Source organism: Polaribacter litoreus (assembly GCF_054584775.1).
This window is the reverse complement of the sequence record NZ_JBTLRD010000004.1, coordinates 115,344-230,686: the sequence shown is the minus strand read 5'-3', so window position 1 is coordinate 230,686 and position 115,343 is coordinate 115,344. Positions and strand designations below refer to the sequence as shown.

Sequence of the window (115,343 nt, the reverse complement as noted above, 5' to 3'; positions counted from 1 at the left end):
AATACTCTAACAGGAGAAGAATTAGCTTCTGCAGTACATTATTATTCGCGTTGGAAAGAAGGTAAGTTTTGTGATCCATCAAAAAATCAATTCAGGCAACACCCCTTAGACTACATAGAGGGTATAGAAAATACAATTACTCAAGCATTATCAAAAGTAAGTGAAGATGTAGTAAAAAACGTTGTTGGTATTGGTGTAGACACCACAGGTTCTACTCCTGTAGCTGTAGATAAATCTGGCACACCTTTGGCATTATTACCTGATTTTAGAGATAATCCTAATGCCATGTTTATTTTATGGAAAGATCATACAGCTATAAAAGAAGCAGATGAAATTAATGCTCTTTGTAAAAAATGGGAGCTTGATTATTCTCAATATGAAGGAGGAATTTATTCATCAGAGTGGTTTTGGTCAAAAATTTTGCATGTTTCTAGAGCAGATAAAAACATCCTAGAAAATGCGTACTCTTGGGTAGAACATTGCGATTGGATTCCTTTCTTACTTACAGGAGGAAATGACGTTACTAAAATAAAACGAAGTCGTTGTGCAGCAGGTCATAAAGCATTATGGCACGAGTCTTGGGGAGGTTTGCCTCCAAACGATTTTTTTATAGCGCTAGATTCTAAATTAGATGGTTTAAGAGATCGATTATTCAAAGAAACATATACATCAAATACTTCTGTAGGAACTTTATCAGAAGCATGGTCTACAAGATTAGGATTACCTACAAATGTAAAAGTAGCAGTTGGCGCTTTCGATTGCCATATGGGAGCTGTTGGCGTTAACATCAAACCTTATCATTTAACAAAAGTGATGGGAACTTCTACATGCGACATTTTGGTAAAACCTTTAGAAGAAAAAGAGCATTTAGTAGAAGGCATTTGTGGTCAAGTTGATGGTTCTGTAATACCTGGTATGCTTGGTTTAGAGGCAGGTCAGTCTGCCTTTGGAGACGTTTATGCTTGGTATCAACGTTTAATTGAATGGTCAATAAGAGAAATTATTGGAAGTTCAAAAATTTTAACTGAACTAGAAAAAGAAACTTTAATCGAAGAATCCGTTAAAAATATATTACCAAAACTGAATGAATCAGCTGCTAAAGAACCTATTGGTTCATCAGGAGAAATTGCTTTAGATTGGATGAATGGTAGAAGAACACCCGATGCAAATCAAAATTTAAAAGGCGTTATTTCTGGTATTAATTTAGGAAGTACATCACCAAAGATATTTAGAGCTTTAGTAGAGGCAACATGTTTTGGTGCTAAGAAAATTTCAGACAGATTTATAAGTGAAGGGATTCCTATTGAGGGTGTTATTGCAATTGGTGGTATTGCCAAGAAATCTACATTTATAATGCAAACTATGGCAGATGTTTTAAACGCCCCAATAAATGTAGCTAAATCTGAACAAGCCTGTGCATTAGGAGCTGCTATTTTTGGAGCTATTGCAGCTGGTTTACATCAAGATACTGAGTCTGCAATGGATGCAATGGCTAGCCCTTTTGAAAATATTTATAAACCTATTTCAGAAAATGTTGAAGCCTACAAAAAAATATATGAAGATTACAACAGACTTTGTGAAACAATGGAAAATCATATAATGCAAAACTAATGAGTACATACAAAACATTAAAGGAGGAGGCCTATGAGGCTAACATGCAATTACCAGAATTAGGCTTAGTTCTTTTTACTTTTGGTAATGCCAGCGCTGTAGACAGAGATAAAGCCGTGTTTGCAATAAAACCAAGTGGTGTGCCATACAAAGACTTAAAACCTGAAGACATGGTTATTTGTGATTATGAAGCAAAAATTATTGAAGGCAAAATGAGACCTTCTTCAGATACAAAAACACATGCTGTTTTATATAAAGAGTGGAATAAAATTGGAGGTGTAGTGCACACACACTCAACTTACGGAACAGCTTGGGCTCAGGCCATTAAAGACATCCCAATTTTTGGAACTACACATGCAGATCACCTAATCGCAGATATTCCTTGTGCTCCGCCTATGAAAGATAATTATATTCAAGGTGATTATGAACACATGACTGGTTATCAAATCATTGATTGCTTAAAAGACCGTGGTTTAGATTATTATGAAATAGGAATGATATTGGTAGGAAACCACGCTCCTTTTACTTGGGGAAAAACAGCAGCAAAAGCTGTATACAACAGCGCTGTTTGTGAAGAAGTTGCAAAAATGGCTCACCTAACATTATCAATAAATCCTAAAGCAGCAATTTTAAAAGATGCTCTTAAAAGAAAACACTTTGAACGTAAACATGGTAAAGATGCATATTACGGACAAGGTTGTTAATATCAATTTTTAAAATAATCAATAAATTATGGGAATAATCTCTTTTGCTGGTTTTACGTTATTAGTAGCTTTAATAGCTTGGTGGTCTACAAGAAAAACAGATGAAAACTCTTCAGATGGTTATTTTCTGGGAGGTAGAAGCCTTACAGGACCTGTAATAGCTGGATCTTTATTATTAACAAATCTTTCTACCGAGCAAATAGTTGGTATGAATGGAGTATCTTTTAGAGATGGGCTTCCTATTATGGCTTATGAAGTTGTTGCTGCTATTGCTATGGTTTTTACAGCTTTTATATTATTACCTAAATATCTTAAAAGTGGTATTGCTACAATTCCTCAGTTTTTAGAAAAACGTTATGATAAAAGTACAAAAACCATTGTTTCATTACTGTTCTTGTTAGGATACGCAATATCAATGCTACCAACAGTTTTATATTCAGGTGCATTAGCAATAAATACAATGTTTGACGTTCCTGAAACTTTAAGTGTAGGACCAGAAAGTGCACTTTGGATTACAGTATGGTCTATTGGAATAATAGGAAGTATATATGCAATTTTTGGCGGACTAAAAGCTGTAGCAGTATCAGATTCTATAAATGCTGTAGGGTTAATTATTGGAGGGTCTCTAATTCCTATTTTTGGTTTAATGTTTATTGGAGATGGAAATGTAATCACGGGTTTAAATACACTAACAACAGAACTTCCAGAGAAGTTTAATATTATTGGAGGTGCAGATTCTGATGTTCCTTTTTGGACACTATTTACAGGTATGATTATTGTAAATTTTTATTATTGGGGAACCAATCAAGCAATTATACAAAGAGCACTTGGAGCTAAAAATTTAAAAGAAGGACAAAAAGGACTTTTATTAGCAGCTTTTATTAAAATACTTGGGCCATTTATAGTGGTTTTACCTGGTATAATTGCTTTCTATATCTTTAATGGTGATTTAGCAAATGCTGATGAAGCTTATCCAATGTTGGTTAAAAAAGTGCTTCCAGCAGCATTTATAGGTTTTTTTGCAGCTGTTTTATTTGGAGCAATTTTAAGTTCTTTTAACAGTGCGTTAAACAGCTCTGTAACTTTATTTGGATTAGATTTTTACAAAGAGTATTTAAATAAAAATGCCACAGAAAAACAAGTAGTAAGAGCTGGAAAAATATTTGGTATCGTCTTAGCTTTATTCTCAATGGCTATAGCTCCTTTATTATATGGTGTTCAAGGAGGTATTTTTACGTATTTACAAGAGTTAAATGGCACACATAGTGTACCAATTTTAGCGATTATAATAATCGGTGTATTTTCAAAAAGAGTTTCTGGTAAAGCCGCAAATATTGCAATTTTATTTAGTGTTGTTACATATTTAGTAACATTATATTTGATACAACCTAATATTAGTTTCTTACACCTAATGGGGTTATTATTTGTAATAACAATAATCATAATGTTTGTATTGAGTAAGTTCTTCCCAAGAAAAACAGCATATGTCCAAGAATATACAAAACAAGTAGATATAACAAGCTGGGAATATTTAAAACCTGTTGGTTTTACTGTAGTAGCTGCAGTAATCGGACTTTATATCTACTTATCCTAAGTAAATTTAAAAATTTATTAAAAACAAAATAATAATGATTAATTTAAAACAAAACGACGTTTGGTTAGTAACCGGAAGTCAACATTTATATGGCCCTGAAACTCTAAAGCAGGTAGCACTACATTCTCAAGAAATAGCAAAAACCTATAACAATAATGCTTTAATACCTGTTAATATTGTATTTAAACCAACAGTAAAAACTGCAGAAGAAATTCATGCCCTTTGCAAAGAGGCTAATAATAATGAAAATTGTATTGGTTTAATTACTTGGATGCATACATTTTCTCCTTCTAAAATGTGGATCGCAGGTTTAAATGCTCTACAAAAACCATTTTTACACTTACATACACAATTTAATAGAGATATTCCTTGGAATTCTATTGATATGGATTTTATGAATCTAAATCAATCTGCACATGGTGGTCGTGAATTTGGGTTTATAGCATCAAGAATGCGTTTAAATCGAAAAGTTGTTGCAGGACACTGGCAAGATGAAAACGTTATTAAAAAAGTAGCTGATTGGACAAGAGTTGCTAGTGCTGTAGCAGATAGTAAAAAAATGAAAGTGGCTCGTTTTGGAGACAATATGCGTCAAGTTGCGGTAACTGATGGAAATAAAGTTTCTGCTCAAATAAAATTTGGGTATGAAGTAAATGGTTATGGAATAGGAGATTTAGTTGCTTTTATTGATGAAATATCAGATAATCAAATAGATAGACTTATTCAAGAGTATGAAGATACTTATGTAATGGCAGCCAAAATAAAATCTGAAGGTAGTATGCGTCAATCTTTAAGAGATGCTGCTAAAATTGAACTTGGGATGCGTGCTTTTCTAGAAGATGGTGGCTTTACAGCATTTACAGATACCTTTGAAGATTTGCATGGTATGAAACAATTACCTGGCATTGCCACTCAACGTTTAATGGCTTCTGGTTATGGATTTGGAGGCGAAGGTGATTGGAAAACTGCTGCTTTGGTGCGCACTATGAAAGTTATGGGACATGGACTTGAAGGTGGAAATAGTTTTATGGAGGATTATACCTATCATTTTAACCCAAAAAACACAACCTGTTTAGGTTCTCATATGCTAGAAATTTGTCCATCAATTGCAAAAGGAAATGTTTCTTGCGAAATACATCCTTTAGGAATTGGAGGAAAAGAAGACCCTGTGCGTTTGGTATTTAATGCAGGTGCAGGGAAAGCTTTAAATGCTTCTGTGGTTGATATGGGCAATCGTTTTAGAATGTTGGTTAATACAGTTGAAGCTGTTGAGATAAAAGAAGAAATGCCTAATTTACCAGTAGCAAGAGTTTTATGGGATGCAAAACCTGATTTACAAACAGCTGCAGCTGCTTGGATTTACGCTGGTGGTGCACATCATACATGTTACAGTCAAAATATATCTGCTGAATCTTTAGAGGATTTTGCAGAAATTATGGATATTGAGTTTTTATTGATTGATGAAAAAACAGACTTATACAGATTTAAGCAAGAATTACGTTGGAATGATGCAGCCTATGTTTTAAACAAAGGTTTTTAAATAAGTATAGTTTGTTAATTTGGTTTATAAAGAAAAAGAGATTCGCTAAAAACGATCTCTTTTTTGGTTTAGTACCTTAAATTACGGCTCAACTTACTTTTTAAATCATCTTTTAAAAAATCTACCAACCACTAAACTACCAACTGTAGTTTTTCAACTTTGCTTGTCTCTTTATCGCTTTAATCATAACATTGTTTAGAACATCTTTTTGAGTTCCTTCTTTTTGTTTTTTTGCGATAAAACTTCTCCTTTTTGCATCTAATTCTTTAATTTTTTCTTGAATTTCAGCTCTTTCTTTTGCTTTTTGTTTTACATAATTTTTAAGTTCTGCTTCAGATTTGTTTTGTAAAGATTTTGGTAATTTGTTCTTTTCTATGGTTTTATAATCTACTTTACCTTTTTTATCAGCATCAATTAAATCCCAATTGGCATTTTCATACAATCGAGAACTTTTACTTACGGCTCTTTTTACAGCAACAACTTCATCCATTTCAATAGCATTTATATCTTGTTCTTTTTGATTTGAATATTTTGCATATCCAGCAGTGCCAAAATAAACATAAGTAGCATTTAGTTTTTTGTTTAAAATGATAATATCATTATCATAAGGAGTAATAATATGCACTACTTTTTTATCTTGATTAATGGTTAAATAATCTCCACCACCTAAATCTGCACCATCTTTCCACATTCCAGAAATTCCATTAGAATAATTGCCACAAAAAATAGTATTAATCACCACATCCTTTTCTTTAGCATCTGTAATTGCATCTTTATAATTAATTTTTCCTTGCGTAAAAGGTTCGTTACCAGCAATAAATAATAATTTTAAATCGTTTTTGTTGTTGCCCCAATCTAGTTCTTTTAAAGAAGTTTGTATTACTTGTCCGCAAAACTCATTTCCACCATTTGTGGTCAGTGAAAATAGTTTTTCAGAAATTTCATCTAAATCGTTACTAAACTGTAAAACTTGTCTAATAAACCCTTCTCTAGGAGGTAAATTTGAGTTTCCATATTCATACAAAGCAATTTCTAAATCTGGTTTTTGCATTCCGTATTTGGCATAAGAAAGTTCGTTTACAATTTCCCAAAGTTGTGCTTTTGCTTGGTTTATTAATCCGTCCATACTATTACTAGTATCTAACAACAACGCCACTTTTATGGTTTGTTTTTTAAGGTTTTCTTTTTCTGATGGATGATTAGCATAACCCAAAGTGGTTGCTAAAACAAATAGAATTGAGGTTACTTTTAACGCAAGAGATTTCATAATTAATGTTTTTAAAATTGATATTTTGATTAAAAGTTTGGTGTTTAATGTTATCCAATATTAATGACAACTTTTTTCTAAATAAAACCAGAATGAGTAAAGTGGTTCTTTAAGTGAGTGAACAAGAATATAAAATGAGTAAACCTTTTTTTTGGACTGCTTTTATAGGCTATAACACACTTTAGTGATTTTTTTGGATGCTAATTTGTGTATATGTTTACAAAGAATTTAAATCGATTTACTATGAAATATCAAATTACTATACCAAAACCTTGTCATGAAGATTGGAGCAAAATGACACCAACAGAAAAAGGAAAGTTTTGTAAAAGTTGTAGTAAAGAAGTTATTGATTTCACAAATTTATCAAACTCAGAAATGGCCAATAAAGTTAGAAAACACAAAAATCTTTGTGGTCGTTTTAAAGACAATCAATTGAATACAGAGTTAGCAATTTTAAAGAAAAATAATGTATCGAAAGTAGCTGCTGGTTTGGCTTTAATTTCTGCAATTTCGGCTTCAGAACCTGTTTTTGGGCAATCCAAAAAAGAAAATGTAGAGGTATTAAGTATTAGATTGGGTAAAGTTTTTGTTGAGAATGATTCCATTCAAAAAGACATTATCATTACTGGTAAAGTGAAAGATGCTTTTGATGTTTTACCTGGAGCAAGTATTGTGTTAAAAGGAACCAATTTAGGTACAGAAACCGATTTTGATGGAAATTTTTCCATCAAAATACCAAATAAAAAGGCAAAGTCAACTATATTAGTTATCTCTTATTTGGGGTATAAAACACAAGAAATTGATATTTTATCAATCAAAAAACCACTTATAATTGAAATGGAAGAAGCTAATGAAATTTTAGGAGAAGTTGTAACTGTTGGAATGGTTACTATAAAAAGACCAAATATTTTTAAAAGAATTGGAAACCTTTTTAGAAAAAAGGAAAACAGAAGATATTAAATGTTAAAAAAAACGTACATATTATTTACTTTTTTATTGTTCAGTTTTGCAACAATTTACAGTCAAGAAAATATTATTACTCAAAAAGGAGTCTTGTTTTCTGTAAGAATTACAATTGTTGATGATAGTACTAATGAGAAAGTAAAAAATGCTGAAGTTTCTGTAAATGGTATTACCTACAGTTACCCAGATATAAGTGGCAGGTATATTGTAAAAGCCAAAGTTGGTGATGAACTTAGAGTATCACACCCAGATTTTGAAACGATTTATTACCGATTAAAATCGAGTGAAGATATTAAGATTTTAGTTGAAAATTCTGGAAATAGTAGAAATGGAAATTCAAAATATTTAAGTAAAACTAGAAGTCAAGATTTGTATTTGCAGCATTTAGATTCTGTGAAGTTTTACAAAGAAAAAGACATCGAAAAAAGTTTGTCTTTTATAGAAAAAGCCTTAGAAAATAAGCAAAATAAACAAAGAAATGCAGCTACATACAAACTGCTTGCAGATGTGTATCTGTACTGGAAACAGTACGATTTGGCTGTGTATAACTACAAATTATCGCATCAAATTAAAGAAGATTTAGCCACTAAATTGGCTTTGGCTAATGCGCAGTTTTTACAAAAAAAGTATGCAGATAGTCAACAATCATATCAAGAATTATTAAAAGAAAGACTGAGTAAGTACGAAGAAATTCAGGTTTTTGAAGGTTTAGGTGATGTAAATTTTGCTCAAAAAAAATGGGATATAGCTAACGATAATTATCAAAAAGCCTTACAAATTTCCAAAGAGAATTCGGTATCACCTAAAATTACAGATATAAGTTCTAAAATAGCAGATGTTTTGGCAGCACAAGGAAAAATTAATGAAGCTGAAAATCAATTTAAAAATTCTTTAAATTTTGCTAAAAAAGAAAACCCAGAAAGAGCTTTAGAAGAAGAAGAGAAAGTGGCCGATTTTTACAATTCTAATCAACGTTTTGATGAAGAAATTGCCATCCGAAAAAAGAGTTTACAGAAGGCAGAAAGTAATTCTGCTAGAATATTATTGAATGAAAAAGATTCAATTACCCCGCAAAAAATTAGTTATAAAATTGGGAATGCTTACATTTTAAAAGAAGATTACCAAAGTGCAATTCCGTTTTTAGAAAAGAGTATAAATGATGCAAAAGAAAAGAAAGATATTGTAGTTGCTAAAGATGCCACAAGAAAAATTTCTGAGGTTTTTGCTAGTTTAGGTGATAACGAAAAAGCGCTTAAAAATTATAAAGAATATGTGGCTTTGGTAGATTCTTTGTATGTTAGAAAAGAACAAGAAATTCAAAGAGCCAAAAGGTTTTCTAAAAACATTGCAGACAATCAAAATCGAATTGCAAGCTTAGAAAAAGACAAAGAATTGGCACAAAGTAAAATCAGTTTAGCTTATATAGATCAAAAATTATCAGAAGAAAGTAATCGAAGACAACGTTTAATTATTTACTCTTTAATTGGTGGTTTTCTGTTGATGAGTTTACTAGCTTATTTTATGTTTAGAACAAACAAACAACAAAAATTAGCCAACAATTTATTGGCCTTAAAATCGATGCGATCGCAAATGAATCCGCATTTTATTTTTAACGCACTAAACTCTGTAAACAGTTTTATTGCTGTAAATGACGAACGAAACGCAAACCGTTATTTAAGTGAGTTTTCTGTTTTAATGCGTTCGGTTTTAGAAAATTCTGATGAAGATTTTATTTCTTTAAATAAAGAAATTGAGTTGCTAGAATTGTATGTAAAATTAGAACACAATCGTTTTAAAGACAAGTTTGATTATAAAATTTCTGTTGATGAAACTATTGATTTAGAACAATTTTCAATTCCGCCAATGTTATTACAGCCTTATATAGAAAACGCAATTTGGCACGGATTACGTTATAAAAAAGAGAAAGGGAATTTAGAAATTTCTATTCAAAAAAAAGATGATGACACTGTTGTAATTTCTATTGTTGATGATGGAATTGGACGAAAAAAATCGCAAGAAATTAAGACGAAAAATCAACTGAAACAAAAGTCTAAAGGAATGAGTACCATAAAAAATAGAATTGCCATTTTAAATAATATGTACAAAGAACGCATTGCTGTAAATGTTACTGATGCTTTAGCAAATGGAGAAGGAACAAAAGTTGAGTTGTTTTTAAAAAAGAAATAGTTATTTCACAGAGTTTCGCAGAGAAAACGCTGAGTTCCACAAAGCATTTTTTCAAATTACGAAAAGAAAATGTACTGGTAACAACCTTTAAAAACATTGAGGAAAATATAAATTGAAAATTCTGAGAAAGCTCTTTGGAAAAAACTCTGTGAATCTCAGTGTAATAAAAAAAACGATGAAATTAAAAGCCATAATAGTAGAAGACGAACAAATTAGTAGAGAAATTTTGCGCAACTATTTAGGTAAATATTGCCCAAATGTTACTTTATTGGGCGAAGCCGAAAATATTGATGAAGCGTATCAATTAATACAAAAACACGAATTAGATTTGGTGTTTTTAGATGTAGAAATGCCTTTTGGCAACGCGTTTGATTTGTTAGAAAAAGTAGAAAACAGAACTTTTGAAACGGTTTTTGTAACGGCTTACGATCATTATGCAATAGAGGCGTTAAACAACCATGCAAGTTATTATTTGTTAAAACCAATTTCTATTGATGAGTTGATTAAAGCTGTAAATATTGTATCAGAAATTAAAGAAAAAGAAAATGAATTACAGCATCAAATATTGGCGCCAAAAACAAAATCTGCAGAAGGTAAAATAACTATTCCGCACCAAGATGGTTTTGAAGTTTTAAATATTGATGACATTGTTTTTTGCAAAGCCGATGATAATTATACAGAAATTCATTTGGCAAATTCTAAAAAATTAGTGAGCAAAACGTTAAAATATTTTGAAGAAGCTTTAACAGAATACACGTTTGCTAGAATTCATAAATCGTATTTGGTAAATGTAAACGCAATTACCAAATACAAAAAAGGAAAAGGAGGAAGTGTAATTGTTTCTAATGGAAAAGAAATTTTGGTTTCTGCTTCGCAAAAAAGTAATTTATTATCTTATTTTAAATAAAAAAAGCCCTTCTTATTCTTCCCAAAGAGAAGAGAAAGTAGATTGAAAATTATTGGAATTAATTTGATTTTTTATCAAATTTCTATTCAGGTGTTTTTTAAATTTTTACATTTACTGCTAAACTAAAAGACAAAAGAATATGCCTATCATAAAATCAGTAAGAGGAAATCATCCACAGATACCAGAAGATTGTTATATCGCAGAAAACGCTACTATTTTAGGTGAAGTTTCTTTAGGTTCAGATTGTTCTATATGGTTTAATGCAGTAATTAGAGGCGATGTACATTTTATTAAAATCGGTAATAAAGTTAACATTCAAGATGGAGCTGTAATCCACGCAACTTATCAAAAATCGCCAACAACAATAGGGAATAATGTATCTATTGGGCACAATGCAATTGTGCATGGGTGTACAATTCACGATAATGTTTTAGTAGGTATGGGGGCTATTATTATGGACGATTGTATTGTAGAATCGAATTCTATAATTGCAGCAGGTGCTGTAGTTACCAAAAACACAAAAGTAGAAAGTGGAAGTATTTATGCAGGTGTACCCGCTAAAAAAGTAAAAGACATTTCAGAAGAATTAATTTCTGGAGAAATAGATAGAATTGCCAACAATTATTTAAAATATTCGAGTTGGTTTAAGTAATTCTACCCTTTCTGGATTCGTTAAAATTGTGTACTGAATTATTTATGTACTCTGATTTATACTATTTATTTGTAAAAAATATATAATAATTTTTAATTGACTGGAGTGAAACTAATTAGCTTTAAGATGGTCACTGCGTTTACATCCTAATATTTTTTTCAATCCATAATAAATTAAATTACTTTCAAATAGCTTATTGTTACCTCCAATATTTCTTAAAAAAAATGCAGTAAATAATTCCTTTATCTAAATTAAAAACTATTACGATTAATTGTAACGATTATTTAATTCCAAAAGAGGCTATATAAAACAACTAAAATCAGCATTACAGCAAAGGAACCAATATTGAACAACGGACTTGTTTTAAATAATTCTTTAGAAATATCTATTCCTTTTTTATCATCAGCCCCTTTATGTTGAATATAACTATACCCTGCAATCATAATTATTGTTAATACAACAGTATATCCCATTTGATCCATAAACGGAACATCTACAAAAAATGAACTTGAAGACCATCCTTTTGGTGCCACTTTAAAATACATCGCAATTGGTATTGAAACCAATGCACCAAAGATTGCACCTTTGTTGGTTGTTTTTTTCCAAAATAACCCTAATATAAATACCGCCAAAATACCTGGACTTACCACTCCTGTATATTCTTGAATAAATTGAAAAGCTTGATCGAGATTCCCTAATAATGGAGCCATAATACAAGCAATTATCAAAGCAACTCCCGCTGAAATTCTACCCATATTTACAGTAGCCTTATCAGATGCATTTTTATTGATGTATTGTTTATAAATATCCATCGTAAAAATGGTAGAGGTTGAGTTTAACATCGAAGCTAGAGAAGATACAATCGCTGCTGCTAAAGCTGCAAACGCCACACCTTTTAATCCTGTTGGTAGAAATTGTAATAACCAAGGATAGGCTTTATCTGCCTGTTCTGCACTAGGTAAGTTTTCTAAACCAGCCATCCCCAATCTTGCCATAATTTCAGGATCATTTACCATTACATAGGCAGCAATTCCCGGAATTACGACAATTAACGGAATTACTAACTTTAAGAAAGCAGCAAATAGAATCCCTTTTTGTGCTTCTTTTAACGATTTTGCAGCTAAAGTTCTTTGGATGATATATTGGTTAAATCCCCAGTAATACAAATTGGCCACCCACATTCCTCCAACAAGTACTGCAATACCAGGTAAGTTTTTATATTCAGGATTCGATTCATCTAAAATCATAGCAAAACGTTCTGGAACGGCTTCATAAATGGTTACTAATCCTGCAAACACTCCTTCTCCATCAGAAACTGTATTTAAGGCTAAATAGGTTGTTACCAAACCACCAATAACAAGAAACACTACTTGAATTACATCTGTCCAAGCAACAGCTGAGAGACCTCCATACAGAGAGTAAGCCGCTGCAAAAAGCGCTAAGCCAACAACACCATATAGCATTGGCACCCCCATAATAGTTTCTAAAGCAAGGGAACCTAAATATAAAACAGTGGTTAGGTTTACAAATACATACAAAGCTATCCAGAAAACCGCTAGAATTGTTTTTAAGTTTGTAGAGTATCTTTTTTCTACAAACTCTGGGATTGTGTATAATCCTTTTTCAATAAAAATGGGTAAGAAATATTTTCCTACAATGATTAAAGTGATGGCAGCCATCCACTCATAAGAAGCAATCGCCAAACCTGATGCAAAACCTGAACCAGACATTCCTATAAATTGCTCAGCTGAGATATTGGCAGCAATTAAGGATGCCCCAATAGCCCACCAAGGTAAAGATTTACTGGCTAAAAAGTAATCTTCTGCATTTTTTTGATATCCTTTTATATCTCTTGAAACCCATAAACCTACTCCTAAAATTAAGATGGCGTATAGTATAAAAATAATGTAATCTAAAATTTCGAAACTTGATGTCATGGTGTTTTTGACTAAGATTTATGAGTTTTATCTTTTACTTTTATTCTTAAAATGGTGGTACTAATTATAATATTGTAATATCTTATACAAACTACACTTTCGTAGATTTTTTATTAAGAATATGTAATAATTATTCTCGGCTTGAATTTTTTTTTGAAATATTATTGGTACAATATTGTTAAATTCTAAAAACCAGTTCCTGGGTTTACAGGAACACTTGATGCTTGTGCCTTTTGAGGATTTAATATCATATAAGTACCTAAAGCTGTTAATGCTACATATTTACCATAATTTCCTATTTTTTTAATAGCGTCTTTACGAGAAATACCTTTAGTTTCTTTTACAGTGTTTTCTATATTTTTTTTCATAATGTATATTTTAAATTCTCGTTAATTATTCTAAAATGAATTTCTTATTGAATTTACTAGTTTCAGTTTCTAATTTTACAAAATACACCCCTTTTGATAAATTTGGTAAATTAACCTCTTCAATTCCCGAGGATTTAAAAGAAGTACTTAAAACTTCTTTACCAAGAAAATTGAATAATTTAAGATTTGTTTTACCTTTAGTTAAACCTACAATTCTTAATGTTGAGTTATTTATTTTATAGAGCGAAACATTACTTAAAGTTTCTCTATTTATACTTAATGACGCTTTAGAAGTTGTATGAACATAAAAACGGCCAGAACTATTAGATGCATTATTTAATGTAACTGCATAAGCTTTACCAGCTTCTTCTAAACTAATAAATTTATTTTCTAGCCTATCTTCTAAGTAAACTTTAATTCCAGTAGGTAAATTTTGTGCATTTACAGTAAATTTAATTTCTTTACCTACGTCCGCTCTTAAAACTAAAGGAACGACCATAGTTTCTAAATCTTTATTTGGTAATGTTTGACGCATAAAATTTACTCCTTCATTAGATTCTAACAATTGTGTAAAAATATCTAAAGAACCCTTAACGCTGTTAGAAGAACCTGTAAAAGAACCTACATCAAATCTTGGGTCTAGGCCTTTTGTTTTATTCTCTAAATAGTTAATTTTAGTTGATTTTAAATTATTTTCACTTTCAACAAAAACGGTTACTGATGGATTATTTGCCTTTAAAAAAGGAACTCCTGTTTGTGGACTTAACATAGCTTCTGTAACATTAATACTAGTGCTTAATGCATCTGAATTCACAAAAAAAGCTTGCCCTGGATGGATATAACCTGTTGTTTGCTCAGTATATTCTGTTCCATTCCAAATATATACAGCTTCATTTGCGTCTGTAAGTGCTGCCTCATTTGCTGTTAAAAAGTCAGCAATATTTATGTAAGAAGGAAAAGGATTTCCTACTAAATTCCACTTATTAAAAATACCTGTTGCAACGCCAATTTCTGTTTGCGTAATTGTTGTATTTACAGTTTCAGTAGCCAAATTACCTATAAAAGCAAATGGACCAACAGAATTCCTTAACATAGAATATCCTGTACCACTACCAAATGTAGTTTCTGCTCCACCTCCTTGAAAATAAACCCAATCGCCGTCTAAATCTGTAGAATTTACATATGTAGAAATCGCTCTATTAGATGTATTCGTAATTCCTGAAGCTATATCATTATCTAAAACCCAAGCATCATTATACGTTTCTCCAACAACAGGAGATGAAACCAAATGCCAATTTGTATCTGGTATTTGCAAGTTGTAAGTAATTTGACCAGTAACTGCTTTTTTAGTAATTAATGAACTACCTGAATTTGCAACAAATATTCCTAAATTGCTAAAATCTCCCTCAATTGTTAAATCTTTATTTAAAACTGTAAATGACCCTATATCTGTAGACAAATCATTAACAACAACACTAGTTGAAATAGTTGGTTGGTTGGTTGTACCTGTTATTCTTACGTTAGAACTACTTGTTGGCAGAGTTGTAGGAGTCCAATTTGAAGCTGTAGCCCAATCTGTAGAACCTGGAGTGCCATTCCATACATGAGAAACTAATCTAAATTGTTGATTTGCTCCACTAGAATCTACATCAAAAGTTTGTATTTGTGCACCAGAAGCACCATCTTGAATATCAAAAGCTCTAACAGGATTATTTACAGAGCCAAAGTTACAGGTTGTAAATGCTATTTGCAAAACATATGTTCCTGGGTTATTGCCTTCGGAAACTAGAAACTCTACATTAGCGTCTGAAACTGCATACCTTGCTTGTACATCTCCAAATTGTCCACACCAGCCATCCTTTATACCTATAAAAGAACCTGAGGCAACATTAGAGATTTTGTATATATTACCTCCTTGATGTGTGAAATTCCATAATTGATTATTATCCGAAAAATCAGGAGTTGTCATAGAAACGTCAAAATCTCCTGTTGTAGCAGAAACCATAGCTTCTTGATGAACATCTGAGTAAATCTGATAGGTTCCATCTGCAATAATTTGAGCACTTAAACCATTAGTAGCTATAAGAAATAAACTAACTATTATGCTGCGTGTAAAAAATTGTTTTGTTTTCATAGTTTGAAATTTATTTGATTAACATTTTTTTTGAGACCGTAGCTTCATTATTTTTTAATTGAACATAGTAAATACCCTGGTTAAGCGATGTGATTTTTATAAATTGATCATTGCTTTGAATATTTACAAAATTATTTTTTGAAACCTGCCTTCCAGAAATATCAAAAATTTGCACCTCAAAATTGGTAAGATTACCTGGTGTTATGATTTTAATTCCGTGATCTTTTTGATAATAAATACCAATTTTTTGTAATAAATTATTCTTGACACTCAAGGTATAATTACAACCGTTAAAAACATTAAAAATATTTTTACCAGAACTTGCAATTGTTTCTGTTCTATTTGTATTTACCACTGTAGCACAACTTTCATCTGGAGTTTCCCAATCGCTACCATTTATATATTTATATTCAAAGCTAATTGGATAATCTGTTGGGGTTGGTAATCTTAACGTTGCACTATGTATATTGTTATCAATATTTGGCATTATAAAATTATCACCATTCCATCCGTTAAACCAACCTGCTATCCGAACACCATCTGAACTTAAAATTTCTGATGTCATATCAACATTAAGCGTTAAAGAAAAACCTGTTCCGTCTGCATTACATCCATTAAAAGGGACAACCTCTAATACAACATCAACACCAGAATCATTAATGTACAAAAATCTATTTCCGTTAGAAGGAGCACAAGGATATCCTGCATTTTCTTCAGTACCCCAAGAATTTCCGTTTAAAAATTTATATTCGTGCCATCCAGCATCTAACTGAATTTTTGTAGAGTAAATATCAGAAGAACCTTCTTGAGTTAAGGGTGTACTAGTAGTATTCCAGTTATTAATAGAGCCTACAACATGAATTCCTTCAGGGTTTATTGTTACTCCAGACATATCAACTTTTAGTGTAACATTTACTTGGCAAAAAAGCCCAGTGCTAGATATAAAAAATATTAAAAGAGCTTTTAAAATGTAATTATTTTCCATGTTTTTATGTTTAATTGATTAATAAATTAATGATTGTATTGCGTGTTGAGGAATCGTCAAATGAACTTCGCTATTATTTACGATGATTTTATAATGAATTGCTTCATCAGTTTTATTCAATACCACTGTAGTAATTTTGCCGTCTAAATTTTGAAAACTTGTAGCTTCTAAAGTACTTCTCATAGTGGTAGTACTTACTCTTTTTGCATTTGGTTTGATAAATTTAGAAAAATGGCCAATATAAAAATATGATGGTGTGTAAATGAGTTCTTTGGTTCTTAGATCTGCATGTATTGGTGCAAAACATAAATTATTAACATGGTTAGGTCCACCTGTTTCATCTAATAAAATATTCCAGTCTGTCCAGCCAACAGTACCACTATTAAAATCATTAATCATTGAGTTTCCATAACGCTCTGCATTAGACCATCTGTAATAATGATTTTCATCAAAAGCCTCTTGACAACCTTCTGTAAAAAGTAAATTTTTATCTGGATATGACTCTTTTATACTTTTTAAATTATCATATTTAGGTTTACCTCCTGTCCAAGTTTCATACCAATGATAACCAATTCCCCATGCATATTTAGAAGCTTCTGGATCATCAAAAATGGTATTAGCCCTATGAGAAATTAAATCTCTGTTATGATCCCAAACCACAATATTCTTATCTTTAAAACCTGCCTTTTCAAAGGTTGGTCCTAAATAATTTTTTAAAAAATCTTTTTCTTCATCAGCTGTGTAAATACATGATTCCCAGCGTTGTTTAGCCATAGGTTCGTTTTGAATTGTAACCCCCCAAACTGGAATTCCTTCTTTTTCATAAGCCTGTATAAACTTCACAAAATAATTAGCCCAAGGTTGATAATACTCTGGCAAGAGTTTACCACCTTGCAGCATGCTTTTATTAGATTTCATAAAAGCTGGCGGACTCCAAGGGCTTGCGTAAAAAACCAAATCATCACCAATAATTTTTTGTGCTTTTTTAATCATCGGAATTCGATATCTTAAATCTCTAACAATAGAAAAACTTTTTAATTCAGCATCGTTATCTTTAACATACGTATGGCTTTCTGAGCTAAAATCGCAACTATGGATACTTGTTCTGATGATATTGTAATTAATACCAGTTTCGCCATAATAAGCGTTTAATAATTCTTCTTGTTTGTTTTTAGGAAGTTTTGCAAAAACCTCTGCAGAAGCATCTGTTATAGCACCTCCAATTCCTAAAAAAGATTGGAATTTTTTTTCAGGATTTACCAATATTGCAATTTCAGTTTCTAAAGGTTGCTTAGCCTCTTTAAAAACTTTTTTTTCTGTTAAGGAAATTTTTAAATCCGTGTTTTCTGCTGTGGTATAAACTGCAAGATTTTTTGGTTTAAATTCTTCTTTTTCAGGTATTAGTATTTCTTTTTTTGTGCCAAAACAAGACATAAGAAATACGATACACACAATAAAAATTGTTGTTTTTTTCATAAAAAAAGGTTTTTATTTTACCAGACTAATGTTGCTACAGCGCCTGCTGGCAAGACCATAGAAATTGGTTCTTGAGTTACATTTATATTAAAAGATTTTTGAATATCTGTATTATTTAAAACGATGACAACAATTTTATCATCTGGAGTTTTAAAAGCTACATTTGGTAAATCTAAAGAAGAATTACTCCCTATTCTTACTGAACCTTGAGGTACAAATTTAGCGGCATGTGCAATAATATAGTAGGATGAATTATTGGTTACATTGCTACCATCAATAGTAATAGCTCCTAAACATTTAGTACAACCACCATCTGTGTAAGGTCTGTTATCAGGATCTGCTGCTAAATTCCATTGTAAAACAACTTTACTCCAATTTCTAGATGCTCCAATAATTAATTCTCTAAAATGCCAACGAATATCTGAAGGAAAATCGCCAGGAGCTTCTATCCATTGTTCTGTAAAATAGACTCCTTTATCTGGATGCGCATTATGCACAACACTCATATTTTCTATATTTCCTGCATATAAATGAAAAGCAGAACCAGCAACATATTGTTTAGCTTGAGGATCATTCATTATTGAAATAGGATAATTAGGGTTATCTAAATTATGGTCGAAAAGAATAATTTTTGTAGTAATATTTTCGGTTGAAAATAATGGACCTAAATGATTTGTAATAAAATCTTTTTGCTCATTAGCCTCCATTAACATACTTGGATTATTGTATGGGTTTTCTGGTTCATTCTGAATGGTAATAGCATCAATAACAATACCTTCGTCTTGCATTTCTTTAATATATTTTGCAAAATAATTAGCATAAGTTGCATAATATTGAGGTTGTAATTTTCCTCCAATTGAGTTGCCATTTGTTTTCATCCAAATAGGTGCAGACCAAGGTGTTCCTAAAATTTTTATATTAGGGTTGATGGCCAAAATCTCTTTTAAAACAGGAATTAAATTTGCTTTATCTGGAGCAATTGAAAAGTTGGTTAAATTCACATCAGTTTGTCCTGCAGGAAGATCACTATAAGAAAAAACGTTGGCATCTAAATCTGAAGCACCAATACTTATTCTTAAATAACTAACTCCAATACCATTTTCTAAAGAAAATAAGTCTTGTAATAAAGCACTTTTTGCTGAAGAAGACATTGAATTTATCAATGATGCGCTTCCTCCTGTTAAAGAATATCCAAAACCATCCATAGTTTGGTAAGTATCATTTTCTGATACATTAATTGTGAAATTAGTATTATCCGTCATTGGAAAAATACCATTGTCTTGTAACGCCACCAAACTTGTTTTATCTGGAGTTGTTAAATAGAAATCTACAGCAACACTTTCTACCTCTGGTGGAGGAAATGTGGGCAATGCCTTTTCTTCACAAGATTGAAATAATAGAATTATCATTGGAAAAATAAGGCTAAAAATCATTTTATTTTTGATATTTAAAATCTTCATTTTTAAAAAATATTTTATTGTTTTACAAATTGGTATGTACCTTCTGTATAATTATTATTTAACACAATTGTAACCTCATAAGACGCATCTTCTGAAATGTTTACAATATTAGAACCACCTCCATTTATTAAATTTCCATCTAAATTACTTGGTGTATCTGATCCAAAATCTAAATCCCAAGGGCTAATAAATTTCATATCATAATTAGATATTAAGTTCGTGGTAATTTTATATGTGTTTGGATGCTCGTAAGTCATAGGAAATTCATCTCTATCGTCCCAAATATTCCAATGGAATAGTTTTAAATTATAATACGTCCAAGTAAGTTTTGCTGCATTAAAATCGAAATTCAATTTTAAAGCTCGGTCTGAAGTTACTGTGAATGAATTTGTGTTATTTCCTAAAAGAAGTACATCATCAGAAACTTTATCTCCATCTGGTGTATTTGTATTTGCTAAACTAGAAGCTACAGAATAACTTTCTCCTGAACCATCTGCTGAAGAATTTAAGGTATAATTTGCAGAAGATTGCATTGGTATATATTCATCTAACTCAAAAATATCGCCATTTTTGGTGAATTCTTTTATTATATTCCCATTTTCAAAAAGAAAGAGCGTATTTGGTGCTTGAATAGGGTTAATAATTGTATTGTCTTTTTCTAATGTATAGAAATATCCTTCTGCGTTTAAATTAAGCGTAACAATAAACAACCCAACTTCATTGGAGGGAATATCTTCAAAAGTTACTCCTTGATTAGTAGCGTCATTCTCAAAAATTAAAGTATTTTGAGTACCAACTACTCTTTTCATTAAGTAGCCCCAATCTCCATTTGGTCTAAAAACAAAACCTCCTGTACCTACTAAATCTATCGAGTTTTGCCAAACTCCATTTCCTTGATAATTTAAAGACTCATCTCCATTCCAACCTCCGTTTATAGGACTCCCAACCATACTAAAAAAATCTATTTTAAAGAGTTCATAAGTGTTAGCGTCTAAATCTACCTTTATTCTGTATTGCCCATCTTCATCAGCAATAATTGCAGCTCCTGATTTTTCTAAAATCCCATTTTCTCCTCCATATTGCAAACTAGGCAAAGCGTTTTCACTGTAAAACTGATAAGTTTGTCCAGCTTTTAAACTGGTAAATACTTCGTAAATATTTGATAAATTACCATCAGAATCATTCAATCTTTTTAATTGAATGGCATCTGCAAGAATACCATTATCTTCTGTTGCTTCACCAGAAATAAATAAGCGATTTGGAATTATTTCATCTTCAAATCTTTTTACTGTTATTGTGTTAGATGTAATTGATGATTTGCTTAAACTTTCAGCTTTTACTGCCCAAGTTATCGTTGCATTTTCATTTGATGGATAACCTGCAAAAGATAATATTTCATCTATTTTTTGATATGAAATAGTTGCTGCTAATTCTTTGCCTCCATTTCCAGAAGCAAATTCATATAAAGGATTCGTTAAATCTGAATCTGTGGTTTCGTGGATGGAAACTTTATACGTAACTCCAAAACCTTCAGAAGATGTAGCTGCTTGCCAACTAAACGTAATGGTTTCATTTGGTGTAATTTGGTCTAAAATAAAACGCTCTTCATTTTTAGGAAGTTCTATTACTGGATTGCTTAATTCCCACAATCCTTCTGGTGCTAAATTTGACTCTTCTTCACAAGATATTGTGAAAAAAGAGGCAATAATCAATACTAATGTGAATTTATAAAACTGTTTCATATTTCTTAATTTTATAATGGATTTTGAACTAATGCTGGGTTTCTATCCAATTCTTGTTGTGGAATTGGCAATAATTTTTTAGCTTCCGTAATTGGGTAGTTTACTGCATTGCCTGTTCTTAAATCAATCTCTACTAAACTATTCATTGTTGAAATCAATTGATTATTTCTAACCAAATCGTCCCATCTATGCCCTTCTAAAAACAACTCTAACCTTCTTTCTTTTAAAATAGTGTTTCTTAAAATTTCTTGTGATGATTGTTGTGCTTGTGTTAAGTTGGGCAAAGAAACTCTATTTCTTATTTTATTAACTTCTGCTACTGCATTTGCAGTTTGTCCTAATTCATTAAGTGCCTCTGCTTTTAATAAAACAATATCTCCATATCTTAATAAGTATTGCCTATCTGCACTTGCAAATCCGTTTGCATTTTTCCACTTATATCCAAAAGGAATTGAAGTGCCAGAACTATTTCCCCAATATTCATCAACCCAATTAACACTTTCAAATAAAATTGATGCATTTTTTCGAATAACATCACCTTCATCATCAAAAGCATTTACAACATCTACAGAAGGTGTTACAAATTTTCTCCAAGCATCACCAGAAATTGATGGAGGTAATAATAATTGTGGTCCAAAATTACCTTCATTTCCACCTAAATATTGTACTTCTATAATAGATTCTGCATTATTATAATTGTTACCATCAAATAATTGACTGTATTCTATTAAAGTGTAGTTTGCTTGACTTTGTTCTACTAAATTGATATAATTTAAAACTTTTGTATAATCTGTATTGGTTCTTTGCATTTCTGCTTTTGCAGCTAAAGCATTTGCTGCACCAGATGTTGCTCTTGCTTTATTTATGCTTGCGTCATTACCATAAGTATCAGGCAAAAAACTAGCAGCCAATTCTAAATCTTGAATAATTTGGTTGTAAACTTCATCTATTGATGCTCTTGGAATATTTACATCTTCTGCATTTACAGATACAATTGTATTGGTAATTAAAGGAACACCACCCCATAATTTTACCAAGGTAAAATAATGGTATGCTCTTAAAAATAGTGCCTCACCTTTTATTTGATTTCTTCTTTCATCTGTTAAAGTTGGATCTGTAATTGCATCAACTCTTTCTAAAACTAAATTTGCTTTAGAAATGGCATTGTATATGTTAGACCAATGTGTAAAAAGTCTGGAATGTGTTGGTGTAATCTCTAATAAATCTATTTGAAATATTTCTGGATTATCTCCTCCTGCATAATTATTATCAGATCTTACATCTTGAAATAAAATATTGTCCCAAACATAGTATTCTGATGACTGAAAAGATTCGTAAGCACCCACTAAAGCAGCTTCTATTTGGTTTCTTGTTTCATAAGCATTTCCACTTGTTTCCTCAGAAATAGGTTTTAAATCTAAAAACTCTTCACAAGAAGAAAGAAATAAGATTTGAAATAATACGAGTATTGTAATTTTATATTTTTTCATATTTGTAAACTATTTAAAACTTTAAACTTGCTCCAAAAAGGATGTTTCTTGTTTGTGGGTAGGTCCCAAAATCGATTCCTCTAACTGTATTACTGCCACCAAAAGCATTTACTTCTGGGTCTAACCCAGAGTAATTGGTTATGGTAAATAAATTTTCGCCAGTTGCATAAAGTCTAATTTCTTTAATATTTAATTTATCTATAATTGATTTTGGTAAAGTGTATCCTAATGTAACTGCTTTGAATCTTAAGTAAGAAGCGTCTTCTATAAACCTTGTAGAGATTCTAGAGTTATCTGTATTACCAAAACTAGATCTTGGAATATTTGTAATATCTCCAGGTTGTCTCCATCTATCTAAAACAGCTGTAGATTGGTTTTTTGGATCTGTCATTCCTTCTAATTCAATTCTAGTGGCATTTAACATTTCATTGCCTTGTGAACCTTCTAGTAAAATAGATAAATTAAAATTTTTATAAGTAATTGAATTATTGATACCGTAAATGAAATCGGCATTGGCATCTCCAATTATAGTTCTGTCTTCTGCAGTTGGTGTAAATGTTGTGGTACCATCTTTAGCAACATAATAGGCATTTCCTGTTTGTGGATCTACACCACCAAAAATATAGCCATATAAAATACCCAAAGGTTCGCCTTCTCTTACCAAACTAGCTTCTCCTCTTCCACCAGCAATTCCTCCTTGAAATAATTCTTGTCCGACTAAATTAATAACTTCATTTCTATTGAAAGAAATATTAAAAGAAGAATTCCAGTTTAATTCTTCTGTGTTTATATTAGCTGTTTGCAGCGTAATTTCTAAACCTTTATTTTGAAGCTCTCCAATATTTTGAAAAGCACTTTCAAAACCAGATGACGTTGGTAAAGGTGCGTTTAAAAGCAAATCTTTCGTATTTTTTATATAAGCATCAACTGTTAAACCAATTTTATTATCTAATATCGATAAATCAATACCTATATTAGTTTGTGCAGATTCTTCCCATTTTAAAGATAAATTTTCTATAGATGCAGGAAAAGTACCTGGTTGTGCAACGCCTCCAAAAGGATAATTTGCGCCATTACCAACTCTGCCTAAATAAGCGTAATTTGCTATTTGATCGTTACCAACTAATCCCCAACCAGCTCTTAATTTGAGATCAGAAATAACATCTACATTTTTTAAGAAATTTTCATTTGAAATCCTCCATCCAGCTGAAAATGAAGGAAAATACCCCCATCTATTATTAGGCCCAAAAATACTTGAACCATCTATTCTAAAATTTGCTGTAATTAAATATTTATCATTAAAACTATAATTTACTCTGCTTATAAAAGAGGCATTTGCTTTTTCTGATTTTGTAGCTGTAGCCGCAAATATTTCTGAACCTCCGTTTGGAGTTGTAACACTTTCGCTCGCAAAGTTTCTTGTTTGTATTGCACTATTTTCGAATAAAAACTTTTGTGTTACAGATCCTATTAAAGCATCTACTTTATGTTTGTTAAATTCTTTACTATATTTTAAAGTATTTTCAAAGATGTAATATTTTGTACTATTTGTATTGCTGATGGATTGCCCTTTTATAGCTCTACCAAAACCTGTTCTTAAAGGATCTAAAAAGGAATCGAAAATACCATTACTATGGTCTATACCATAATTTAATCTATAAGTAAAATCTTTTAAAAAATTTGCCTCTAAGTATAAATTTCCTAAAAAACGTTGGCTATTAAATTCTCTTTGTAAACCATCTGTACTTGCCAAAGGGTTTTCCCAATTTTGAAAAGGATTGCTTGTAAAACTTCCATCTTCATTAAAAACACCAATAACACTTGGTGTAGTTAAAGCTCCTAATAAAACTCCACCAGCATTTACATTATTATTATCGTTTACATCTACATCTGAATAAGAAATGTATGAAATTCGCGAACCTACTTTTAACCAATCGTTTATTTGCTGATCTAAATTAATTTTAAAACTAGATCTATCTAATTCAGCACTTCTAACAGCACCAACTTGACTTGTAAAACCAGCTGAAACATAATAATTTGTTCCTTCACTTTTACCAGAAATTGATAATTGGTAATTACTAGATAAGCCGTTCTGAAAAATTTCATTTTGCCAATCTGTTTGAGCAGTTAATAAAGCCCAATTAGTGGTTAAACCTAATTCTGTCATTAAATCTCGATACTGCTCTCCATTTAGTACTGGTAATGTTTTCCAAACTTGAGAGAAACCTAAATAAGTATCAAAAGTGACTTGAGGTTTTGCTGTTTTTCCTTTTTTTGTTGTAATTAAAACAACCCCATTTGCACCTTGAGCACCGTAAATTGAAGTTGAAGAAGCGTCTTTTAAAATGGTAATTGCGTCTATATCTTGTGGATTAATGGATCTAGTATCTGTTGTGGGAACTCCATCTACAACGTATAAAGGCTCACTACCAGCATTAATCGAGTTTGTACCTCTAATTCTTACACTAAAGCCCTGAGACGGTTTACCTGAACTTGATAAAACTTTTACCCCTGCAGATTGACCTTGAATTAAAGAACCAAGCTGACTATTTCCTCTCGACTCTAACGATTCTGAATTTACAGTAGAAACACTACCTGTGATATCCTTTTTTACCTGAGAACCATAACCTACAACTATAATTTCTTGTAATTGCTGGGCATCTTCTTCTAAAATTACGTTGATTTCTTTTCTTTCATTAACCTTAATTTCTATGGTTTTCATCCCTAAATAGTTAAAAACTAAAACTGCATCGATAGGTATTGGATTTGTAAATTGATAAATTCCATCAAAATCTGTAGTAACTCCTTTAGACGTACCTTTAATAGATACAGAAACACCAAAGAGAATTTCATTTGAGGTGTCTGTTACTTTACCCTGTAATGTTACCTGACTATAGGTGGAAATGACAAAACCTATAAGAAGTAGTGGTAATAAAATTCTTTTTTCAGTCATAAAATTATTGTGATTAAGTTGATTTTTTTGATTAATTACTTATTCGAATTAGTCTATTTTATCTTTTTTGTATGGTATATTTACCTGATCAAAAATAAGCACAAGCTAATTTTTAAAAATATTTTAAACTTAAAAAAGTAGTTAATTCAAATAATTAATTACACTATTTTACTAATAATCAATATTTTAAAAAATGTATTAATTTAAAAAAAGTAGCTATTAAATTCTAAAAAAGTAGTTAAAAACACCAAAGTTTATGATATTTTTTTTACACTATCTTCAAAAGCTTCTCGACCTATAACCGAGTTATTTTTTAGTTTAACTCTGTAGTTATAAATAGTGCTTACAGAATACCTTAAAATTTTAGCAATTTGCTCGCTGTTGGTTATACCAAGTCTTATAAGGGCATAAATTCTTAGCTCAGTGCTTAGCAGCTCACCCCTTTTCACAACAATTCTTTTATCTTTTTTTAATAACTCGTTAAATTTATCGATAAAATTTGGGTAAATATGTAGAAAAGATTCATCAAAATTTTTATGAAACAACTTCATTTCGTCATCTATTACCTGTTTAGATTCTGTTAGTTTTTGTAATTCCGACATCCTATTTAAGGCAACATACTTTTTTACTAACTTTCTATAAATATCTAATTTGTTGATATAATCAGAATAAAGATTTAGAAACGTACCAATATACCTTTCTTTAATAGTATCTGACTTTAACAGCTCCGCATTAATATCATTCAAATTCTCATTAGATATTTTAAGCTGATTGTTTAGGTCTTTTAAAGTTGTATTTGCCTTTTTTAACTGAGTTCTAGCTTCTGATAGTTTTTTAATTTGGTTGTAGATGTATAAAATAGTAAAGATTAATATAACAACTAAAAAACTAATAAAAATAAGTGATCTTGTTAGCTTTTTATTTTGAAGTTTACCTTCTCTCTCGTAAGCTTCTGTAATTACAGGCAAAATATTAGATAAATTAATAAACCTTAATTTTGAATTAAAGAATTTTGCATCATCTAAAGAAAAGTTAATAAATTTATGTGCTTTAAAAATCTTTTTTTCTTCATAAAGTATCATTGCTAATTTAGCCAAAGAAGCATTGTCTTTTACTGATGCTTCTATATCTGAGATAGATGATAAAATAAGGTATTTCTTTTCATCATTTCTATTTTTAGCTAGTTCATATAATAAAGATCTTTCAAAAGTAATTAATGAATAAATGCGTGTACCACTTTTCTTACCTAATAGCCTTTTATCATTGATTTTTAAAGCTTTGCCTAGCAATCTTTTGTCTCTGTATTCCTTTTCTTTTAATCTAAGGAATTCATCAGATTTTTTTGGTAAAATTAAAGCAAGAGAATCTTGATAATTGATATGTTTCGAGTAATAATTGTGTTTGTTTTCTGGAATCGACGAATAATAACTTAATTCTGAATACGCTTCTTTTAAAACATAAAAATACCTAGGAAGCAAATCAGATGAAACCTCTTTTTTTTTTATATTTGTTAGAATATCTAAAGACTCTTTATACCTACCAGAATCCATTAATAATTTAGCAAGCAATATATTTGAGTCGATTATTAAAAAAGACTCCTTTAAGTTTTGTGCAGTTTTTAGATTTTCTATTGCATAAAACAAAGCTGCATCAAAGCTATAATATTCTAATTCATTAATTAATTTTTTGGTAAGTTTATACTTAACTTTTTTCTCAAGTAAAGTATCTTTTAAAATCTGTTTATAGTTTTCGATATTTTTTTCTCTTTTTCTATCGAAAAAAGAACGTTTTTCCATTTTTGACTCTAAAGCCACCAACAACGAGTCTAAAGAGTTTGTTCCATATGCTACTTTTGAAAAAAGAAATAAGACAATAAAAATTCTAAACATTATCTTTAAAAAAATTATGAGTAAAAGTAAGTTTAATTTAAAAAAAATAAAACATCCTAATCAATTGTAAAGTTAATTAATTTAATTACCTAAGTATGAAAACAAACGGATATGATTATGTTTCTTTGGATAGCTAAAATAAAATTATAATTTAAAATACTAAAAAAAGTAAGTTTACAGGTCATTGTTTGTTTGCTCTATAGATATTTCTACAAATATGATTCGCTTTAAACTATTAAGTACGTTATTAAAGCCGTCTTTTGGTATTGATAATTTGAAAAAGTTAAAGTCCTCTATTGTATTAAAATAATGCCCAAACTCATATTCTGTATTTTTTATTATAGCTTTTGCAGCAAGATTTATTACCATAAAGGTTTTCTTGCAACTTGCATCGAGAGGCAACCCATCATTCGTCAAGCCCCATTTGGTATTGCATCAAGAGGCAACTGTAAAACTGGATCAATATCAAAAGTTGTGTGTGGATTGTTTAAATAGTTAGATCTTTGTGATAAAAAAAGATATTGGATCATTACCTAGAACTACTCAAGCTTATTCTACCAGAATTTTTAATTCATCATTTTGATTTAGTTAACCACACAAAAAAAGCAGAGATTATACATCTTTACTTTGAAGAACGTAATGTAGAACCTAAAGAAAAATCTAATGGTGCGCTAATCGCTCACGGTTTTCATAAAGAAGTGACCATTCAAGACTTTCCTTTACGAGGAAACACTGTTTATTTACATGTAAAGCGGCGAAGATGGCTAAATAAAGACACAAAACAAGTTGTACAAAGAGACTGGAACTTAGTGGCACAGGGAACTCGAATGACCACCGAGTTCGCTGCTTTTTTAAAAGAAATTAGTAGATACTAAAACTTCAGATTGTCATACTATAGCTGGGTTTTATAATGTAGATGGTAAAAAACTTAGCAGACAATATCGTGATTATCTCAGTGAATTTAAACAATGGAAACAAAAGCCTCATGCTAAAGAGTGGCTTGTTTTCCCTGAGAATATTGGCCCTTATCTTTCTATTGACGAAACAGCACTTTCTAAAGGAGAACTCTACACGATAATCACCAATAAAAAAGCAAAGGGAAAGGCGGGTAGCATTGTCGCCATATTTGCAGGTACAAAAGTGGAGCCTATTATAGAACAGCTTCTTAAAATACCAGCTAAGAAAAGGGCTAAGGTTAAAGAAATTACCTTAGATATGGCTAACTCCATGAAAACAATAGCTAAAAAATGCTTCCCAAAAGCTATGCAGGTTACAGATCGATTTCATGTGCAAAGGCTTGCTTTAGAAGCTCTACAGGATATCAGAATAAAACATAGATGGGATGCCATAGACCTAGAAAATCAAGAAATAAAAAAGGCTAGATTAAAAGGCCAAGCATACAAGCCAAAGCTCTTCAGTAATGGAGATACCAGAAAACAGCTATTAGCTAGAAGTAGATATTTACTTTACAAAGCGCCTTCTAATTGGACTAAAAATCAATATGAAAGAAGCCAAATACTATTCAAAGAATATCCTGATATCAAAACAGCCTTTAACTTGGTACAAAATCTTAGAAGTATTTTTAATTCTACTAAATCCATAGAAATAGCATATACTAAATTGGCACATTGGTATAAAGATGTTGAGCAATCTGGATTTAGAGCATTTAATACAATAGCAAATACTGTAACTATTAACTACAGATCTATTCTTAACTATTTTATCAATAGAAGTACCAATGCTTCTGCAGAATCTTTAATGCTAAAATTAAAACTTTTAGATCACAATTTAGAGTGGTCAAAAATGTAGAATTCTTCCTTTTTAGATTAACAAATATTTATGCTTAATTTTAAAATCCCACAACTTTTGGACTTGATCCATCCTTTATCCGTAATCGTACAAAAATCGTACAAATTAAGAAAACAAAAAAGCCTCAACAAATACATGTTGAGACTCTTACTATGTACAGGCGGAGAGACTCGAACTCTCACACCTCGCGGCACTAGATCCTAAGTCTAGCGTGTCTACCAATTCCACCACGCCTGCAACTTTCCAATTTATTGGGATGCAAATATAAACAATACTTGTAAACTACAAACTTGTTCGTTATAATTTTTCTATTTTTGATGACTAAGTTTTAAAATTGAACAATGAATCCTATCCAATCTTATATAGAAAATAATAAACAACGATTTTTAAGAGAACTCATAGATTTGCTTAAAATACCATCAATTTCAGCAGATTCATCACACAAAAAAGATGTTTTGCTAACTGCAGATTTTGTCTTAAACAGTCTTAAAAAAGCGGGTTGTGATAACGTTGAACTATGCAAAACTCCTGGATATCCAATAGTTTATGGCGAAAAAATTATCGACAAAAATCTACCAACTGTTTTAGTTTATGGTCATTATGATGTGCAACCTGCAGATCCAATTGAATTATGGACTTCTCCCCCTTTTGAGCCTGTTATCAAAAAAACAGAAATTCACCCTGAAGGAGCCATTTTTGCAAGAGGTTCTTGCGATGATAAAGGGCAAATGTACATGCATGTAAAAGCATTAGAATACATGACATCTACAGGAAATTTACCTTGTAATGTTAAATTTATGATAGAAGGTGAAGAAGAAGTTGGCTCTGAAAGTTTAGCTTGGTTTGTACCTAGAAATAAAGAAAAATTGGCCAATGATGTAATTTTAATTTCGGATACAGGAATGATTGCTAACGATATTCCATCAATAACAACAGGTTTACGTGGTTTAAGTTACGTAGAAGTAGAAGTTACTGGGCCAAATAGAGATTTACATTCTGGTTTATATGGTGGTGCTGTCGCAAATCCTATTAATATTTTAACCAAAATGATAGCTTCTTTGCATGATGAAAGTAATCACATCACCATTCCTGGTTTTTATGATAAGGTAGAAGAACTTTCAACAGAAGAAAGAGCAGAAATGGCAAAAGCACCTTTTTCATTAGATGCTTATAAAAAAGCCTTAGCAATTGATGATGTTTATGGTGAAGTTGGCTATACAACCAACGAACGCAATTCTATAAGACCCACTTTAGATGTTAATGGAATTTGGGGAGGCTACACAGGAGAAGGAGCTAAAACTGTAATTGCTAGCAAGGCTTTTGCTAAAATATCTATGCGTTTAGTGCCGAATCAAGATTGGAAAGAAATATCAGATTTGTTTGTGAAACATTTTGAACAAATTGCTCCTAAATCTGTAAAAGTGATCGTAAAACCTCATCATGGAGGTCAAGGTTATGTAACACCTATAGATAATATTGGGTATAAAGCAGCAAGTAAAGCTTATGAAACTACTTTTGGTAAAACTCCTATTCCACAAAGAAGTGGAGGAAGTATACCCATTGTATCTCTTTTTGAAAAAGAACTTAAAAGCAAAACAATTTTAATGGGATTTGGATTAAATTCTGATGCCATACATTCTCCTAATGAACATTTTGGGATTTGGAACTACCTAAAAGGCATCGAAACTATACCATATTTTTATTCTAATTTCGTTAAACTACATAGATAATTATTATCTTTGTAGTACTTTAACCGCTTTTAAGATCAGTTTATCGAGGTTATTAAACAGTTTATAAATAAATTTCCCCAAAATTAATTTAAGAGTTTTAAATTTGACTTTTTGTCTAAATATATAAATCAATTGAAAATAAAATTAATTATGAAGAAAATTTACTTTGGGGTACTATTTACGTTGGTATCTTTGTTTACAAGCGCGCAAGAATTTAGCCCTTGGTCTGTTGATCTAGGAGCAGGAATTCACAGACTAGGTTCTACTATTTCCGCAGGAAGAAGTGCATCAATCCTAGGACAAGGTAACTTTGGGGTTCGTTATATGTTTAACGAACGTTTTGGAGTACGTTTAGATTTGGGGTACAATAGTTTCTCAGAATCTGCAGGAACCCCTTTTAAATCAAATTACTATAGAGCCTCTATAGAGAGTGTTATTAATATTGGTAACATTTTACATTTTAATTCTTGGACTGACCGCTTTAATGTATTAGGTCATGCAGGTATAGGAGCAGCTTCTCTTAACGTAACTGAGCCTTCAGATAATGGTGGTGATTTTATGATACCTATAAGTTTTGGTTTAACGCCTCAATATAAGCTTTCTGAAAGAATAGGTTTATTTCTAGATTTTTCTTCTTTTATTCATTTTGGCCAAGATGATAATGTAGATGGTGGTGCAAACACCGCTGTTAGAGAGTCTAATATTAGTTTTTTTAACACATCTATAGGAGTAAACATAGCCCTAGGAAAAAATAAAAAATTAGCAGATTTTTCTAAAGAAGTTACAGAAGAAATGGTTTTTGATAGTGAATTAGATGCACTAAAAGAACGCTTAGCTAAAGCAGAAAAAGAAATTACGATCTTAAAAGCTAAAGATGTTTCACCTAATAAAGAGCTAATAATCACAGAACTTGATGCAAGATATATTAAAAAAGAGGATACTGATAAATATGCAAATCAAATTACAGGCTCTAATGTAAGTTTCATTAGAAATCTTCTAAACAGTGGCTATATCAATGTATATTTTGACACAAATAAAGCAGATATTCAAGAAGGATCTTTAAATTCTGTTAATTATTTGAAACAATTTATGATTGATAATCCTACCATAAATGCAGAATTAATTGGCTATGCAGATGAAACTGGTAAAGAAACAACCAATATCGCTTTATCGCAAAGTAGAGCTAAAAAAGTATTTGATGTTTTGGTAGCTGCTGGCATCAAGCCTTCTAGACTTTCATATTTTGGAGGAGGTGAAGATAGAAGTGTTGGAAAAGAAGCTAGACAGTTAGCTAGAAAAGTTACTTTTAAACTGAAATAAATTCAATTAGACAATAAGGAAAAAGAAGGTCGTTTGATAAGGTATTACAACTTGTCAAACGGCCTCTTTTTTATATAAGTATGTTTTTTCTTTGTTTTTAAAGATTCAAAATATCTTTAGTAAAATATCTATTCGTTATAAGAACTTTGAAGTGCCTGAGAGATATCAAAAATAATATCATCAATATTTTCTAAGCCTACAGAAACACGCACTAAACCATTTGTAATTCCGACTTCTAGTCGATCTTCTTCTGACAAACGTCCATGAGTTGTAGAAGATGGATGTGTAACAATAGTTCTAGTATCTCCTAAATTTGCGGATAAAGAACACATCTTAATTTTATTTAAGAATTTTCTTCCTGCTTCAATTCCGCCTTTAATTTCGAATGCAACAATATTGCCCCCTAATTTCATTTGTTTTTTGGCAGTTTTGTACTGAGGATGAGATTCTAAAAAAGGATATTTTACCAATTCTACATTTGTATTTTCTTCTAAAAATAAGGCTACTTTTAAAGCATTTTCGGAGTGTTTTTCTACACGTAAAGACAACGTTTCTAAACTTTTTGATAACACCCAAGCGTTAAAAGGAGACATTGCTGGCCCAGTATTTCTAGCAAATAAATAGATTTCACGAATCAAATCTTCTTTACCTACTGTAACTCCGCCTAAAACTCTTCCTTGACCATCCATTAATTTGGTAGCTGAATGGATTACCAAATCTGCACCAAATTTTATGGGTTGTTGTATATAAGGTGTTGCAAAGCAATTATCAACAATAAAAATTAGATTGTGTTTTTTGGCGATGTTACCTATCAACTCTAGATCTAAAATATCTACAGCAGGATTAGTTGGAGTTTCTATATATAAAATCTTTGTGTTTTGCTTGATTAAACTTTCAACCAAATCTACTTCATCAACCTTAAAATAAGAGGTTTCTATATTCCATTTTGGCAAATATTTGGTAAACATACTGTGTGTAGAACCAAAAACAGATCTACAAGAAACAATATGATCGCCTGCATTTAACAGCGCTGCAAATGATGAAAAAATAGCAGACATACCAGTTGCAAATGCATAACCACTTTCTGCACCTTCCATAGCCACAACTTTGTTTACAAATTCTGTTGTATTCGGATTTGTAAATCTACTGTATAAATTACGTTGTTTTTCTTCTGCGAAGGATGAACGCATGTCTTCTGCATCATCAAAAACAAAACTAGAGGTTACATATAAAGGTGTAGAATGTTCAGAAAATTGACTTCTTTCTGTTTGATTTCTAATTGCTTCTGTTTCGAAATGTTTGCTCATTATTTTTTATTTTTATGAGATTCTGAAACAAGTTCAGAATGACACTTTGTGTCAATTATTATGTTTTGCTAATCTTAAAATATCTCCAAAAACACCTCTTGCAGTTACACTTGCTCCTGCTCCTGCTCCTTGAATTACAATTGGTTGTTCTCCATAAGATTCTGTATAAATTTCAAAAATTACATCAGAACCTTTTAAAGAACCTAAAGGTGTATTTTTGTCTATGGAAACTAACTTTACTTCTAAAGTACCTTTATTTTGTGATAAATCTCCACTTAATTCGCCAATATAACGTAAAACGTGATTTGGTTTTTGATTTTCTTTTATAGTTTGATATTCATCATTCAATAAATCTAATTTCCCTAAGAAATCTTCTGCAGCACCTTCTCTTAAATTTTCTGGAATTAAATTTTTAATTTTTACTTCATCAAACTCATTTTCTAGCTCTAATTCTCTTGCTAAAATTAATAATTTTCTAGCAACGTCATTTCCTCCTAAATCTTCTCTGGGGTCTGGTTCTGTAAATCCTTTATCTATTGCTTCTTGCAACGTTTCTGAAAAAGAAACATCTTCAGCAGAAAAAGTATTAAACAAATAACTTAAACTTCCAGAAAAAACACCTCTGATTTTAGTGATATTCTCACCAGATTCATGTAATAAACGAATGGTATCTATTAAAGGTAAACCTGCACCCACATTGGTTTCGTATAAATATTGCTTTCTATATTCTTTTAATTTGGCTCTTACTTCTTTATAAAAATCAAAAGATAAGGTATTGGCAATTTTATTACAAGAAACCAAATCGAAACCAGATTCTATTAACGGAATGTAATTGCTTACAAAATTTACACTTGCTGTATTATCAACCGCAATTAAATTTTCGAAATGATTGGCTTTTGCAAAAGCAATAATATCGCTAACTTTTACATTTTCCTCACCATTTTCTAAAAGATTTTCTTTCCAGTTTTTAGAAACTCCATTTTTATTTAACAACACTTTTTTAGAGTTTGCAACTGCAAAAACATTCAATTGTAATTTGCGTCTTTCTAAAACAGATTGCGTATTTTCTATAATTTGATCGATTAATGTTCCACCAACCAAACCTTTACCAAAAATGGCAATGTTTATCTTTTTGGTTACACCAAAAACCTGACCATGAATTACATTTACAGCTTTATACAATTGCTCTTTTTTAACCACCAAACTCACATTTTTACCTGTAACTGTGTTGTTAAATAAAAGCGGTACAATTTGATTTTTTATTAAAGCATTGTATGGATGATGAAATTGACTTAAATCTTGCCCAATAATAGAAATTACAGAAACTTGATCAAAAACTGTTATTTGATTTACATCTTGAGCCTGAAAATCACTTTCAAACTCATCTTTTAATGCATTTACAGCTCGTACAGTATTTTCGGCATTTATCACCAAACCAACACCTCTTTCAGAAGAACCTTGTGCAATAATATTAACACTAATATCTTCTTTACTTAATGCATTAAAAATACGAGCATCTACACCCACTTTACCTAATAAACCTCTACCTTCAAAATTAATCATCGCCATATTTTCTATGGTAGAAATGGTTTTAATTCCTTGTGATGCAGAAGTAGATGAAATTAAAGTTCCTTTATCTTTAAGATTAAAAGTATTTAATATTCTAAGGTTTATGTTTTTTTCTATTAACGGAATAATTGTTTTAGCATGCAACAAATTTGTACCAAAAGTAGCTAGCTCATTAGCTTCGTTAAAAGATAATTGATCTATTTTTTTAGCATCTGCAACCAATTTTGGATCAGCAGTGTAAATACCACTTACATGTGTATAATTTTGAAGTTCATCTGCATCTAAATAATTTGCTAATAAAGCTGCAGTATAATTGCTTCCATTTCTACCCAAAGTAGTGGTTTCTCCTTTTTTGTTTGATGAAATAAACCCTGTTACAATGTTAATTGTAGATTTATTTTCTTTAAAATATTGAATTACATTTTCTTTTGAAACTGCTTGAATTGGCTGTGCATTTCCAAAGTTTTCATCAGTAATTATTAACGATCTTGCATCTACAGGATTTACAGAAATAGCTTCTTTTTCTAATAAACTAGCCAATAATTTTACTGATAATAATTCACCTTGCGCTAAAACTTCATCTTTAATTTTCTGGCTATAATCACCCAATAAAGAAACACCTTCAAAAATGGTTTCTAACTTAGAAAATTCTTCAGAAAAATCGACTGCCTTATTAGGTTCTTGTTGATATTCTTTAAATGCTAAAAATTTAGATTTATATTCCTTTTTTGCAGCTGCATTTTGTAAAATAGCTTCTAAATCGTTTGTTGAATTTCCTCTAGCAGAAGCAACAATCGTAATTTTATCTCCGCTTTTATATTTACTCACTATAATTTCTATAGCATTTTGCAAACCTTTTCCATTCCCTAAAGATTTACCTCCAAACTTTAAAACTTTCATCTTCTTTTCTCTGTAATCTTTATTAAAAATTGGTTCAATTATTTTTTCTAATTGATTGTATTCTATTAAAAAAGCATCATGACCATGAACAGAATTAATTTCGTTATAAGTAACATTTGCCTTTGTTAATGCTAATTTTTTATGGGTTTCTCTATTTTCTTCTGCTGTAAAAAACAAATCAGAATCTACACCAATAATGTGAATATTCGCTTCAATTTGATCTAATATGGAAATATCTTTTTTACCACCCACAGTTACATCAATCGTTTTTAACAACTGATTCATTAATTTATAAGACGATAATTGGTAACGTTCTTGCAGTTTTTTTCCATGATGCAACAACCAACTTTCTACATTAAAAATAGCAGAATCTTCGTTTTTAGATCGATGAAAACGCTCTTTAAAACTCTCTGGAGTTCTGTAACACAGCATTGCATGCATTCTTGCATCATGAACAGGATTGCTAGAATTTACCAAAAATTGTTCTTGAATTTGACAATTGGCAATTAACCAATCTGTAGATTTCCAATCTGTAGCAATGGGTAAAAAATGTTGCGTTAATTTGTTATTTAACACCATCATTTCCCAAGCAATTCCTCCTCCTAAAGAACCACCAATTAAAGCAAATAATTGCTTAATTTTTAATAGTGATAATCCTTTTAAAAAAAGTTTTGCAATATCTCTAGCAATAAAATCTTTGTAATTATCTATCAGAAATTCATCAAAACCATTACCAGGAATATTAAAAGACAAAACTGTATAAACAGTTGTATCAATGGCTTTTTCTTTACCTACAATGTCTTTCCACCAACCATTTTTACCACCAACTTCGCTATTACCTGTTAATGCATGATTGATTAAAACCACAGGAGCTGTACCTAATTCTTTACCAAAAACTTGATAACTTAAATTTAATTCAGGGATAAGTACACCAGCTTCTGTGGTAAAATCTTTTATTTTAATATGTTGCAATGGATGTTTCAAATCTTTTTTAATAAAATAATCAAATTAGTATGTCATTTCGCTCTTGTGGAGAAATCTAAATAGATTTTTCAACTTCACTTCATTTCACTCAAAATGAAATACTTAAGGATTTTAGGTTCTTATTATTTTAAATTACAAGGTTTTAAAAACCTTAATAGGTTTATATATAATTTGTTTATTAAAATACCTACAAGGTCTTTGAGACCTTGCAGGATTAAAAATTAAATTGTGGCAAACGCAGCTTTTAAATCTGCTTTTAAATCCTCTAAATCTTCAATACCAACAGACAAACGAATTAAATCTTGAGAAACTCCAGCACTTTCTTGCTGAGCTTCATCTAATTGTTGATGCGTTGTACTTGCAGGATGAATAATCAAGGATTTAGTATCACCAATATTTGCCAATAAAGAGAAAACTTTTGTGTTATCTGCAATTGTTTTTGCCGCTTCAAAACCTCCTTTATGCCCAAAAGTTACAATTCCACTTTGTCCTTTTGGCAAATATTTATCAGCCAACGCTTTGTATTTACTGCTTTCTAAACCAGGATAATTTACCCAAGCTACTTCTTCTTGTGCTTCTAGCCATTTTGCTAAAGCCAATGCATTTTCTGAATGTTGTTTAATTCTAACGGATAACGTTTCTAAACCTTGAATAATATTAAACGCATTTGTAGGACTTAATGCGCCACCAAAATCACGTAATCCTTCTAAAATTAATTTAAACGTATAAGAGGCAGCACCCAAAACTTCGTGATATTTTAACCCATGATAACCTGCAGATGGTTCAGTAAATTCTGGGAATTTTCCATTGGCCCAATTAAAAGTTCCTGCATCAATTATTGCACCACCTAATGATGTTCCTTGACCACCAATATATTTTGTTAAAGAGTGAATTACAATATTTGCTCCGTGTTTAATTGGATTTAATAACGCTGGTGTAGCCACTGTATTATCAACAATAAAAGGCACTTCTGCAGCTTTAGAATGCTCAGCAATTGCTTCTAAATCTAAAACATCTAACTTCGGATTACCTAAAGATTCTACAAAAAATGCTCTTGTATTTTCTTGAACAGCATCTTTAAAATTATCAGGATTAGAAGCATCAACAAACGTAGTTGTTATCCCTAATCTAGGTAAAGTTACGTTTAATAAATTGTAGGTACCTCCATACAAACTGCTTGATGCTACAATGTGATCTCCAGCTTTTAAAAGCGTTAACAATCCTGTTGATATTGCTGATGTTCCTGAAGCAAAAACAACTGCTCCAATTCCGCCTTCTACAGCTGCCAAACGTTCTTGTAATATTTGATTTGTTGGATTGTTTAATCTAGTGTAAATAAATCCTAATTCTGCTAACGAAAATAAATTTGCTGCATGATCTGAATCGTTAAAAACATAAGATGATGTTTGATAAATAGGAACCGCTCTTGCACCTCCATTTGCTTTTACATCATGTCCTGCGTGCAACGCATTTGTTGCTAATTTGTGTGTACTCATTTTTCTGTTTTTTTGAGTTAATAATTAATTAAAACAAAAGTCAAATGCATCAAAAAATTGATGTACTTAATAGAAAAATGTTATAAAGAAAATAGAGTTTTTCTGATACAGAAAAATTCTTTTTTGTTATCTATCCTTTTAAATTACATCATTTAAAAGAGTAGAATTTAGCACCTTCTTTAATAGATTAAAGGGTTGCTAAGGCTTCAACGGGTCTAATCCCTTCACCTTTCTTGATAACATTTCAATAAGTTATTGAACTTTGTGAGTACAAATATTGCAATAGAAAAATTTAATATCCAAGTAAAATTCAATTTATTTTAAATAATTTAACAAATTGATAGTATTTTACGAATTAACACTTAAAAAGAATATTTTTTTTATAAAAATGCAATTATTTCTAAGAATGATGTAAATTTGCATTTCAATTACAGAGGATAAATTTGAACTGATTGCAACCTCTTAAAAAAAATGCTAAAGCAGTAATTATCTACTTCTTTTAGCGACAAAGCAATCATTTATTATTATAATTTATTTAAAATATATAGAGAATTATGTCGTATTTATTTACATCAGAGAGTGTTTCAGAAGGGCATCCAGATAAAGTAGCAGATCAAATTTCTGATGCTTTAATCGATAACTTTTTAGCTTTTGATAAAAACAGCAAAGTTGCTTGCGAAACTCTAGTAACCACTGGTCAAGTAGTTTTGGCTGGCGAAGTAAAATCTGAAACGTATTTAGACGTTCAAAAAATTGCGAGAGATGTAATTAACAAAATTGGTTACACAAAAGGCGAATATATGTTTGATGGAAATTCTTGTGGAGTTTTGTCTGCAATTCACGAACAATCACCAGATATAAACCAAGGAGTTGATAGATCTAGCCCAGAAGAACAAGGTGCAGGAGACCAAGGAATGATGTTTGGTTATGCTACAGATGAAACTGAAAATTACATGCCTTTGGCCTTAGAATTATCGCACAGATTATTAAAAGAATTGGCTGAGTTACGTAGAGAAAACAAAGACATTACCTACTTAAGACCCGATGCTAAAAGTCAGGTTACCATTGAATATTCTGATGATAATGTTCCACAAAGAATTGATGCCATTGTAATTTCTACTCAACATGATGATTTTGATGCATCAGAAGAAGTAATGTTGTCCAAAATTAAAAAAGATATTGTAGAAATTTTGATTCCTAGAGTAATTGCAAAATTACCTGCTCATATTCAAAAATTATTTACAGATGATATTACGTATCACATAAACCCAACAGGAATTTTTGTAATTGGTGGACCTCATGGAGATACAGGTTTAACTGGTAGAAAAATTATTGTAGATACTTATGGTGGAAAAGGTGCTCATGGAGGTGGCGCTTTTTCTGGAAAAGATCCTTCTAAAGTAGATAGATCTGGAGCTTATGCAACCAGACATATTGCTAAAAACTTAGTGGCTGCTGGTTTGTGTAAAGAAGTTTTAGTTCAAGTTTCTTATGCAATCGGAGTTGCAAAACCTACAAGTATAAATGTAGAAACTTATGGCACAGCTACTGTAGATTTGTCTGATGGAGAAATCAGCAAAAAAGTAGAAGAAATTTTTGATATGCGTCCTTATTTTATAGAAAAACGTTTAAAATTAAGAACTCCTATCTACTCAGAAACTGCTGCCTATGGACATATGGGAAGAACTCCTGAAGTAAAAACAGTTACGTTCACAAATCCTATGGGAGAAACCGTTTCTGAAGAAGTAGAAACATTTACTTGGGAAAAGTTAGATTATGTAGCTAACATTAAAGAAGCTTTTAACTTGTAAAAATCAAGGATTGCAGTTCTAAAAGGGGAGTTTTCCATATATTTTTCAATTTTAAAACGGTCTTTGAAAAAGCATTCATCGACACAAATTTGTATTTGGCTGTGAAAAAAGCCTCAACAAGCCAATGTTTTAAAATTAATAAAACTTATATTTTTACCTTTGGTAGGTAAATAGGCTGTATGCGCTATTTTATTTAAAAATATAATCATGAAAAAATTCATTACCCTTTTCGCAAGCATTGTAACTGTTTTTTTTAGTGCATGTACACCTGATAGTATTGATGTTCAAGAACCAGAAACAGATGAAGTAGTAGAAACTGCAATCCAAGAATTAGAAAATTTAATAATTCCAAGTTCTTTTGATTTTGAGACAGAAAGAAATGTAACCATTTCAATAAATGATGCAACACCGCATGTTAAATATGAAGTTTTTGCCTATGCAGAAAGTTATACTTCTGAAGAAGAAAACATAAATGATGCTCTTAATAATTTAATATATAGTGGTAAGCCATATGATGGACAAATTAATCATGATATCCGTTTATCAACAACTTTCAACAAAATATATCTTTTAAGAAAAGATGGTCTTGAGTATAGTTATGAAATTATAGACGTATTAAATAATAGAATTGATTTTACTGTAGCAACCAGTAAAAGTGCAACTAAAAATGAAAAAAAATATAATGATTCATGTTCAGAATGTACTGATAATTTCTTTTTAAATGGTGATTTTGAAGAAGGCCCAAGCTTACCTAATAGTTATATCATCACAAATGAAACTAACGTAGACGGTTGGTCTACAACTGCCACAGATAATAAAATTGAATTATGGAAATCCGGTTTTAGTGGTGTAGCTTCTCAAAACGGAACCTATTTTGCTGAACTAAATGCAAATCAAAATTCTGCACTTTACCAACGCATATGTACAAGTCCTGGAGCAGAAATAACATGGTCTGTATGGCATAGAGGAAGAGCAGGTACAGATACTGCTGTAGTTAGAATTGGCGAAAACTTAAGTACTGCAACTACAGAAGCAACTATGACAACTGGCAAAACTGAATGGGTGCAATATTCTGGAACCTACGTAGTCCCTGATAATCAAGATGACACTTATTTTATATTTGAAGCAGTAAGTACTGCTAGCAGTATTAGTGTCGGAAATTTTATAGATAATGTAGTAATAAAAGAAACTAAACCTGGAGACTGTACTAGTGTTACCAATAAATTATATTATCCTAACGAACTTACGAATGCTACCATAGCTTTCGAAGATTTATGGCCTTATTCAGGAGATTATGATTTTAATGATTTGGTAATTAGTTATAATATTAAAACCATATTAAATTCAGAAAATAAAGTGATACAACTTGACTACAACTACATTGTTGAATCTATAGGTGGAAGCTATACAAATGGGTATGGTATAGAATTAGAAGGTGTTTTACCATCTGCAATTGCAAATGTTTCTGGAGCTAATTTAACAGAAGGAATTATTTCAAATAATGCTAACGGAACAGAAAAGCAACAACCCAATGCAGTAATTGTATTTTTTGACAACTCACATATTAACGTTGGATTAAACAATACAATATCTATTACATTTACAGAACCTATATCAACTACAGCCTTAGGTAATGCGCCTTTTAATCCTTTTTTAATTATAAATAAAGATCGAACAAAAGAAGTGCACTTGCCTAATAAACCAACAACATATTACCCAACAACTACTTCTATTGAAGAAGGACCAACAGTAAGAGATAGTGATGGTAATTTTAAAACAACACAAGGTTTTCCTTGGGCAATGAATATTAACGGAAGTTACAAAGCACCAAAAGAAAGTGTTGTTATAACTGATGCTTACAACTTCTTTGCAGATTGGGCAACTTCTGGTGGTAGTACAAAAGCAGATTGGTATCAAGAAAAAAGCGGGTACAGAAACAATGCAAACCTTAAAAATTAAAACCTACCAATAATAAATCTATAGCATAAAACAAGTAACTATTTGCCATAATAAAAAAACACATCTCTTTAACAAAAATTTAAGGTTTGACCTTTTAGAGATTCCGTAATTTCGAAAACAATTCAAATCACATTTATTATGACAAAAAAAATATTCTCGCAACTTTTTATTGTTGCTCTTATTTTTGGTTTTTCTTTAGATGCACAAGCACAAATTTTTAAAAAGAAAAAAAAAGAACAACCAAAAAAATCGGCTACAAAGCCTAAGCCAAAACCTAAAAAAGATGCTATTCAGCCTTATGGTAAAGTAGTTACCAAAGAACACAAAACAGATGATGGCTTGTTTAAAGTACACACAAAAGATAATAGCTATCTTTTTGAGATACCAGACTCTCTTTTAGAAAGAGAAATGTTAATGGTTACTAGAATTGCTAAAACTGCAACCAATATTGGTTATGGTGGAGAAAACACCAACAATCAAGTGTTACGATGGCAACGTAAAGGGAAGAATATTTTACTAAGAATAGTTTCTCATCGAATCTCTGCAGATACTATACTACCTATTCATCAAGCCGTAGTAAATTCTAATTTTGAACCTATTTTATACTCTTTTCCAATTAAAGCTTTTAATAAAGACACCACAGGCGTAGTTATTGATGCTACAAAACTGCTTTCTGAAGATGTAAAACCAATGGGACTTGATCAAAGATCGAGAACAGCTTATAGAGTTACACGTTTAGACAAAACACGTTCTTATATAGAAAGAGTAAGTAGTTACCCAACAAACATCGAATTAAGACATGTAAAAACCTATTTTGCAAGTAAAGCACCATCAAATAGTGCTGTTGGTTCTATAACTCTAGAAATGAGTAACTCTATGATTTTACTACCTAAAGAACCTATGAAAAGACGTTATTTTGACGAAAGAGTCGGCTGGTTTGCAAGAGGACAATTAGATTACGGTTTAGATGCTCAAAAGGCTAAAACTGTAAGATATTTAGATAGATGGAGATTAGAGGTAAAAGATGAAGATATTGAAAAATTTAAACGAGGTGAATTAGTAGAACCTAAAAAACAGATTGTTTATTATATAGATCCTGCTACACCAATGAAATGGAGAAAGTATCTAAAACAAGGTGTTAACGATTGGCAGATTGCTTTTGAAGCAGCAGGTTTTAAAAACGCTATTGTAGCAAAAGATGCGCCAACTAAAGAAGAAGATCCAGATTGGTCTCCAGAAGATGCGCGTTATTCAGTAATTCGTTATTTTGCTTCAGACATTCAAAATGCATACGGGCCTCATGTAAGCGATCCTAGATCTGGAGAAATTTTAGAATCAGATATAGGTTGGTATCATAATGTAATGAGTTTATTACGCAACTGGTTCTTTATTCAAACTGCAGCAATAAATCCTGATGCTCAAAAAACTGAGTTTAAAGAAGAAGTTATGGGGCGTTTAATTCGTTTTGTATCGTCTCACGAAGTGGGTCATACACTGGGTTTACCACACAACATGGGAAGTTCTGTTGCCTATCCTGTAGATTCTTTACGTTCTGCAAGTTTTACACAAAAATATGGTACAGCACCATCTATTATGGATTATGCTCGTTTTAATTATGTAGCTCAACCAGAAGATAAAGGTGTTGCACTAATGCCGAATATTGGCCCTTATGATAAATATGCAATCAACTGGGGATATAGACCTATCTTAGAAAAAACTGCTAAAGAAGAGAAGCCTATTTTAAATCAATGGATTTTAGATAAAGCAGGAGACCCAATGTATCGTTTTGGACGTCAACAAAGAGGTGTAATAGATCCAAGTTCACAAACCGAAGATTTAGGTGATGATGCTGTAAAAGCAAGTATGTATGGTATCAAAAATTTAAAAAGAATTTTACCTAATCTAGAAAAATGGACAACCAAAGATGGAGAAACTTATGACGAAATGCAAACCATGTTTGGGCAAGTTGTCGGTCAATTTAACAGATATATGGGGCACGTTTCTTCCAATGTGGGTGGTATTTACGAATACTACAAAACTGCTGACCAAGAAGGAGCTGTTTATACACATGTAGATAAATCTAAGCAAAGAGAGTCTTTACAATTTGTAATAAACGAATTATTTAAAACTCCAACTTGGATGTTGAATAAAGATATGTTTGCTAAATTTCAGTCAAGTGGTATTGTAGAAAGCATTAGAGCTTTACAAGTTAGAACTTTAAACAATGTTTTGAGTACTTCACGTATGTCTAGAATGATAGAAAATGAAACACTTAATGGAAGCAAAGCTTATTCATTAGTTACCATGTTTTATGATCTACGCAGAGGTGTATGGTCTGAATTGTATAATGGAAAAAGTATTGATACCTATAGAAGAAACCTACAAAAAGCACATATAGAGCGTTTAAGTTATTTACTAAACGAAGCTGAAGATCAAAGAGGTCGTTTTGGAAGACCATCTGTAACTGTTAGTCAATCGGATATCAAATCTTTTGCAAGAGGAGAATTAAATAGATTGAAAAGAGATGTTAGATCCGCAGCTTCTAGAGCTTCAAACACAACTTCTCGTTATCACTTACAAGATGTTTTAGCTAGAATTGACATGGCTTTAGACCCAAAATAAATTTAACATAAAACTATAAAACTTACAAAAAGTCACATCAAAAAAACGATGTGACTTTTTTTAGTTTTAAATTTTACTTTAATTTAAAATCCATTAAAACAGGTAAATGATCTGATGCTTGCTCAAATTCATTCAAAACTTTACCCGAAATATATTCAATTGAATTTTTTGTATAAAATATATAATCAATACGCTCAAAAGGAGATTTTGAATCAAATGTATTGGCAATATTATCAGCATTAAAAGCGGCATTACCAACGCCTTTCATAGACAATAATTTTTGAATTACAGCCTCTTTATCTCTAGCTTTTGAGTTAAAATCGCCTAATAAAATGGTTGGAAAATCGTTTTTATATCGATTAAAAATTGTTAAAACTTCTTTAAATTGATGTGCTCTGGTTGCCTTATCAAACGCTTCTAAATGTACATTTATTAGCACAACTTCTTCATCTTGAAAATTAACTTTAACCACTTGTGCCAAACGTTCTAAATAAAAAACATCTCTATAAAAAGAAGCGTCAGCAACTCTTTGTAAAACCACTCTTTGATGCTCTTTTAAAGGGTATTTACTGAGTACAGATTGCCCTGAAACCACTTTACCAAAATGCATACTAAAAGGCCAATAAGGAAAAGGTATGTATTGCTCATCCCAATTGATAGCTCTTGCTGTAAAACCATAACCTAAGCTAGCTATTTCTTTTTCTTGATTGATGTGGTAACTTCTTGACGCATCGTAATCAATCTCTTGAAAAGCAATAATATCAGGTTGTAGTTTTTGTAGTTCTAATTTTACTTTTTGTAAATTAATATCAAATAACGATGTTGATTTTTCAATCGGTAAGTTATTCGTCATTCCACTTAAATACCCAATATTATAAGTGACAATGCTAAAAATTGAATCGTTTTTAGGCATTTCTAACGGATTCTCTTTTATCAATTTAGCATATTCGCTCTTATCTAAAGTAGAAGACGATGCCCAAAAAAAGAATCCTACAAAAGCGATTATGCAAACCACTAAAAAACGTAAAACATATTTTAAGAAACGTTTCATTAACTTTCTGGTGTATTTTCTGGTGGAGCATCATTTCTAAAAGCGGTAAGCACTTTATCTATCGATTTATTGATTTGTTCTTTATTTGTGTTATACTTTGGTAATAAATTTTCATTGCCTGCAAATTGCTCAATAGTAACTGTTGTAGACGGAAATGCAAATTCTACACCTAATTCTGCGGCTAATTTTATAATAGCCATGTGTAATCTATGCTTAGAAGATTGTTCTGTACCCCAAGCCAAACTTTTAAAATACACATTCATCATAATTAATAACGCAGAATCTCCAAAACCTGTAAATTCTACGTTATAAGAATCTGACTTTGTTTCTGGATGTTCTTTAATAATTATTCGAACTCCGTTTACGAAAGCTTCAATTAATTCTGGTGGTGTATCGTAACGTAAACCCAAGTTTGTGTTATAACGTCTATACAAACGTAAACCACTATTGTTAATTACCATTTCTGATAATTTACTATTCGGAATTTGAAAAACTGTAGTATCTGCAGCTCTCACTCTAGTAGACCTAAAACCAACTTCTTCTACTGTACCTGTTACTTCACCTGCACTAATCCAATCTCCTATATGAAACGGTTTATCTAAAAAAATAGCAACAGTGCCAATAAAGTTTTTTACGGTATCTTGAGATGCTAATGCAAATGCCAAACCTCCAATAGTTGCACCAGCTAACATGGTTGTAGTATCTACACCAAACAATTGCAACACTTTAAAGAAACCAAAAATAACTACAACACCTGTTAACAAATTGTTTAAAATAGGCACCAATTGGTCATCTAATTTACTATGAGTTTTTTCTGTTATTTCTTTATAAATTTGCATAATTACCTTTACCAATTTTAAGAAAACATAAATCCAAAAAACCGTTTCTGCAATATTTATGGCCAAAAAGACCCATTTATTTATTGCCAATGTAAACTGAAGCGAAGGAAAAATAATATCTATAAATTTTAAAGAAATTAAAAGACTCATGGGGTGTGCTAATTTTTTTAACACTGTTTTAACCTCAATATTTGTGTTATTACTTTTGGTAATATAATGTTGAATTCGCTGTAATATGGCAAATGCAATTTTTTTGAAAATTATGAAAATTAAAAGAGAAAGAACTAACAAAATAATAACAGCCACAAATTGCCAGAGTTCTATACCAAAAACTTTTTTATGACCCGAAACTGGAATAATATTCTGTAATTTATCAACATACCAAGGAAAAACTTCTTTATATAGTTCATCTATACTTGCTATGGTTTCTGCAGAATAATACCAGTTGTTTTCAATCTTTTCTACATAAATTTTTGGCATCCTTTGAGGAAATAAAACATATTTATGATAAGAAGTATACCCAATAGAATCTTTATGATTTGTGTTTGTTGGTATTCTATTAAAATCGATATACAAACCTTTACCATCTAAAACTTTTTTAATTTTAATGGCTTTTTCTATAGCCTCCTCAGCCACCAAACCGTGAATAGTTTTTGCTGCTTTTTCAGGCTGGTAAGTGTCTTCTTGTAGAAAATAAATATGCGTGTATACTGTTGATTTTGGGTTACTTAAATCTACAGTAACTGGCTCTTGAGCCTTTGTTAAAAATGATAAAAAATAAAATAGAATAATCACTTTTTTCATAATCTGTAAATTGTTAAACCGTTGTTAAATTAATACACAAATTTAAACCTTTTATTTTTTTTGATGTCAAAGAAGCATATTAATTAAATAATAACAAAGACATCATGAAAAAAGTAGTAAGTATTTTAGTTCTAGTATTCGTTTTTACTTTAACAACTCAAGCACAGCAAAAAAAGGGGCATAAAAGACCACAATTAACAGTTGAACAACATACAGAATTGGCTGTTAAAAAAATGACATTAGCTTTAGATTTATCTACAAAGCAACAAAATGAAATTGCACCTTTATTAAAAACTCAAGCAGAAAAGAGAAAGGCAGCTATGGAAAAGCGTAAAGAAATGAGAAAAAATGAAACTAAGCCTACTGCTGATGAAATATACGCAATGCAAAGCAAACGTTTAGATAATCAAATTGCTTTTAAAAATAGTATGAAAGAAATTTTAAACAAAGAGCAATTTGAAAAGTTTGAAAAAATGAATAAAGGTAGAAAAATGAGAGGAAAAATGAAGAAAAACAAAAAAGGCATGAAAGAACGCAGAATGGCAAGAGAAAAAAGAGATTAAAAGAAACTGATTTGGTTGATTGGTTTATTATACCCAGCCCAATTTTCTTTAGAGGAAATTGGGCTTAATTATTTTACCAATAATTGCTGACCTATAGAAATGGTATTGTCTGTTAAGCTGTTTATTTTCTTTAAAAAATCTACGGTAATTCCAAATTTTCTGCTAATAGAATACAAAGTATCTCCTTTTCTAACTTGATACATATTCTCTTTTGTTTTTTTTATTACAACCGGTTTTTTAAAAGTTTTACCTTCGTTTAGTTTTTTAACTTCTTTGGTGTATTTGCCTTTTTTAACATCATCAAATTCATATAATTTATAATCTTTTATAATCTTTAACAACTTGGCAGGATATTTTTTATCTGTGGCATAACCCGCTTTTCGTAAGCCATAAGCCCATTTTTTATAGTTTTTTATATTGTAATCAAACAAGAAAGCATAACGTCTTCTTTGGGTTAAAAATAAAGAATGATCGTTGTAAGAAGTTTCTGGATAAACGTATTTTCTAAAACATTCTCCTTTTTCATCATCATCATGATATACACGTTCGCCTGTCCAACCTGTGTGGCATTTTATACCAAAATGATTGTTCGATTTTAAAGCCAATTCGCTTCTGCCTCTTGAAGATTCTAAAATTCCTTGTGCTAATGTAATGCTTGCAGGTATTTTATATTCGTGCATTTCTTTTACTGCAATTGGCGCATATTTTCTAATATAAGCAAGGGTATATTTGTCTAAAGACGGATTCTTCTTTTTTAATTCTCTGGTTAATTCTTTTTCGTTTACAGAAGGCAACTCAATTGGTTTAGGCTCTACAATTACAACTCCAGGATTTTTTTTATTAACCACCTTTTTTTTAGAACCACAGCTGGCAAAAAACAAAATTGAGCTTAAAAAAAGTAAAATCCTAAATTTCATATCTATTGTATTATTTGTTGTCCTTTTCTTTTTAATTTTTGATTAAAACCTGCAATGCCTTGAATTCCTCCAGTATGAATTGCTAAAATTTTTGTTCCTGGTTTAAAGTAATTTTTTTGAACCAAATCTAAGATACCAAAAACCATTTTACCTGTATAAATAGGATCTAATAAAATATTCGTTTTCTGTTTAAAATTGTTGATGCATTGAATTAACTCATCATTATATTTAGCATAACCACCAAAATGATAATTGGTTTGTAAATGCCAATTCTTTTTACTGACAAACGAATTGATGTCATTTGCTAAAAAATTTCCTTTTAACGCAGGAAAACCAATTACCTGTTGATGCTGTTTAGAAGCATTAATTAAACCAGAAATTGTACCACCTGTGCCAACTGCAGAACAAATATAATCGAATTTAGAATCATCTGCTGTTAAAATTTCTTCGCAACCTTTTATGGCAAATTCATTTGTACCTCCTTCAGGAATTAAATAAAAATCTCCAAATTTTTCTTTAAGTTGATTTATAAAATCGTCATCAGATTTATGTCTATAATGAGCTCTAGAAACAAACTCAAAGGTCATTCCGTTTTTGTGCGCCTCTTTTAAAGTTGAATTTGAAGCTAAGGTTTTTTCTAAATTTTCGCCTAATTCATCACCCCTAATAACACCAATGGTTTTAAAACTAGACAAATGACCAGCAACAGCTGTTGCCACAATATGATTAGAAAACGCCCCACCAAAAGTAAGCAAAGTCTCTTTTTGTTGCTGTTTTGCTTGTTGTAGATTGTACTTTAATTTTCTGAATTTATTACCAGAAACAAAAGGATGAATTAGATCTTCTCTTTTAATACAGAGTTCAATCTTTTTTTCTTCCAAAATTGGAAGGTTTATGTTTTGGTTTTCGGAAATATAACGTTTATCAAAATCCATTTTTTAATTTCCAAAGATGAACTTACTTACCAATTATTAAGAAAACTTAGAAATCTGCTCTTCTACCTTTTCCCAATCTTCCATTAAAGTATCTACTTTGGCTTTTTTAGCTTTGTAGTTTTTAAAGAAATTAGGTCTTGCAGAAACTTCATCGTAATTATTTGCCAATTCTAAGTCAAGTTTTTCAATTTCACTTTCTAAATCTGCAATTTCAGTTTCTATTTTAGAAAGCTTATTATTTAGCTTTTTCAACTCCTTTTCTTGCTCTCTAGACAATTGAAAGGCTTCGTTTTTAGAAGTATCTTTTTCTACTTTAACTACAGTTTTCTTTTCAGCTTCACGCAAACTTTCCATTTTGTGCTGCTCTAAGAAATAATCAATATCACCTAAATATTCTTTAATTTCTTTGTCTTTAAATCCGTAAACAGTACTTGTTAATCCTTGTAAAAATTCTCTGTCGTGAGAAACCACAATTAAAGTACCATTAAAATTATTCAACGCTTCTTTTAAAACAGTTTTAGAGGCAATATCTAAGTGGTTTGTTGGCTCATCCATTATTAAAACATTGAAAGGTTGTAATAATAATTTACATAAAGCTAACCTGTTTCTTTCACCTCCAGAAAGCACTTTGGCTTTTTTATCTACTGCATCTCCACCAAATAAGAAAGAACCTAACATATCTCTAACTCGCATTCTGTTAGAGTCTGTTGCAGCATCTTCCATAATTTCTAACACTGTTTTTTCTGGTGGTAAATATTCTGATTGATTTTGTGCAAAATACCCAACTTCTACATTATGACCGAGTTTTAAATGCCCTTCAAACGGAATTTCGCCAACCATCATTTTAGCTAAAGTTGATTTTCCTTGTCCATTTTGACCAACAAAAGCAATTTTACTATTTCTTTCTATTAATAAATCTACACCTTCTAAAACATGTTTATCTCCATAGCTTTTCGATAAATTTTCTGCCTCAATAATAATTTTTCCAGGCTCTTTAGAAATGGCAAAACGTACATTCATTGCTGCATTATCATCTTGATCTACTTCTATAAGCTCAACTTTATCTAACTGTTTCATTAAAGATTGCGCCATAGAAGCTTTACTAGCTTTAGCCTTAAACTTATTAATCAGTTGTTGTTTTTGCTTAATTTCTTTTTCTTGATTTTTCTGAGCTTGCAATTGTTTTTCTTTAATTTCTGCTCGTAATGCTAAAAACTGAGTGTATGGTTTTTTATAATCGTAAATCTGTCCTAAAGAAATTTCTATAGTTCTGTTGGTTACGTTATCTAAAAACATTTTATCGTGCGAAACCAGAACAATAGCTCCAGAATATCCTTTTAAAAAATTCTCTAACCAAATGATCGATTCAATATCTAAGTGGTTGGTTGGCTCATCTAACAACAAAATATCATTATTCTGTAAAAGCAATTTGGCCAATTCTATACGCATTCTCCATCCACCAGAAAAAGTATCAGTAAGTTTATTAAAATCTTCTCTTTGAAAACCTAAACCCTGTAAAATTTTCTCTGTATCACCTTGGTAATTGTATCCTCCTAAAAGTTCGTAACGTTCTTGTTTGTCTGTTAAATCTTGTATTAATTGCGTGTAAGAATCGCTTTCATAATCTGTTCTAGTTGTTAACTGATTATTAATATCTTCTAATTCTAACTCAATTTTTTTAATTTCTTCGAAAGCTTGGTAGGCTTCTTCTAAAATAGTTCTACCTTCTACAAAATCGATGTCTTGTCTTAAAAAGCCAATTTGTACATCTTTATCAAACGCCATTGTGCCTCCACTACTTTCTATATCTTTAGAAAGCACTTTTAATAAAGTCGATTTTCCTGCTCCGTTTTTACCAATTAAACCGATTCTATCTCCTTTATTTAATTTAAAAGTTATGCCAGAAAACAAATCAGTTCCCATAAATGAAACTGTTAAATTATGAACGTTTAACATGAATTGTAATAATTGTTACTTAATTAGATTGGTAAAAAATTTACCTTTGCAAAAGTAGATAAAATTTAAAGTTATGATGTTTAAAAAAGGCACAAAATTATATAGTATTGCAAATGGTAAATGCCCTAAATGTCATAAAGGAGATTTCTTTAAATATTCTTTTACTTTTCATCCATCAAAAGTTACAAAATTACACGATAATTGCCCAAATTGTAATTTAAAATATATGATGGAACCTTCATTTTTTTATGGAGCTATGTATGTAAATTACGGAATTACAGTTGCCATTTCTATTGCCGTTTTTGTAATTACAAAACTATTTTTAGATTTTGATTTATTGCAATCTTTTTTATCTGTGATTGTAGCTTTGGTGGTTTTAGCTCCAATAAACTTGCGTTTATCTCGAATTCTTTGGATTAATATGTTTGTGAATTATAAAGAAAAAGAATAATCTTAGACGTTATAAATTGCCGGTTACAACTACTCAAATCTTTGAATGTCTGTAACTGGATCTAACTCCTCTCCTTTTTCTAAATGATGAAACAGCTGTTTGGCAACAGTAGGTGCAATCATTACACCTCTTGTTCCTAAACCGTTTAAAATTGCTAAGTTTGGATATGCTGGATGTTTACCTATTAATGGTCTTCTATCTCTTATAGTTGGTCTAACACCAGCAGTTTGACTCATAATTTTATACGGAACATCGATAACTTTTTTAAGCTTTTCAACCAATTCACTTTTACCTTCTTCGGATGGTTTTGATGTTTTATCTTTCCAATTAAAAGTAGCACCAACCTTATAAACATGATTTCCTAAAGGCAATACAAACAAGGTAGATTTTAATAAAAAATTAATATTTAAATTTGGTGCATGAATAGTTATTAGTTCACCTTTTACTTCATTTAAAGGCAAATAATTAAAGAATAAGTTTTGTTTCATTCCAAAGCCTTCACAAAAAACAATTGTGTTTGTAATTATTCCTTTATACTCTAATTGTAGGTCGTTTATTTTTAATTTTTGATGTTCGAATTGCTCAAAATGTATTTTACCTTCTTCTTTTAGGTAATCTCTATAAAAGTTCACTAACTTTTTGGTGTCTATTCTTCCTGCATGATTTACATTTCCAAAACCAAAATCTCCAAAAACACCTGTTTTATTTTGATGATCTATTTCTGGGTCTATATAGTCAACTAATAAAGGTATATCTGAAGCAGCAAACCAATTATTCTGATCTTCTACAGATTTGAATGCTTTTTTGATGATGAATTTTTGATCAAACTGAGTTTGAAATTTTTTTTCTAATCTTTCATAAAATGGCATTGCTATTTCTAATTGTTGTTTGGCATTCCAAACTGGTGTAAATCGTTTTAAAATTACAGGATTGTAAACACCACCAGCTACTAAAGATGATGTTTGAGAGTCATCTTCGAAAACTAAAAAACTTTTATTTTCCTGAATCAGTTCTTCTGCAAATGCTAAACCTGCTAAACCTAAACCTACAATTATATAATCTACTTTCACTTTGTAAAAATAAAAAAGCGCTTGCAAATACAAGCGCTCAATATCTAAAAAATTTGCTTTAACTTTTAGATGCTGAAACAAGTTCAGCATAAGTTTTTACATTGCAAAAACTTAATAATTCCACATATCAATTTCTCTATTTCTGATATCTTCTTTGATTTTATCAGCTTCTAACAACTGAAATAACGAATTACCACGAACATAATCTGAAATGGACCTGTTTCCGTAAATATTTTCTTCTCTTACAATAACAGAACTGAATCTTCTAGCGTTTAACAGATGATCGTAAGAGATAGGATGAGATGCATTCTTTGGATTAAACACTTTAGAATCGTGCAACACTTGTCTTGCAGATGGGAAAAATATCCAAAACAATTCGTATAAGCTTTCATCCTCTACGCCTTCTACTCCAAATGATTGCACATCTTTTCCCATTGGCGCTAAGGCTAGCAATCTGTATTTCATTTCACCTTGACGTTTATCAAAATACCACATTCCTTTTAGCATATAACCTCCTATATCTTGCGCTTGTAATGTATACGTATCTGTGTATCCGTTTTCTTCACGTACGTTTACTAAACGAGATTCTATTTCTTCTTGAGTTATCTTAGATGTAAAAAAAGAATCTGTATATGCATTTTCTATTTTACCTTGTCTGATTCCTTTTACAAGTGTATCAAACAAAGACCTTCTATCTGGAGAAATATTTAATGTATCAATAGGAAAATAATAGGGTAAATTTATTTTTTGATTTAAATCTACAAACTCCCAAACCACTTTAGACCACATAATATCTCTATCATCTACATATCCATAGGGAATTGGGCCATCATTGTCTGCTAAAAGTTGTTGTTCATTTTTTTTACCAATATCTTCAGGATTTTTCCAGTTTAGCATATTGGATTGCCCACTTGCTAAAGCTGTAAAAAGGGTGAAAAATAATATGAAACAATTTTTATACATCATTAATTTTTTTATGTTAATTTGTTAACTCTATGTTTACAGGAAATACCTTTTTAAGAGGCACACCATTAGCAGTTGCTTTAATATCATAAATATTAATTTGATCTCCTCTTCTGGCTCTAGATAATTTCTGCTTTGCTGCAGCTGTTAACCTATCTCCGTTTACAATAATAGTTAGCTGACCAGGTATTTTGATTTTAAAGCCTGTTACTTTTACTTTTAAGTCGAAGTCAAAATCTTCATAACCAGCGGTAATTGGTGAATTCGCTAAACCTGATTTTGGCATTTTAACAGTACCTGATTGATTACGAACAAGCCCTACTGCAGCTGGTAAATCTTTAATTCTAAAAGTTGCTTTAGAATTTACAGTTTTACCACTACTTAATTTAGCACTTACATTAATAGTTGCAACTTTACCTGCACCAGGTTTTAAAATGTATTTTCCTCTACTTCCTGAAAGTGAACCTCCAGAAGCTGAAACTTTTAAATTATTATCACCTACACCAGGTAAAGAAACAGAAATCGGGTTATCTAAACTTCTGTATACCACATTCATCTTGTCCGCAGAAACCACAGCATTACTTGGTTCTGGGATAACAGAGTATGAACTTTCAAAGGGTACTTCAACTGGTTCTCCATTTTGAGTAAAAGTAATCTTACCCTTTATATCATGACTCCCCACATTACCAGCAGGCATATCTATAATAACTTGACCTGATTCTATTTTTTTGTAATCTCTACCATTTAATATTACATTATCTGGAATCATAGTGGCATCGTAACGTCCTAAAACGATTTTACCACTCACTTTTTCGCCTGCAAAATATGCGTTCTTATCTAACGCAACAATACCTTTATAATTATTAAGTGATAAAGATTCTTCTAATTTTCCACCTAATAAAGAACTCACAATATCAGCTTCAGTATTTCTAACGTCAGCTTGCATTTGTGTTAAACTTGTTAAAGAAGCTACTAATGGAAAACCTTCGTATCTTGCTTTTAACCATTCTACTGTTTTTCCTGTTTTGCTATTTTTAACGGGGTCTGTAGAAAATCTATCGTTTAAAATTGGTGTAAACTTGCTATTCTCTCCTAAAACTTTGGTTACGTTAGTTCTGTAGTTGTTGATTTTGTCTAAGAATTCTTGACCATTTTCAGTATATCCATCACCTTTAAAAAAATAAACGTCTAAAAACTCTGTTTTATCCATTGACTCATAATCTGTTTTATCTTCGATATCTGAAGTCATTTTAGTTTTTAGATCACCTAAATAGGTGTAGAAATCATCTGAGTATTTTTGTATTTGTTTTGCTTGTTTGTTTAATTCTCCAAACTTGGCCGTTTGTTCTGATGCCTTTGTTGCTAAATTAGCATAGGCTTCTTTATTCTTTTCTATTGTAGAAATGTTATTTTCTGTTAGTTTTTCGTTCATGAAGCCAAAAGCAGATAATACTTCTTTACTCATATTCATTGCCAACATTGCAATAAATACAAGGTACATTAAGTTTATCATTTTTTGTCTTGCAGACATTTTTCCTCCTGCCATAGTAATTAGTTTTTCTTGTTATACAATTTCATTGAACTAATTAATTATTTGGTAGACATTGCAGAAAGCATACCTCCATAAACTCCATTTAATGAAGATAGGTTTTTTGCTAAAGAATCCATCTGTTCTTTTAATTTTTGAGTATTCTCTACAACCTCTGAATTTAAACTGGCTTGTTTCGTAGTATTTTCTACCTGTACTTTATACAAACTATTTAAAGATTCCATTTGTGCAGCTGCTAAAGAAACTTGTTCATTGTATTTATTCGTAGAAGCTACAGATTCTGATGCGGATGACAAGCCTTCTGCTGCATTTTGAAAATTCTTCATACTGTTTCCTAAACTATCCATTAAAGCTGAATCAATTTTGGCTTCTTGTAACAAGTTATCTAATTTTTTAGACAACAAACCTTCTGCGCTTGCCTTTTCTTCCTTTTCAGCAACAAAACCATCATCATTTAATTCAGGGTAAACCTTAGACCAATCAAACTCATCCTCTGGCGCATCAAAAGCAGAAATTGCGAATACAGCTGCTTCAACCAATAATCCTATGGTAAGCATTACACCTCCTGTTATTGGTCCTATAGATATATGTTGAATTTTAAATAATGCTCCTACAATTACTACTGCAGCTCCCATTCCGTAAACGAAATTCATTGTTTTTTTGTAACCTCTTGATTGTGCCATTTTCTTTTTTTTTAATTCTTATTTTCTTTTTAATTTTTATTTGTTTGTTGTACCTAAATAATTTTGGACAGTTCTAAACCCTATATAGCTTCTTGCAGTATCAGCATATTCATAATCTCTTGAGCCTACTTCTAAATAATATGCAACGTCTTTCCAAGAACCACCTCTTATGATTTTTCTTTTATTTTTTCGATCCTCTACATTCGGATTCATTGTAGATGCCATGTAGTAAGAAGATAAGTTGTAAGCCGTATTTGTCCACTCAGAAACATTACCTGCCATGTTATACAAACCGTAATCATTTGCATTGAACGATTTTGCTTCAACTGTGTATAATGCACCATCAACAGCGTAATTACCTCTTACGGGTTTGAAATTTGCTAAGAAACAACCTCTATCACTTGTGGTACTCCCTGTTCCCCAAGGATAAGTTGCAAATTCTAAGCCACCTCTTGCAGCATATTCCCATTCTGCTTCTGTTGGTAATCTAAAATCTGGGACTAAGCTAGACCCTTTTTTACCTCTTAAATAATCATTTTTCTTTTTTGTTCTCCAATTACAAAAAGCATTTGCTTGTTCCCAAGTAACCCCAACTACTGGGTAATCTCCATAAGATTGATGATAAAAATAATCTTGGTGCATTGGGTCATTATATGAATAATTAAAATCTTTAACCCAAACTGTAGTATCTGGGTAAATATTTAAAACTTCAGTTTCTACAAAGTCTTTTCGATTCCCACCTTTTCTTGCTGCATTATCTCTATCAAACCAAGAATATTTATAGTTTAAATATTTGGTATTAAAAGTTCTAATTCCGTCTACAGCTTCTTCTCTGCTTATGTACAAAGAATCCATAACTTCTACATAGTCAACGTCTGGGTACTCATCTTTTTCCCAAATAAGATCTTCATCCCAATTTAATGGTTGTATGGTATCAAAACTATAGTAATTTTCATACATGTATTTTTGATAAGGTGTCGTGTTTTCTACAGTATCTTTATACGCATAATTTTGAATTCCTGATGTTCTTCGGTTGCCTTCTGCACCAGCATCTGCTCCTAAAGAAGCAAACTCTGCTTGCTCTGCTAACCTTGTTCTTACAATAGAATCTCTGACCCAAAATACAAATTCTTTATATTCGTTATTTGTAATTTCAGTTTCATCCATATAATAAGGTCTTACTGTTACAGTTTTGGTAGGTGTATTTAGCGTACCTAATATATCTTGGTCTTGTTTACCCATGGTAAAGGAGCCCCCTGGAATTAATGCCATTCCGTAAGGTTTTTCAGAAAACCATTTTTTATTAGACTTTACACCAACTAATTCTCCTCTATCATTAGAACCACAACTGTAAAAAACGGCTATTAAGAGTGCAAATATGGCTGCTTTTTTCATATTTTATTTTTGTCTTTACTAAAAGTTCGTAAACCTATTATTTTTTTTGCTAAGATACAATGTTGAAATTATATTTTTAAGCATTCATTTCTATTAAATTCGTAAATTATATCATTTTTTGCATGGCTTTATACCATCTTTCTGGTATAATTTGCTTTGTTGCATCTTTATAATCTTTATATGTACATGGTATTAACGCATGTCTTTTGTATTTATTATCTGATAAAATATTAATCTCCATCCACCATCTTCCAGTTTTATTGCTTTTATAAAATACTAACGAATCGTCATCTTCCATAATTACGGTAAACTTTTGATAATTTTCTTTGCCCGAAAACGGATAATCTTTTACTCTAAAGTTTACTCCTTCAATAAAATACCAAATCATTTGAGCAACTAAACTTGCTGTTTGATGATTATTATCGTATTTGTAGTTGTATTCGTAAATACCAAGTGAGGATACTTTATCACTAATGCCTGCGTATCTTGCAATGGCGCAAATTTCATCACCATAGAAACCATTGGGTGATGCGTTGTTATTTGCTGGTGCTTCACTTTGCCTAACAGCGCCTAAATCTATAGACACAATATCTGCATTTCTAAAAGCGGGCTCTATATTTTCTAATTCTTTAGCTTTGCCTAATCTACAGGTATCAAAAAATAAAGAATCAAACAACTTTATTTCTTCTTGGGCATTAAAATACGTTTGATAACCTACATTACTATAATTGAATAAATTGTTTGGTTTTTGCATGATGATTTTACTCAAATAGGACTGAGATGTAAGCTCATCATCTAAATTACCCAAATCAAAACGACTGTCTACTGCTGTAATGTTTATCGTTTGTTCTAAAGTATCGTAAGCACGATAATTTACGTAGGTTAAATCTTGGCCACCACCAATAATAATAGGAATAATTTGTTGTTTTACAAGTGAAGTAATTACTTCTGAGACCGCAAAATACGTGTCTGCAACTGTAGCGCCTTTTAGCACATTGCCTAAATCTGCAATTTCTAGATTCCATTTTCCTGGAAACAACTCGTACAGTTTTGTACGGATAAAATGTAAATTTTCACCACATCCAAAATTATTCTCTGAGTTTCTATCTTCTTGAACCCCAAAAATTGCTAACTTAACATGATCTAATTCTGGGAAACCATCTTGTTGGGTATGAATTCTTATTCTGTTCCCCAAACAATAAGGAGAACTCAGCAACAGCTTTGCTAAAGCTGTTTCTTTAACAGGGGATAAGAAATCTTTATTCATCAATTTTTTTTACTTGAAAACGCAATATACCAAAAATCTTTATTTCTTTTTAGTGGTTTTTCTTTTTCTTGTTTTTTTCTTTGGCGTTTTTGCTTCAATCATTTTTACTGCCTCTTCTTTAGACAGTTTTTCTATTTTGGTAGTTTTTGGCAATTCTACCTTTATTTTTCCTTTAATTACGTTGAATCTTCCCCATCTTGCCTTTTCTACTTTTATCCCAACATCTTCCCAATTATGGATTACCTTATCAATTTCTTTTTGTTTCTTTTCTTCAATTAAAGTTACAATATCATCATCTGAAAGGTTATCAAAATCGTATTTTTTATTTACGTTGATAAACATACCATTCCATTTTAAGAATGGCCCAAAACGCCCAACACCTTTTTGCACAGGTAAATCTTCATAGTGATAAATAGGAGCATCTGCTTTCTTTTTTGCTTCAATCAATTCTTCTGCTCTGGGTAAATCTACCTCCATAGGATTTTCTCCTTTATCTAAAGAAACATACATTTTGCCAAACTTAACATAAGGTCCAAAACGTCCATTAGAAACAATAACTTCTTCGCCTTCGTAAGTACCTAAAGTTTTAGGCAACAAAAACAATTCTAATGCTTCTTCTAGTGTAATTGTTCCTAAATGTTGGTCTTTATTTAAGCTTGCAAATTGCTTTTCTTCATCTTCTGGAGCACCAATTTGTGCAATTGGCCCAAATTTACCCAAACGCACTAAAACTGTTTTTCCACTCTGTGGATGTTTTCCTAAAATGCGTTCTCCACTTTCTCTTTCGGCATTTTCTTTAACATCTTCTACGTTATCATGAAATTTACTGTAGAATTCTTTAATCATTTCTGTCCAGTTTTCATCACCTTCAGAAATGTCATCAAAAGAGTTTTCTACTTTAGCAGTAAAACCAAAATCTAAAATATTTGAAAAATTAGCTACCAAAAAATCATTGACAATATTACCGATGTCTGTAGGTACTAATTTATTTTTATTAGCCCCTGTTTTTTCGGTTAACGATTTGCTTTTTACAATGCCATCAACCAAAATTAGTTGCTCGTAGTTTCTTTCTTTACCTTCATCTTGGCCTTTTTCAATGTAACCACGTCTTTGAACCGTAGAAATTGTGGGTGCATAAGTTGATGGACGACCAATACCTAATTCTTCTAATTGTTTTACCAAAGATGCTTCTGTAAAACGATAAGGTGGACTTGTAAAACGTTGTGTTGCATTGATAAAAGCGTAAGATAATTTATCGTTTATTTTTAAATTCGGCAGCATTCCTGCTTGTTCTTCCTCTTCATTATCAGTTCCTTCTAGATACACTTTTAAGAAACCATCAAATTTTATCATTTCACCATTTGCTGTGAAAATTTTATCGTTGTTAGAGTTTTCGATCTTTACGTTGGTTCTTTCTAATTGTGCATCACTCATTTGTGAAGCCAATGTTCTTTTCCAAATTAAATCGTACAATCTATTTTGATCGTATTCAGTGGAAATGGAATGCATTTTCATGTTTGTTGGTCTTATCGCTTCGTGGGCTTCTTGAGCGCCTTTTGCTTTCGACTTAAAAACACGTTGTTTGCTGTATTCTTTTCCGTAATAATTTGTAATTTCTTCTTCTGCCTCGTTTCTAGCATCAACAGATAAATTTACACTATCTGTTCTCATATACGTAATTAAACCAGCTTCGTATAAACGTTGTGCAACTTGCATGGTTCTACCAACCGCAAAACCTAATTTACGTGATGCTTCTTGCTGTAATGTTGATGTTGTAAATGGCGCTGCTGGCGACTTTTTTGCTGGTTTTTTTGTTAAATCTGCAATAGAAAAATCTGCATTTGCACACGATTTTAAAAAATCTTCTGCCGCTTTTTTAGAATTGAAATTCTTAGGAATAGTAGCTTTAAACTTCTTTCCTTCATCGTTTAAAAACTCTGCAACAACCTTATAATGTGTTTCTGCCTTAAATTCTAAAATACTTCTTTCTCGTTCAACTATTAATCGTACTGCCACAGATTGCACTCTACCTGCAGACAAACCGCCTTTTACTTTTCGCCACAAAACTGGAGATAATTCATAACCTACAAGACGATCTAAAACTCTACGTGCTTGCTGCGCATTCACCATATTATAATCGATATCTCTAGGATTTTCGACCGCTTTTAAAATGGCTTTTTTAGTAATTTCATGAAATACGATACGTTTAGTATTTTCATCTTTTAAATCCAATTGCTCTTTTAAGTGCCATGCAATTGCTTCTCCTTCTCGATCCTCATCACTTGCTAACCAAACAACATCTGCTTTCTTTGCTAACGTTTTTAATTTCTTAACAACAGGTTTCTTATCTGTCGAAACAATATATTTAGGACTAAAATCTCCTTCAACATCAATACCTAATTCTTTGGATGGTAAGTCTGCAATATGCCCATAACTCGATTCTACTTGAAATTCTTTTCCAAGAAACTTTTCGATAGTTTTTGCTTTTGCTGGTGACTCTACTATTACTAAATTCTTTGCCATTTATTTCTTTTTGTCGCTAAAACGCTTTAAAAACGTACTATTATCAGCTACAAAAGTAGTCAGTTTTTTGTGAAAAAAAATTTTTTATTGAATTTTCAATCGATAATTAACACTATTACAACATTATTTTTTCTGCCAATTTGTCATAAAAATACATTTTTGGTTGTATCTTTGCCCACCCTTTAATGGCAAATTAAAAGATGGAACACGTAGAAAAAATCATTGACGAAAAAAGACAAGGTAAAGCACTTGTAACCGAAAATAAAAAAGAAAATTCTAAAAAATTATTCATTGAAAGCTATGGTTGTCAAATGAATATGAACGATAGTGAAATTGTTGCATCTATTTTAGACAAGCAAGGTTATAACACCACTCAGGTTTTAGAAGAGGCAGATTTGGTCTTAGTGAACACTTGCTCAATTCGCGAAAAAGCAGAAACCACAGTTCGTAAAAGATTACAAAAATACAATGCTGTAAAACAAGTTAATAAAAAAATGAAAGTAGGCGTTTTAGGCTGTATGGCTGAACGTTTGAAAGAAAAATTTTTAGAAGAAGAAAAAATTGTTGATTTGGTTGTTGGTCCAGATGCTTATAAAGACCTCCCAAATTTATTAGAAGAAGTAAATGAAGGTAGAGATGCTGTAAATGTAATTTTATCTAAAGAAGAAACCTATGGAGACATTTCTCCTGTGCGTTTAAATTCTAACGGAGTTTCCGCTTTTGTTTCTATAACTAGAGGATGCGATAATATGTGCACATTCTGTGTAGTACCTTTTACTCGTGGACGAGAAAGAAGTCGTGACCCAAAAAGTATTCTTGAAGAAATTCAATCTATGGTTGATAAAAACTTTAAAGAAATTACGCTTTTAGGTCAAAATGTAGATAGTTTTCTTTGGTATGGAGGTGGTTTAAAGAAAGATTTTAAAAAAGCTTCTGAAATGGCGCAAGCAACAGCTGTAGATTTTGCTCAGCTGTTAGATATGTGTGCTACAAAATTTCCTAAAACACGTTTCCGTTTTTCTACATCAAACCCTCAAGATATGAGTTTAGATGTAATTCACACTATGGCCAAACACAAAAATATTTGCAAGTACATTCACTTACCTGTACAAAGTGGAAGTAATGCCATGTTAAAAGCCATGAACAGACAACATACTCGAGAAGAATATATGGAGTTGGTTGATAATATTTACAATATAATTCCAGAAATGGCTTTATCACAAGATATGATTGTTGGTTTTTGTGGAGAAACAGAACAAGATCATCAAGACACTTTAGATTTAATGGAGTATGTAAAATACGATTTCGGATTTATGTTTGCATATTCCGAAAGACCAGGAACTTTAGCTGGCAAAAAAATGGATGATGATGTGCCTGCAGCTGTAAAAAAACGTCGTTTAACAGAAGTTATCGATTTACAACAAAAACACTCATTATATAGAACACAACAACATTTAGGCAAAATTGAAGAAGTTTTAATAGAAGGTACTTCTAAGAAAAATCCTAATGAATGGAAAGGAAGAAACACACAAAATACAGTAATCGTTTTTCCTAAAGAACATTATAAATTAGGAGATTTTGTAAATGTAAAAGTAGAAGATTGTACCTCAGCAACCTTAAAAGGAACTGCTGTTGGGTATTCTGATAACAACTAAATAAGCCCCTCCTAACCTCCCCAAAAGGGAGGAACTCCAATCTTTGTGGAAAATTGGGGTATTTAGGTTGGAGTTTTAAAAATTAAAAAAAATACAAGACAAAGGAATAAAAAAGACGTTCACAATTACTTCCCTTTCGGAAGATGAGGATGTGCAAATTTTTCCTCTTTGGGGAAATTAAAAGAGGCTTATTTATGGAAAACTTACAAGCATTAAAACAACGTTTTGGAATTATTGGTAACGATATTCAATTAAACAGAGCTTTAGAAAAAGCAGTTAGAGTTGCGCCTACTGATATTTCTGTTTTAGTAACAGGAGAAAGTGGTGTTGGTAAAGAAAGTATTCCAAAAATTATACATTCTTTATCGCACAGAAAACACGCCAAATATATTGCGGTTAACTGTGGTGCAATTCCTGAAGGAACTATAGACAGTGAGTTATTTGGACACGAAAAAGGAGCTTTTACAGGAGCTACACAAGATAGAAAAGGATATTTTGAAGTTGCTGATGGTGGAACTATTTTTTTAGATGAAGTTGGTGAGTTACCTTTAACCACACAAGTACGTTTGCTGCGTGTTTTAGAAAACGGAGAATTTATAAAAGTAGGTTCATCTAAAGTACTAAAAACAAACGTTAGAATTGTAGCAGCAACCAATGTAAATATGCGATCTGCTATTCAAAAAGAAAAATTTAGAGAAGATTTATATTACAGATTAAGCACGGTAGAAATTAGCTTGCCAGCTTTGAGAGATCGTAATGAAGATATTCATTTATTATTTCGAAAATTTGCTTCCGATTTTGCCCAAAAATACAGAATGCCTTCTATCAGATTAGATGAAAATGCAGTAAACATTTTATTAAATTATCGATTTCCTGGCAATATTCGTCAATTAAAAAATTTAGCAGAGCAAATATCTGTTATAGAGGAAGATAGAATAGTTTCTGCAACAAAATTAAAGCAATATTTACCCGATAATAATGGAAATTTACCTGCCATTGTTGGCGGTAAAAAAGACAATGATTTTTCTACAGAACGTGATATTATGTATAAGATTTTGTTTGATATGCGAAATGATATCAACGATTTAAAGAAATTGACTTTAGATTTGATGAAAACCGGAAATGTAGAAGAAGTTCAAGAAGAAAATCATAGACTTTTAGAAAAAATATACAACAACAAAGACTTAGAAGATTTAGATATTGAGGTTTTAAACATCCCTCAAAAAACATCAGAAGAGCAAGAATATGATTTCATTGAAACCATTGAAGAAGACGAATCTTTATCTTTGCAAGACAAAGAAATCGAGATGATTAAAAAATCTTTAGAAAAAAACAACAACAAACGTAAATTGGCTGCTAAAGAATTAGGTATTTCTGAACGCACATTATACCGAAAAATTAAACAATACGATTTGTAAATTAAAATAAGTAAAGTATTCACTGTAACTTTCTTCCTTGGTTTTTTTTGACAATATGTAAACTCATGAAAAAAATAATTTTATCCTTAATCATAATTACCACTTTAATCGGTTGTGGAGCTTACTCCTTTACTGGAGGAAATACTGGAGATGCAAAAACCATTCAAATTGATTTTTTCCCAAACAACGCACCTCTTGTAGAACCTGCTTTAACCCAACGATTTACAAACGATTTGCAAGATTTATTTACACGTCAAACAAATTTAACACTTACCAATTCTAATGGCGATTTGCATTTTAGTGGTGAAATTACCGGATACAGAGTAACACCAATGAGTGGAACATCAGATCAAACTGCAGCTCAAAATAGATTAACAGTTACTGTAAACGTTCGTTTTACCAACAAACTAGAAGAAAAAGATGATTTTGAAAAAAACTTTTCTTTTTACTCTGATTTTGCAGCAGATGCTCAGTTAACTGGAGGAGTTCTTGAAAGCGCATTAGATGAAATTGTAGAACGATTGACACAAGATATTTTTAATGCATCAGTAGCAAAATGGTAACAATCAGGTAACCCTTAACAGAGTAATACACACTCTTAAAATTATAAAAATTGAAATTAGAGCGATTTAACAACTTATTAGCCAATAAAACTCCAATTCAGCAATTAGACACTGCAGAGTTAAAAACTATTATTGATGAATTTCCCTATTTTCAGTCAGCTAGAGCTTTGTATTTAAAAGGATTAAAAAATCAGGACAGCTTTAAATACAATAACGAATTAAAAATAACTGCTGCCCATACTACAGACAGAACAGTTTTATTTGACTTTATTACATCTAAAGAATTTGAAAATTCTGATAAAGAAATTCATCAACAAATTCAAAGTAAAATTTCGGAAAAAGAGCCAACAAAAACACCTCTAGAAGATAAAGCTGTAAAACCAGAAGAAACTTTTAAACCTATTAAAAACACAGAAGAACAATTGGCAATAGGCAAACCTATTCCGTTTGTAAAATCAGAAAATTATTCATTTAATCAATGGTTACAACTGTCTGCAAAAAAAACAATCATCAGAAAAGAAACCTTAGAACCCCCTATATCTAAAAAAGAAAAAATTATTGAAAAATTTATCAAAACAAACCCTAAAATAGAACCGCTTTCAAAAGACAAATCGGTATCTATTGCTATCGCTAAAAACAAGCAAGATTCGTCTTTAATGACAGAAACTTTGGCTAAGGTATATCTTGAGCAAAAAAAGTACGATAATGCTATTCAAGCATATAGAATTTTAAGTTTGAAATATCCAGAAAAAAGTGGTTTCTTTGCAGACCAAATTAAAAGAATACAAATTTTACAAAAACATAAATAATGAGTTATACAGCATTTTTAATATTAATTTTAATAGTAGCAGTAGCTTTAATTTTAATAGTAATGGTTCAAAACCCTAAAGGTGGAGGTTTATCTTCTTCTTTTGGTGGTGGAGGCGCACAATCTTTAGGTGGCGTACAAAACACCAATAACTTTTTAGACAGAACAACCTGGACCTTAGCCATAGCAATGTTTGCTTTAATTTTATTGGCAAATTTTGCTATTCCAAGAGAAGGAGCAAATAATGTAAATTTAGACAATACTTTAGACGGAGTTGAAACCACAATTCCTGCTGAAAACTCAACACCAATAACAAACGATAGTATCAACTAAGTTTTAGTTTAAACATATTAAAAATGCCAACGAAAATGACACGTTGGCATTTTTTTATGGGCAAAATTCAAGTATAAAATCAATCAAAGTAAAATTGTCAGTTTTTAAGCAATGGCACAATTTCTGAAAGCTATTTAGCATAAAAAATAATTTTAATAAATCAAAATTTATAAAACAATGGGATTAAACATTAAACCTTTAGCAGACAGAGTTCTTGTAGAACCTGCTCCAGCAGAAACAAAAACCGCTTCTGGATTAATCATACCAGATAATGCAAAAGAAAAACCGCAAAAAGGAACTGTTGTTGCAGTTGGCAATGGTAAAAAAGACGAGCCTTTAACTGTAAAAGTTGGTGACACTGTTTTATATGGAAAATATGGTGGAACTGATTTAAAATTAGAAGGTGTAGATTATTTAATGATGCGCGAATCTGATATTTTGGCGATTATTTAATTCGCTAACTGCTATTAGCGTTTCGCTTTTAGCCAACTAAAATAATTAATTAACTAAGCCAATAGCGAAAAGCTAGAGGCAAAAAGCTAAAATAAAACAATGGCAAAAGATATAAAATTTGATATAGAAGCTAGAGATGGCTTAAAACGTGGAGTTGATGCATTAGCAAATGCAGTAAAAGTAACTTTAGGACCAAAAGGAAGAAATGTAATTATTTCTAAATCTTTTGGCGCACCAACAGTAACTAAAGATGGTGTTTCTGTTGCGAAAGAAGTAGAGTTAGAGAATGAGCTTGAAAACATGGGAGCTCAAATGGTAAAAGAGGTGGCTTCTAAAACCAACGATTTAGCTGGTGATGGAACAACAACTGCAACTGTTTTAGCGCAAGCAATTGTAAAAGAAGGCTTAAAAAATGTTGCAGCTGGTGCAAATCCAATGGATTTAAAAAGAGGAATTGACAAAGCTGTTGAAGCAATTGTAGCAGATTTAGAAAACCAAACTCAAAAAGTTGGTAACTCTTCAGATAAAATTCAACAAGTAGCTTCAATTTCTGCAAATAACGATGCTGTTATTGGAGACTTAATTGCAACAGCTTTCGATAAAGTTGGCAAAGAAGGTGTAATTACAGTAGAAGAAGCAAAAGGTACAGATACTTATGTAGATGTTGTAGAAGGTATGCAATTTGATAGAGGGTATTTATCGCCTTACTTTGTTACTGATGCAGATAAAATGATTGCAGATTTAGAAAATCCTTATGTTTTATTGTTTGATAAAAAGATTTCTAACCTACAAGAAATTTTACCAATTTTAGAACCAGTTTCTCAATCTGGTAGACCTTTATTAATTATTGCAGAAGATGTAGATGGACAAGCTTTAGCTACTTTAGTGGTTAATAAATTACGTGGTGGCTTAAAAATTGCTGCTGTAAAAGCTCCTGGTTTTGGAGACCGTAGAAAAGCAATGTTAGAAGATATTGCAATTTTAACTGGTGGAACTGTGATTTCTGAAGAAAGAGGATTCTCTCTAGAAAATGCAACTTTAGATTTATTAGGTACTGCAGAAAGCATCACTATAGATAAAGATAACACAACTATTGTAAATGGTTTAGGCGATGCAGAAGCGATTAAAGGAAGAGTAAACCAGATTAAAGCGCAAATAGAAACTACTACTTCTGATTACGATAAAGAAAAACTACAAGAACGTTTGGCTAAATTAGCTGGTGGTGTTGCAGTTTTATATGTTGGTGCTGCTTCTGAAGTAGAAATGAAAGAAAAGAAAGACAGAGTTGATGATGCTTTACACGCTACAAGAGCTGCAGTTGAAGAAGGTATTGTTGCTGGTGGTGGTGTTGCTTTAGTACGTGCTAAAAAAGTATTAGAATCTTTGGTTACTGAAAACCTAGATGAAACTACAGGAGTACAGATTGTAAACAAAGCAATCGAATCGCCATTAAGAACTATTGTAGAAAATGCTGGTGGAGAAGGTTCTGTAGTAATCAACAAAGTATTAGAAGGTAAAAAAGACTTTGGTTACGATGCAAAATCTGATGCTTATGTAGATATGCTAGAAGCAGGTATCATCGATCCTAAAAAAGTAACTCGTGTTGCTTTAGAAAATGCAGCTTCTGTTGCTGGTATGATTTTAACTACAGAGTGTGCTTTAGTAGATATTAAAGAAGATGCTCCTGCTGGTGGTGGAATGCCTCCAATGGGTGGTGGAATGCCAGGAATGATGTAATCTAATAGCATTTTTCTAACTGTCTATTACCAATGTAATGTACTACTCTCCCTTATCGTTTTCTCGATTTTATGGAGATAGCTTAAATAAAAATCCGATAGAATTTTCTATCGGATTTTTTGGTTTTGTACAAGTTTTTTTAAGTTAAATTAGGTACTAAAAACAAACTCTCTTACCCTACTGATGATGCTGTTATTAAATCTGTATTTTTAGCTTTAAGAGAATCCACAAGAAAATGGAAAATGCCAATTAGAAATTGGGGAATCATCTTAAACCAACTTTTGGCTATATTTAAAAACAGGATTAAACTATGAAAAATCTAATCCTGTAATTTTTAACTTACACACTTGATGGGAAAGTGTCCTTTTTTGGTTTTTATTATATCTAATATTCCTTTAAAAAAACATTTTTATAATACAACTCTGCTCCTTCAGCTTGAAGTAATATTTTACCCTCTATTAATGGAATCATTTTTTTTAATTCAGTATCCCAACGTTTCATATTTATAGCCTCATTAACAACCTTTCCATTTAGTTTAAATAGTGCATTATCTTCAATAACTTCTATTTCTAAAAAATTCCATTGGCCATGTGGTTTTTCCCAATCATATCCTCTATGAAATCTATTAAATTTCCCTTTTCCATAACCTCCTCTTGTTATAGTATCTCCTTTCTTACTATAATTTCTAATAACACTGTTTACTTTTGATGAGACTTGAGTATTTATAGCCCAAACATCTCCTGTATCTCCTTCTTGAATTTGACATTCTACACTATTTGGCCATATAATATTATTGCCAAAAACATGAAATAAAACACCTGCATCTCTTACAAAATTGTTTCTTGGAGCAAACTTATTTTCACCCCATTTATATTCTAATTGCAAAGAGTAATTTTTATACTTTTTCTTTGTAATTATCCCTGCAAAAGTTTGTGTAGAATTATGTTTTTGTGTTGGATATACATGAATAATACCATTTTCAACTTTAAAAATATCATTAATTGTTCCTTGATATGTTGCATCTCTTGTAAAAAAAGACCAATTATCTAAATTTTTACCATTAAAAAGTGCTATCCATCCTTTAGGAGGATTTGATTTAGATTTACCAACAATCTCTTCTTTTTCTTTTTTACAGGCTAAAGTGAATATCACAACTATTATTAAAAAACTATTTTTCATTTTAACATTTTATTCTTTTAAATAATTATATTTAAACCAATCAAAAATTGCTTTATTTTTTGATTTTTTTCCTTGACTACTTGTATACATACCCACATAAGCCCCTATAAATCCCCCAGCCACTTTTGAGGTAAGTACAGATGCTTCTTGATCTTTTCCTATTTGATGTAAATTACTTTCATCATCACCATAAAAGAATTGAAGAGACATCCCTTTATTAATCATTCTCATGATAACAACATCTTTTTTATAAAATACAGAAGCTACTTGAGTAATTGTTTGCTCTTTTCGGTTTTTGTTATAGACTTTAAAAAGTTGAATGCTGTCTTTGGTTTTTAATAATTGGTATTGATAGTTTTTATTCTGAAACGTTACCAAACCTGCAACTTCATTTGTTTTTCTAGTTGTAAAGTTAAATTTTGTAGTTGCTTGACTTTTTAAATATTTTAATCTGCGCGCAATTACTGAAGGATTCTTCCTATCTGTTATTTTTTCTGGTCTTGTCTTTATTTCAAGAACACCATTTTTTAAATTGTACCATTTTTCTTGTGGCGTTCTAATAAAATTCCAATCAAAGGCTAATTTGTCCGTATTAAAATCATCTTTTGTTTCTTTTTTAAACGGATGCCATGGTAAATTTGGTCTTTTATCTTCTAGCAAAACTTGCCCTTTTCCTTTATTAAATATGGGTGTTGTTCCTTCAAAAGTAACTGGAGTTAAAAAAGTTTCACGACCTAAATAATACTTACCATTAATAGGTCTGCAGCCTAACATTACTGACCACCATTCTCCATTTTGAGTTTGTACTAAATCTGAGTGACCAATTGTAGTTATTGGAAAACCGCTACCAAAATGCCTGTGCGTTAACACAGGATTTATTTGTGTCGGTGCGTAAGGTCCTGTAACTTTATTTGCTGTAAAGGTGGTAATTGCATGATTGTTCCAAGTGCCACCTTCAGAGATCATTAATAAATATTTTCCATTAATTTTATAGATGTGAGGGCCTTCTGCAAACTTTGCATTTGTTGCATGACCTGATGTTAATACAATGGGATCTGTTAAAATTTTACCCGTTTTTAAATCTATTTCGCTGATGTAAATTTTGTCTTGAGAAGGCCATTCTCTTCCCCCTTCTAAAGCGTGTGTGGAGCCTATGTAGTAGGTTTTCCCATCATCATCCCAAAAAATTGTAGGGTCTATTCCATAGGATTTATCTACCCAAATAGGATCTGACCAAGGTCCTTCTGGGTTTTTTGCTGTTACATAAAAATTATCACCACAATTACATGTGTTTATACATTGTTTACAAGTTACAATTACGTAAAATAAACCATCTTTATAACGAATTGTTGGCGCCCAAATACCACCTCCATTACTAGGCGTTTTCATATTTAATTGCTCTTTTCTTGTAAGTACATGTCCAATTTGTTTCCAATTTACTAAGTCTTTGCTGTGGAAAATTGGAATACCAGGAAACATATTAAAAGAGGAGTTTACCAAATAATAATCTTCACCTACTCTTGTAATTGATGGATCTGGATGAAAACCAGAAATTACAGGGTTTTGAAATGTTTTTGGAGCCTCTTGTGAATAAAAATTATGCAACAACAAAAAAGTTACAAAACCTAATACAATATTTCTCATTTTGTAAAATTTAATTATACTTTGAGTTTAGATAAAACAGTTAAAAACTGATACGTATTAATGAACTGATTTTAAAGAAAAACAATTAAATACTGATTTATCTCGCTCTTTTCCATTGCTATATAACCCAACACGTAAAGCTCTATCCCAAGGTGGTAAAAAGCTACAATCAATTGGTTTTTTATTTATAGGAATAAAATTTTTTCCATTTGTACTGTACATAAAGGTTGCATTGATATTGTTTTTAACAACAACTCTCAAGTGCATGTTTTTTATTTTTTCATTCAATAAAGTTTTATGTAATATTTTTTGTTCTTTCTTATTTTTAAAGTTAATCCATAAACTGTCATCTTTAAATACCAAACTGATATTTTTACTTTCGTCCCCAATTAGCGAAATTCCAGATAATGCAGTACTTTTTCTATGTACTATTGTAGTAGCTTGATAATTTTTTGAGTATATTTTTTGACCTAGCAAAACAGGTTTTTGATTTGCATTACCTGAAACTATCAGTTTATTTCTTTTTTGTTTTAAAATTGGTTCGCTGTAAATGCTCCAATTCCAAGATGGTTTCATTCTATTTCCTGAAAAATCGTCTTCAAAATAAACTATTGAGTCCTCACTATTTTTTGTTCCTAAATCAGATTCTATATAATTTGGTAAAAAATCTATCCAATCGTCATTATTTACTGCATACTCTCTTAAAATACCTTGACGACCGGTAAAAATGCCAGTTTCTAGGCTGTAAGCGTGATATAGAAAGTAGTTTTTATCTCCAACTATTATTGGGGTTCCATGACCTTGACATTTCCAATTTTCTTCATCTTGTAAAATTGGATTGTTAGGATCTTTTTCCCAAGGTCCAAAAAGGTCTTTAGCTCTGGCTACTCCAGTTGTATAAGAACACTTTTTTCCACAACACCCATTCGCTGAATAAAAGCAATAGTAATAGTTTCCATGTTTCACAATGGCCTCACCTTCTATCAAATTTCCTTCCCATTCTAAATCGTTACGAAATAACTCGACTGGTTTTCCTAGAAGTTGAGTGCGTTCTTCATTCATTTCTTGTGCCCAAAATGGTGTAGGTTGGCCTTTGCTATTTCCATCAGTTTTCCAAATTAAATAAAGCTTATTGTTTTTATCTCGAATTGCAAACCCATCAATAGAACCAACTATAGGTTCGCAAACTAATGGACCATGATCTGTATATGGGCCTTCTGGATTATCTGCACTTGCTACTCCTACGCATAAAACAGAAGATTTTTTTCTTGCGGTATAATAAATATACACTTTATCATTTTCAGTAGTTATTTCTGGTGCCCAATAAGAGTTATTAATCCAATTTGGCTTATTGGGAAAAACGTTTGTTATCCATTCCCAATTTTTCATGTCTTTTGATTTTAATATTGGAAATCCTGGAGCCCAATTTGAGCTTGTGGCTGTAGCATAAAAATAATCACCATATTTAATTATGGAAGGATCTGGAAAATCACCATGTACATTAGCCACTTGGCTAAAAATTGGAAAATTAATTACGGTGTAAAGAAGAATTAAAAAATAAACCTTTTTCATTTATTGTTGGATTGTGGTATTTGTTTTAAAACAGGCATTGATTTATACCAATCAACTACTTGTTGTGTCATTTTTTTTACTAAGTCTGTATTTTTATGCGCTATATTTTGTGTTTCACCAGGATCGCTAACTATATCATAAAGTTGTGGATTACTCCCATTGTAATTACAAAGTAGTTTCCAATTTTTATGACGCATCGCTAAATCAGGTAAATTGTTAAAACCATAGTAGTTTTTTCTATCTGGTGGACGACTAAAAAAAATTGGTGCCATTCTAGATGATTTTTCTTCTCCTAAAATTGTTCTAATCAGATTTTCTCCATCTGTAATGGTGTTTTTAGATTCTTTGATGTTGGCAAAATCTAATAGTGAAGGTTTTAAATCAATCGCTGAAAAAACTGAATTTCTATTTCTAGTACCTTGTGCATCTTTATTGACAAACTTAGGTCCCCAAACAATAAGTGATGAACGAACTCCTCCTTCATAAAGCTGAGTTTTGTAACCTTTTAACTCTCCTGCTCTACCAGCTCCTTTTTCTGGTCCATTATCCGAACAAAATACGATAAGAGTATTATCGCGTAATTTCTCATGATTTTGTACATACTCAAAAAGTTTCCCAAATTGTTTATCCATTTCCTCTAAAACAGCTAGATACAAGCCTCGCTTACCTTCTTTTTTAGCAATACCATATTCTTTAAATGATGGCCAAAATGGACTGTGAACATCATCGGGCCAAACGTTAACATAAAAAGGTTTTTTACTCTCAACGGCTTCATCCATAAATGAAATCGCAGCGTCTATAAAACCCGTAGTTATTTCTGAACGTTGTTTCCAATAATAAGGTTTACCAAGTCTTTGCGCTCCTTTCCAAATAGAATCAACTTTTCCTGTTTCGTCTTGGGTTAGTGGTAGTAATTTTGCTCCCATTCCTTCGAAATTGGTTAACGATTCATCAAAACCATATTCAGTAATGTATGGGGCATTGTCAACATCTCTTTGTCCTCCCATATGCCATTTTCCAAAATGACCTGTTGTATATCCTGAATTATTAAGACTACGCGCTAACATAGGGGCTGAAGTATCTAGCCAATTCGCCATAGAACGTTTTTCATTCTTTTTTTGATGTGCTAAATACGAAGTAATATTCCAACGTTGAGGATAAGTACCTGTTGAAATAGCTACTCTAGATGGTGAACAAATGGGAGAGTTTACATAAAACTGTTCAAAACTAATTCCTTCTGAAGCTAATTTATCAATATTAGGTGTTTTTGCATCTTTATTACCAAAACAAGATAAATCTGCCCATCCCATATCATCAATAAAAATTAAAATGATATTAGGTTTTTTGGGTTCTATATCTGTATTGCAAGAGTATAAAAATGTCAAACTAACAAGTAAGAAAAATGATTTTTTCATTGGTAATGCAATCAATGCTGATTATAAATAATTTTAAAAAGATTATTGTGTGGCTTTAATTTCTATCTATTTTGTTTTTAAGAAAAATCTTTACAAAAAATTACTCAGTGTATTTATTTTCTGTTAGGAACCATTGGTTGTGGATAGTCATTTAAAATTCGCTCTAATTTCTCTACTATTTCTGGTTTAAAATTCGCGTGATTTTTTGTTTCTAAAGGATCCTCCTTATAATCATATAATTCATAAATAGGTTGCGCATTTTTATCAACAATATTAGTCCATCTTACCATTCGATACCTTTCTGTTCTAATTGCTTGACCTATTAATTTTCCACCTCTTTTTGGAAAAGAATGATATACATGATTATCAACTGATTTTGTATATCCTTTTAAAACTGGTGCTAAACTAATACCGTCAAAGGGTTGTGAAGTTTTTGGTTTTGGTAAACTTGCTAATTCTACTAATGTCGGATACACGTCTACAGTTTCTGCCAATTGATTAGTTTGGGAATTTGTAGCGATTCCTTTTCCTGCAAAAAGTAGAGGTATTCTTGTTGCTTGCTCAAAATTTGAATGTTTAGTCCAAGAGCCATGATCGCCTAAGTGCCAACCATGATCGCCCCAAAGTACAATTATTGTATTCTCTAAAATATTTAATCTTTCTAATTCCTCAATTACTTTCCCAACTTGTGCATCCATATAACTAACACTTGCATAATATCCATGAATTAGTTTTGTTTTTAGTTCTTTATTTAAGACTCCTGTTGTATTTGGTATAGGCTTAAAGTTGGTTAACTCCATTTTTCTTTTTATGGCAAATTTAGGTGTCCCTTCTGGATCTTTTTCAAATTCTGGCATTGGTAATTTATCAGGATTATATAAATCCCAATATTTTTTTGGTACAGAAAAAGGTAAATGTGGACGTGCAAAACCAACTGCTAAAAAGAAAGGTTTATTTTTAGTATCATTTAAAATTCGCAACCTATTTATAGCATGATTTGCAACTCTTGCATCTGCATAAGCACCATCTAAAACATCAGGATTTTCCCAAGCAGCACCTCTAGGAATATCTTTCATTTTTGGAACATTTTTATAATACTTCCTAGTATTTTGAAAAAAAACTTCTTCTCTAGTTAGTTTTCTATCTGTACTTTTTGGATCTACATATTCTATCACTTTATCTTCATGATGTGGTACACTCCAAGAAGCTATATCATTATCATTACCATGACCAATATGATATACCTTACCCATAGATTCTGTATGATAACCAGCATTTTTAAAGTATTGAGGCAATGTAACAGCGTTTGGATACGATTTTCTAAAATCGTTACCAAAAAAATAAAAACCAGTACTTGTAGAACGTGATCCTAACATTAGGTTGTATCTTGAAGGTGCACAAACAGCTTGATTAGCATAGGCTAGATTAAAACGCATACCCATTTTTGCGAGTTTGTCTATATTAGGACTTATTGCAGTTTTATCACCATAAACACCTAATGCTGGCTTTAAATCATCAACCAAAATCATTACAATATTTGGTTTTTTCTTTTTTGATGCTTCTTCTTTTTCAGATTGTCCGTAAGAACTAAAAATCGTTAAAAAGAAAATAAAAAAACTAACTTTTCTCATTACTTACTTTTCTTTTTTATGTAGGTTGATTTATTTGCTTCAGTTACCCGTTTTTTATCTAACTTAATTACTTTTCTATCATAAGTATAAAGTCCGTTCATTTCGTTTTCTACATCCGTCCATTGTGTATATACAGATGCACTTAATCCTTCTTTTTGAAAATCTTCAACTATCATTTTTATAAAACGTTCGTATTCTTTTGTTGCAGCTTCTTTGTCTTTATAATTATGGTGAACCCAAGGACCATCTAAATCCCAAATATGATTTTTAATTTTATATCCAATAGCACCATATTCTCCATTTACCACAGCTCGTTTATTGGATGCAAAAGGAACTGATGGTGGACGATAAGAGTGGTTGTCTTTAATATGGCCTACTTCATAATCAATATCTGGTCTGCCTGCATCAATACCACTATTTCCTATAACTAAACGTGATGGATCTTGTGCCATTACATTTTCTGTTAAACGTTCTACATCATACAAACCCCAGTGTTCATTAAACACCACCCAAACAATAATTGAAGGATGATTAATATTGTTTATAACCATTTTTGATAGTTCACTTTCAAACTGAATTTTTTCACTTTCGGTACGTTTCCCAAAAGTACTTGGCATATCTTGCCAAACCAAAACCCCTAATTTATCACACCAATAGTACCAACGTTGTGGCTCAATTTTAATATGTTTACGTATCATATTAAAACCCCATTCTTTGGTCATTTCCACATCCCATTTTAAGGCTTCATCTGTAGGAGCTGTATAAATTCCATCTGGCCAATATCCTTGATCTAAAGGCCCCATTTGAAACAGAAACTTATTGTTTACATATATTTTCTTTAGATTTCCTTCATTTTCAATAGAAATTTTACGCATTCCTGTATATGATTTTACTTCATCTAAAATAGTATCACCTTCTTTTAATTTGATAGTTACATCATATAAAAAAGGATTTTCTGGAGACCACAATTTAGGATTTGGAACAGTAATAGTAAATGGGATATTTACTGTTCCTTCTGAAGAAGATACTAAAACACCATTGTTAAAAACGCTTACTTCTGCAATGGTATTTTTATTAAAACCTGAATAATTAACGGTAGCCGAAAGTGTTTCTGTATCTATATTAGGAATTAAACTAAAATTAGTAACGTGTTGTTTTGCAACAGGTTCTAACCAAACCGTTTGCCAAATACCAGAAGCTCCAGAGTATGCATAACGTTGTGGATTTGAAAATCGGGAATTGTTTTGTTTACCATAAGCTATGGCTTCATCATTTCCTGGGTCGTAAACTTCAACTATTACTTCGTTTTTTTTAGATTTTAAAAAATTGGTAATATTAAACGAAAATGCATCATATCCTCCTTTGTGAATTCCTACAAATTGATTGTTAATAAAAACTTTGGCTTCAAAATCAACCGCTCCAAAATGAAGTAAAACATCATCTTTGTTCCAGGAACTTGGGATGGTAAAACTTCTTTTATACCAAGCTCTTTTAGTATCTAATTGTCTGTTAATGCCTGATAAGTGAGATTCCCAAGGAAAAGGAACTGTAATTTTTTCTTTAAGCTTTTTAGGTACAGAAGCTCCTAATTGAGCTTCTTGAAACTGCCAAACTCCATTTAGGTTTTTCCATCGTTCTCTAACCATTACAGGTCTTGGATATTCTGGAAGAGGATTGTTTTTATCTACATCTTTTGCCCAAGGAGTTACTATAGGCTCATTTGGTTTTACGTGTGTACCATCTATAGCTTTTTTGTTTTGAGCTGTAATTATTAACAAACAAAAACTAAATATTAAAAAAGTGATTTTTTTCTTCATAAAATAAATTTTAAATACTATTAAATATAGTTTACGAACCATTTGGTCCTGGTGCTTTTTTCATACTTGGTCGCATCACTTTATCTAAATCTTTTGGCACTTCTAACCGACCACCTAACGATGGTGCCCATTTTTTGGGAATATGTTTAGAAAGTTCTTTTTTTATAGTTTCATTTTCTAGTTTTGATGCAATATTTGTCCATTCATAGGGATCATTATTATGGTCATACAATTCTTCTGATCCATCAGGATATCTTAAATATCGGTATCTTTCATTTCTAACTGATGAATATTCTACTCCATAAGACGTAAAAGATGGTTTATTCCATTGTAAATATGGATTTTTTATTAGAGGCACTAAACTATTACCATCTAAAGAATGTGATGGTTTGGTTATACCACAATAATCTACCAATGTTGGATAAATGTCTATTAAGCTTACTGTAGCTTTACTCTCTGCTTGCTTTTTTTGTGGAGTACGAATTAAAAAAGGCACATAATCTGATTGTTCCCACAAGGTAGATTTTCCCCAACGCAATTTTTCTCCGTTGTTAAATCCGTTGTCAGAAATGACAACAACTATGGTGTTTTTGGCATAATCGCTATTATCTAAAGCTTCTACAACACGCCCTATATTCCAATCAGCAAAACTGTAATTAGCTGCATAACCATACCTAAATTTTTTCCAGGTTTTTAATAATCCTTTTTTATTTCCTCTAAAGTTATTTAACGAATCTACCAACATTTGTCCTAGATATGGCACATCATCAAAATCATCCTCTTTATATCCTTTTGGCAGGTCAAAATCAGCTTCATTATACATATCAAAAAAACGTTTTGGTGCTGTGTAAGGTGAATGTGGGCGCCACAAACCATAAACCATTAAAAAAGGTTTTTTGTGTTTTTTATTTAAAAACTCAATTGCACTATTCGCATTTTTAACATCAGGAAAATCAGTATCATTTTGTTCCCAAGGTTGAACTCCCATAAAATGTTTGCCTTTATATCTTAATTCTTTTTTTGGAAAAGGACCAAAACCACCTTTATAGACAGGATAATTGTCCCACATATAAGATTCTCTTTCTTTGGTAAATTTGTTGTGATATAATTTACCTGCACCCCAAGTTGTGTAACCCTGATCTTTAAAATGTTCTGGTATGTTTCTTATTGTTGATAAGATTTTAGAACGATTCCAACCATCACTACCATTTACATAAGCACCAGTATTGTGAGGATGCAAACCACTAAAAAAAGAACTTCTTGATGGATTACAAACAGGCGTATTACAAGCTGCATTTATAAAGTTGATACTTTGGCTTTTAAACTTATCTAAATAAGGCGATTTTACTAATGTGTCTTGTTTATTTAAACCATAACCATTCATATCATCAGCAATAATAAATAGAACATTTGGTTGGTTATTTTCTACTGATTTATCCTTGTTTTCGGTTGATTGATTGCAAGAAAAAAATACCAGTATTGCAAACGATAAAAATAATTGCTTTACCATAATATCTAGTTTTATTCCTTTAGGAATTGCTCTATAGGCAAATCTTCCTTAAACTCTTTTATTTTGATATTTCTATAAAAAACCTCAGCAGTTTCTGCTTGTAAACCTATTGGGCCTTCTGAATGACTTAAATTGGTTATCACATTTACTACTTTTCCATTTAATTTGTAAATGGCATATTTATTACTCATTACAATTACTTCACATTCGTTCCATTTATCATTTAGCGCATTAAAAGGAGCGTTAGCATGAGCTCTATGTTCTCCTCCTCTGTGAGGTTGAGCTACTCCTCCATCTTCTTTTGATAAATATGTTCTAAGATTTGGCTCTCCTGGAGTTGCTGTTGCTGTCCAGTCAAATTTTGCGCCAGAGTTCCAAATATCACCTGTATGATTTCTATCTTTTGTGTGATCGTATCTTACTTGATACTCAATACCCTGTGGCCATATTTTTACGTCAAATACATGAAAATATAGACCAGCATCATATTGAAATCTATCGAAATTATTGAACCTTTTTTCACCCCATTTATAATCAAATTTAAAGCTGTATCTGCTGTAAGATTTATGGGTAAAAAACATACAATGTGTACCTGATTTGTTTTTTTCAAATCCATACTCATCTGGAAAATCTTTAAAAACGTGCATTTCTCCTTTTTTTCCTGCTGTAAAAACACGTTCTGGTAAACCTTCTGTTTTATCACGACACATGATGTTCCAATTATCCATGTTTTTACCATTGTATAGATTGGTATAGCCCTCGTTTTTATCAGAAGCGCAAGAAAAACTTATTAATATAGCTGCTAGTAATAGTAATTTACTAAACGAAATTTTCATAAGGCATTAAAAATTTGTTGGTTATTAGGATTAAAAAGTTATAAAAAAAGCCACTTAAAATTATACTAAGTGACTTTATAAACATGATAAATTATAATCTAAAAATTACTTGATTATATAGATAATTAAAACTAGTGGTATAATTTTATTCTAAATTGTAAGATACTATTTTAGTTTATCGTTAAATCAAACTCTTCAAAAACAGTATTATCGTTTCTATAAACTAAAGTGTCTTTTACTCTGTGAAATACACCTCCGTTTTCATATTCATACTCTAAAAACATTGTTTTATGAGACTGACCTCCCCAAGATTCTGCATCAGCATCATCTTTGGTTACAAAACGACCAGTACCTGTAACAGAGTTAGCTCCGGTTACTGGCGAAATAGTAATAGAACCATCATCAGCAATGGTTAATTCCATCTGAAAATTATTACCAACATTTTGCCCCATTCTATTGGTAAGTGATTTGCTTAGTGTTAATGTAGTAAGCTCTGTATCATCATTTTTTTCAAGAAAAGCTTCATTATAAATTGTTGGTGTGCCTACAACATTTCCATTAGGTCCATCTAGAGTATTATCTTCTCCTTTGTATAAATACACGCCATCATATTTATTTATGTATTTTACAGCAAACATTGTAAAGTTTTTTGGAGCTTTACCTGCTTCCCAATCAGATGTTACTCTAACATCTGGATCTGCAACTGATGCTGAAGGTGTACCGTCTAAAACACTATAATTGCCATCAATTATTTTTAAAGGAATAACATAGTTAGCTTCTAAGGCTAGAGGATCTGCAAAAAAAGCGTCTGTTAAATCAACCTTAATTTTACCAGAAAAACTACCAGCTGGAATTGTTATACTGCTTGAAGATTCTATTGAGTAATAGTTAGAAGGCATTACTAAAGCTGTTCGCCCATCAATTAATGCATTGTCTGCTAATTCTGGAGCTGGAGCGATATTTATTACTCTGTCTTTTGTATTGTTTCTAAGCCCTCCTATAGAAACACCTATACTAAATGCTCTTTCTAAATCTATAGAGTTATCTATTCTACTATCTTCTATAAGATTTACAGTTCTTACAGGAAACTGTAATGGAAAATAAACATTTTGAACATCAAAATCGTCAAACTCGTTTTCTTGATTTGTACATGATAGCATAAAGACTAATGTGAATAATGCTAAATATTTTAACTTGTATTTCATTATATATACTTTTAAACTGTTTGAATTTAGTTTTACCATCCTTTATTTTGAATTAAATTGTATTTCTGAATTTCAGAAAGTGGTATAGGTCCATAAATTTGAAAACTTTGATAGTTTCTTGGTGCGACTACAAATTTACTATACGTTAAGTTATCTTCAGAAATGTTTACACCTTCAACACTTTCAGACATTGTTGATGTTAACCCCCATCTTCTTAAATCCCAAAAGCGATGACCTTCGAAAGATAATTCTATTCTTCGTTCATTTTGAATTACTTTACGCATATCTGCAGTGCTTGTAATTGCATCTACAAATGCTGTACTAGAAATACCTGCTCTTGTTCTTATAGCGTTTATGATATCTCTTGGAGTATACCCTTGAATATTATTATCTGGCCCACCAGCTTCATTAGCTGCTTCAGCAAAATTTAAATATGCCTCAGTCATTCTTGCGTAGGTATAAAAATGTGGTGCACCAACTGTTTGTCCTGATGGATCTAGTGAAACTGCAGGGTTCATAAACTTTTTCAGATAATATCCTGTAGTTGTTTTAAAGTTACTTACAGAATTTATTGCATCTATCTCTAAATCTGGTAATGATGTTTGTGATGTTTTAATAAAGTTACCACTAAAAGTACTTAAGTTATAGATTACAAACTTTTCTAATCGTGGATCTCTATTAACATAAGGGTTGTTAGCATCATAAGTAGCGGATTGATCAATAGGTGTTCCATCTGCCATACTAAACGCATCTACAAAGTTTTGAGTAGGGTTTGTTCTTCCTTGACCAAAAAGAGATGGTGGAAGGTTTGTATTTTCCCAACCAGAAACGTTAGGTAAAATTGTTGATGCCCAAATAATATCTTGAGGCTGTTGAGCTGCATTACCTGCCAAATAAAAGGTTACGTCGTTACCATTTAAAGTTAAACCTCCATTATTTGTAATTACATTGGCAGCAAAGGTAGCTGCTTCTGTCCAATTACTAGCATTTGCAGTTTGGTAAGAAGGACTTGCAGCATATAAAGCCACTCTAGATTTTATTAATTCTACAGCTAAACCGTTAATTCTATTTAAATTTCTTTCACCAACAACAGGATCATTACCTGTATATCTTGCGGGTAAACCTTGAATGGCATCATTACAATCTTGTAAAATAAAATCTACACATTCTTTAAATGTATTTCTAGGTAATTCAAAATTATCTTGATCCGTTAAAACTTTATCTACAATAGGGAAGCCTAACATTTCTCCATTTTCACCTTCTCCAGCATGCGCTTGTAATAAGTTAAAATTATACCAAGCTCTTAACCCCTTAGCTTCAGCTGTTATTCGTTTTCTAAAATCGGTATCTTTTGCATCATCATTTGGAAACCAAGCTATTGCATCTACATTTTGTAAAAATTTATTTAAATATAGAAGCATTTCATAAGATTGATTCCAAGTAGAAACTGGATTTGAATTTGCGCTCCAACCTCCACTATTCATATTATTGATGTTTAAGCCAAAGTTATTTGTATTGGCATCATCTGTTGCCACATCAATATTAAAATTATAATTTGTAGGTAACCCTTTATAGGCTTTTAACAACCAACCTTCTGCAAGACTTGGATCTGTAATTACCTGTTCTTCTGTTAATCTATTATCTGGATCAGTCTCTAAATAACTATCACAAGAAATGATAACACTAGATAGTAATAAAGTGAATACTATTTTAAATTTTATATTTTTTTTCATTGTTATTTATTTAAAATGATGATACAAGACCTACTGAAAAACCTTTTGTTAATGGGCTAGATCCAACTCCAAATCTTAAATCGCTAAACTCTTTGTTTTTATTTAACACTACTAAATTGTTTCCTTTAACAAAAAATCTAAAAGATTTAATTGTACTACCTGCTTTTGGTTCATAGTTGTATGATAGCTGCATTGTAGGTATTGTAAAGAAATTATTTTCATAGGTCCAAAAAGTTGATGTTCTAAAATTATTGTTATTAAAGTTAGAAGATAACCTTGGATAAAGTGCATTTACATTTTGATTATTAGGCCCATAAGCTTGTAAAGTATGTGCTGGATATTTATCGGTACCAGAAGTTCTAAAATAAGAGCCGCTTCTAATGTTTGTATCTCCATTTTGACCAAGACCTAACATAAAAAACTCAAAGTTTTTATATTCTAAGTTGAATGATAAACTGTATTGTAATGTTGGCGCGTTATTGCCAATTACACTTTGATCATCAACATCAATAACACCATCGTTATTGATATCTATATATTTTATATCTCCTGGTTGTACCGCTCCAAATACTGGTGTTGGCAAACCAGATACCAAGTCTCCATTTGTATCAAAATCACTTACACCATATAAACCATCTGCAGTATAACCAAAAATTGCATTTGCGCTTCTACCTGTTCTAACTCTTGATTGTGAATCAGCAGGGTAAATTGGTTCATCTAACTGATCTACTGTTGCAGTGGCATAAATTGTACTTGCTGATAAAGTAAGGTTTACATCTTTAGATAAATTTCTTTTATATTTTAAATTAAACTCTACTCCTTGATCTACAAAAGCATTATTATTAGCAGTAATTGTATAACCCAATAAATTTGGTGTACTGTTATTTAGGTTAGTAATCAAGTCAAATGATTTACTATAAAAATAACTTCCTTCTAAATACAATTTGTTATCAAAGAAAAGACCTTCAAAACCTAAGTTATACTCCAGTCTTTTTTGAAAACCTACATTAACACCTATATTATCTATATTCAGTTCTGCATTTCTTATACCATTATTACCTGTTGTGTTTGAATAGTTAAAAAACCCACCTCTGCTGTAATACGTTTCATGTAAAAAGTTTTGTTCAAAATTATCGTTTTGTAATAACCCTATTGTTCCTCTTAGCTTTAAATAGTTTATGTTTTTATTATTTTTTAAATAATCTTCTTTACTTATAATCCATCCTAAACCAAAAGTTGGTGAAAAGGCAGTGTTTTTATCTGTTGGGAATTTTCTTGAACCTACAAAAAGACCACCGAACTCAGCTAAATATTTGTTTTTGTACATATAATTAGCTCTTATTCCGTAATTTAAACTTCTTTGCTCTACAAAAACACTAGGTAATGAAAGTTGGTCTACATACAAAAGTGCGGTTACATCTAATTTGCTATCACTCCAATCTTTCTTATAATTTAATGTACCAAAACCTCCAAATCTTCTACTAAAAGTAGCTTCATCTGCTACTACAGATCTTGAATTAGAAGGTACATCCAGACCAATTTTGGTTACAGATAAACTATCTACACCATTAATATCTTGTAAAAATACTGGTTGATAAACCGCATAATCTCTGTTCTGCACTTCTACTGTTCTATTAAATAAATCAAAAGTAAAATCAGCAGTAGCTGTTAAACCCTCTGCAACAGTACTTAAATCCCAATCTAACCCTGTATTTAATTGTAAATATCTACTATTAATGTCTTTACGACCACTTTGTAACAGATCTCCATAAATATTTCTTTGGAATTCATTGGTACCAGCGAGTAAAAATTGTCCGTCAACTAAGTTTGCATTTGCATAACTTGCAGGATCTGCTATGTCTGCAATTGGAATAAGTAAAGGTACTGTTGGCAGTGTATTTTGTATGCTAGTCCAAAAATCTCCAGTTACATCAAAAAGGTTATCACCTCCGTTTCCTAAATTGTTAATTTGAAAAACGTCTGGTGATGAGAAAAAATCAAATACACCAACTACATCAAAACTAGCTCTTAATTTATCTGACAACTTATAGTCTGAGTTTGCTCTAATATTTACTCTATTTGTTTGCTCATTTTGTCCTAAATTAATCCAACCTTCTCTATTAGATACCCCTATGTTTAAAAAATAGTTTGCTTTATCTGTACCACCAGAGGCTTCTAAATTTACATCTACGTAGTTTATGGCATCTTTTAAAAAAGTACTACTGTATAAATCGTTATCAGGATATAAAAGAGGGTTGGTTCCTGCACGAGTAGCATCAATATCTGTTTGTGAATATTGGATAGGTTTACCGTCGTTAATATTTGCTTGATTAAATGCCTCCATATAGTCTGCTGCATTTAAATACTCTGGTAATTCGCGAGCAGAAAGTCTTCCAAACTCTGAACGTACTTTAAAATTTCTTTGAAATGGCTTTCCTCTTTTGGTAGTTATTAAAACTACACCTCTATCTGCGGCAGAACCATATAAAACTCTTGAAACTGCATCTTTTAGTACAGTAATTTCTTCAATTTCTGTTAAATTTACAAAACTAGGATCTCTAGGAATTCCGTCAACTACATACACAGCGCCACCTAAACCAAGTATGTCTGCATTATTAAAAACACCACCTACTTTACCACTGATAGCTGCACCAATTCCTATACGCTGATCTTCTTTTAGGTGTTGTTCTACATCTATTGTTGCCACTGACCCAACTAACCTGCCTTTTTCTAATTTACCAAAAGGAATGTTAACAAGGTTTTCTTTTCCCATAAAAGCTTCATTTTTATCTAGCTTAATCTCTAGCTTTACACTTTTATCATCTACAGGAATTATTTTTGTTGCATAACCCGATGATTCTACAACGATGTGTGTTAATTTTTTGGCGGAAATAGTAAACTCTCCGCTTTCATCTGTATACGCAATATTACCAGAATTACTACTTACCTTAACCTTCTGTATAATTTGCCCATCAGTACTTGTTACTTTACCCGACACAAAAGATTTATCTTTATTTTGGGCATTTATAGTTGACACCAGTAAAATGGCAGCAAATATTATTATTTTATGATATAACTTTTTAATCATTACTTTAGTTTGATTTCTTTATTAATAAATAGTTTACCAACCTGGATTTTGTGGAAAATCTTCGTAGAGAAGAGTTAAGTTTCTTGGAAAAGGCATCCAAAAGTTACGCTCTTCAAAAATGTATGACTGTATAACTTCTCTATTAAAAAAGGTATAATCTTTATCAAAAGTCATTTTATATAAAATTGGATCTGGGAACTTTCTCCATCTTCTAAAATCATACCATCTATGCCCTTCAAAAGCCAACTCTATATCTCTTTCATTTCTAACTAACGCTCTAAAACTGCCTCCATAAGCCGCAGGATTTGCTGTTACATTTGGCATGCCTGCTCTATTTCTAACTACATTTACTGCATCTACTGCAGACATAGGGTAGTTAGATGCTGTTGAGTTTGCATCTTCTGTAGCTTCAAAAACAGCTTCAGCATAAATTAAATATATTTCGGCTAATCTTAAATGAGGAGTAACGTATCTAAAATTGTTCCATCCCTGATCTCTTTTATTAACACCCAAAGGCCAAAACTTATGAACAATATATGGACTCATTGTATTACCTCCATTTAAGGTTCTACCTCCATTGTACAATTGTAATTCCGTTAATGGATGAATTCCTGCCATATCTCCATCTACATAAATATTTTTTCTAAACCTTGGGTCTCTTCCATTCCATCTTTTAGCATCATCTTCATCATACCCACCCTCTGCTGCAGTGCCTGGCTTATATTTTGTACCATCTGCCATTTCGTACAAATCAACAAAGTTTTGGGTAACTGCTTCTGTGATACCATTTCCGCCAAACAAGGCTTGATGAGGAAGATATAATCTGCCTAAAAAAGTTGTTACTTCTCCAGCACCTACTTGTCTTTTGTTCTTTTGAAAAATAGTTTCAGGAGAGTTTGGCAATGAACCATCTGTTCTAGCAAACATATCTTGAATATTTTCAAAAGGTTGTAATTCATAAACCCCTTTATCTGCTAATTTTAAAACCTCTGCAGCAGCCTCTCCAGCTCTTTTCATATATTCTTTATCGAAAGTTGGTGAGTTTCTAGAGTATTGATTCATTAATGGGCTACCTGCATATAACAATGCTTTTGCTTTTACCGATAGCGCTGCTCCTTTAGTAGCTCTACCATATTCTGAATTTGGGTTTGGCCAAACTTCTGGTAATAATTCAGCTGCTTTGTCCATATCCTCCACAATTTTTTCTGTAACTGCTTGATAATCGAATTTACCATTGTATTCCCAAAAACGTGGCAATTCTAAATCTTCTGGAGATAATGTTTTATCTATATAAGGAATTGAGCCGAATGCTCTTACTATTTCCCAATGAAAATAGGCTCTAAAGAAATAGGCTTGACCTTCTATAACTTGTTTTTCAAAATCTGTAGCATCTACTAAAAGATCTAGGTTTTCAAGGCAAAGATTTGCTATTCTAATTCCACTCCAGCTTTCTTGATAGATTCCATATTTACCTTGATTACCTCCATAATCGTTAAAATTAGAACGTCCGTTAATTAAACTTAAATAATTACCTGTAGATGCCGCTTGAGATGAATTCCACCCTTGTCTTGCAATTGTTTCGCCAGTAAAATTATGACCAACAGTAATTTTAGCACTATTATAATCAATAATAAAAGAGTACATTCTATCTTGAAAACCTTGGAAATTTTGGTAATTTCCATAAATATCTTCTGGAAAAATATCGGTTTCCGCTGGTCGTTCTAAATAATCTGATTCACAACCAATCAATGTAAAAAGTAAAATTGGTAATGAATAAATAATTTTTTTAAAATTCTTCATCTTCTGTGTTTTTTTTATTAAAATGTAGCTGTTAAACCTAAATTGAATTGTTTTGTAACAGGATAGTTTCTAACGTCAAAGTTTGTGCCCTCAATATCAACTGGTAAATCAGACCATAGCCAAAGATTTGTACCATTAAAAAACACTTTTAAACTTTTTAAACCTGCATTTTCTACAAATGCTGTTGGCAATTGATATCCTACTTGTGCTGCTTTTAATCTTAAAAAAGAACCATCTAAGGTATTAAAGTTTCCATTTGAAACATTTGTTCTTTGATATCTTAAAGCTCTAAATGTTGGGTTTGCATTGTTATATTCTGGCGTAAACGTACCGTCTAAATAGTTTTGATAAATTGCTGGTGCATTAAATGCAAACTCACCTAAATTAACGTTTTGTGTAACGTTATACTGACCGTAAAAGTTTAAGTTAAAACTAAATCCTTTATAGCTACCTCCAAAAATAAAGTTATAGGTATGTTGAGGTCTATTAGGAAAACCAAATACAGTACTATCATTAACATCAACAATACCATCTGCATTAAAATCTACTAATCTAAAATCACCTGGTAAGAATAAATCGTTATTAGGACCAAGTACACCTGTGTAAACATCGTCCCAAGATGTAACGATTTGATCTTCTAAAATACCTCTATTCTGACCAATTTGAAAACCTGCTTGTTGTTGATAATCTGGCGTTAATGCTGGATCCTCTCTAAACACAATTTCATCTTTAGCATAGGTATGGTTAATTGTAATATTATAATTAAAGTCTCCAATATTATTTTTATAGGTTGATGTAAACTCATACCCTTGAATTTTTACAATTCCAACATTAGCTACAGGTGGTGTAGCACCAAAGAAATCAGGAACTTGTCTTTGACTTGGTGGAATTAAAATATCTTCTCTACGTTCTCTAAACAGATCCATAGATAAAGTTAATTTATTATCAAACAATCCTAAATCTATACCATAATTATGTTTTTCTGAAGACTCCCACCTCAAATCAGGATTTCCAATTACAGCCTCTCTAATAAAGGTTGGTCCAAAAATAGGAACGTTATTACCAAAAGTTTGTTGGTTATCAAAACCACCACCAGCTCCACCAATGCCAAATTGAGTTAGATAAGGAAATAAAGGAACATTTCCAACTCTGTCGTTACCAACAAGTCCTCCTGAATATCTTAATTTAAGTTGATTAACATAAGGTTTTGCCAATTCAAAGAATTCTTCATTATGAACATTCCAACCTAAACCTACTGCTGGAAAAAAGTCATATCTATAATCTGGACCAAAAAGGTCTGAACCGTTGTAAGAGCCTGACAACTCAATATTATATCTTTTATCATAATTATAAGTGATTCTTCCTGTATAATCTTCTCTCTTAATTGGAAAGGCAGATTGAGTATAATTTTGTCGACTCTCTCTACTAAATAAGGCAAGAGCACCTACATTATGTTTGCCAAAATCTCTATTATAATTCAAAGTAAATCTTCCTAAAATATTTATTGCTGTATTATTAGCTGCACCTCCGTCAATTACTTCATTTTGATACACTAATGGATTGTTGGTATAATCGAATCCATCTGTATCTGTATTAGGGAAGAAATACTCAGTATAATCTTCAATATCTAATGTTGGATCGTTTAACAAATAATACTCAGGATCTACATATTTGGTTAAAACTCCATCATCAATTATACCTCGCCCTCTTGTTCTTGTATTTACATCATAGGCAAATTCTGCTAAAAATGATAACCCAGGAGTTATAAATTTTAAATCTTGATTTAATTTAAGACCTGAGTTAAACTCGGATCTGTTTCTAACATCTAAACCGCTAAAATTTAGGTCTGCATATTCATTGGCTCCTAACCTTTCATATTCAACACCTGCTCCATAAGTACCATTTTCATATTGAACAACTGGATGTGTCCAAGGCTTAGAGTATACACCAAACCAAACATTAAATTGACTTGCTCTAGACAGCTGTTGTCTTCCATAAATTCCAGAAAAATTCACAGAAAGTTTTGTTGTTTCCGTAAGTTTAAAATCTAAATTAGACCTGTAGTTTAATCTTTTGTAGTTAAAATCTGGATCATATCCTTGCCCAAGATCTTCTGTTGCAAATATATCGCCATCATGTAAAAAACCTAAGGCACCATAATACTTTAAGAAATCATTACCACCTGAAACACTTACATTTACTTTATATGATTGTGCAAAATCATTTAGCATTAAATCTTGCCAATCTACATTTGGATATGCATAAGGAAATTGACCTGACTGAATATAACCTAGCTCGTCATCAGTAACATAATCTGACCAGCTAGAAGGGTTTGTAGCTAGCTCTCCAATTATTGCTCTATTTCTTGCAAGGGTGCTCGTATAGCCCTCTAAAACTTTTGGTATTCTTGAGATTGTTTTAATAGAATAATTAGAATCTACTCTAAAAACAGCTTCTCCTGTTTTACCTCTTTTGGTAGTAATTAATATAACTCCATTTCCTCCTTTAACCCCAAAAACAGCTGTTGCAGAGGCATCTTTTAAAACAGACATTGTTTCAATGTCATTAGGATCTATTTCATCAAAAGCTCTTTCAATACCATCTACTAGTACTAATGGTCTTGCATCTGCATTATTAAATGTAGATTGACCTCTAATTAAAATCGCAGAATTTTGACCATAATTACCATTTGGTGCACCTCCAGGAATACCTGTACTTTGTAAAACAGTTACCCCAGGTATTGCGCCACTTAAAGCATCTGTTACAGTAGGTGTTGTTCCTCTTTGCGCTAGTACTTCACCATCTAGCTGAGTAATAGCTCCTACAACGCTTTCTTTCTTTTGTTTACCATAGCCAACTATTACAATTTCATCTAATTGACCAACATCTTCTTTTAATACTACGTTTAAAACTTTAGAAGCTGTTACTTTTATTGTTTTTTCAGTATAGCCTAAATACCTAAAAACTATTTCATCTCCTAAATTTACATTTAAAACATAATTACCGTCAAAATCTGTTAAAGTTCCACTTTGCTTACCCTTTACAGTAACGGAAGCTCCTGGCAGAGGATTCCCTTGATTATCTGTAACTGTTCCGCTAACCTTTGCAGATTGCGCAGTTATAACCGAAGATACTAATAATAACAAAATTAAAAACGCTTCTCTGTAAATACCAGTTATTAAACCTACTTTTACCTTACTCATTTGATTCTTGTTTAAAATTGGTGATTATTTCTTTTTTGATTGATAATTTCTTCATTTTAATTTCAGCCATTTAAGTTAGTAATATTCTCTAATGTTATTTACACTAAAACTTACATAATGTTTTTATAAGTTTTTTTGATATGATTTTTTTGATTGAATCAACTATCTAAATAACACTACAAATATTAATTTTGTGTTAAAAAAGCTTAAGCTCAATAGTGCTTTTTTGTTGTTTTTTTGACCCATTTAGAATGATTTTTCGCTTTAAATTAGGAAATATTATTTCTTAAGCCCCTAATTTTAAAGCATCTTTAAAAACTTAACCCTATAATTGATCTTATCACAAAAAAAACCATTTTAAAAGAATGAACTTATACCAATGCACAAAAAAATAACTATAAATTAAGAATAGCATCATTAAAATATCAGGTAATATATTTTACCAAAATTCTATAAAATAAAGGGATAATTCAGTCATTTTAGTACACTAACAGCTTTTCATAAAAAGAAAAACATATAAACTATTATACGTGTTCAATATATTACTCCTAAAATTCGGTTTTATTGACTATTGGATTTATATAATCAAAAAGGCTGCAATTAAAACTAATAGCTTCAGAAGTTAGAAAAAGTTACGCTTATAAATTTAAAAACTAAAATTCTCATATAGAGTTTTGAGAGCTGTTTAATAGTTCTACCAAACTGATATGCTTAAAATTAGCACACATTATAAACATAAAATCAGCTTAAATAAATAGAATTCAATCAAAACGAACTTTTCGAGGTTTAGAAAAATGAAGTAATAACTTACTGAGCTATTTTCTCACAACCAGAACCACCCAGTCTTTTTGAGTTTTATCAGGTGATTCTCCTAAAGCTACAGTACTACCTCCCCTAACTTTTTTCACTTTAGACTTTTGTAAATCACCTCCTTTTTTTGGATTAAACCAAAAAACAGTAAAGTTACCTTTAGCCTCCGACAAATCTAGGTTTATAGTTTCTACTGAATTCAAATACACAACATAAATTTCATTCTCTTTTGCTAAACAATATGCAGTGCTTTTGTTTTCAGAATTGCCTACCAAATCATTTCTGTTTTCCATTTCCCAAAAAGGAATCTTATGATCTAAAAAAAAGTTTTTTGCAATGGCAGCTTGATTCCAAAATAAATCTCTTGAACGATAATCTTCGCAAGTTAAATCTGAATGTGCATGTTTGTATCCAAAATACCATTCATTTCCCCAGCCACCTGCCATAAAAGTTGCCCATAATGCATTTTTACGTGCTAAATCATGATCTGGATCATCTGCATCTGGCATTAAGGAATGTTGTGCATCACCAGGTTCATCAACAGCTACAGCCCATTGTTTACCAGCTTCTTTAGATAATTTTAACCACTTTAAAACATCTTTATGAACCATTCTAAAATCTGCGTGATGAGTTTGTATAGAAGGCCCAGTTATTGCACTTTCTTTGCCTAAAACATCATTGTATTGAATTCCATTATGAATGACAATATGATGATTGTAAGGATCATTATCTTTAAAATATTGAGCCATTGCCAAACGTTGTGCAGTTTCTTGAGGTGGTGTAGGGTGGTTTTTAACCCACTCTCCATTTTCTTCACCTAAATTCCAATTTAATGCCAAATGATGTCCAAAACGCGCAATTAATTCTCTGTAATATAATTTGCTATTAAAACCTACGCCTCCATTGTCTAACAAACCTTGGTTTTCCATTTCTAAGGTTTTAAAATGTAGAAACAATCCGTTTTTTTGTGCGTGAGCAAAAACAATTTCCCATTGATCTGTTTTAGAAACATCAATTCTATCATAGGTATCATAATCTACATAAGGAAATACGTTTTGATCATCGCCTTTTATATTGTTGGTTAAAAAAGAGACAACATTTAAGTCTTTTGATGCCAAATAATTGATTGCTCCAATAATTGCTTTTCCTTTGCCATCCCTCCAAGTTGGGTTTCCTTTTTTCCAATCTTGTACATGTGCTTCCCATTTTTTTACCAAATTGTCTTTATGACCATCATTATGAAAAGTACCGTCAAAATCGACAAAAGACAAAAAGTTTTCTGGTGCATCTGGCCCTTGTTTTAAGAAATATTCTCCAGTTTCTGCAAATTGCAAATAGCGTTTGCCAACATAATTTAATCTTCCTTTGCTTCTAAAATCTCGTCCTGTTTTATCAGTTGGTTTTACTGTAAAACTTCCTGTAGCTCCATCCATAAAACCTGCTGAAACACCCGATTTCTTTTTGGTACTTACAGCTACCCATCTTCCTTTTCTAAAATCTACTTTATAAGTCCATTCTCCAATTTCATCTGGAGTAAAATTTACTTTCCATTTATTTCCTTTGTCTGCTCCTGTTTGTCCTGCTTTACCATCAGCAGCAAAAAAACCAGGTACAACATACTTTTTACCTGATGCTTTGTGTATAAATGTGGTATTGAATCTGTAATTTACAAAAGGATTGTATGTGGCTTTTTCTGAAGTTTCTGGTCCATCAAAAGTTAATGTAATTTTATGCCATTTTTTTAGTTCTTTACTAATTTTTACCTCAACATTTTTGGCAGTTTCTGCTTTAAAACTTTCTATTAAATTTTCTCCTTGCCCAATTGGTAAAATTATCAAAGCTCTCCATCTTCCTCTGCTATATTCTTTACCATCTGCACTTGCAACAAAACCCTGTATAGAGATTTCATCTCCATTATTAATCTGAACATCAGAAAACGATTTTGCATATTGTGCTCCTTCTTCAAAAGGCTCAATACTTAATGGTAAACGAAAATTACCTTGTTGATGATTATTGACTTTTAACGTAAATCTTGATTGCCCATCATTTTCGCCAACCCCTAATAAAACTACATCAAACAAACCTGATGCTCCAGCATATTTTAACGAAGCAGTGGCATTTTTGTTTTTATTTGGGTTAATTGCCAACCATTCGTTATTCTTATAAAAACCTGTGTTTTTAAAATTAAAATCAGTTGCTTTTAAAATAGTTGCTTTTGGATAGGCTTTTTTGGTTTGGTTGATTGTAGATACTTTATTTTTATTTTTTGATTTCTTTTTTCCTCTTGGATTGTAATTTTTATCATTGGTCATTAACCATTGATCCATTTCAAAACCATCTTCACGCATACTAAATTGTATTTCGTGTTCACCAGCTTTATCAATATCTAAATAAATTAGTCCTGCAACCCCACAATGTACTTCTTTGGTGCGTTGTTTGCTTTCCCAAAACCATTGTCTTTTTCCCTCACACCACTGCATTCTTTTACCAGATTGTGGCCAATTTCCATCTAAACCAACGTGAATTCCATTGTCTTCTGAACCTGTACTAAATGCTTTTACCCAAATATAGTATCTACCAGGAGTATTAATTTTAACTTTGTAATGCAATACACCAATTTTGCCAGCATCACCTGTAAAATTAACTCCGTTTGTAAGCTTATCTTTGTGTGTTACTCGTGTATCTGGAAGCAACTCAATATACTTTTTATTACTAGCTGTGGCAGCATGAGTTGGATCTGGATCTTGTAACTTATTTTTAAATTCTGGGGTAATTACATACCATTTTCTAACTCCAGATTTTGTTTGTTTGTAAAAATCTTCTGCCTCTACTTTTAAAAAACCATTTTTTTCTTCAAATACTTTATTGGTTTTTGTTTGTGCTTGATGTGACAGTACAGAACATTTAATAAATACACCAAGTAATATAATTTTGAATATGCTCTTTGATCTCATAAGTAGTATTTTTGGTTGTGATTGAATGTAATTTTAGGTGTATAAAAAGTTTAAGAACTATTTATTTTCGGCACTTTTAGAACGCCTTAACAATTCGTTATGAATATCTTTTGAGTAATCTTTAAACTTTTTTTCGTTTTCTTTTTCTTTGGATGGTTTGTTGGTTCCATTGCTTGCAATATCATTCAAACTTACGCCCCAATTTGATAATAAAACCCAATAAGTTGCTGCATCTGAATGATCTACACTATTGTGCACAAATTTCCCCTCAATAAATAGTTTGCCTAGTGCACTTGTGTTAAATTGATCGTAATATTCCTTTCCTTTTGGACTTCCTGTTACAATTCCGTGTTGACCTATAGCACCACATTCGAAATATTTGATAAATCCATTGAGTGCCATTTCTTTCATATAGGCACAAGCTTTTGCATCTTCTCTACAATTGGCAACATTTTGAGGCGCTTCTATACTACCTTGATGCAATCCTGAATTGGTCCAATGCGCAATAAAACGAACTTTGTGTAAAGTATTGTATTTTTTGTTTGCCAAACAATAATTTACAAAGATTGCTGGCTCTGTTAATGAACCCCAACACAACACATTTATAATATCATCTTGACTGTCTACTTCGTCTAAAAAAGCTTTTGTACTAGTGTATTTTTCTAATGATGTATATGTTTTTTTAGATTGATATCTTTCTGCTGATTCTTTAATTGAAGACTGGATATACGATATGGATTCTGGATAACCTCCAATATTTTTATTCAAATGAACAACATCTTGTTGATAAGCTTTTCCAAAAAAAGTATTTGCCCAATCTGCTTGATTTGGCGTGAATTTATGTTGACCCCTATGTGTACTTCCAACAACTACACCTCTGGTATCAAACATATTAGCCATTAATAAATAGCCAGCCATTGCAGATACATCATCAGGATCGTTAATAGTACCCATATGATTATTTCCTTGTAAAGTTGGATCTGTCATATCTGTAAAGATCCAGACTTTTGGTTTTTGCGCTGCTATTTTTGTGACGAATAATATCGAAAAAAACAGTATACTAATTTTTTTCATAAATGCTATTTTTTGCTGTATTCAAACCAATTAAATTCAGCAGTTTTTTTAGATTTTTTACCATTACTTGTAGCATACATACCCACATAAGGTCCATTAAACCCTAAAGCAACTTCATCTGCAATCATTGTTAAATCTACATCTTTTGCCAAAACTGTATAGCTGTTGTTACTAATTCCATAACTAAAAGTAGCTCTAATATTATCGCCCTCAACTTTTACAAAAACATTTTTTTCGTTGAAAGGAACTCTTTTAATTTCTGTACGAACTCCTCTTTTGGTAGCTATTAAAATTAATTCGTTTTTTTGTTTTACCAATTGAATATGATTTTTACTATTTCTGTATAGCACCAAACCAGCTTGTTCATTTTCTTTTTTTGATGAAAATTTAAAACTTGTTGAAGCTTCAAATTGATGATGTTGGATTCTTTTGCCTATGTAAGATGGATTTACCAAGCTATCTAGAACTTCAGGCCTAAGTGCTATACATAACTTATCATTAGTTAAGTTGTGCCATTTTGTAAACGGTGTTCTTATAAAATTCCATGGTAAAGCTAGTTTATCACCAGAAAATTCATCTCGTTTTGGAATTGGTTTTACAGGTGTCCAAGGTAAATTTGGTCTTTTTTGTGATTCTAATAAATGGCCAACACCAGGATTAAAAACGGGTGTTAAAAAATTGTCTTGTTTCTCAAATTTAACCGGAGTTAAAAATGTTTCTCTTGCTAATAAAGAATACCCTTCTTTTTTACGTTTTCCTAAGGTTACTGCCCACCATTCTCCATTTTGAGTTTCAACCAAATCTGCATGACCAACAGAATGTATGGGATAATCTTGCCCTAAATTTCTATGCGTTAACACAGGATTTGAATGATTAGGAATGTAAGGTCCCCAAAGTTTATCACTATGATGTACAGTTACAGAATGGAAAAACCCTGTACCTCCTTCTGCTACCAAAAGCATGTATTTGCCTCCTATTTTATACAAGTGTGGCCCTTCTGTCCAACGTGCATTTTTTGCATGCCCATGAGTTAATTGCTGTCTTTTACCAATTAATTTTCCTTTTTCTAAATCGAGTTCTTGCATCCAAGCTCCATTTTTTTGTGGCCAATCATTTATGTTAGTAATATTTGCATGTCCTGTGTAATAGACTCTGTCATCATTGTCCCAAAACAAAGAAGGATCTATACCTCTAGAACCCAACCAAACAGGATCTGACCAAGGACCAGCAGGTTTTTTTGCGGTTACATAAAAATTACCATCGCATTTTACACAAGTAGTAATGAGGTAAAAAGTACCTTTATGATGCCTAATTGTAACAGCATAAATTCCTTTAGAATCTCCTAAACCTTTTGGTAAAGGGATTTGATCTGGTCTTGACAATCCATAACCTATCAATTCCCAATTAATTAAATCTTTACTATGATGAATTGGCATACCTGGAAACCACTCAAAACTTGAGTTTACCATATAGTAATCTTCATCTACCCTAATTATAGATGGATCTGGATAGTAACCAGACAAAATTGGGTTTTTAAAGTTTTCTGGATTCGCTTGGGAAACCACTTGAAGTGTTAAAAATAATATTACAAACTGTACTATTCTTCTCATTTTATACTTATTTTAATTCTCTTATTTCTATATCTTTAAATGCAATCTTATTTTTAGAGTTCATGTGGCATTGTAGGGCGATTTTTCCTTCTAAACCTACTTTTCGGTTTTTATGAATATCATCATCTAAAATCCCAGAACCATCGAAATCTGATACCACAACGTTATTTACCAATGTTTTTATATGAGTACCTTTGCAAATAATGGTTAAATCATTCCAGCCAGTTCCCTCATTTTCTTTGTAATAAATTACTTTTTTGGGTTTGTGTACTTCCTCATCAATTTTCCAACTTTCTAAACTTGGGTTTATCCAACGTGTGTAACCTCTGGTTTCATCGTAAATGAAACCATTTGTCCAAGGTTTGTTTGGATTTATATCAACTTGCGGCCCATCCATCCAACCTTTGTGAACCTTTTTACTTATTGTAGTTTTAGCAGTTTTATCATACCTGCTTCTTACTTGAATACCACTATTTCCTTTATTTTCTGAAGATGCTTTAAACTTTAATCTCAACTCAAAATCATCGAAATCTTCGGTAGTTTGCAACCAAACATGACTATGACTATTGCTATGTAATGAATTGCTTACAATAGCACCATTTTCTACTTTCCAAAAGTTTTTAGCAACATCTTCTTTAGCTCCTTTAACCACCCAACCTTCTAAGTTTTTACCATTAAAAAGAGGTTTCCAGTTGTTATTAACAGAAAAAACTTCAGTAGTATTCAAATTGCCACCACCTTTATTAGGGCTTCCAGCAATAGCATAAATTTTATTGTTATGCACAACAGCTCCTCCACTATGACGTCCTCTATTTAATGCTGATAACTCAGACCATTTTGCGTTTTTTACATCTAAAAGTTGCGTAGTACTGTATGCTTGTTTTAAACGGCCTTCTCCCCCAATAAAAATAATATTCTCGTTTAAACTTACAACTCCTGCTCCTGCTGTTGGATGAGGCAACTTCTCTTTTAATGTATGCCATTTTTTTTCCTTAAAATCATAAACATCAACAAAAGGATTGGTTGCATTAAAGAAAGCTCCAAAATTATTTGGGGTATGGAAACTGGTATTTCTACCTCCAATACAATACAATTTATCATTCACAACAATTGCTGAAAAATGATCTCTAATATGTGGTGCTTTTGTTAAAATTTCCCACTTTTTTGTTTTAAAATCGTAACTATCAAAATAATTATTGGTGCCACTTGTATGACCAAAATCGATACCACACACCACATATAATTTGTCTTGATAAACTACAGCACCTGCACCACCTCTTCTTCTTGAAGCTGGTATTTCTGCACATTTTGTCCAAGTATCTTTTTCTGGGTGATATATCCAAATATGTTTCAATGGTTTTTCTTTTGGATATTGACCTGTCATGGCTCCAACCACATAAATGGCATCTTTGTAAGTTACGGCCTGAAAATGATGCATTTCTAAAGGAGGTTTCTTATTTGTTGTCCATGTATTATTTTTTGGATTAAACACATTTACAGGATTTTTACCTCTACCACCAAGTAAGTAGAATTTATTTTTATAAGCCACTAAAGAACTTTCATGACGCGCTTTAACGTTGCCTTCTGTATTGAGAGTTGTCCATTTATATGATGTAAAATCATCATTTTGAGCATAAAATTTGGGGTAAAGAAAAAAGAAAAAAAGAAAAAAAACGACTTTATTTTTAAGGATAGTATTCATTAACAGATTAAAATTTACTTATTTCTTAAACTTACTAAAATTAATTCAAACATTTTTTAAAGTAAAACATTATTAACCATCATTCAAATAGAAATAAAAAAACTTTTAACTTTTTAATACATTTAATAAAGTCGTTTAAAAAACATCCCCCAATATTTTCTTCAAATATTGTTTTTAATTGAATGTTTTCTTTACTGTATTGCTCTATTTTTTAGCGAAAATGTTTAAAGTCTTCAAAAGATAATTTTTTAAAAACATAAATACCTGCTTAATCAAATAGTACCCCCATCTCTTTAAATAGTGCACCGCCATTTAAAAAGTGAGCAGTTATCCAAAAAACAGTCCAATCTTCTACATAATTACCTCTAAATGAAGTTACATCTTTTGAAGTTAACAAATGCTCTTGTGTGTAATTGGTTTGTTGAGGTTGTTCTCCTTGGCTTCCATAGGCATCTATTAACTGCCCACAACTTAGAAACATTATTTTAGCCAACTTTTTTAATCTTTCATTTTTGGTATAATTGCCCAGTTTAAAAATATAAGGTGCCATAAAAACACCATACACATCTATATGCATATTTTGCACAGAAACTGCGGTCCATCCTCGGGTTTTAAAATTATGATCTCGCAAACGACCAGCAGGCAATTGAACATCCCAAAGATAAGTATAAGAAATAGCAACATTGCCAGCGTGTTTTGCCCACTCTAAATATTTTTTTTCTTGTGTTAATTCGTAAAGTGTTAAAAACCCTTGAAATGCACCAAATGCACCTTCTTTGTCTTCACAACTTGCATCTAAAGTACCACCCCAATAAACCTCTTGCATTTTTAAACTTCTGTTTGCATAGATGTTTGCTGCTTTTATAGCTGCTTTTTTATATATCTTATTGTCAAAAATATTAGAAGCTAAACTTAATGGTGCTATAAAAAATGCTTCATCTGTTGAAACTGGATTCCAATTTTTGGCTAAGATTCTTTTACTGTGAAAATCAGCTGCTTTTTGTAAAAATGTTTTCCACTTTGTGGGATTTAATCCTGATTTATCAGTAGCTAAAATTGCATTTACTACATTCAGCATGGTTTGTCCTTGAGATAAAATTTCAGGATTTTCTTTCCAAATGCGAGTACCCCATTTTTGTTGATTTGTGTGATACCAAGTAAACATCCCTTCTTCGTAAAACTGGGCTGAAGCCACAAAATCTAAAGATTTTTGCGCCATTTGTAAAGATGATTTATCTTGAATTTCATCTTGTAAATGCTGAAATGCAAAACCAGGTGCAGCAGCTTGACCAACCCAACCTAATACAATTGCTGGATTGTATTTTTTTAATTTGGTATCAAACTGATTAAAACCAGCGTAATTTTCACCTTCAATCCATCTATTTTTTGCAAACTGATATTTGCTTTTTATAATTTCGTTAAACTTTGGCAGGCCATCATCACTCAAATTAAAAATATCTAGTGAGGTTTTTATGGATTTTTGAAAACCTGTTCCTTTTTTATCAACTTTATAAGTTTCTAGATAGAATTCCTTTTCTATTATTCCTCCTGAAGGAATATTTAGGTAGGCATTGTTATAGTCTGCAAACATAGTTTGTTTGCCTTTACCTTGAAAAGCTTTAATTACACTTTGTTTGTTGTTAAAAGCACATGCACCACTTAATAAAGAAAGTACTGTACCATCCTTAACAGTTTTTACGCCTAAAGACCACCATTGGTCTTTTAAATTTGCAAATGGTACAGCTGTTGGTTTGCTATGCAATGCTGCTCCATTTAATTTCTTATTTCCCCACTCTAAACTTACAAATGGCATAGGAAAACGATGTTCTTCAAAAAAAGCTTTATCACCTATTTCTCCATCGTAAATAGGAGTTCTTCCACTTTTTTTTCCTGATGGATTTCCAAAATATAAAATACCTGGCATTACAATGCTTTTCCCTTTAGCAGGAGCAAGATATTGAATTGATAATGTGGTTTTGTTTAGGGGTTGATTACCTGTCCATTGAAATCTGCGAATACATTGAATACGACCTTTTTCTTCCTTGTAAGAATCACGAATTAACAAATCTCCCTCTGGAAGTTCTATTTTGCCTGATAAAATGATATAATCATTTACTTTTTCTAGCTTTTTAGGATTACCATACCTCCAATTGCTCATCCAATTATTCTGCCAATTTGTGGCAACAGCCCAAAAGCCAGAAGTTGGTGATTTTAATAAAATATTTCCTTTTTTATCTACAATTTCAATACTGTAAGCATTATCTTTTTGGATAACATTTAGGCTCGTTTGTTGTGCTTTGCAAAGTGATGTTGCAAAAAGTATTATCCACAGAAAATTGTACCTTAATTTTTGCATTTACAGTGTTGCCTTTTCTATTAAAACAATTATTTAATGGTTAATAATTTAGATAAAACTTGATGATCGCTATTAATTCTTACTACATAAATACCTTGTTTTAAATTCTCTACTGGAATTTTTACATCAGTCTTTTCTATATGATAAGAAGCTACTAAAGCACCTGTTATGCTGTATATTTTTAAGTTGATATCTCTATTATTTACATTATTTAACTTTAGTGTAAAATTTGTTGATGCTGGGTTAGGATAAATGATGATATTTGACAACTCATTTTTAAAATCACCAACACTTAAGGTTGTAGATTTTAGTGCAAACTGTTGATTGTTTCTGTTTTCTTGTAGTTCCCATTGTTGAATATTTGCCCCATTTGCTGCACTAACTCCAGCTACATCTAACACTTTTCCACTAGACTTAGAAACCACTTGATACCAATCTCCATCAGGATTTACAAATTTCCATAGTTGATTATCTGCATTGGTTAGTGTTGCTTGTTGAATATTACCTCTATTGTCCATAGAACTGTTGGCAACTTCCATAGCTTTGTTGCTATTTCTATTGGTAATAGCATACCATTCACCAGCATAGTTTGTAATTTGCCATTGTTTGTTTTCTCCAGATTCATCTGCTTGCTGTTGAATATTTCCTCCATCTAAAACCGAGCTATTTTGTACTTCCAAAAATTTATTACTATGTCTAGCTTCCATATAATAAATTCCCTCTTCTACAGCAACACTGCCTGTACAATTTACAGAAAAAGCTCCTAAATTTGTTAGACACTCTTCTTCATCTCCATATCTAACAAAACAGCTATAATTTCCTTGACCTAAATTGCTTACTGTATAACTACCAGTGTTATCATTTACTAAATTGCTAAATGTTTGACCACCATCTACACTAAATTGGATTGATGTTTTATCTGAATCATCATTAAAAGAAAAACTAATTTCTCCATCTGCATTTCCACAAGAGGCATCTTTAACCTCTGCTGTTACATCGTTTATTTGACAGCCTTCAGCAGGACAATTGATAAAAGAGACAGTACTATTTGTATTTCCTCGTATTTCTATACTTTCTTTTCTTGGACACTCACCATCTATTACAATATGTGCATCTTTTATTCCACTTGTACCTGGCCTTCCTATAGTGTACATTGTAGAGGGTTTACTGCCTTCACTTACTTTGTAAGTAAATGTACCTTCAAACTTTATTCGTATGGTTTGGTTCCCAGCATCATGTTTTTGAGCCCATGAAAAAACTCCGTGGTTATAATCGGACTTTTCGTAATTATCTATTACTGTACAATTTCGAATTATGCAAGTATGATTTTTTGGTACATCTGAACCCCAACTTGTCATAAATGGCCCTCCATTTTTATTATGAACAATGGTTGTATTCTCTACTAATTTACATTCTATTGTGTAAAGCGCATCATCATAGCAATCTATATAACAATCTCTTACAATGGTTTTTCCTTTTCCACCATGAATACCATCTGTAGTAAACGTATGAGTTCCAGCAATTATATCACAACGTTCTACAGTAACATTTCCAAAACCAGCGTGAATGTGAAACTTCATTGGTTTAATAATTTTTAAATCGTGTATATATACGTCTGGAGAGGCATCACAACGTATTGCAGAATAGGATCTTCCTTTAATACCATCGTCTGTTGGACGAGAACCATCACCTTGAATTATAGACGTTTTTCTGCTCTCACCTGCAATCTCTATGGCTTTAGAACGATTGCCCATGTAAAAACTTCCTGTTATCGTAACGTTTTTTTTAATGAGTATTTTATTCCAAGAATCTGGTACACGAAATTTTCTACCAATGTTTTTGTCTTCTGTGTAGGTTGCAACACCATTTACTACTGTTTGAGCATAAAAACTACTTGATAATAAAAGAAAAAGGGATACCACTGTTAATTTCTTAAATTTTAACATTGATTCTTTTATTTAGAAGTTCCAACACTACGTGTGCCTTTCCCTTTTTTTATATCTACATTTAAATCACCAAACTCTGCTCTAGCACTATTGACCAATAGCATCATTTCTTTTACAATATTTGGGTGTTGATCAATAACATTGATGCGCTCTCCTGGGTCTGAAATCATATTGTACAACTCCATTTCTGTTAAAGTTACCTTTTCATTGCCTCCACCATTACCATCATTTCCTGGTTTTCTACGTTCATAAGACCTGTAGGTATGAGGCAAAACTAATTTCCATGTATCATTTCTTACAGCACTTAAATGATTTCTATTTTGATAATAGTAGTAATGCTTTCGATTACTTTCGGTGGTTTTTCCCATCCAAAGTTGCGATAAATCATATCCATCAATTTTATTATTAGATAAGTTTCCATCAACTAGACTAGCTATTGTGGTGATGACATCTATGTTAGAAGTAAGTTGATTATTGGTAACACCTTTAGGAATGTGATTGTTCCATTTTACGATAAAAGGTACTCTTTGGCCACCTTCCCAATTGGTTAATTTTGCTTCTCGTAAACCACCTGTAGAACCTGCGTGATTTCCATAACTTATCCAAGGACCATTATCTGAAGTAAAAATTACAATTGTATTGTCTGCAATTCCTTGTTTTTCTAATGATTTCATAATTTCACCCAAAGACCAATCAATTTCCATAATTACATCACCATACACACCTTGTTTGCTTTTGCCTTTAAATTTACCTCCATAACCTAAAGGAACGTGAGGCATTGTATGTGGCAAATACAAAAAGAACGGATTTTCTTTATTTCGTTCAATAAAGTTGACTGCTTTTTTGGTATATAATGCTGTAAGTTTATCTTGATCTTCTAAAGTTTCTATAGAATCGATTACTGTATTGCCTTCAATTAACGGTAAAGGTGGAAATCTATCACTTTTTTCGGGCCACATATCATTAGAATATGGTAAGCCTACAAATTCATCAAAACCGTGTTGCAAAGGCAAGAATTTTTCTAGATGCCCCAAATGCCATTTTCCATAAATAGCAGTGGCATAACCTTTATCTTTTAGCATTTCTGCTATTGTATATTCTTTTGGATTTAAACCATTTTTACTATTAGGAAAAAATGCTCCAGAAATTCCTATTCTGTTTGGATAACACCCTGTTAATAACCCTGCTCTTGATGCACTACAAACAGCTTGTGCTGCATAATGATTCGTAAAACGCATTCCTTCATATGCCAATTTATCAATATAAGGTGTTGTAAAACCGGTAGCTCCATAACTACCAATATCTCCATAACCTTGGTCATCAGCCATAATTAAAACAATATTGGGCATTTTTGATATTGCATTCTCTTTAACTTTCTTTTTTGTAAAAGAAGTATTTATTAGAAAAAACACAATTAGTATAGTAATATGGACTTTAAAAAGTTGCTTCATTTTAGTTGATTAAAAGTTTTTAGAAATTTCATTTCCCTCAACGTCATATAATGTTAGCTCATCATACCCTTTTAATTGCGTGCTGTAGGTTTTTAAATTTTTGATGGTTAAATTTTTGATGGTTCCTTTTACCGTTTTTTCATAGACGCCATCGTTTTTATCATCCCAAAGATTAACCAAACTTCCATTTGGGTTATCAATAGTAATTCCATCAATATTAACAGTTACAGTGTATGCGCCACTTCTGCCAGCAATTAAAGGGTTACTTTTGTATGGACTACCTCTACCACTATCGCCAATTATGGTAATATTTTTAAAAGTACCAACAGCATTATTGGGGTAATTTCCCCATCCTAATTGAATTGGTACTGCATTTTTAATCATATTGATTGTAGTGTTTGTTACAGTAATATCATTATAAACTTTAATAACATCGTCTGCTGTTTCAAAATAGCAATTATCTACAGTAGATCCATCACCTGCAGCAATACCATCACTATGATTGTGAACACCACCTCTTTTGTCTATAAAATCTGCGTTTTTAAGATGAACTTGACTCCCTAAACCTCTTACGTGATATGACCTTGGATTTAAGCTTGTTAAATTTTTAATGGTCATTTTTCCTTTATGACTTTCAAAAGAGCTTAATGTATAAGGTTTTATATGGTGTTTTTGCGACCAACTTTGTGTTTCTGTACCATATAAAACGGATGTTTTTCTGTTTTTACCAACAATTTCAATATCTGCAAAGGTATGAAATGCCCCATTTACGGTACAATTTTCAGCAATAATTATTTTTTGCACCACTTTAGGAACTTTCCAAATAAAACTTTTATCACCTTGATTTTTAAAATTGATTGCTCCAGAAGTTAAAAATGTAAATGTTTTAGTCGTTGAATTCCATTCAGTTTTTCCTGAATAATTTTCTTTTATTTCGAATACAGTTTTACTAGTTGCACAACTGAAGAACAAAAAAATTACACTCGTAGTAAATATTACAAGACGCATTACCTTATTTAACATATTATTAGAATTGATGATTGCTTGTTAACTCCAAAAATCAATAACATACTGAGAAATTATTTACTCTATAGACTATAATTATAGCGATTCTGTGCTAAACTAGTGTTTTGTTCCAAATTTATAAATACACGTAGAGGTGTATATTTCTCCTGCTTTTAATGTTGTTGATGGAAAATTTGGTTGATTTGGTGAATCTGGAAAATGTTGTGTTTCTAAACAAAATGCACCTCTAAAAACATACGGTTTTCCGCTTTTGCCTGTTGTTTTTCCGTTTAAAAAATTACCCCCATAAAATTGCAAACCAGGTTCGTTTGTATAAATTTCCATTGTTCTACCTGATGTTGGCTCTATCACTTTTGCAGCAAAAACATATCCTAATTCATTTTTAGGACTTTTATTAAGCACAAAATTATGGTCGTAACCCAAACCAAAATTTAGTTGTTCATCATCAACTTTTAAATCTTTTCCTATAGGTTTTGACTCTAAAAAATTGAATGGTGTGTTTTTTACATCAGCAATTTTTCCTGTTGGAATTAAGGTTTTATCAACAGGTGTAAACCCATCTGCATTAATTTGTAACAAATGGTTATTGATTGTTCCATTACCTTCACCTGCCAAATTAAAAAAGGAATGGTGTGTTAAATTAATAACTGTAGGTTTGTCTGTTTTAGCTTTATATTTTATCAGCAATTCGTTTTCTTCTGTTATTGTGTAATGAACAGTAACGTCTAGATTTCCTGGATAACCCTCTTCCATATCTTTAGAAACTCTGTAAAATACAACTTGATTGTCAACAGTTTGAATTGCATCCCAAACTACGCTATTAAATCCTTTTTTACCTCCATGCAAATGATTTTCTCCATTGTTAATGGCAAGTGTATAGGTTTTGTTATTGAGCGTAAATTTTCCTTTCTTTATTCGATTTCCATAACGCCCAACTGTTGCTCCAAAATAAGGTTCATTTGCATCTATATATTCTTGCAACGTGTTAAACCCTAAAACAATATCTGCTTTTTTTCCATTTTTATCTGGCACAACTAAACTGACTAATCTTTGACCATAATTACAAAAAGTAGCCTCTATACCATTGCTGTTTTTGATTGTGTAGAGTTTTGTTTTTTTGCCATCAATTTCAAGTTCAAAATCTTTCTTTTTCCACGTTTTCTGAAATACTTCTTTTTCTATTTTTTTAGGTTGAGGCTCTTTTTTATCGGTTTTACAAGATAAAAAAACAACAAAAGCAATTAGTAAAAATGCATTTACCTTAAAAAAGGATTTCTCATTATATCTATTATAAATCATTATTTTTTAGATTTTATATACCATTTAGACAATTCTTCTTTTTTTGTTTTATACGATGGATTATCAACCACATTTGTGTACTCCATTCTGTCGTTTTCATGATTGTATAATTCTTCTGTTCCGTTATTGTATTTGATGTAATTAAAATCATCCATTCTTATAGATTGATTCCCTTTTCCAAACGTGATGATTGCTGGTTCTTTACGTTTATAATTAGCATCATTTAAAAAAGGAGCTAAAGAAATACCTTCTAAATCTTTAGGTTTTTCTAATCCTATTAAATCCATCACTGTTGGATATAAATCTAATAATGATACTGGTTGATCTATTTTTTTAGCAGCAATATCCTTTTTAGGATGTTTAATAATTAACGGTGTATTTGTGGCAATATCCCACAACGAAAATTTTTCCCAACGGTTTTTATGCGCCAATTGCCAACCATGATCTGTCCATAAAACCACAATTGTATTTTCTTTATTAGGTCCATTTTCTAAACCTTCTAACACTTTACCAATACAAGCATCTGCATAACTTATAGACGCTAAATAGCCTTGAAGAGCGTATTTTAATTGTCCTTTCTCTTTAACATGACCCACAAATTCTGACGAAAAATTAGTACGAACGTGTTCTGGAATATCATCCATATCATCTTCTGGTAAATCGTGCATTTTAATCTCATCTATAGGATACATATCAAAAAACTCTTGAGGCGCTAATTGAGGCGAATGTGGTCTAAAAATTCCACACGCCAAAAAGAACGGTTTGTCGTGTTTTTTACTTAAATAATCTGCGCTAAACACTGCGTTTTGATAATCTGCTGTTTCTTCAATTTTTGCAGGAATTGGTCCCCAAACTCCAAACTTACTAATATAAGAAGCACCCGATTTTCCTGCACCTTCTTCTCTCATAGCTCCTTGCAACCATTTGGCTTGATTATATTCATCTAAATACAGTTTATGACCACTTGTACCAGTATTGTTTTTATTTTGATAATCCCAAGAAATATCATCAGAAAATGGATGAGGTTCTTTTCCTTTTCCTCTTGGATGATGAAATATTTTACCAGCTGCAACAGCTTCATAACCATTTGCCTTTAAATATTGAGGCATTGTAATTCTATTGGCATTACCAGGTTTTTCTCTAAACAAACCCGGATTTGTATATTGTCCTGTGGTTTCTGGTCGTAAACCTGTTAAAATTGCTACTCTTGATGGATTACAAGCAGGCACCACACAATGTGCATTTGTAAATAACATGCCTTGATTTGCTAGTTTATCAATATTAGGAGTTTTTGCTTGTCCTCCGAGTGCGCCAACCCATCTATTTAGATCATCTACAGCAATGTATACTACATTTAGTTTTTTTGAATCATTAGTATCAGTTAGTTTTTTGTGATTTTTACACCCTAACAACAGAAATCCCGTTAAAAATATAATATAGATATTCTTCATTATTTATTTCATTAAAATAGAATCTAGTTTTTTTGATAAATCATTTTTTATGGAGGCATATCTAACATCATTTGCTAAGTTATTCCACTCTAATGAGTCTGTAGTGTGATTGTACAATTCCTCATCATTATTTTCATACCTAATATACCTCCACTTTTCGGTTCTAATTGTATTTCTTCCTTTTCCCATTTGAGTTAAAGATGGATAGTCCCATTTTTTATTAGGATTTTTTAAAAGCGGCACAATACTTAGCCCTTCATTCTTGTCATTTTTTGAGAGGTTTGCCAAGTCTAAAATAGTAGGGTATAAATCCAATAAATTTACTGTACGTTTAGATCTAGTTCCTGATTTTGTAATATTTGGTGCTTTAATTAATAAAGGAACTCTGGCAGCTTCTTCCCAAAGAGTGAATTTTTTGTAACGTAATTTCTCGCCCAAATGCCAACCATGATCTCCCCAAAGAATAACCACTGTATTATCTTTATAAGTGCTTTTTTCTAATGCGTCTAATACCAAACCAATACAATAATCTGCATACGCAATACTTGCTAAATAAGCTTGAATGGCTTCTTTTTCTTTACCATATTTTTTAATGGTTTTATACTCTTTAGTGGGTTTTAAATTTGAGCTAACATCATCTAAATCTTTTGCTAAAACTGTAGGCAATACAATATCTTCTAATGGAAATAAATCGTAAAATTCTTTGGGAACCACCCATTTTAAATGAGGTCTAAAAATACCCAAACCTATAAAAAAAGGTTTGTCAATAGAAGTTTGTAAAAGATCTGCAGCCCATTTTGCATTCAAATAATCTGGAGTGGCTTCTACAGAAATATTTGTGGCTGCCCAATCCATATTGTCGGACATTTCACCTTTTGGAATGCCATTATCTAAAAAACCTTTTTTCTTTTTTACATTACCATAGCTTCCTGTTACTTTACTCCAAGTATTCCAAGTATGTTTTCCTGTTTTTGGAGTATGATATATTTTTCCACGAGAAAAAGTTTCATATCCATACTTTGATAAATATTGAGGCAACATGAGCGATTTTTTAATCAAATCATTCTCAAATACTTTGTGTTTATTTTGATAAATACCTGTTGTAGAAGGTCTGTAACCAGACATAATACTTGCTCTTGAAGGATTACAAACTGAAGCTGCACAATACGCTCTGTCAAAAATTAATGATGATTTTGCCAAACGATCTAAATTTGGTGTTTTTGCTTGAGGATGTCCTCCTAAAAACCCAACCCAATCATTTAAATCATCTACAGCAATAAACAGAAAATTAGGTTTTTCCTTTTCCTTTTTTACAGTATTTTTTTGTTGAGAAATACTACAACTTATTATAAAGAACAAGAGGCAAAAAAAACCAAATAGTTTATTTAACATATCAATTATTTTTTAATAAGAATTTTTTGAGGTTTATATGATGGCCCATAAGATTTTACATTCCCTTTTTCATCAAACCAAATAGGATCGATCACTAAAAAAGGGTTTTCATCATTTTCATCTGGAATTATTCCATGACAAGACAACCAATATCTGCCATCTGGACCTTTAAATATTTCGTTATGCCCTACTTGATTAAATGGGCTATTTTCATCACCAGTAAATTTAAAACCACGTTTTTTACAAGTGCTTTTACTTTGCGCTCCATAAAAAGGATTTGCTTCATATTTAGTCCAAGGGCCATCTATACTTTTTGCTGTTGCATACCCAATTTCGTAACCACGTGTCCAGCTAGAATAGAATAAATAATAAATGCCATTATTTTCAATAACATACGCACCTTCTATTCCTATGGAATCCCAATCGTAATATTTTTCAACTTTTGGTTTAAGTCTGCCATCATAACCTGCCGTTTTTAGCATGTTCCCTTTTTCGTCATAAGCATAATCAACCTGTGCAGGTTTTATTGCACTTTTAGGCTCTGTTAAAAAAGTGGCTGTTGCTAAATCTATTTGTGCAAAACCAATTCCAAATTCTCTGCCTTTGTTCCAAAATGCCCAAACTTTACCATCTTTATCTTCAAAAAATGTTAAATCATTTCCTCTAGTTAAAGGTTTATCTTCTGTTACTATTGTGTAAGGGCCTTCTATATTATCTGCAACTGCATATCCTGGATGTTGCCCAACAAATCCTAAATCATCATTTCTACAATTAAAAAGTGCATAATATTTGCCTTTTATTTTTTGTATTTCTGGCGCCCAAAATCTACGATGATACCATTTGCTTTTATCGCCTGCATTCACAATATATTTTACAAATTGCCAATCTGTTAAATTTTTAGATTTGTACAAAACCACACCCTTATTTAGGTTGCCATTTTTTTCTTGTCTGGACCAATGAGGATAAGATGTACCTGTCATATACCACCAATCTCCGTCTTTTAACACTTGACAATCTCTTAATCCTTTTGGATCGATACCGCTTTTTATTGGGTTTTGATACTCAAAATATGCTGCCTCTTGAACATTGTTTTCAGCAATTAATTTTTTCTTGTTCTTACACGACGTTACCACTAAAGCAAAAATGGTAAATAAACAAAACAACTTATACTTCGCCATTATTCTATACTATTTTATTACTATTTATTTTTTTCCCAAGGCATCAATTTCATACCATTTGGTCTATATCTTTTTATTTCTAAACCAAGTTCTTTGGCTTTTTCAACTTTTTTTCTGAAGCTTTTTGGAGTATCTCCAGGATTCCAATACCATTCACTAGGTTTGTGTTCTGTATTCATTATTGTAGCAAATTCTTTGGCTTTTTGTGGATAGACTTTAGCATAATCAAAATCTATATGTTGATCTTCTTCAACCAAATACAATTCTACTTTTTTATTAGGATGTGAACGATACGCAAACCAAGGTCCTTGCCTTACAGCTTGCTCATTTTGCTTGTAGAAATACATAAACCTCTCTTTTGGAATGGCATTTTTATCACCATTAATAAGTGGCAACAAGTTGTGACCATCCAGTTTTTTATCAACAGAAAAATTAATTACTGATGCAAACGTTGGAAATAAATCTACCAACCAAACTGGTTCACTTACTACTTTAGGCGTGGATTGATTTGGCATTCTAATCGTAAAAGGCACACGCATTCCGCCTTCAAAAACACCAAATTTACCACCTTTAAAAGGGCCTTTGTTTGCTAAATCTTTATCATCTAACCAAACTCTGTGACCTGGTTTTATGGTTTTTGGACTGTGCATTGCATAACCATTATCTGATGCAAAAACAATCATCGTGTTTTCATATAAACCTTCTTTTTTTAATTTATTGATGAGTTTACCAACAGAAATATCTAAACGCTGCACCATTGCACCCCATTCTCTTCCATAGATATCCATATCTTTTCTGTCTTTTAATTGTCGGAAATCATCAACAATTGTAGGACCATGAGGTAAGTTTGTGGTAAAGTATAAAAAGAAAGGATTTTCTTTATTTTTATCAATAAATTCTAACGATTTTTTATCAAACAAGTCTGGAGCATACGCTGCTTTTTCCATATCCATAGCAACCAACTTTCCGTTTGCATCATAGTCTTTCTCAAATCTTTTGTTATTTTTATATTGATTCTTAACGTATAAAGAAGCAATATCAAAACTGTTATTTTCTGGATAATAGACAGGTTTATTATTTTCGTACAACACTGTAGGAAAATAAGAGTGCGCTTCATAATGGGTTAAAAAACCAAAATGATAATCAAAACCTTGATTTAAAGGATGCCCTTTTGTGTCTTTATAACCCAAGCCCCATTTACCAATAACCCCTGTTTTGTAACCTGCTTCTTGAAACATTTTACCCCAAGTATAAGTACCATCTGGTAAAGGTTCAAAACCTCTTGCACTGCTATTTAAACGAATATGTTGATTGCCTACATGTAAACCAGTTAATAAGGTTCCTCTTGAAGGCGCACATTCTGGAGCACCTGTATAACCTTGTGTAAACCTTGTTGATGTAGCAATTAAAGCATCAATATTTGGTGTTTTATAATGTTGTTGTCCATAAGCGCTAGTGTCTCTAAAACTTAAATCATCAGAAAAAATAAAAACAATGTTTGGTTTTTTATTCATTTCAGAGTTGGCAATTTCAGAGTTTTCATTGTTGTTTTTACAACTAAAAAAAACCATAAAAAATAATATATACGTAATACTTTTTTTCATGTCTTTAAAATTTTTGAACCTCTTCATTTCCAGGTTTGGCATAATTATCATCTAGAACTTTAATTAAAACATTACCATTATTGTAATCGATATCCATTGGTACTAATGTTAAACCTTGCTTGTTTATGGTGTAAGCAGTATCACTCAAATCCATATTTTTTGCATTTTCAGGATTTAAAGGAGGTTTATTGGCATTGTAAAATGCAGTACACCACCAATTACCATTTTTATCTTTAAATGGAGTTCCATGACCTAAAAAACGACCTACAAACTTACGTTCATCATAAGGTCCTGTTAGATTATCTGACACACAGTAATATAAATTGTAAGTTCCATGACGCATTTTGTCTGTACTCCATGCAGTACCAAACAAGACATATTTATCTTTTACTTTAATGATATAGGCACCTTCATGCCCCATTTTTCTGTTTGAAGCACCAATTTTAATTGGTTTTCCTGCAAAACCACTAAAATCTTTTTTTAACGGAGTTACCTCTGCTATTTTATCAACAAGCCAAGGTTGGTCTCCATCCATAAAAATTGTGGGGTCATGATGTCGTCCAAAATCTGCCCCAAAAGGATCTGTAAAAGGGCCTTTTAGTGCTTTTCCTTCTGAAATCATTAAGTTGGCTTTTCCTTGGTTACTGGTGTACACTACAATCCATTTATTATTGATAAAATGAATTTCTGGTGCCCAAATCATTGCCGATTTTACTCCATGTTTATTTTCTTTAGAAACTGCTCTAGCTTCCATAGTTTGTCCAAAAACAGATTCACTTGTTGTCCAAATAACACCTAAAGATTCCCAGTTTAATAAATCTTTACTCTTAAAAACCTCTATACCTCCTTTAGGGGCTTCTAACTTTAAATTTTCTCTTTGACGTGTACAAGACATGTAATAAAACCCATCAGGATTTAACTGAATAAATGGATCTCGCATCCAAATATCTCCCATTGTATGTATGGTTTTATTATGCTGGTCTATTACAGATAATTCTTTTGCATTAAATGTTTGTTTTAAAGAATTCCCTTCTTTCTTTTTTACTGATTTACAAGATAAAACTAAAAGAAAAATTGTTACAATATATATGTTATAGTATTTCATTGTTTGGATATCTTTATTCGTAAATATTTAATTTTTAATACGTTTAACTACTCCCAAGTTGTTTCCAAAATCGTCAATATAAGTAGGCTCCAGATCTTCTGGATTACACCATTTCATTTTACCAATTTTACCACTCATATAATTTTCATAATAATTTCGAAACTTGGTAAAAGGATGTTTTTCATATAAATGCCCAAAACCGATCATTCGTAAATCGTTTTGTGCTGTTAGTTTTGAAACCATTAAAACTTCTAACTTTTCTATGGTTTTTGTATAATTTTTATCTGATGCTAAATTTTGTACACAAAAAGGATCTTCCTTTAGATTGTAAAATTCTAGTTCTGGTCTTTTACCAAAATTTAACATCCAAAAACTTTTATCGACTCCTGAGCGCCTTAAATTAATTAATAATGTTTTTGTTGGGCTTCTATCTACATTCAAATATCCAGTTTC

At 31.5% G+C, this 115,343-nt stretch carries 79 protein-coding genes, 1 tRNA gene, 1 pseudogene and 1 riboswitch (2 of these 82 cut by a window edge); of the genes and pseudogenes, 25 read left to right on the top strand and 56 right to left on the bottom strand.

Annotated elements, in window-relative coordinates; translation table 11 throughout:
- The 4 genes in view from ACW9UN_RS04725 to araA are tightly spaced (at most 34 nt apart) and all read left to right on the top strand, a layout consistent with a single transcriptional unit that may run on beyond the window.
- Positions 1-1,611: the 3' portion of a ribulokinase gene (locus ACW9UN_RS04725; protein WP_459484355.1), read on the top strand. Its footprint begins 66 nt before the window's first position; the window shows 1,611 of its 1,677 coding nt (coding positions 67-1,677); its start codon lies off the left edge, out of view; its stop codon occupies positions 1,609-1,611.
- The gene (locus tag ACW9UN_RS04720; protein ID WP_459484353.1) at positions 1,611-2,315 is read left to right on the top strand and encodes an L-ribulose-5-phosphate 4-epimerase; all 705 of its coding nucleotides are present in this window, start codon (positions 1,611-1,613) and stop codon (positions 2,313-2,315) included. The genes ACW9UN_RS04725 and ACW9UN_RS04720 overlap by 1 nt, the downstream gene beginning before the upstream one ends.
- A 28-nt stretch (positions 2,316-2,343) precedes the next feature.
- A complete protein-coding gene (locus ACW9UN_RS04715; RefSeq protein ID WP_459484352.1) occupies positions 2,344-3,909 on the top strand; it encodes a solute:sodium symporter family transporter in 1,566 nt (521 codons plus the stop codon).
- Between the two features lie 34 nt (positions 3,910-3,943).
- Positions 3,944-5,449 (top strand): L-arabinose isomerase, encoded by a 1,506-nt coding sequence (gene araA, locus ACW9UN_RS04710; protein WP_459484350.1) that lies wholly within the window; start codon positions 3,944-3,946, stop codon positions 5,447-5,449.
- 136 nt (positions 5,450-5,585) lie between these two features.
- Here araA and ACW9UN_RS04705 read toward each other — a convergent pair whose 3' ends face one another.
- A complete protein-coding gene (locus ACW9UN_RS04705) occupies positions 5,586-6,716 on the bottom strand; it encodes a vWA domain-containing protein (protein WP_459484347.1) in 1,131 nt (376 codons plus the stop codon).
- Between the two features lie 243 nt (positions 6,717-6,959).
- Between ACW9UN_RS04705 and ACW9UN_RS04700 the strand changes: the two genes are divergently transcribed.
- The 4 genes from ACW9UN_RS04700 to ACW9UN_RS04685 all read left to right on the top strand — a co-directional run bounded on the left by ACW9UN_RS04700 (position 6,960) and on the right by ACW9UN_RS04685 (position 11,425).
- Positions 6,960-7,676 (top strand): carboxypeptidase-like regulatory domain-containing protein, encoded by a 717-nt coding sequence (locus ACW9UN_RS04700; RefSeq protein WP_459484345.1) that lies wholly within the window; start codon positions 6,960-6,962, stop codon positions 7,674-7,676.
- Positions 7,677-9,866: a sensor histidine kinase gene (locus ACW9UN_RS04695; protein WP_459484343.1), complete on the top strand. Its 2,190-nt coding sequence runs from the start codon at positions 7,677-7,679 to the stop codon at positions 9,864-9,866. It begins immediately after the preceding gene.
- A gap of 175 nt (positions 9,867-10,041) precedes the next feature.
- On the top strand, positions 10,042-10,773 hold the full coding sequence (locus tag ACW9UN_RS04690; RefSeq protein WP_459484341.1) for a LytR/AlgR family response regulator transcription factor: 732 nt from the start codon (positions 10,042-10,044) through the stop codon (positions 10,771-10,773).
- Between the two features lie 139 nt (positions 10,774-10,912).
- Positions 10,913-11,425 carry a gamma carbonic anhydrase family protein gene (locus ACW9UN_RS04685; protein ID WP_459484338.1) on the top strand — a complete coding sequence of 171 codons (513 nt, stop codon included), beginning with the start codon at positions 10,913-10,915 and terminating at the stop codon, positions 11,423-11,425.
- A 284-nt stretch (positions 11,426-11,709) separates the two neighbouring features.
- On the opposite strand, the gene ACW9UN_RS04680 is transcribed toward ACW9UN_RS04685, so the two are convergent.
- From ACW9UN_RS04680 to ACW9UN_RS04630, 11 genes are all read right to left on the bottom strand, one after another.
- The gene (locus tag ACW9UN_RS04680; protein ID WP_459484336.1) at positions 11,710-13,362 is read right to left on the bottom strand and encodes a sodium/sugar symporter; all 1,653 of its coding nucleotides are present in this window, start codon (positions 13,360-13,362) and stop codon (positions 11,710-11,712) included.
- Between the two features lie 185 nt (positions 13,363-13,547).
- Complete coding sequence (locus ACW9UN_RS04675) at positions 13,548-13,730, bottom strand: hypothetical protein (RefSeq protein WP_459484335.1); 183 nt, start codon at positions 13,728-13,730, stop codon at positions 13,548-13,550.
- A 25-nt stretch (positions 13,731-13,755) separates the two neighbouring features.
- Positions 13,756-15,864, bottom strand: a complete 2,109-nt coding sequence (locus tag ACW9UN_RS04670) for a DUF8693 domain-containing protein (RefSeq protein WP_459484332.1) — start codon at positions 15,862-15,864, stop codon at positions 13,756-13,758.
- Positions 15,865-15,874: 10 nt separating this feature from the next.
- Positions 15,875-16,849 (bottom strand): T9SS type A sorting domain-containing protein, encoded by a 975-nt coding sequence (locus ACW9UN_RS04665; protein WP_459484329.1) that lies wholly within the window; start codon positions 16,847-16,849, stop codon positions 15,875-15,877.
- Positions 16,850-16,867: 18 nt separating this feature from the next.
- The gene (locus ACW9UN_RS04660) at positions 16,868-18,325 is read right to left on the bottom strand and encodes a glycoside hydrolase family 30 protein (RefSeq protein ID WP_459484327.1); all 1,458 of its coding nucleotides are present in this window, start codon (positions 18,323-18,325) and stop codon (positions 16,868-16,870) included.
- Positions 18,326-18,342: 17 nt separating this feature from the next.
- On the bottom strand, positions 18,343-19,785 hold the full coding sequence (locus ACW9UN_RS04655) for a glycoside hydrolase family 30 protein (RefSeq protein WP_459484324.1): 1,443 nt from the start codon (positions 19,783-19,785) through the stop codon (positions 18,343-18,345).
- 14 nt (positions 19,786-19,799) lie between these two features.
- Positions 19,800-21,527 carry a SusE domain-containing protein gene (locus tag ACW9UN_RS04650; RefSeq protein ID WP_459484322.1) on the bottom strand — a complete coding sequence of 576 codons (1,728 nt, stop codon included), beginning with the start codon at positions 21,525-21,527 and terminating at the stop codon, positions 19,800-19,802.
- A gap of 11 nt (positions 21,528-21,538) precedes the next feature.
- The gene (locus tag ACW9UN_RS04645; RefSeq protein ID WP_459484319.1) at positions 21,539-23,017 is read right to left on the bottom strand and encodes a RagB/SusD family nutrient uptake outer membrane protein; all 1,479 of its coding nucleotides are present in this window, start codon (positions 23,015-23,017) and stop codon (positions 21,539-21,541) included.
- 13 nt (positions 23,018-23,030) lie between these two features.
- A complete protein-coding gene (locus ACW9UN_RS04640) occupies positions 23,031-25,970 on the bottom strand; it encodes a SusC/RagA family TonB-linked outer membrane protein (protein WP_459484317.1) in 2,940 nt (979 codons plus the stop codon).
- Positions 25,971-26,224: 254 nt separating this feature from the next.
- Positions 26,225-27,859, bottom strand: coding sequence for a SusR family glycan utilization regulator (gene susR, locus ACW9UN_RS04635; protein ID WP_518525014.1), 1,635 nt, complete (start codon positions 27,857-27,859; stop codon positions 26,225-26,227).
- Positions 27,860-28,033: 174 nt separating this feature from the next.
- A complete protein-coding gene (locus ACW9UN_RS04630) occupies positions 28,034-28,228 on the bottom strand; it encodes a hypothetical protein (protein WP_459484313.1) in 195 nt (64 codons plus the stop codon).
- A gap of 152 nt (positions 28,229-28,380) precedes the next feature.
- Between ACW9UN_RS04630 and ACW9UN_RS04625 the strand changes: the two genes are divergently transcribed.
- Both ACW9UN_RS04625 and ACW9UN_RS04620 read left to right on the top strand, forming a co-directional pair.
- A complete protein-coding gene (locus tag ACW9UN_RS04625; protein ID WP_459484312.1) occupies positions 28,381-28,734 on the top strand; it encodes an ISAon1 family transposase N-terminal region protein in 354 nt (117 codons plus the stop codon).
- 19 nt (positions 28,735-28,753) lie between these two features.
- The gene (locus ACW9UN_RS04620) at positions 28,754-29,668 is read left to right on the top strand and encodes an ISAon1 family transposase (RefSeq protein ID WP_459484474.1); all 915 of its coding nucleotides are present in this window, start codon (positions 28,754-28,756) and stop codon (positions 29,666-29,668) included.
- Positions 29,669-29,823: 155 nt separating this feature from the next.
- Here ACW9UN_RS04620 and ACW9UN_RS04615 read toward each other — a convergent pair.
- Positions 29,824-29,905, bottom strand: a tRNA-Leu gene (locus ACW9UN_RS04615).
- A 104-nt stretch (positions 29,906-30,009) separates the two neighbouring features.
- On the opposite strand from ACW9UN_RS04615, the gene ACW9UN_RS04610 reads away from it, so the two are divergent.
- A complete protein-coding gene (locus ACW9UN_RS04610) occupies positions 30,010-31,398 on the top strand; it encodes a dipeptidase (protein WP_459484310.1) in 1,389 nt (462 codons plus the stop codon).
- A 150-nt stretch (positions 31,399-31,548) separates the two neighbouring features.
- Positions 31,549-32,718, top strand: a complete 1,170-nt coding sequence (locus ACW9UN_RS04605; RefSeq protein ID WP_459484308.1) for an OmpA family protein — start codon at positions 31,549-31,551, stop codon at positions 32,716-32,718.
- 128 nt (positions 32,719-32,846) lie between these two features.
- On the opposite strand, the gene ACW9UN_RS04600 is transcribed toward ACW9UN_RS04605, so the two are convergent.
- From ACW9UN_RS04600 to ACW9UN_RS04590, 3 genes are all read right to left on the bottom strand, one after another.
- Entirely contained in the window at positions 32,847-34,025 is a 1,179-nt protein-coding gene (locus ACW9UN_RS04600) for a trans-sulfuration enzyme family protein (protein WP_459484306.1), read from the bottom strand.
- A 51-nt stretch (positions 34,026-34,076) separates the two neighbouring features.
- The gene (gene thrA, locus ACW9UN_RS04595) at positions 34,077-37,478 is read right to left on the bottom strand and encodes a bifunctional aspartate kinase/homoserine dehydrogenase I (RefSeq protein ID WP_459484304.1); all 3,402 of its coding nucleotides are present in this window, start codon (positions 37,476-37,478) and stop codon (positions 34,077-34,079) included.
- Between the two features lie 221 nt (positions 37,479-37,699).
- Positions 37,700-38,974, bottom strand: coding sequence for an O-acetylhomoserine aminocarboxypropyltransferase/cysteine synthase family protein (locus ACW9UN_RS04590; RefSeq protein WP_459484303.1), 1,275 nt, complete (start codon positions 38,972-38,974; stop codon positions 37,700-37,702).
- Between the two features lie 123 nt (positions 38,975-39,097).
- Positions 39,098-39,217, bottom strand: a riboswitch (SAM riboswitch).
- Positions 39,218-39,528: 311 nt separating this feature from the next.
- On the opposite strand from ACW9UN_RS04590, the gene metK reads away from it, so the two are divergent.
- From metK to ACW9UN_RS04575, 3 genes are all read left to right on the top strand, one after another.
- A complete protein-coding gene (gene metK, locus ACW9UN_RS04585) occupies positions 39,529-40,785 on the top strand; it encodes a methionine adenosyltransferase (protein WP_459484301.1) in 1,257 nt (418 codons plus the stop codon).
- Between the two features lie 207 nt (positions 40,786-40,992).
- Positions 40,993-42,744 (top strand): LruC domain-containing protein, encoded by a 1,752-nt coding sequence (locus tag ACW9UN_RS04580; protein WP_459484299.1) that lies wholly within the window; start codon positions 40,993-40,995, stop codon positions 42,742-42,744.
- Positions 42,745-42,882: 138 nt separating this feature from the next.
- Complete coding sequence (locus ACW9UN_RS04575) at positions 42,883-45,366, top strand: zinc-dependent metalloprotease (protein WP_459484298.1); 2,484 nt, start codon at positions 42,883-42,885, stop codon at positions 45,364-45,366.
- Between the two features lie 73 nt (positions 45,367-45,439).
- On the opposite strand, the gene ACW9UN_RS04570 is transcribed toward ACW9UN_RS04575, so the two are convergent.
- Positions 45,440-46,417, bottom strand: a complete 978-nt coding sequence (locus tag ACW9UN_RS04570; RefSeq protein ID WP_459484297.1) for an endonuclease/exonuclease/phosphatase family protein — start codon at positions 46,415-46,417, stop codon at positions 45,440-45,442.
- A complete protein-coding gene (locus ACW9UN_RS04565; protein WP_459484294.1) occupies positions 46,417-48,060 on the bottom strand; it encodes a mechanosensitive ion channel family protein in 1,644 nt (547 codons plus the stop codon). Before ACW9UN_RS04565 ends, ACW9UN_RS04570 begins: the two co-directional genes overlap by 1 nt.
- Positions 48,061-48,164: 104 nt before the next feature.
- Between ACW9UN_RS04565 and ACW9UN_RS04560 the strand changes: the two genes are divergently transcribed.
- On the top strand, positions 48,165-48,623 hold the full coding sequence (locus ACW9UN_RS04560) for a DUF4890 domain-containing protein (protein WP_459484293.1): 459 nt from the start codon (positions 48,165-48,167) through the stop codon (positions 48,621-48,623).
- Positions 48,624-48,691: 68 nt separating this feature from the next.
- Here ACW9UN_RS04560 and ACW9UN_RS04555 read toward each other — a convergent pair whose 3' ends face one another.
- The 3 genes from ACW9UN_RS04555 to ACW9UN_RS04545 are packed head-to-tail and all read right to left on the bottom strand — an operon-like array spanning position 48,692 to position 52,431.
- Positions 48,692-49,540: a glucosaminidase domain-containing protein gene (locus ACW9UN_RS04555; protein ID WP_459484292.1), complete on the bottom strand. Its 849-nt coding sequence runs from the start codon at positions 49,538-49,540 to the stop codon at positions 48,692-48,694.
- A gap of 2 nt (positions 49,541-49,542) precedes the next feature.
- Positions 49,543-50,475, bottom strand: coding sequence for a 1-aminocyclopropane-1-carboxylate deaminase/D-cysteine desulfhydrase (locus ACW9UN_RS04550; RefSeq protein WP_459484291.1), 933 nt, complete (start codon positions 50,473-50,475; stop codon positions 49,543-49,545).
- A gap of 36 nt (positions 50,476-50,511) precedes the next feature.
- Entirely contained in the window at positions 50,512-52,431 is a 1,920-nt protein-coding gene (locus tag ACW9UN_RS04545) for an ABC-F family ATP-binding cassette domain-containing protein (protein WP_459484288.1), read from the bottom strand.
- A gap of 73 nt (positions 52,432-52,504) precedes the next feature.
- Here ACW9UN_RS04545 and ACW9UN_RS04540 point away from each other — a divergent pair, with 73 nt between their 5' ends.
- Positions 52,505-52,882, top strand: coding sequence for a DUF983 domain-containing protein (locus ACW9UN_RS04540; RefSeq protein ID WP_459484286.1), 378 nt, complete (start codon positions 52,505-52,507; stop codon positions 52,880-52,882).
- A 29-nt stretch (positions 52,883-52,911) separates the two neighbouring features.
- Here ACW9UN_RS04540 and ACW9UN_RS04535 read toward each other — a convergent pair whose 3' ends face one another.
- The 7 genes from ACW9UN_RS04535 to topA all read right to left on the bottom strand — a co-directional run bounded on the left by ACW9UN_RS04535 (position 52,912) and on the right by topA (position 62,332).
- Positions 52,912-54,042, bottom strand: coding sequence for an NAD(P)/FAD-dependent oxidoreductase (locus ACW9UN_RS04535; RefSeq protein WP_459484284.1), 1,131 nt, complete (start codon positions 54,040-54,042; stop codon positions 52,912-52,914).
- Between the two features lie 21 nt (positions 54,043-54,063).
- Entirely contained in the window at positions 54,064-54,918 is an 855-nt protein-coding gene (gene porN, locus ACW9UN_RS04530) for a type IX secretion system ring subunit PorN/GldN (protein WP_459484282.1), read from the bottom strand.
- Between the two features lie 13 nt (positions 54,919-54,931).
- The gene (gene porM, locus ACW9UN_RS04525; protein WP_459484280.1) at positions 54,932-56,461 is read right to left on the bottom strand and encodes a type IX secretion system motor protein PorM/GldM; all 1,530 of its coding nucleotides are present in this window, start codon (positions 56,459-56,461) and stop codon (positions 54,932-54,934) included.
- A gap of 44 nt (positions 56,462-56,505) precedes the next feature.
- Positions 56,506-57,147, bottom strand: coding sequence for a type IX secretion system motor protein PorL/GldL (porL, locus tag ACW9UN_RS04520; protein WP_459484278.1), 642 nt, complete (start codon positions 57,145-57,147; stop codon positions 56,506-56,508).
- 36 nt (positions 57,148-57,183) lie between these two features.
- The gene (gene porK, locus ACW9UN_RS04515) at positions 57,184-58,542 is read right to left on the bottom strand and encodes a T9SS ring complex lipoprotein PorK/GldK (protein ID WP_459484275.1); all 1,359 of its coding nucleotides are present in this window, start codon (positions 58,540-58,542) and stop codon (positions 57,184-57,186) included.
- A gap of 106 nt (positions 58,543-58,648) precedes the next feature.
- The gene (locus ACW9UN_RS04510; protein WP_459484272.1) at positions 58,649-59,809 is read right to left on the bottom strand and encodes a formimidoylglutamase; all 1,161 of its coding nucleotides are present in this window, start codon (positions 59,807-59,809) and stop codon (positions 58,649-58,651) included.
- Positions 59,810-59,848: 39 nt separating this feature from the next.
- Entirely contained in the window at positions 59,849-62,332 is a 2,484-nt protein-coding gene (topA, locus tag ACW9UN_RS04505; RefSeq protein WP_459484270.1) for a type I DNA topoisomerase, read from the bottom strand.
- Between the two features lie 200 nt (positions 62,333-62,532).
- Here topA and miaB point away from each other — a divergent pair, with 200 nt between their 5' ends.
- The 8 genes and pseudogenes from miaB to ACW9UN_RS04465 all read left to right on the top strand — a co-directional run.
- Positions 62,533-63,987 (top strand): tRNA (N6-isopentenyl adenosine(37)-C2)-methylthiotransferase MiaB, encoded by a 1,455-nt coding sequence (gene miaB / locus ACW9UN_RS04500; RefSeq protein WP_459484269.1) that lies wholly within the window; start codon positions 62,533-62,535, stop codon positions 63,985-63,987.
- Between the two features lie 194 nt (positions 63,988-64,181).
- Entirely contained in the window at positions 64,182-65,405 is a 1,224-nt protein-coding gene (locus ACW9UN_RS04495; protein ID WP_459484266.1) for a sigma 54-interacting transcriptional regulator, read from the top strand.
- 65 nt (positions 65,406-65,470) lie between these two features.
- Positions 65,471-65,968 carry an LptE family protein gene (locus ACW9UN_RS04490; RefSeq protein WP_459484263.1) on the top strand — a complete coding sequence of 166 codons (498 nt, stop codon included), beginning with the start codon at positions 65,471-65,473 and terminating at the stop codon, positions 65,966-65,968.
- A 50-nt stretch (positions 65,969-66,018) separates the two neighbouring features.
- A complete protein-coding gene (locus ACW9UN_RS04485) occupies positions 66,019-66,777 on the top strand; it encodes a DUF8458 domain-containing protein (protein WP_459484262.1) in 759 nt (252 codons plus the stop codon).
- Positions 66,777-67,109 carry a preprotein translocase subunit SecG gene (gene secG / locus ACW9UN_RS04480; RefSeq protein WP_459484260.1) on the top strand — a complete coding sequence of 111 codons (333 nt, stop codon included), beginning with the start codon at positions 66,777-66,779 and terminating at the stop codon, positions 67,107-67,109. The genes ACW9UN_RS04485 and secG overlap by 1 nt, the downstream gene beginning before the upstream one ends.
- 177 nt (positions 67,110-67,286) lie before the next feature.
- Complete coding sequence (locus tag ACW9UN_RS04475) at positions 67,287-67,562, top strand: co-chaperone GroES (protein WP_397447932.1); 276 nt, start codon at positions 67,287-67,289, stop codon at positions 67,560-67,562.
- Between the two features lie 99 nt (positions 67,563-67,661).
- Positions 67,662-69,299, top strand: coding sequence for a chaperonin GroEL (gene groL, locus ACW9UN_RS04470; RefSeq protein ID WP_459484259.1), 1,638 nt, complete (start codon positions 67,662-67,664; stop codon positions 69,297-69,299).
- 155 nt (positions 69,300-69,454) lie between these two features.
- Positions 69,455-69,613 (top strand): annotated as a pseudogene (locus ACW9UN_RS04465) (IS256 family transposase); the annotation flags it as partial.
- A 70-nt stretch (positions 69,614-69,683) separates the two neighbouring features.
- On the opposite strand, the gene ACW9UN_RS04460 reads toward ACW9UN_RS04465, so the two are convergent.
- From ACW9UN_RS04460 to ACW9UN_RS04325, 28 genes are all read right to left on the bottom strand, one after another.
- Positions 69,684-70,478 (bottom strand): 3-keto-disaccharide hydrolase, encoded by a 795-nt coding sequence (locus tag ACW9UN_RS04460; RefSeq protein ID WP_459484257.1) that lies wholly within the window; start codon positions 70,476-70,478, stop codon positions 69,684-69,686.
- 9 nt (positions 70,479-70,487) lie between these two features.
- Positions 70,488-72,122 (bottom strand): glycoside hydrolase family 43 protein, encoded by a 1,635-nt coding sequence (locus ACW9UN_RS04455; protein WP_459484256.1) that lies wholly within the window; start codon positions 72,120-72,122, stop codon positions 70,488-70,490.
- A gap of 57 nt (positions 72,123-72,179) precedes the next feature.
- Positions 72,180-73,694, bottom strand: coding sequence for a family 43 glycosylhydrolase (locus ACW9UN_RS04450; protein WP_459484254.1), 1,515 nt, complete (start codon positions 73,692-73,694; stop codon positions 72,180-72,182).
- Complete coding sequence (locus ACW9UN_RS04445; protein ID WP_459484253.1) at positions 73,691-75,109, bottom strand: sulfatase family protein; 1,419 nt, start codon at positions 75,107-75,109, stop codon at positions 73,691-73,693. Before ACW9UN_RS04445 ends, ACW9UN_RS04450 begins: the two co-directional genes overlap by 4 nt.
- A 113-nt stretch (positions 75,110-75,222) precedes the next feature.
- Positions 75,223-76,740, bottom strand: a complete 1,518-nt coding sequence (locus ACW9UN_RS04440; protein ID WP_459484250.1) for a sulfatase — start codon at positions 76,738-76,740, stop codon at positions 75,223-75,225.
- Positions 76,740-78,557, bottom strand: a complete 1,818-nt coding sequence (locus ACW9UN_RS04435) for a glycoside hydrolase family 2 protein (RefSeq protein ID WP_459484249.1) — start codon at positions 78,555-78,557, stop codon at positions 76,740-76,742. Before ACW9UN_RS04435 ends, ACW9UN_RS04440 begins: the two co-directional genes overlap by 1 nt.
- Before the next feature lie 31 nt (positions 78,558-78,588).
- Entirely contained in the window at positions 78,589-80,067 is a 1,479-nt protein-coding gene (locus ACW9UN_RS04430) for a sulfatase (protein ID WP_459484247.1), read from the bottom strand.
- An 11-nt stretch (positions 80,068-80,078) separates the two neighbouring features.
- Positions 80,079-80,903 carry a 3-keto-disaccharide hydrolase gene (locus ACW9UN_RS04425; protein WP_459484246.1) on the bottom strand — a complete coding sequence of 275 codons (825 nt, stop codon included), beginning with the start codon at positions 80,901-80,903 and terminating at the stop codon, positions 80,079-80,081.
- Positions 80,904-81,073: 170 nt separating this feature from the next.
- Complete coding sequence (locus ACW9UN_RS04420; protein WP_459484245.1) at positions 81,074-82,108, bottom strand: DUF5627 domain-containing protein; 1,035 nt, start codon at positions 82,106-82,108, stop codon at positions 81,074-81,076.
- A 32-nt stretch (positions 82,109-82,140) separates the two neighbouring features.
- Complete coding sequence (locus tag ACW9UN_RS04415) at positions 82,141-83,841, bottom strand: RagB/SusD family nutrient uptake outer membrane protein (RefSeq protein ID WP_459484244.1); 1,701 nt, start codon at positions 83,839-83,841, stop codon at positions 82,141-82,143.
- Between the two features lie 10 nt (positions 83,842-83,851).
- The gene (locus ACW9UN_RS04410) at positions 83,852-86,929 is read right to left on the bottom strand and encodes a SusC/RagA family TonB-linked outer membrane protein (protein ID WP_459484243.1); all 3,078 of its coding nucleotides are present in this window, start codon (positions 86,927-86,929) and stop codon (positions 83,852-83,854) included.
- Between the two features lie 33 nt (positions 86,930-86,962).
- The gene (locus ACW9UN_RS04405) at positions 86,963-88,729 is read right to left on the bottom strand and encodes a RagB/SusD family nutrient uptake outer membrane protein (RefSeq protein WP_459484242.1); all 1,767 of its coding nucleotides are present in this window, start codon (positions 88,727-88,729) and stop codon (positions 86,963-86,965) included.
- Positions 88,730-88,746: 17 nt separating this feature from the next.
- On the bottom strand, positions 88,747-91,932 hold the full coding sequence (locus tag ACW9UN_RS04400) for a SusC/RagA family TonB-linked outer membrane protein (RefSeq protein WP_459484241.1): 3,186 nt from the start codon (positions 91,930-91,932) through the stop codon (positions 88,747-88,749).
- An 815-nt stretch (positions 91,933-92,747) separates the two neighbouring features.
- The gene (locus ACW9UN_RS04395) at positions 92,748-95,696 is read right to left on the bottom strand and encodes a DUF5060 domain-containing protein (protein ID WP_459484238.1); all 2,949 of its coding nucleotides are present in this window, start codon (positions 95,694-95,696) and stop codon (positions 92,748-92,750) included.
- A 57-nt stretch (positions 95,697-95,753) separates the two neighbouring features.
- On the bottom strand, positions 95,754-96,770 hold the full coding sequence (locus ACW9UN_RS04390) for a nucleoside hydrolase-like domain-containing protein (protein WP_459484236.1): 1,017 nt from the start codon (positions 96,768-96,770) through the stop codon (positions 95,754-95,756).
- 5 nt (positions 96,771-96,775) lie between these two features.
- Positions 96,776-98,380: a glycoside hydrolase family 43 protein gene (locus tag ACW9UN_RS04385; protein ID WP_459484234.1), complete on the bottom strand. Its 1,605-nt coding sequence runs from the start codon at positions 98,378-98,380 to the stop codon at positions 96,776-96,778.
- 7 nt (positions 98,381-98,387) lie between these two features.
- Entirely contained in the window at positions 98,388-100,082 is a 1,695-nt protein-coding gene (locus ACW9UN_RS04380) for a 3-keto-alpha-glucoside-1,2-lyase-like domain-containing protein (RefSeq protein ID WP_459484232.1), read from the bottom strand.
- Between the two features lie 268 nt (positions 100,083-100,350).
- On the bottom strand, positions 100,351-102,438 hold the full coding sequence (locus ACW9UN_RS04375; protein ID WP_459484231.1) for a hypothetical protein: 2,088 nt from the start codon (positions 102,436-102,438) through the stop codon (positions 100,351-100,353).
- 29 nt (positions 102,439-102,467) lie between these two features.
- A complete protein-coding gene (locus ACW9UN_RS04370) occupies positions 102,468-104,384 on the bottom strand; it encodes a T9SS type A sorting domain-containing protein (RefSeq protein WP_459484229.1) in 1,917 nt (638 codons plus the stop codon).
- An 8-nt stretch (positions 104,385-104,392) separates the two neighbouring features.
- Positions 104,393-105,733: a sulfatase family protein gene (locus ACW9UN_RS04365; RefSeq protein ID WP_459484226.1), complete on the bottom strand. Its 1,341-nt coding sequence runs from the start codon at positions 105,731-105,733 to the stop codon at positions 104,393-104,395.
- Between the two features lie 111 nt (positions 105,734-105,844).
- A complete protein-coding gene (locus ACW9UN_RS04360; protein ID WP_459484225.1) occupies positions 105,845-106,843 on the bottom strand; it encodes a hypothetical protein in 999 nt (332 codons plus the stop codon).
- A gap of 114 nt (positions 106,844-106,957) precedes the next feature.
- Positions 106,958-108,160 carry an aldose epimerase family protein gene (locus tag ACW9UN_RS04355; RefSeq protein WP_459484223.1) on the bottom strand — a complete coding sequence of 401 codons (1,203 nt, stop codon included), beginning with the start codon at positions 108,158-108,160 and terminating at the stop codon, positions 106,958-106,960.
- The gene (locus ACW9UN_RS04350; RefSeq protein ID WP_459484221.1) at positions 108,160-109,611 is read right to left on the bottom strand and encodes a sulfatase; all 1,452 of its coding nucleotides are present in this window, start codon (positions 109,609-109,611) and stop codon (positions 108,160-108,162) included. Before ACW9UN_RS04350 ends, ACW9UN_RS04355 begins: the two co-directional genes overlap by 1 nt.
- 3 nt (positions 109,612-109,614) lie before the next feature.
- On the bottom strand, positions 109,615-111,003 hold the full coding sequence (locus ACW9UN_RS04345; RefSeq protein WP_459484219.1) for a sulfatase: 1,389 nt from the start codon (positions 111,001-111,003) through the stop codon (positions 109,615-109,617).
- Positions 111,004-111,008: 5 nt separating this feature from the next.
- Positions 111,009-112,181 carry a glycoside hydrolase family 43 protein gene (locus ACW9UN_RS04340; RefSeq protein WP_459484218.1) on the bottom strand — a complete coding sequence of 391 codons (1,173 nt, stop codon included), beginning with the start codon at positions 112,179-112,181 and terminating at the stop codon, positions 111,009-111,011.
- Between the two features lie 20 nt (positions 112,182-112,201).
- On the bottom strand, positions 112,202-113,785 hold the full coding sequence (locus tag ACW9UN_RS04335; protein ID WP_459484216.1) for a sulfatase-like hydrolase/transferase: 1,584 nt from the start codon (positions 113,783-113,785) through the stop codon (positions 112,202-112,204).
- 4 nt (positions 113,786-113,789) lie between these two features.
- Positions 113,790-114,890, bottom strand: a complete 1,101-nt coding sequence (locus tag ACW9UN_RS04330) for a family 43 glycosylhydrolase (RefSeq protein WP_459484215.1) — start codon at positions 114,888-114,890, stop codon at positions 113,790-113,792.
- Between the two features lie 27 nt (positions 114,891-114,917).
- Positions 114,918-115,343 carry the final stretch of a sulfatase family protein gene (locus ACW9UN_RS04325; protein WP_459484214.1) on the bottom strand. Its footprint extends 1,194 nt past the window's final position, so 426 of the gene's 1,620 nt are visible here — the last part of the coding sequence; the start codon falls outside the window, past its right edge; it ends in the stop codon at positions 114,918-114,920.

Excerpts from the sequence above, each read along its gene's own strand:
- ACW9UN_RS04720 (WP_459484353.1), top strand. The coding sequence starts at position 1,611 with ATGAGTACATACAAAACATTAAAGGAGGAGGCCTATGAGGCTAACATG.
- ACW9UN_RS04715 (WP_459484352.1), top strand. The coding sequence starts at position 2,344 with ATGGGAATAATCTCTTTTGCTGGTTTTACGTTATTAGTAGCTTTAATA.
- araA (WP_459484350.1), top strand. The coding sequence starts at position 3,944 with ATGATTAATTTAAAACAAAACGACGTTTGGTTAGTAACCGGAAGTCAA.
- ACW9UN_RS04705 (WP_459484347.1), bottom strand. The coding sequence starts at position 6,716 with ATGAAATCTCTTGCGTTAAAAGTAACCTCAATTCTATTTGTTTTAGCA.
- ACW9UN_RS04700 (WP_459484345.1), top strand. The coding sequence starts at position 6,960 with ATGAAATATCAAATTACTATACCAAAACCTTGTCATGAAGATTGGAGC.
- ACW9UN_RS04695 (WP_459484343.1), top strand. The coding sequence starts at position 7,677 with ATGTTAAAAAAAACGTACATATTATTTACTTTTTTATTGTTCAGTTTT.
- ACW9UN_RS04690 (WP_459484341.1), top strand. The coding sequence starts at position 10,042 with ATGAAATTAAAAGCCATAATAGTAGAAGACGAACAAATTAGTAGAGAA.
- ACW9UN_RS04685 (WP_459484338.1), top strand. The coding sequence starts at position 10,913 with ATGCCTATCATAAAATCAGTAAGAGGAAATCATCCACAGATACCAGAA.
- ACW9UN_RS04680 (WP_459484336.1), bottom strand. The coding sequence starts at position 13,362 with ATGACATCAAGTTTCGAAATTTTAGATTACATTATTTTTATACTATAC.
- ACW9UN_RS04675 (WP_459484335.1), bottom strand. The coding sequence starts at position 13,730 with ATGAAAAAAAATATAGAAAACACTGTAAAAGAAACTAAAGGTATTTCT.
- ACW9UN_RS04670 (WP_459484332.1), bottom strand. The coding sequence starts at position 15,864 with ATGAAAACAAAACAATTTTTTACACGCAGCATAATAGTTAGTTTATTT.
- ACW9UN_RS04665 (WP_459484329.1), bottom strand. The coding sequence starts at position 16,849 with ATGGAAAATAATTACATTTTAAAAGCTCTTTTAATATTTTTTATATCT.
- ACW9UN_RS04660 (WP_459484327.1), bottom strand. The coding sequence starts at position 18,325 with ATGAAAAAAACAACAATTTTTATTGTGTGTATCGTATTTCTTATGTCT.
- ACW9UN_RS04655 (WP_459484324.1), bottom strand. The coding sequence starts at position 19,785 with ATGAAGATTTTAAATATCAAAAATAAAATGATTTTTAGCCTTATTTTT.
- ACW9UN_RS04650 (WP_459484322.1), bottom strand. The coding sequence starts at position 21,527 with ATGAAACAGTTTTATAAATTCACATTAGTATTGATTATTGCCTCTTTT.
- ACW9UN_RS04645 (WP_459484319.1), bottom strand. The coding sequence starts at position 23,017 with ATGAAAAAATATAAAATTACAATACTCGTATTATTTCAAATCTTATTT.
- ACW9UN_RS04640 (WP_459484317.1), bottom strand. The coding sequence starts at position 25,970 with ATGACTGAAAAAAGAATTTTATTACCACTACTTCTTATAGGTTTTGTC.
- susR (WP_518525014.1), bottom strand. The coding sequence starts at position 27,859 with ATGTTTAGAATTTTTATTGTCTTATTTCTTTTTTCAAAAGTAGCATAT.
- ACW9UN_RS04630 (WP_459484313.1), bottom strand. The coding sequence starts at position 28,228 with ATGGTAATAAATCTTGCTGCAAAAGCTATAATAAAAAATACAGAATAT.
- ACW9UN_RS04610 (WP_459484310.1), top strand. The coding sequence starts at position 30,010 with ATGAATCCTATCCAATCTTATATAGAAAATAATAAACAACGATTTTTA.
- ACW9UN_RS04605 (WP_459484308.1), top strand. The coding sequence starts at position 31,549 with ATGAAGAAAATTTACTTTGGGGTACTATTTACGTTGGTATCTTTGTTT.
- ACW9UN_RS04600 (WP_459484306.1), bottom strand. The coding sequence starts at position 34,025 with ATGAGCAAACATTTCGAAACAGAAGCAATTAGAAATCAAACAGAAAGA.
- ACW9UN_RS04590 (WP_459484303.1), bottom strand. The coding sequence starts at position 38,974 with ATGAGTACACACAAATTAGCAACAAATGCGTTGCACGCAGGACATGAT.
- metK (WP_459484301.1), top strand. The coding sequence starts at position 39,529 with ATGTCGTATTTATTTACATCAGAGAGTGTTTCAGAAGGGCATCCAGAT.
- ACW9UN_RS04580 (WP_459484299.1), top strand. The coding sequence starts at position 40,993 with ATGAAAAAATTCATTACCCTTTTCGCAAGCATTGTAACTGTTTTTTTT.
- ACW9UN_RS04575 (WP_459484298.1), top strand. The coding sequence starts at position 42,883 with ATGACAAAAAAAATATTCTCGCAACTTTTTATTGTTGCTCTTATTTTT.
- ACW9UN_RS04570 (WP_459484297.1), bottom strand. The coding sequence starts at position 46,417 with ATGAAACGTTTCTTAAAATATGTTTTACGTTTTTTAGTGGTTTGCATA.
- ACW9UN_RS04565 (WP_459484294.1), bottom strand. The coding sequence starts at position 48,060 with ATGAAAAAAGTGATTATTCTATTTTATTTTTTATCATTTTTAACAAAG.
- ACW9UN_RS04560 (WP_459484293.1), top strand. The coding sequence starts at position 48,165 with ATGAAAAAAGTAGTAAGTATTTTAGTTCTAGTATTCGTTTTTACTTTA.
- ACW9UN_RS04555 (WP_459484292.1), bottom strand. The coding sequence starts at position 49,540 with ATGAAATTTAGGATTTTACTTTTTTTAAGCTCAATTTTGTTTTTTGCC.
- ACW9UN_RS04550 (WP_459484291.1), bottom strand. The coding sequence starts at position 50,475 with ATGGATTTTGATAAACGTTATATTTCCGAAAACCAAAACATAAACCTT.
- ACW9UN_RS04545 (WP_459484288.1), bottom strand. The coding sequence starts at position 52,431 with ATGTTAAACGTTCATAATTTAACAGTTTCATTTATGGGAACTGATTTG.
- ACW9UN_RS04540 (WP_459484286.1), top strand. The coding sequence starts at position 52,505 with ATGATGTTTAAAAAAGGCACAAAATTATATAGTATTGCAAATGGTAAA.
- ACW9UN_RS04535 (WP_459484284.1), bottom strand. The coding sequence starts at position 54,042 with ATGCTGAACTTGTTTCAGCATCTAAAAGTTAAAGCAAATTTTTTAGAT.
- porN (WP_459484282.1), bottom strand. The coding sequence starts at position 54,918 with ATGATGTATAAAAATTGTTTCATATTATTTTTCACCCTTTTTACAGCT.
- porM (WP_459484280.1), bottom strand. The coding sequence starts at position 56,461 with ATGGCAGGAGGAAAAATGTCTGCAAGACAAAAAATGATAAACTTAATG.
- porL (WP_459484278.1), bottom strand. The coding sequence starts at position 57,147 with ATGGCACAATCAAGAGGTTACAAAAAAACAATGAATTTCGTTTACGGA.
- porK (WP_459484275.1), bottom strand. The coding sequence starts at position 58,542 with ATGAAAAAAGCAGCCATATTTGCACTCTTAATAGCCGTTTTTTACAGT.
- ACW9UN_RS04510 (WP_459484272.1), bottom strand. The coding sequence starts at position 59,809 with ATGAATAAAGATTTCTTATCCCCTGTTAAAGAAACAGCTTTAGCAAAG.
- topA (WP_459484270.1), bottom strand. The coding sequence starts at position 62,332 with ATGGCAAAGAATTTAGTAATAGTAGAGTCACCAGCAAAAGCAAAAACT.
- miaB (WP_459484269.1), top strand. The coding sequence starts at position 62,533 with ATGGAACACGTAGAAAAAATCATTGACGAAAAAAGACAAGGTAAAGCA.
- ACW9UN_RS04495 (WP_459484266.1), top strand. The coding sequence starts at position 64,182 with ATGGAAAACTTACAAGCATTAAAACAACGTTTTGGAATTATTGGTAAC.
- ACW9UN_RS04490 (WP_459484263.1), top strand. The coding sequence starts at position 65,471 with ATGAAAAAAATAATTTTATCCTTAATCATAATTACCACTTTAATCGGT.
- secG (WP_459484260.1), top strand. The coding sequence starts at position 66,777 with ATGAGTTATACAGCATTTTTAATATTAATTTTAATAGTAGCAGTAGCT.
- ACW9UN_RS04475 (WP_397447932.1), top strand. The coding sequence starts at position 67,287 with ATGGGATTAAACATTAAACCTTTAGCAGACAGAGTTCTTGTAGAACCT.
- groL (WP_459484259.1), top strand. The coding sequence starts at position 67,662 with ATGGCAAAAGATATAAAATTTGATATAGAAGCTAGAGATGGCTTAAAA.
- ACW9UN_RS04460 (WP_459484257.1), bottom strand. The coding sequence starts at position 70,478 with ATGAAAAATAGTTTTTTAATAATAGTTGTGATATTCACTTTAGCCTGT.
- ACW9UN_RS04455 (WP_459484256.1), bottom strand. The coding sequence starts at position 72,122 with ATGAGAAATATTGTATTAGGTTTTGTAACTTTTTTGTTGTTGCATAAT.
- ACW9UN_RS04450 (WP_459484254.1), bottom strand. The coding sequence starts at position 73,694 with ATGAAAAAGGTTTATTTTTTAATTCTTCTTTACACCGTAATTAATTTT.
- ACW9UN_RS04445 (WP_459484253.1), bottom strand. The coding sequence starts at position 75,109 with ATGAAAAAATCATTTTTCTTACTTGTTAGTTTGACATTTTTATACTCT.
- ACW9UN_RS04440 (WP_459484250.1), bottom strand. The coding sequence starts at position 76,740 with ATGAGAAAAGTTAGTTTTTTTATTTTCTTTTTAACGATTTTTAGTTCT.
- ACW9UN_RS04435 (WP_459484249.1), bottom strand. The coding sequence starts at position 78,557 with ATGAAGAAAAAAATCACTTTTTTAATATTTAGTTTTTGTTTGTTAATA.
- ACW9UN_RS04430 (WP_459484247.1), bottom strand. The coding sequence starts at position 80,067 with ATGGTAAAGCAATTATTTTTATCGTTTGCAATACTGGTATTTTTTTCT.
- ACW9UN_RS04425 (WP_459484246.1), bottom strand. The coding sequence starts at position 80,903 with ATGAAAATTTCGTTTAGTAAATTACTATTACTAGCAGCTATATTAATA.
- ACW9UN_RS04420 (WP_459484245.1), bottom strand. The coding sequence starts at position 82,108 with ATGAAATACAAGTTAAAATATTTAGCATTATTCACATTAGTCTTTATG.
- ACW9UN_RS04415 (WP_459484244.1), bottom strand. The coding sequence starts at position 83,841 with ATGAAAAAAAATATAAAATTTAAAATAGTATTCACTTTATTACTATCT.
- ACW9UN_RS04410 (WP_459484243.1), bottom strand. The coding sequence starts at position 86,929 with ATGATTAAAAAGTTATATCATAAAATAATAATATTTGCTGCCATTTTA.
- ACW9UN_RS04405 (WP_459484242.1), bottom strand. The coding sequence starts at position 88,729 with ATGAAGAATTTTAAAAAAATTATTTATTCATTACCAATTTTACTTTTT.
- ACW9UN_RS04400 (WP_459484241.1), bottom strand. The coding sequence starts at position 91,932 with ATGAGTAAGGTAAAAGTAGGTTTAATAACTGGTATTTACAGAGAAGCG.
- ACW9UN_RS04395 (WP_459484238.1), bottom strand. The coding sequence starts at position 95,696 with ATGAGATCAAAGAGCATATTCAAAATTATATTACTTGGTGTATTTATT.
- ACW9UN_RS04390 (WP_459484236.1), bottom strand. The coding sequence starts at position 96,770 with ATGAAAAAAATTAGTATACTGTTTTTTTCGATATTATTCGTCACAAAA.
- ACW9UN_RS04385 (WP_459484234.1), bottom strand. The coding sequence starts at position 98,380 with ATGAGAAGAATAGTACAGTTTGTAATATTATTTTTAACACTTCAAGTG.
- ACW9UN_RS04380 (WP_459484232.1), bottom strand. The coding sequence starts at position 100,082 with ATGAATACTATCCTTAAAAATAAAGTCGTTTTTTTTCTTTTTTTCTTT.
- ACW9UN_RS04375 (WP_459484231.1), bottom strand. The coding sequence starts at position 102,438 with ATGCAAAAATTAAGGTACAATTTTCTGTGGATAATACTTTTTGCAACA.
- ACW9UN_RS04370 (WP_459484229.1), bottom strand. The coding sequence starts at position 104,384 with ATGTTAAAATTTAAGAAATTAACAGTGGTATCCCTTTTTCTTTTATTA.
- ACW9UN_RS04365 (WP_459484226.1), bottom strand. The coding sequence starts at position 105,733 with ATGCCCAATATTGTTTTAATTATGGCTGATGACCAAGGTTATGGAGAT.
- ACW9UN_RS04360 (WP_459484225.1), bottom strand. The coding sequence starts at position 106,843 with ATGCGTCTTGTAATATTTACTACGAGTGTAATTTTTTTGTTCTTCAGT.
- ACW9UN_RS04355 (WP_459484223.1), bottom strand. The coding sequence starts at position 108,160 with ATGATTTATAATAGATATAATGAGAAATCCTTTTTTAAGGTAAATGCA.
- ACW9UN_RS04350 (WP_459484221.1), bottom strand. The coding sequence starts at position 109,611 with ATGAAGAATATCTATATTATATTTTTAACGGGATTTCTGTTGTTAGGG.
- ACW9UN_RS04345 (WP_459484219.1), bottom strand. The coding sequence starts at position 111,003 with ATGTTAAATAAACTATTTGGTTTTTTTTGCCTCTTGTTCTTTATAATA.
- ACW9UN_RS04340 (WP_459484218.1), bottom strand. The coding sequence starts at position 112,181 with ATGGCGAAGTATAAGTTGTTTTGTTTATTTACCATTTTTGCTTTAGTG.
- ACW9UN_RS04335 (WP_459484216.1), bottom strand. The coding sequence starts at position 113,785 with ATGAAAAAAAGTATTACGTATATATTATTTTTTATGGTTTTTTTTAGT.
- ACW9UN_RS04330 (WP_459484215.1), bottom strand. The coding sequence starts at position 114,890 with ATGAAATACTATAACATATATATTGTAACAATTTTTCTTTTAGTTTTA.